98 protein-coding genes, 3 tRNA genes and 1 pseudogene are annotated in these 88,513 nt (G+C 72.0%); 59 read left to right on the forward strand and 43 right to left on the reverse strand.

The features are described from left to right. Together ACZ6H8_RS13830 and ACZ6H8_RS13835 are read right to left on the reverse strand one after the other, a co-directional pair. A partial coding sequence (locus tag ACZ6H8_RS13830) for an alcohol dehydrogenase catalytic domain-containing protein (RefSeq protein WP_464147469.1) occupies nucleotides 1-527 on the reverse strand: 527 nt, incomplete at its 3' end. Nucleotides 528-565: 38 nt separating this feature from the next. Continuing rightward, nucleotides 566-1,543, reverse strand: coding sequence for a diacylglycerol/lipid kinase family protein (locus ACZ6H8_RS13835; RefSeq protein ID WP_464147470.1), 978 nt, complete (start codon nucleotides 1,541-1,543; stop codon nucleotides 566-568). Nucleotides 1,544-1,565: 22 nt separating this feature from the next. Between ACZ6H8_RS13835 and serS the strand changes: the two genes are divergently transcribed. The 5 genes from serS (at nucleotide 1,566) to ACZ6H8_RS13860 (ending at nucleotide 5,246) form a co-directional block, all read left to right on the forward strand. Then, the gene (gene serS / locus ACZ6H8_RS13840) at nucleotides 1,566-2,828 is read left to right on the forward strand and encodes a serine--tRNA ligase (protein ID WP_464147471.1); all 1,263 of its coding nucleotides are present in this window, start codon (nucleotides 1,566-1,568) and stop codon (nucleotides 2,826-2,828) included. Beyond that, the gene (locus ACZ6H8_RS13845) at nucleotides 2,825-3,640 is read left to right on the forward strand and encodes an HAD family hydrolase (RefSeq protein WP_464147472.1); all 816 of its coding nucleotides are present in this window, start codon (nucleotides 2,825-2,827) and stop codon (nucleotides 3,638-3,640) included. The genes serS and ACZ6H8_RS13845 overlap by 4 nt, the downstream gene beginning before the upstream one ends. A gap of 91 nt (nucleotides 3,641-3,731) precedes the next feature. Next, nucleotides 3,732-3,816: transfer RNA gene (locus tag ACZ6H8_RS13850), tRNA-Ser, on the forward strand. A 37-nt stretch (nucleotides 3,817-3,853) separates the two neighbouring features. Next, a complete protein-coding gene (locus ACZ6H8_RS13855) occupies nucleotides 3,854-5,089 on the forward strand; it encodes an LCP family protein (RefSeq protein ID WP_464147473.1) in 1,236 nt (411 codons plus the stop codon). 67 nt (nucleotides 5,090-5,156) lie between these two features. Beyond that, nucleotides 5,157-5,246: transfer RNA gene (locus tag ACZ6H8_RS13860), tRNA-Ser, on the forward strand. Nucleotides 5,247-5,507: 261 nt separating this feature from the next. Here the strand turns inward: ACZ6H8_RS13860 and ACZ6H8_RS13865 are convergent. Next, nucleotides 5,508-6,071 (reverse strand): hypothetical protein, encoded by a 564-nt coding sequence (locus ACZ6H8_RS13865; protein WP_464147474.1) that lies wholly within the window; start codon nucleotides 6,069-6,071, stop codon nucleotides 5,508-5,510. A 69-nt stretch (nucleotides 6,072-6,140) separates the two neighbouring features. Then, nucleotides 6,141-6,353: a hypothetical protein gene (locus tag ACZ6H8_RS13870; RefSeq protein ID WP_464147476.1), complete on the reverse strand. Its 213-nt coding sequence runs from the start codon at nucleotides 6,351-6,353 to the stop codon at nucleotides 6,141-6,143. Nucleotides 6,354-6,848: 495 nt separating this feature from the next. Between ACZ6H8_RS13870 and ACZ6H8_RS13875 the strand changes: the two genes are divergently transcribed. From ACZ6H8_RS13875 to ACZ6H8_RS13890, 4 genes are all read left to right on the forward strand, one after another. Next, entirely contained in the window at nucleotides 6,849-7,802 is a 954-nt protein-coding gene (locus ACZ6H8_RS13875; protein WP_464147477.1) for a manganese catalase family protein, read from the forward strand. A gap of 98 nt (nucleotides 7,803-7,900) precedes the next feature. Next, nucleotides 7,901-9,046, forward strand: coding sequence for a zinc-dependent alcohol dehydrogenase (locus ACZ6H8_RS13880; protein WP_464147479.1), 1,146 nt, complete (start codon nucleotides 7,901-7,903; stop codon nucleotides 9,044-9,046). Nucleotides 9,047-9,067: 21 nt separating this feature from the next. After that, entirely contained in the window at nucleotides 9,068-9,637 is a 570-nt protein-coding gene (locus tag ACZ6H8_RS13885; RefSeq protein ID WP_464147480.1) for a hypothetical protein, read from the forward strand. A gap of 234 nt (nucleotides 9,638-9,871) precedes the next feature. After that, nucleotides 9,872-10,123: a hypothetical protein gene (locus ACZ6H8_RS13890; protein WP_464147482.1), complete on the forward strand. Its 252-nt coding sequence runs from the start codon at nucleotides 9,872-9,874 to the stop codon at nucleotides 10,121-10,123. A gap of 76 nt (nucleotides 10,124-10,199) precedes the next feature. On the opposite strand, the gene ACZ6H8_RS13895 is transcribed toward ACZ6H8_RS13890, so the two are convergent. Beyond that, nucleotides 10,200-10,580 carry a hypothetical protein gene (locus tag ACZ6H8_RS13895; protein WP_464147484.1) on the reverse strand — a complete coding sequence of 127 codons (381 nt, stop codon included), beginning with the start codon at nucleotides 10,578-10,580 and terminating at the stop codon, nucleotides 10,200-10,202. A gap of 247 nt (nucleotides 10,581-10,827) precedes the next feature. Here ACZ6H8_RS13895 and ACZ6H8_RS13900 point away from each other — a divergent pair, with 247 nt between their 5' ends. Beyond that, a complete protein-coding gene (locus tag ACZ6H8_RS13900; protein ID WP_464147486.1) occupies nucleotides 10,828-11,424 on the forward strand; it encodes a hypothetical protein in 597 nt (198 codons plus the stop codon). Nucleotides 11,425-11,539: 115 nt separating this feature from the next. Then, nucleotides 11,540-11,824, forward strand: coding sequence for a hypothetical protein (locus ACZ6H8_RS13905; RefSeq protein WP_464147488.1), 285 nt, complete (start codon nucleotides 11,540-11,542; stop codon nucleotides 11,822-11,824). A gap of 799 nt (nucleotides 11,825-12,623) precedes the next feature. Here the strand turns inward: ACZ6H8_RS13905 and ACZ6H8_RS13910 are convergent. Both ACZ6H8_RS13910 and ACZ6H8_RS13915 read right to left on the reverse strand, forming a co-directional pair. After that, a complete protein-coding gene (locus ACZ6H8_RS13910) occupies nucleotides 12,624-13,226 on the reverse strand; it encodes a MarR family winged helix-turn-helix transcriptional regulator (RefSeq protein ID WP_464147490.1) in 603 nt (200 codons plus the stop codon). Nucleotides 13,227-13,414: 188 nt separating this feature from the next. Continuing rightward, complete coding sequence (locus ACZ6H8_RS13915) at nucleotides 13,415-13,918, reverse strand: MarR family winged helix-turn-helix transcriptional regulator (RefSeq protein WP_464147491.1); 504 nt, start codon at nucleotides 13,916-13,918, stop codon at nucleotides 13,415-13,417. 194 nt (nucleotides 13,919-14,112) lie between these two features. Here ACZ6H8_RS13915 and ACZ6H8_RS13920 point away from each other — a divergent pair, with 194 nt between their 5' ends. Further along, complete coding sequence (locus tag ACZ6H8_RS13920) at nucleotides 14,113-14,418, forward strand: DUF7882 family protein (protein WP_464147492.1); 306 nt, start codon at nucleotides 14,113-14,115, stop codon at nucleotides 14,416-14,418. Between the two features lie 388 nt (nucleotides 14,419-14,806). Here the strand turns inward: ACZ6H8_RS13920 and ACZ6H8_RS13925 are convergent, their stop codons facing one another. The 4 genes from ACZ6H8_RS13925 to ACZ6H8_RS13940 all read right to left on the reverse strand — a co-directional run bounded on the left by ACZ6H8_RS13925 (nucleotide 14,807) and on the right by ACZ6H8_RS13940 (nucleotide 18,560). Further along, a complete protein-coding gene (locus ACZ6H8_RS13925) occupies nucleotides 14,807-15,820 on the reverse strand; it encodes a cation efflux transmembrane domain-containing protein (protein WP_464147494.1) in 1,014 nt (337 codons plus the stop codon). Continuing rightward, a complete protein-coding gene (locus tag ACZ6H8_RS13930) occupies nucleotides 15,817-16,287 on the reverse strand; it encodes a transporter substrate-binding domain-containing protein (protein WP_464147495.1) in 471 nt (156 codons plus the stop codon). The genes ACZ6H8_RS13925 and ACZ6H8_RS13930 overlap by 4 nt, the downstream gene beginning before the upstream one ends. 176 nt (nucleotides 16,288-16,463) lie before the next feature. Further along, nucleotides 16,464-17,789, reverse strand: a complete 1,326-nt coding sequence (locus ACZ6H8_RS13935; protein WP_464147497.1) for an NtaA/DmoA family FMN-dependent monooxygenase — start codon at nucleotides 17,787-17,789, stop codon at nucleotides 16,464-16,466. Nucleotides 17,790-17,873: 84 nt separating this feature from the next. Further along, complete coding sequence (locus ACZ6H8_RS13940) at nucleotides 17,874-18,560, reverse strand: NADPH-dependent F420 reductase (RefSeq protein ID WP_464147498.1); 687 nt, start codon at nucleotides 18,558-18,560, stop codon at nucleotides 17,874-17,876. A gap of 83 nt (nucleotides 18,561-18,643) precedes the next feature. On the opposite strand from ACZ6H8_RS13940, the gene ACZ6H8_RS13945 reads away from it, so the two are divergent. The 9 genes from ACZ6H8_RS13945 to ACZ6H8_RS13985 all read left to right on the forward strand — a co-directional run bounded on the left by ACZ6H8_RS13945 (nucleotide 18,644) and on the right by ACZ6H8_RS13985 (nucleotide 29,460). Further along, the gene (locus tag ACZ6H8_RS13945) at nucleotides 18,644-19,033 is read left to right on the forward strand and encodes a MerR family transcriptional regulator (RefSeq protein ID WP_464147500.1); all 390 of its coding nucleotides are present in this window, start codon (nucleotides 18,644-18,646) and stop codon (nucleotides 19,031-19,033) included. 199 nt (nucleotides 19,034-19,232) lie between these two features. Continuing rightward, nucleotides 19,233-20,552, forward strand: coding sequence for an ice-binding family protein (locus ACZ6H8_RS13950; RefSeq protein ID WP_464147501.1), 1,320 nt, complete (start codon nucleotides 19,233-19,235; stop codon nucleotides 20,550-20,552). Nucleotides 20,553-20,947: 395 nt separating this feature from the next. Next, nucleotides 20,948-21,895, forward strand: coding sequence for a hypothetical protein (locus ACZ6H8_RS13955; protein ID WP_464147502.1), 948 nt, complete (start codon nucleotides 20,948-20,950; stop codon nucleotides 21,893-21,895). A gap of 128 nt (nucleotides 21,896-22,023) precedes the next feature. After that, a complete protein-coding gene (locus ACZ6H8_RS13960; RefSeq protein WP_464147503.1) occupies nucleotides 22,024-23,373 on the forward strand; it encodes an MFS transporter in 1,350 nt (449 codons plus the stop codon). Further along, the gene (locus ACZ6H8_RS13965) at nucleotides 23,370-24,371 is read left to right on the forward strand and encodes a hypothetical protein (RefSeq protein ID WP_464147505.1); all 1,002 of its coding nucleotides are present in this window, start codon (nucleotides 23,370-23,372) and stop codon (nucleotides 24,369-24,371) included. Before ACZ6H8_RS13960 ends, ACZ6H8_RS13965 begins: the two co-directional genes overlap by 4 nt. Nucleotides 24,372-24,394: 23 nt before the next feature. After that, nucleotides 24,395-26,083, forward strand: a complete 1,689-nt coding sequence (locus ACZ6H8_RS13970) for a thiamine pyrophosphate-binding protein (RefSeq protein WP_464147507.1) — start codon at nucleotides 24,395-24,397, stop codon at nucleotides 26,081-26,083. A 34-nt stretch (nucleotides 26,084-26,117) separates the two neighbouring features. Beyond that, entirely contained in the window at nucleotides 26,118-27,332 is a 1,215-nt protein-coding gene (locus tag ACZ6H8_RS13975; RefSeq protein ID WP_464147508.1) for a CaiB/BaiF CoA transferase family protein, read from the forward strand. After that, a complete protein-coding gene (locus ACZ6H8_RS13980; protein ID WP_464147509.1) occupies nucleotides 27,332-28,048 on the forward strand; it encodes a GntR family transcriptional regulator in 717 nt (238 codons plus the stop codon). Before ACZ6H8_RS13975 ends, ACZ6H8_RS13980 begins: the two co-directional genes overlap by 1 nt. After that, a complete protein-coding gene (locus ACZ6H8_RS13985; protein ID WP_464147510.1) occupies nucleotides 28,045-29,460 on the forward strand; it encodes a xylulokinase in 1,416 nt (471 codons plus the stop codon). Before ACZ6H8_RS13980 ends, ACZ6H8_RS13985 begins: the two co-directional genes overlap by 4 nt. Before the next feature lie 53 nt (nucleotides 29,461-29,513). On the opposite strand, the gene ACZ6H8_RS13990 is transcribed toward ACZ6H8_RS13985, so the two are convergent. Then, nucleotides 29,514-29,804, reverse strand: a complete 291-nt coding sequence (locus ACZ6H8_RS13990; protein WP_464147511.1) for a DUF7882 family protein — start codon at nucleotides 29,802-29,804, stop codon at nucleotides 29,514-29,516. 238 nt (nucleotides 29,805-30,042) lie between these two features. On the opposite strand from ACZ6H8_RS13990, the gene ACZ6H8_RS13995 reads away from it, so the two are divergent. The 5 genes from ACZ6H8_RS13995 (at nucleotide 30,043) to ACZ6H8_RS14015 (ending at nucleotide 32,824) form a co-directional block, all read left to right on the forward strand. Further along, a complete protein-coding gene (locus ACZ6H8_RS13995) occupies nucleotides 30,043-30,381 on the forward strand; it encodes a DUF7882 family protein (protein ID WP_464147512.1) in 339 nt (112 codons plus the stop codon). Between the two features lie 57 nt (nucleotides 30,382-30,438). Continuing rightward, a complete protein-coding gene (locus ACZ6H8_RS14000; protein ID WP_464147514.1) occupies nucleotides 30,439-31,503 on the forward strand; it encodes a 3-hydroxyisobutyryl-CoA hydrolase in 1,065 nt (354 codons plus the stop codon). A 10-nt stretch (nucleotides 31,504-31,513) separates the two neighbouring features. Beyond that, nucleotides 31,514-32,293, forward strand: coding sequence for an enoyl-CoA hydratase-related protein (locus ACZ6H8_RS14005; RefSeq protein ID WP_464147515.1), 780 nt, complete (start codon nucleotides 31,514-31,516; stop codon nucleotides 32,291-32,293). A gap of 174 nt (nucleotides 32,294-32,467) precedes the next feature. Then, nucleotides 32,468-32,671: a cold-shock protein gene (locus ACZ6H8_RS14010; RefSeq protein WP_464147516.1), complete on the forward strand. Its 204-nt coding sequence runs from the start codon at nucleotides 32,468-32,470 to the stop codon at nucleotides 32,669-32,671. Between the two features lie 80 nt (nucleotides 32,672-32,751). Next, nucleotides 32,752-32,824 (forward strand) — tRNA-Arg (locus ACZ6H8_RS14015). A 67-nt stretch (nucleotides 32,825-32,891) separates the two neighbouring features. Here ACZ6H8_RS14015 and ACZ6H8_RS14020 read toward each other — a convergent pair. Both ACZ6H8_RS14020 and ACZ6H8_RS14025 read right to left on the reverse strand, forming a co-directional pair. Further along, nucleotides 32,892-33,149 carry a hypothetical protein gene (locus ACZ6H8_RS14020; RefSeq protein ID WP_464147517.1) on the reverse strand — a complete coding sequence of 86 codons (258 nt, stop codon included), beginning with the start codon at nucleotides 33,147-33,149 and terminating at the stop codon, nucleotides 32,892-32,894. A 114-nt stretch (nucleotides 33,150-33,263) separates the two neighbouring features. Next, on the reverse strand, nucleotides 33,264-33,947 hold the full coding sequence (locus ACZ6H8_RS14025; RefSeq protein ID WP_464147519.1) for a TetR/AcrR family transcriptional regulator: 684 nt from the start codon (nucleotides 33,945-33,947) through the stop codon (nucleotides 33,264-33,266). A gap of 113 nt (nucleotides 33,948-34,060) precedes the next feature. Between ACZ6H8_RS14025 and ACZ6H8_RS14030 the strand changes: the two genes are divergently transcribed. Continuing rightward, complete coding sequence (locus ACZ6H8_RS14030; RefSeq protein ID WP_464147521.1) at nucleotides 34,061-34,801, forward strand: SDR family oxidoreductase; 741 nt, start codon at nucleotides 34,061-34,063, stop codon at nucleotides 34,799-34,801. Between the two features lie 136 nt (nucleotides 34,802-34,937). Here ACZ6H8_RS14030 and ACZ6H8_RS14035 read toward each other — a convergent pair whose 3' ends face one another. Both ACZ6H8_RS14035 and ACZ6H8_RS14040 read right to left on the reverse strand, forming a co-directional pair. Further along, nucleotides 34,938-35,978: an NAD(P)-dependent alcohol dehydrogenase gene (locus ACZ6H8_RS14035; RefSeq protein ID WP_464147522.1), complete on the reverse strand. Its 1,041-nt coding sequence runs from the start codon at nucleotides 35,976-35,978 to the stop codon at nucleotides 34,938-34,940. A 179-nt stretch (nucleotides 35,979-36,157) separates the two neighbouring features. Then, nucleotides 36,158-36,583, reverse strand: coding sequence for a VOC family protein (locus tag ACZ6H8_RS14040; protein ID WP_464147523.1), 426 nt, complete (start codon nucleotides 36,581-36,583; stop codon nucleotides 36,158-36,160). A gap of 105 nt (nucleotides 36,584-36,688) precedes the next feature. Between ACZ6H8_RS14040 and ACZ6H8_RS14045 the strand changes: the two genes are divergently transcribed. Continuing rightward, on the forward strand, nucleotides 36,689-37,639 hold the full coding sequence (locus tag ACZ6H8_RS14045) for a helix-turn-helix transcriptional regulator (RefSeq protein WP_464147524.1): 951 nt from the start codon (nucleotides 36,689-36,691) through the stop codon (nucleotides 37,637-37,639). Between the two features lie 12 nt (nucleotides 37,640-37,651). Here the strand turns inward: ACZ6H8_RS14045 and ACZ6H8_RS14050 are convergent, their stop codons facing one another. Beyond that, nucleotides 37,652-38,185, reverse strand: coding sequence for a VanZ family protein (locus ACZ6H8_RS14050; protein ID WP_464147526.1), 534 nt, complete (start codon nucleotides 38,183-38,185; stop codon nucleotides 37,652-37,654). 129 nt (nucleotides 38,186-38,314) lie between these two features. Here ACZ6H8_RS14050 and ACZ6H8_RS14055 point away from each other — a divergent pair, with 129 nt between their 5' ends. Then, entirely contained in the window at nucleotides 38,315-39,370 is a 1,056-nt protein-coding gene (locus ACZ6H8_RS14055; protein WP_464147528.1) for a hypothetical protein, read from the forward strand. A gap of 95 nt (nucleotides 39,371-39,465) precedes the next feature. Beyond that, nucleotides 39,466-40,530 (forward strand): oxidoreductase, encoded by a 1,065-nt coding sequence (locus ACZ6H8_RS14060; protein ID WP_464147529.1) that lies wholly within the window; start codon nucleotides 39,466-39,468, stop codon nucleotides 40,528-40,530. A gap of 94 nt (nucleotides 40,531-40,624) precedes the next feature. Here ACZ6H8_RS14060 and ACZ6H8_RS14065 read toward each other — a convergent pair whose 3' ends face one another. Beyond that, nucleotides 40,625-40,969 (reverse strand): hypothetical protein, encoded by a 345-nt coding sequence (locus ACZ6H8_RS14065; RefSeq protein ID WP_464147530.1) that lies wholly within the window; start codon nucleotides 40,967-40,969, stop codon nucleotides 40,625-40,627. Between the two features lie 133 nt (nucleotides 40,970-41,102). Further along, on the reverse strand, nucleotides 41,103-41,414 hold the full coding sequence (locus ACZ6H8_RS14070) for a putative quinol monooxygenase (protein ID WP_464147531.1): 312 nt from the start codon (nucleotides 41,412-41,414) through the stop codon (nucleotides 41,103-41,105). 295 nt (nucleotides 41,415-41,709) lie between these two features. Here ACZ6H8_RS14070 and ACZ6H8_RS14075 point away from each other — a divergent pair, with 295 nt between their 5' ends. Genes ACZ6H8_RS14075 through ACZ6H8_RS14090 form a run of 4 tightly spaced genes read left to right on the forward strand, consistent with a single transcriptional unit; the run spans nucleotide 41,710 to nucleotide 45,365 of the window. Continuing rightward, nucleotides 41,710-42,351: an ABC transporter permease gene (locus ACZ6H8_RS14075; RefSeq protein WP_464147750.1), complete on the forward strand. Its 642-nt coding sequence runs from the start codon at nucleotides 41,710-41,712 to the stop codon at nucleotides 42,349-42,351. After that, nucleotides 42,344-43,591, forward strand: coding sequence for an ATP-binding cassette domain-containing protein (locus ACZ6H8_RS14080; RefSeq protein WP_464147532.1), 1,248 nt, complete (start codon nucleotides 42,344-42,346; stop codon nucleotides 43,589-43,591). The genes ACZ6H8_RS14075 and ACZ6H8_RS14080 overlap by 8 nt, the downstream gene beginning before the upstream one ends. After that, nucleotides 43,584-44,366, forward strand: a complete 783-nt coding sequence (locus ACZ6H8_RS14085) for an ABC transporter permease (RefSeq protein WP_464147533.1) — start codon at nucleotides 43,584-43,586, stop codon at nucleotides 44,364-44,366. The genes ACZ6H8_RS14080 and ACZ6H8_RS14085 overlap by 8 nt, the downstream gene beginning before the upstream one ends. Then, nucleotides 44,367-45,365 (forward strand): glycine betaine ABC transporter substrate-binding protein, encoded by a 999-nt coding sequence (locus tag ACZ6H8_RS14090; RefSeq protein ID WP_464147534.1) that lies wholly within the window; start codon nucleotides 44,367-44,369, stop codon nucleotides 45,363-45,365. A gap of 101 nt (nucleotides 45,366-45,466) precedes the next feature. Here ACZ6H8_RS14090 and ald read toward each other — a convergent pair whose 3' ends face one another. Then, nucleotides 45,467-46,573 (reverse strand): alanine dehydrogenase, encoded by a 1,107-nt coding sequence (gene ald / locus ACZ6H8_RS14095; protein WP_464147536.1) that lies wholly within the window; start codon nucleotides 46,571-46,573, stop codon nucleotides 45,467-45,469. A 180-nt stretch (nucleotides 46,574-46,753) separates the two neighbouring features. On the opposite strand from ald, the gene ACZ6H8_RS14100 reads away from it, so the two are divergent. Next, complete coding sequence (locus ACZ6H8_RS14100; protein ID WP_464147538.1) at nucleotides 46,754-47,230, forward strand: Lrp/AsnC family transcriptional regulator; 477 nt, start codon at nucleotides 46,754-46,756, stop codon at nucleotides 47,228-47,230. A 102-nt stretch (nucleotides 47,231-47,332) separates the two neighbouring features. On the opposite strand, the gene ACZ6H8_RS14105 is transcribed toward ACZ6H8_RS14100, so the two are convergent. Both ACZ6H8_RS14105 and ACZ6H8_RS14110 read right to left on the reverse strand, forming a co-directional pair. Continuing rightward, entirely contained in the window at nucleotides 47,333-48,526 is a 1,194-nt protein-coding gene (locus ACZ6H8_RS14105) for a YncE family protein (RefSeq protein WP_464147539.1), read from the reverse strand. A gap of 104 nt (nucleotides 48,527-48,630) precedes the next feature. Continuing rightward, nucleotides 48,631-49,053 carry an OsmC family peroxiredoxin gene (locus tag ACZ6H8_RS14110; protein WP_464147540.1) on the reverse strand — a complete coding sequence of 141 codons (423 nt, stop codon included), beginning with the start codon at nucleotides 49,051-49,053 and terminating at the stop codon, nucleotides 48,631-48,633. Nucleotides 49,054-49,140: 87 nt separating this feature from the next. Between ACZ6H8_RS14110 and ACZ6H8_RS14115 the strand changes: the two genes are divergently transcribed. After that, complete coding sequence (locus ACZ6H8_RS14115) at nucleotides 49,141-50,910, forward strand: cation:proton antiporter (RefSeq protein ID WP_464147541.1); 1,770 nt, start codon at nucleotides 49,141-49,143, stop codon at nucleotides 50,908-50,910. 12 nt (nucleotides 50,911-50,922) lie between these two features. Here ACZ6H8_RS14115 and ACZ6H8_RS14120 read toward each other — a convergent pair whose 3' ends face one another. From ACZ6H8_RS14120 to ACZ6H8_RS14130, 3 genes are all read right to left on the reverse strand, one after another. Continuing rightward, a complete protein-coding gene (locus ACZ6H8_RS14120) occupies nucleotides 50,923-51,414 on the reverse strand; it encodes a MarR family winged helix-turn-helix transcriptional regulator (RefSeq protein ID WP_464147542.1) in 492 nt (163 codons plus the stop codon). Between the two features lie 108 nt (nucleotides 51,415-51,522). Continuing rightward, the gene (locus tag ACZ6H8_RS14125; protein ID WP_464147543.1) at nucleotides 51,523-52,080 is read right to left on the reverse strand and encodes a DinB family protein; all 558 of its coding nucleotides are present in this window, start codon (nucleotides 52,078-52,080) and stop codon (nucleotides 51,523-51,525) included. Between the two features lie 109 nt (nucleotides 52,081-52,189). Continuing rightward, nucleotides 52,190-52,516 carry a DUF7882 family protein gene (locus tag ACZ6H8_RS14130; protein ID WP_464147544.1) on the reverse strand — a complete coding sequence of 109 codons (327 nt, stop codon included), beginning with the start codon at nucleotides 52,514-52,516 and terminating at the stop codon, nucleotides 52,190-52,192. A 327-nt stretch (nucleotides 52,517-52,843) separates the two neighbouring features. Between ACZ6H8_RS14130 and ACZ6H8_RS14135 the strand changes: the two genes are divergently transcribed. Beyond that, a complete protein-coding gene (locus ACZ6H8_RS14135) occupies nucleotides 52,844-53,392 on the forward strand; it encodes a MarR family winged helix-turn-helix transcriptional regulator (RefSeq protein ID WP_464147545.1) in 549 nt (182 codons plus the stop codon). Nucleotides 53,393-53,484: 92 nt separating this feature from the next. Here the strand turns inward: ACZ6H8_RS14135 and ACZ6H8_RS14140 are convergent, their stop codons facing one another. Further along, complete coding sequence (locus ACZ6H8_RS14140; protein ID WP_464147546.1) at nucleotides 53,485-54,834, reverse strand: FAD-binding oxidoreductase; 1,350 nt, start codon at nucleotides 54,832-54,834, stop codon at nucleotides 53,485-53,487. Further along, nucleotides 54,834-55,379: a histidine phosphatase family protein gene (locus ACZ6H8_RS14145; RefSeq protein ID WP_464147547.1), complete on the reverse strand. Its 546-nt coding sequence runs from the start codon at nucleotides 55,377-55,379 to the stop codon at nucleotides 54,834-54,836. The genes ACZ6H8_RS14140 and ACZ6H8_RS14145 overlap by 1 nt, the downstream gene beginning before the upstream one ends. 173 nt (nucleotides 55,380-55,552) lie before the next feature. Between ACZ6H8_RS14145 and ACZ6H8_RS14150 the strand changes: the two genes are divergently transcribed. From ACZ6H8_RS14150 to ACZ6H8_RS14175, 6 genes are all read left to right on the forward strand, one after another. Then, nucleotides 55,553-56,056 (forward strand): methylated-DNA--[protein]-cysteine S-methyltransferase, encoded by a 504-nt coding sequence (locus ACZ6H8_RS14150; protein ID WP_464147548.1) that lies wholly within the window; start codon nucleotides 55,553-55,555, stop codon nucleotides 56,054-56,056. Beyond that, the gene (locus ACZ6H8_RS14155; protein WP_464147549.1) at nucleotides 56,053-56,523 is read left to right on the forward strand and encodes an RNA polymerase sigma factor; all 471 of its coding nucleotides are present in this window, start codon (nucleotides 56,053-56,055) and stop codon (nucleotides 56,521-56,523) included. The genes ACZ6H8_RS14150 and ACZ6H8_RS14155 overlap by 4 nt, the downstream gene beginning before the upstream one ends. Continuing rightward, nucleotides 56,513-57,136, forward strand: coding sequence for a methylated-DNA--[protein]-cysteine S-methyltransferase (locus tag ACZ6H8_RS14160; protein WP_464147550.1), 624 nt, complete (start codon nucleotides 56,513-56,515; stop codon nucleotides 57,134-57,136). The genes ACZ6H8_RS14155 and ACZ6H8_RS14160 overlap by 11 nt, the downstream gene beginning before the upstream one ends. A gap of 53 nt (nucleotides 57,137-57,189) precedes the next feature. Beyond that, a complete protein-coding gene (locus ACZ6H8_RS14165; protein ID WP_464147551.1) occupies nucleotides 57,190-58,152 on the forward strand; it encodes an asparaginase in 963 nt (320 codons plus the stop codon). 74 nt (nucleotides 58,153-58,226) lie between these two features. Further along, complete coding sequence (locus ACZ6H8_RS14170) at nucleotides 58,227-59,123, forward strand: pseudouridine-5'-phosphate glycosidase (RefSeq protein ID WP_464147552.1); 897 nt, start codon at nucleotides 58,227-58,229, stop codon at nucleotides 59,121-59,123. Next, nucleotides 59,120-60,004: a carbohydrate kinase family protein gene (locus ACZ6H8_RS14175; RefSeq protein ID WP_464147554.1), complete on the forward strand. Its 885-nt coding sequence runs from the start codon at nucleotides 59,120-59,122 to the stop codon at nucleotides 60,002-60,004. Before ACZ6H8_RS14170 ends, ACZ6H8_RS14175 begins: the two co-directional genes overlap by 4 nt. A 130-nt stretch (nucleotides 60,005-60,134) precedes the next feature. Here ACZ6H8_RS14175 and ACZ6H8_RS14180 read toward each other — a convergent pair whose 3' ends face one another. Next, nucleotides 60,135-60,794 carry a hypothetical protein gene (locus ACZ6H8_RS14180; RefSeq protein ID WP_464147555.1) on the reverse strand — a complete coding sequence of 220 codons (660 nt, stop codon included), beginning with the start codon at nucleotides 60,792-60,794 and terminating at the stop codon, nucleotides 60,135-60,137. A gap of 112 nt (nucleotides 60,795-60,906) precedes the next feature. Between ACZ6H8_RS14180 and ACZ6H8_RS14185 the strand changes: the two genes are divergently transcribed. The 4 genes from ACZ6H8_RS14185 (at nucleotide 60,907) to ACZ6H8_RS14200 (ending at nucleotide 63,819) form a co-directional block, all read left to right on the forward strand. Next, nucleotides 60,907-61,692 (forward strand): alpha/beta fold hydrolase, encoded by a 786-nt coding sequence (locus ACZ6H8_RS14185; RefSeq protein WP_464147556.1) that lies wholly within the window; start codon nucleotides 60,907-60,909, stop codon nucleotides 61,690-61,692. A gap of 32 nt (nucleotides 61,693-61,724) precedes the next feature. Then, nucleotides 61,725-62,042 carry a hypothetical protein gene (locus ACZ6H8_RS14190; RefSeq protein WP_464147557.1) on the forward strand — a complete coding sequence of 106 codons (318 nt, stop codon included), beginning with the start codon at nucleotides 61,725-61,727 and terminating at the stop codon, nucleotides 62,040-62,042. Between the two features lie 80 nt (nucleotides 62,043-62,122). Beyond that, nucleotides 62,123-62,476, forward strand: a complete 354-nt coding sequence (locus tag ACZ6H8_RS14195) for a PadR family transcriptional regulator (protein WP_464147558.1) — start codon at nucleotides 62,123-62,125, stop codon at nucleotides 62,474-62,476. After that, the gene (locus ACZ6H8_RS14200) at nucleotides 62,473-63,819 is read left to right on the forward strand and encodes a hypothetical protein (RefSeq protein ID WP_464147559.1); all 1,347 of its coding nucleotides are present in this window, start codon (nucleotides 62,473-62,475) and stop codon (nucleotides 63,817-63,819) included. The genes ACZ6H8_RS14195 and ACZ6H8_RS14200 overlap by 4 nt, the downstream gene beginning before the upstream one ends. A gap of 16 nt (nucleotides 63,820-63,835) precedes the next feature. Here the strand turns inward: ACZ6H8_RS14200 and ACZ6H8_RS14205 are convergent, their stop codons facing one another. From ACZ6H8_RS14205 to upp, 5 genes are all read right to left on the reverse strand, one after another. Beyond that, nucleotides 63,836-64,624 carry a DNA-formamidopyrimidine glycosylase family protein gene (locus tag ACZ6H8_RS14205; RefSeq protein ID WP_464147560.1) on the reverse strand — a complete coding sequence of 263 codons (789 nt, stop codon included), beginning with the start codon at nucleotides 64,622-64,624 and terminating at the stop codon, nucleotides 63,836-63,838. A 24-nt stretch (nucleotides 64,625-64,648) separates the two neighbouring features. Next, complete coding sequence (locus ACZ6H8_RS14210; protein WP_464147561.1) at nucleotides 64,649-69,196, reverse strand: ATP-dependent helicase; 4,548 nt, start codon at nucleotides 69,194-69,196, stop codon at nucleotides 64,649-64,651. 270 nt (nucleotides 69,197-69,466) lie between these two features. Then, entirely contained in the window at nucleotides 69,467-70,516 is a 1,050-nt protein-coding gene (locus ACZ6H8_RS14215) for an NAD(P)H-dependent flavin oxidoreductase (RefSeq protein WP_464147562.1), read from the reverse strand. A gap of 160 nt (nucleotides 70,517-70,676) precedes the next feature. Next, nucleotides 70,677-71,390, reverse strand: a complete 714-nt coding sequence (locus ACZ6H8_RS14220; protein ID WP_464147563.1) for a winged helix-turn-helix transcriptional regulator — start codon at nucleotides 71,388-71,390, stop codon at nucleotides 70,677-70,679. A 445-nt stretch (nucleotides 71,391-71,835) separates the two neighbouring features. Further along, entirely contained in the window at nucleotides 71,836-72,471 is a 636-nt protein-coding gene (upp, locus tag ACZ6H8_RS14225) for a uracil phosphoribosyltransferase (protein ID WP_464147564.1), read from the reverse strand. Between the two features lie 55 nt (nucleotides 72,472-72,526). Here upp and tadA point away from each other — a divergent pair, with 55 nt between their 5' ends. Next, a complete protein-coding gene (gene tadA, locus ACZ6H8_RS14230) occupies nucleotides 72,527-73,021 on the forward strand; it encodes a tRNA adenosine(34) deaminase TadA (RefSeq protein ID WP_464147566.1) in 495 nt (164 codons plus the stop codon). Here the strand turns inward: tadA and ACZ6H8_RS14235 are convergent. Genes ACZ6H8_RS14235 through ACZ6H8_RS14245 form a run of 3 tightly spaced genes read right to left on the reverse strand, consistent with a single transcriptional unit; the run spans nucleotide 73,018 to nucleotide 74,780 of the window. Then, complete coding sequence (locus tag ACZ6H8_RS14235; RefSeq protein WP_464147568.1) at nucleotides 73,018-73,341, reverse strand: hypothetical protein; 324 nt, start codon at nucleotides 73,339-73,341, stop codon at nucleotides 73,018-73,020. The genes tadA and ACZ6H8_RS14235 overlap by 4 nt on opposite strands. Before the next feature lie 26 nt (nucleotides 73,342-73,367). Further along, on the reverse strand, nucleotides 73,368-73,808 hold the full coding sequence (locus tag ACZ6H8_RS14240; RefSeq protein WP_464147569.1) for a hypothetical protein: 441 nt from the start codon (nucleotides 73,806-73,808) through the stop codon (nucleotides 73,368-73,370). 9 nt (nucleotides 73,809-73,817) lie between these two features. Then, on the reverse strand, nucleotides 73,818-74,780 hold the full coding sequence (locus tag ACZ6H8_RS14245; RefSeq protein WP_464147571.1) for a cation diffusion facilitator family transporter: 963 nt from the start codon (nucleotides 74,778-74,780) through the stop codon (nucleotides 73,818-73,820). A gap of 24 nt (nucleotides 74,781-74,804) precedes the next feature. Between ACZ6H8_RS14245 and proC the strand changes: the two genes are divergently transcribed. Further along, a complete protein-coding gene (gene proC, locus ACZ6H8_RS14250) occupies nucleotides 74,805-75,647 on the forward strand; it encodes a pyrroline-5-carboxylate reductase (protein WP_464147572.1) in 843 nt (280 codons plus the stop codon). A 28-nt stretch (nucleotides 75,648-75,675) separates the two neighbouring features. Here the strand turns inward: proC and ACZ6H8_RS14255 are convergent, their stop codons facing one another. Genes ACZ6H8_RS14255 through ACZ6H8_RS14265 form a run of 3 tightly spaced genes read right to left on the reverse strand, consistent with a single transcriptional unit; the run spans nucleotide 75,676 to nucleotide 78,156 of the window. Then, a complete protein-coding gene (locus ACZ6H8_RS14255; protein WP_464147751.1) occupies nucleotides 75,676-76,056 on the reverse strand; it encodes a YchJ family protein in 381 nt (126 codons plus the stop codon). Next, on the reverse strand, nucleotides 76,056-76,727 hold the full coding sequence (locus ACZ6H8_RS14260; protein ID WP_464147573.1) for a potassium channel family protein: 672 nt from the start codon (nucleotides 76,725-76,727) through the stop codon (nucleotides 76,056-76,058). Before ACZ6H8_RS14260 ends, ACZ6H8_RS14255 begins: the two co-directional genes overlap by 1 nt. Next, complete coding sequence (locus ACZ6H8_RS14265; protein WP_464147574.1) at nucleotides 76,720-78,156, reverse strand: TrkH family potassium uptake protein; 1,437 nt, start codon at nucleotides 78,154-78,156, stop codon at nucleotides 76,720-76,722. Before ACZ6H8_RS14265 ends, ACZ6H8_RS14260 begins: the two co-directional genes overlap by 8 nt. Nucleotides 78,157-78,331: 175 nt before the next feature. Between ACZ6H8_RS14265 and ACZ6H8_RS14270 the strand changes: the two genes are divergently transcribed. The 3 genes from ACZ6H8_RS14270 to ACZ6H8_RS14280 all read left to right on the forward strand — a co-directional run bounded on the left by ACZ6H8_RS14270 (nucleotide 78,332) and on the right by ACZ6H8_RS14280 (nucleotide 79,533). After that, on the forward strand, nucleotides 78,332-78,928 hold the full coding sequence (locus ACZ6H8_RS14270; RefSeq protein WP_464147575.1) for an ArsR/SmtB family transcription factor: 597 nt from the start codon (nucleotides 78,332-78,334) through the stop codon (nucleotides 78,926-78,928). A 142-nt stretch (nucleotides 78,929-79,070) separates the two neighbouring features. After that, on the forward strand, nucleotides 79,071-79,169 hold the full coding sequence (locus ACZ6H8_RS14275; protein ID WP_021011861.1) for a 30S ribosomal protein bS22: 99 nt from the start codon (nucleotides 79,071-79,073) through the stop codon (nucleotides 79,167-79,169). A gap of 112 nt (nucleotides 79,170-79,281) precedes the next feature. After that, nucleotides 79,282-79,533, forward strand: a complete 252-nt coding sequence (locus ACZ6H8_RS14280; protein WP_464147576.1) for a glutaredoxin family protein — start codon at nucleotides 79,282-79,284, stop codon at nucleotides 79,531-79,533. A 21-nt stretch (nucleotides 79,534-79,554) separates the two neighbouring features. On the opposite strand, the gene ACZ6H8_RS14285 is transcribed toward ACZ6H8_RS14280, so the two are convergent. Together ACZ6H8_RS14285 and aspS are read right to left on the reverse strand one after the other, a co-directional pair. After that, on the reverse strand, nucleotides 79,555-80,046 hold the full coding sequence (locus ACZ6H8_RS14285) for a magnetosome magnetite crystal formation protein family (RefSeq protein ID WP_464147577.1): 492 nt from the start codon (nucleotides 80,044-80,046) through the stop codon (nucleotides 79,555-79,557). A 32-nt stretch (nucleotides 80,047-80,078) separates the two neighbouring features. Continuing rightward, nucleotides 80,079-81,380, reverse strand: coding sequence for an aspartate--tRNA(Asn) ligase (gene aspS / locus ACZ6H8_RS14290; protein ID WP_464147578.1), 1,302 nt, complete (start codon nucleotides 81,378-81,380; stop codon nucleotides 80,079-80,081). Nucleotides 81,381-81,482: 102 nt separating this feature from the next. On the opposite strand from aspS, the gene ACZ6H8_RS14295 reads away from it, so the two are divergent. Next, complete coding sequence (locus ACZ6H8_RS14295) at nucleotides 81,483-81,791, forward strand: biopolymer transporter Tol (protein ID WP_464147579.1); 309 nt, start codon at nucleotides 81,483-81,485, stop codon at nucleotides 81,789-81,791. Nucleotides 81,792-81,803: 12 nt separating this feature from the next. Here ACZ6H8_RS14295 and ACZ6H8_RS14300 read toward each other — a convergent pair whose 3' ends face one another. After that, complete coding sequence (locus ACZ6H8_RS14300; protein WP_464147580.1) at nucleotides 81,804-82,658, reverse strand: lysostaphin resistance A-like protein; 855 nt, start codon at nucleotides 82,656-82,658, stop codon at nucleotides 81,804-81,806. Nucleotides 82,659-82,904: 246 nt separating this feature from the next. Between ACZ6H8_RS14300 and ACZ6H8_RS14305 the strand changes: the two genes are divergently transcribed. The 6 genes from ACZ6H8_RS14305 (at nucleotide 82,905) to ccsB (ending at nucleotide 88,141) form a co-directional block, all read left to right on the forward strand. Next, a complete protein-coding gene (locus ACZ6H8_RS14305) occupies nucleotides 82,905-83,441 on the forward strand; it encodes a GIY-YIG nuclease family protein (RefSeq protein ID WP_464147581.1) in 537 nt (178 codons plus the stop codon). Between the two features lie 66 nt (nucleotides 83,442-83,507). Next, complete coding sequence (locus ACZ6H8_RS14310; RefSeq protein ID WP_464147582.1) at nucleotides 83,508-84,143, forward strand: histidine phosphatase family protein; 636 nt, start codon at nucleotides 83,508-83,510, stop codon at nucleotides 84,141-84,143. After that, nucleotides 84,143-84,733 carry a TlpA family protein disulfide reductase gene (locus ACZ6H8_RS14315; RefSeq protein ID WP_464147583.1) on the forward strand — a complete coding sequence of 197 codons (591 nt, stop codon included), beginning with the start codon at nucleotides 84,143-84,145 and terminating at the stop codon, nucleotides 84,731-84,733. The genes ACZ6H8_RS14310 and ACZ6H8_RS14315 overlap by 1 nt, the downstream gene beginning before the upstream one ends. Continuing rightward, nucleotides 84,730-85,455, forward strand: coding sequence for a cytochrome c biogenesis CcdA family protein (locus ACZ6H8_RS14320; RefSeq protein ID WP_464147584.1), 726 nt, complete (start codon nucleotides 84,730-84,732; stop codon nucleotides 85,453-85,455). The genes ACZ6H8_RS14315 and ACZ6H8_RS14320 overlap by 4 nt, the downstream gene beginning before the upstream one ends. Next, nucleotides 85,436-87,187, forward strand: a complete 1,752-nt coding sequence (gene resB / locus ACZ6H8_RS14325; RefSeq protein ID WP_464147585.1) for a cytochrome c biogenesis protein ResB — start codon at nucleotides 85,436-85,438, stop codon at nucleotides 87,185-87,187. Before ACZ6H8_RS14320 ends, resB begins: the two co-directional genes overlap by 20 nt. Nucleotides 87,188-87,196: 9 nt before the next feature. Continuing rightward, nucleotides 87,197-88,141, forward strand: a complete 945-nt coding sequence (gene ccsB, locus ACZ6H8_RS14330) for a c-type cytochrome biogenesis protein CcsB (RefSeq protein WP_464147586.1) — start codon at nucleotides 87,197-87,199, stop codon at nucleotides 88,139-88,141. Between the two features lie 67 nt (nucleotides 88,142-88,208). Here the strand turns inward: ccsB and ACZ6H8_RS14335 are convergent. Further along, nucleotides 88,209-88,513: pseudogene (locus ACZ6H8_RS14335) on the reverse strand (hypothetical protein); the annotation flags it as partial.

Here is an 88,513-nt window from a genome sequence, read left to right on the forward strand (position 1 = left end):
CCGCGCGCGCCCCACACCGCCACCCACTCGCCCGGCTGCAGGCGGGCGCGCGCGGTGAGCGCGCGGAACGCCGTCGCGAACCGGCAGCCGAGGCTCGCAGCCGATGCGTCGTCGACGCCGTCCGGCAGCGCCACGAGGTTCGCGTCGGCGCCGCGCACCGCGACGAGCTGCGCATGCGAGCCCGCATGCGTGAAGCCGGGCTGCGTCTGCGCAGGGCACACCTGCGCGTGGCCCGCGAGGCACCACGCGCACGTGCCGCAGCCGTGCACGAACGGCACCGTCACGCGGTCGCCCACGTGCCAGCCCGTCACGCCGGCGCCGACCTCGGCGACGGTGCCTGCCAGCTCGTGCCCGGGCACGTGCGGCAGCGTCACTGAGTCGTCGTGGCCTGCCCATGCGTGGCGGTCGCTGCGGCACAGGCCGGATGCGGCGACCCGCACGACGACGCCGCCGTCGGGTGCGTGGGGGCTCGGCACGTCGCGCACGTGCACGGGGCCGCCGAACGTTTCGTAGACGAGGGCACGCATGACGAGGCTCGGTGCGGGGACGGCGGGCGGCGGCGGGTCTACGAGACGGGGCGGGCGATCGGCACGCGCTGCGGCGCCTTGACCACGAGCGCGCCCGGCTGGATGGTGAAGCGCATCGCGATCGCCTCGCCGTACGGGTCGCCGTCGATCTGCACGGGCATCGGCTCGTCGAGGCGAGCGGCGAACGACGTGCACTGGCCGTAGCCGAGGGTCGGCACCGCCTTCTGCGGGCCGATGAGCTTCCTGCGGCGCAGCACGCGCGTGAGCAGCGCGGAGTTGACCGCGACGTACTTCGCGACCTGCAGCCAGCCGTAGAAGTCCTTCGGACGCAGGATCGCCACGTCGAGCCTGCCGTCGTCGATCTTCGCCTCCGGCAGCAGCACGACGTTGCCGGTGAGCGCGCCGCAGTTGCCGACCATGAGCGTGTTGAGGCCGACGCTGCGCTGCTGGCCGCCGTCGACGCGGTAGCGCATCCGCACGCGCTGGATGCGCTGGAACGACTTCACGATCGCGTCGACGTAGGCGAGCCAGCCGACCTTCTTCTTGAGATCCGCGTCGGTGTTCTCGATCATCGCCGCGTCGAGGCCGAAGCCCGCGATGACCGCGAACGCGTGCTTCTGCTTCGCGCCGCCCGGCTCCTCGAACTCCGCCCAGCCGACGTCGATGCGGCGATCCTTGCCGTCGAACGCGGTGCGCACCGAGGCGCGGAGGAACGTCACGTCGATGCCGAGGTTGCGCGCGAGCAGATTGCCGGTGCCGGAGGGCAGCAGCGCCAAGGCGATGTCGGTGCCCGCGAGGATCTCGGCTGCCATGCGCACGGTGCCGTCGCCACCCGCGGCGAGCACGACGTCGACGCCCTCGGCCACGGCATCCTCGACGGCCTTCCTGCCGTCGTCGTCTGCGGCGGTCTCGAACCAGAGCGGCTCGTCCCAGTCGTCGGGCTGCGCGGCTGCGACGGCCTTCTCGAGGGCGCGCAGGTCGGCCTTGACAGGGTTGTAGACCACGGCTGCACGCATGTGCTCACCCTAGACTGGTGCGGTGATCGACCCCTCCCTCTTGCGTGAGCAGCCCGAGTCGGTACGGCACAGCCAGCGCGTGCGCGGCGACTCCGTCGACGTCGTCGACGAGGCGCTCGCCGCGGACGCCTCGCGGCGTGCGGCGATCGGCGAGTTCGAGCGCCTGCGCGCTGCGCAGAACGCGCATGCGTCGCTCGTCGGCAAGGCGTCGAAGGATGAGCGGCCCGCGCTCATCGCGCAGGCCAAGCAGGCCTCGGAGCACGTCAAGGCCGCGCAGGCCGCCGTCGCCGAGGCCGAGGCCGCCTTCGACGCCGTCATGGCCCGCATCGGCAACCTCGTGCACCCCGACGTGCCGGCAGGCGGCGAGGCCGACTTCGCGCTGCTGTCGACGCACGGCACCGAGCGCACCTTCGACTTCGACGCCCGCGACCACGTCGAGCTCGCCGAGGGCCTGCGAGCGCTCGACCTGCAGCGCGGCGTGAAGGTCTCCGGCAGCCGCTTCTACTTCCTCTCCGGCATCGGCATGCGCCTCGAGCTCGCGATCATGCTCATGGGCCTCGACGAGGTGCTCGCCGACGGCTTCACCCCGCTCGTCACCCCCACGCTCGTGCGCCCGGAGGTCATGGCGGGCACGGGCTTCCTCGGCGAGCACGCCGCCGAGGTGTACCGCCTCGCCGACGACGACCTGTTCCTCACGGGCACCTCCGAGGTGGCGCTCGCGGGCTTCCACGCCGACGAGATCCTCGACGTCGAGCAGCCGCTGCGATACGCCGGATGGTCGACGTGCTACCGACGCGAGGCGGGCTCGGCAGGCCGCGACACCCGCGGCATCCTGCGCGTGCACCAGTTCAACAAGCTCGAGATGTTCTCGTACGTGCAGCCCGAGCAGGCCGAGGCCGAGCACGAGCGGCTGCGTGCGCTGCAGGAGCGGATGCTGCAGGCGTGCGAGCTCGACTACCGCGTCATCGACGTCGCAGCAGGCGACCTCGGGTCGTCGGCGTCGCGCAAGTTCGACATCGAGGCGTGGGTGCCCTCGCAGGGCACGTACCGCGAGCTCACGTCGACGTCGAACTGCACGACCTTCCAGGCGCGCCGCCTGCAGACGCGCTACCGCACCGACAGCGGCAAGACGGCTCCCGTCGCGACGCTCAACGGCACGGCGGCGACGACGCGTTGGCTCGTCGCGATCCTCGAGACGCACCAGCAGCCCGACGGGTCGGTGCGCGTGCCCGAGCGGCTGCGGCCGTACCTCGGCGGCCTCGAGGTGCTGGAGCCCGTCGCATGACGCAGCGGTGGCTCGTCGCGCTCGACATCGACGGCACGACCGTGCACGAGGACGACTCGCTGTCTGCACGCGTCGCCGACGCGGTGCGCGCCGTCGTCGACGCCGGGCACCTCGTGGTGCTCGCGACCGGCCGGTCGCAGTCGACGACCGTGTCGCTCGCGGAGCGCATCGGCATCGCCCCTGAGTGGATGGTCGTCGCCAACGGCGCGCTCGTGCTGCGCCGCGAGGGCGACGCGTACGTGCGCGAGCACGTCGAGGTGTTCGACGCCGCGCCCGCGCTGTCGCGCATCGTGCAGGGGTTGCCTCAGGCCCGCTTCCTCGTGGAGGACGCCAGCGGCTTCCGCCGCTACACGCGCGGCATGGACGACTGGAACCTCGAGCATGCCGAGGAGGTCGAGTTCGACGGCCTCACGGTCGAGCCCGCGATGCGCGTCGTCGTCATGAGCCCCGACCACGCCGTCGAGGACTTCCTCGAGATCGTCGAGGGCATGGGCCTGCACAAGGTGTCGTACGCGATCGGCTTCTCGTCGTGGCTCGACATCGCACCCGACGGCGTCAACAAGGCCACGGGCCTGCAGCGCGTCGTGGATGCGTCCGGCATCCCTCGTGAGCGCGTGCTCGTCGTCGGCGACGGCCGCAACGACATCGACATGCTGGCGTGGGCAGCGGAGGGCGGCGGTCGCGCGATCGCGATGGGGCAGGCGCCCGCAGAGGTCGCTGCCGCCGCGAACGAGCGCACCGCCACCGTGGAGGACGACGGCCTCGCCGACGTGCTCGAGCCGCTCGCCGCGCTCGGCTCCGTGACCGCCTGATTCGGGCGCCGCATCCTCAGCGATCTCATAGGGGCCCGTCGGCGGCTCCGGATGCGCGCCCGATACCATGAGCCGTCCGCGCCGCGGACCTGGAGGGCTGTCCGAGCGGCCGATGGAGCCGGTCTTGAAAACCGGTGGGCAGCGATGCCTCGTGGGTTCGAATCCCACGCCCTCCGCGCATCCGCACCCGTCGCCGCACCCGGAAGGAGACCGATGGCACCGCCGAAGATCGTCGACGCGCCCGAGGTCCGACCGCGCCACGGGCGCCTGCGTCGACGGCATCCGGTGCGCCGCATCGTCGGCCTCGTCGCCCTCGGGCTGTCGGTCGTGCTCGTCGCGACCGTCGGCGTCGTCGGGGTCTCGTTCCTGCAGCTGCAGGGCGACATCGAGACCGTCGACCTCGGCGGCGATCCGCCGCCGGCGTTCGCGGAGCAGCAGGGCGGCTTCAACATCCTGCTCGTCGGATCCGACTCCCGCGAGGGGCAGGGGTCGGTCGACGACGGCTACACCGGCGGCGCCCTCAACGACGTGACGATGCTGCTGCACGTCTCCGAGGATCACCAGCGTGCGACGGTCGTGTCGTTCCCGCGCGACCTGCTCATCGACTTCCCCGCGTGCACCGACCCCGAGGGCGGTGCCGACATCCCGGCGGCGCGGCAGCAGCAGCTGAACACGTCGCTCGGTCGCGGCGGCCTCGGCTGCGTCGTCACCGTGGTCGAGTCGATCTCGGGTCTCGAGATCCCGTACGCGGCGACGATCGGGTTCGACGGCGTCGTGAACATGTCGTCCGCCGTGGGCGGCGTGCCCGTGTGCTTCGCCGGCGACATCGACGACCCGTACACGGGCTTCTCGATCACCGAGGGCACGCACGAGATCGGCGGGGAGCAGGCGCTGCAGTTCCTGCGCATGCGGCATGGCGTGGGCGACGGCTCCGACCTGTCGCGCATCTCGTCGCAGCAGGTGTTCCTGTCGGCGCTCATCCGCAAGCTGCAGTCCGATGCGGTGCTCACCGACCTCGGCAGGCTGTACTCGATCGCGCAGGTCGCGACGAGCAGCATGACGATGTCGTCGTCGCTCAACGACGTCGGCACCATGGTGTCGATGGCGCGCGTGCTCGCCGACATCCCGCTCGACACGATGCAGTTCATCCAGTACCCGTCGGCATCGAACGGCACGGGTCGCGTCGTGCCCACCGAGGTCGCCGACCAGGTCATGGCGCTCATCGCTGCCGACCAGCCCGTGAACCTCGACCCGAACGCCGTGGGCCAGGGTGCGGAGGCGACGCCCGATCCGGCTGCGACCGACCCCGCGGCGACGGACCCTGCGGCCACCGACCCGGCTGCGACCGATCCCGCGGCGACCGATCCTGCCGCGACCGAGACGCCCATCGAGGGCGTGCAGGGCACGGATGCGTCGCAGGAGACGTGCGTCGTGCCGTACCAGTTCTGAGCCCGCGCGACCCTGGATCGTCGCCCGCGCAGCGTTTGCTAGAGTTGCCTGCGGCCTCACGGCCGATGGAGACGTCGCATAGTTCGGCCTAGTGCACCACCCTGCTAAGGTGGAGTCCCCTTTGAGGGGACCGAGGGTTCAAATCCCTCCGTCTCCGCACTGACAGAAGCCCCGACCGGATGCCGGTCGGGGCTTCTGCGTTGGCCGCGACGACGCAGTTGCCGACACTCGGGCGACGAACCGCGCTGCGATGGCCTGATCGACGCGATGCGCTCGGCTCTGAGCACAGCATCGACGAGCCGTCCACGGTCGACGTTCTCGGCAACGGCGCCCGCCTCGGCGCGTCCGTCGCAGCGGAGCCGTCGCAGCCTGACGCCGGGACTGAGCTCGGCCGATGCCCGTCTCGACCGTCGCGGTCTCAGCCTCGCGTTCGCATCGTGCGCTCGCGCAGCACGGCGGCCGCCTGGTCGTGGATCGCCTGCAACCGTCGCGTCTGCGCGTCGGCTCGGGCGACGAGGGCGCCCATGTCGAACCCCTGGACTCCACCGGCTGACTCGAGCGAACGCCATCCGGCGCGCTTGCCATGCACCATCATCAGCAACGCCTCGAGCTCGAACAGGTCGGTGGTCGGCGATCGTCGCAGGAATGCGCCGTTGCCCTTGATGCGTCCGATGCGCTCGCCGATCGCAGCGCCGGGCGCGCCGAGCGGATTGCGATGCACGCGCAGCCGCCGCAGGATCTGCTGCTCGGTGCGCAAGTCCTCGCGGACCTGCTCGGCCAGGTGCGCAAGGTCGCTGCCCCATGGGCGTGAGCGTTGGCTGAGCGCAGCACGCCGGAAGCCGCGCACGCCCGCCTGCGCTCCCATCTCGTGGTCCCGCAGATACACGGCGGTCGGTCGTCTCCATCGCATGCCGACAGTCCATCGACCTCGGCGACCGCGGTGCAGGCCCTTGCGGCGCAGCGCTTCATGCGTCAGGGGCACGCGACGCACACGTCGTCGAGCAAGCCTCGCGCCTGCGAACAGACCGCGGTCGACGGACGGACGCACCGGTCACGGTGTCCGCAGACGCAGCAGGGCCGCAACGGCGACCGCCGCATCGAATGCCAGCAGAGCACCCATGACGGCTGCGCCGACCGACCGTCTGCCGCGCAGGTACTCGCGGGCGAACGGGAGGTGCATCGCGCTGTGACCAGCGAGCGGCAGCCATTGGCATCGCGTGCCTCGCGTGCCGAGGATGGCGGCCCCGAGCGTCAGGTCGGTCACGCCCAAGGCGCGTCGTCGGCGGATGCTCGTGGCGTCGAGATGGAGCCAGCGGCCACCGGCGCGGGGTGCAGCGACCAGCAGGGTGCCGAATCCGAGACCGACGAGTCCAACGCCCGTGGAGACGAGGAAGGAGGCGGCATGAGGTGCGGGTGACACGTGAGGATGCTACGGCCCGTCGTGCTGCGACGACACGGGGCTGCGCACGGCATGCGCCAGGTCGGGTGCGCGGTCGCGCCAGACGACGACCTCCCCGCCGTCGCGCTCGAAGACGACCGACTGCTGCGGCTGGGGCGGGACGATCGTGCCGAAGCATCGAGCCCCTCGTTGCGGTTCGAAGCCGGAGCGGAGCCGAACGATGTGCCGCAGTCTGCCCCGAGGCTCGATGGCCAATCCGCGAGCCTAACGATGAGCGCGCTGTCCCGCTACGGGGTACAAGACCGCGGCGAGTCGGACGACCGTGGGTGAGACACCACGACGACACCTTGGAGTCTCCACATGTACTTCCACCTGCAGCAGCTCATCCACCCGATCGTCGAGGACGAGCCGGACCCCGCAGCAGCGAACGCGTTGCAGGAGGGGCTCGGGGGTCAGTTCGGCGAGATGCGCACGATGATGCAGTACCTCTTCCAGAGCATCAACTTCCGTGGGCCGTCGGCGAAGCCGTACAAGGACCTCATCCAGGGCGTCGGCACCGAGGAGATCGCGCACGTCGAGCTCATCGGCACGACGATCTCGCGTCTGCTCGACGGCTCGCCCGAGTATCAGGGCAAGCCGTCGGATGCCGTCGACGCCCCGGGTGCCAAGGGTGCGACGCCGCTGTCGATCGCGACCGACCACTCGAACATCCACCATTACCTCGTCGGCGCGCAGGGCGCGCTGCCCGTGGACGCTGCCGGCAATCCGTGGAGCGGCAGCTACGTGTACAACTCCGGAAACCTCGTGCTCGACCTGCTCTACAACCTCATGCTCGAGTCGACCGGGCGGCTGCAGAAGTGCCGGCTCTACGAGATGACCTCGAACGCGACGGCGCGCGAGACGATCTCGTACCTCATCGTGCGCGACCAGGCGCATGAGAACGCGTACGCGAAGGCGCTCGAGACGCTCGGGGTCAACTGGCGAACCTCGTTGCCGATCCCCAAGACGAACGCCGAGGCCTTCCCTGAGGTCAAGCGACTCGTCGACCTCGGGCTGCAGTCGAAGAGCTACTCCTTCGACCTCGGCGACCAGTCGGAGGCAGGACGCATCTTCCAGGGCGCCTCGCCCTCGAACGACGGCACCGACCTCGACGCGAGCGAGCAGGCGCCCGAGGGTGGCCCGATGACGATCGCGCCCGAGCGACCGGAGGAATTCTCGCCCGGCGTCGACTCCGACCTGCGCGCCCTCATCGAGGCGACGGCCGAGATGGAGATGGCCGACATCGACATGACGTTCGGCGCCATGAAGTCCTGAACGACGCCCACGACGCCCAGAAGGACGAGGAGGGGTCGCGGGCTCGCCGAGGAGGCTGGCCCGCGACCTGCTCCACGAGATGCGAACGAGGAGGACCCATGAAGGCGATGACCTACCGCGGACCGTACAAGGTGCGGGTGGAGGAGAAGCCGGATCCAAGGCTCGAGCACCCCGGCGATGCCATCGTGCGGGTCGACCTCGCCGCCATCTGCGGCTCGGACCTGCACCTGTTCCACGGCATGCTTCCCGATACCCGAATCGGCCACACCTTCGGCCACGAGTTCATCGGCACCATCGAGGAGGTCGGCTCCTCCGTCGAGAACGTGCAGGTCGGGGACAGGGTGATGGTGCCCTTCAACATCTACTGCGGCTCGTGCTTCTTCTGCGCCCGCGGACTGTTCTCCAACTGCCACAACGTGAACGCCAACGCCACCGCGGTCGGCGGCATCTATGGCTACTCGCACACGGCAGGTGGCTACGACGGCGGTCAGGCGGAGCTGGTCCGCGTGCCGTTCGCCGACGTCGGCCCCTCCGTGATCCCGGACGGGATCTCGGATGAGAATGCGCTGATGCTGACCGACGCGTTCTCGACCGGATACTTCGGCGCGCAGCTCGCCGACATCGTGGAGGGCGACACCGCGGTGGTCTTCGGTGCCGGCCCGGTCGGGTTGGCAGCGGCCCGCTCGTGCTGGCTCATGGGTGCCGGACGCGTCATCGTCGTCGACCATGTCGACTACCGCCTCGAGAAGGCGAAGACGTTCGCGTATGCCGAGACCGTCAACTTCGGGCAGGTCGACGACATCGTTCGGCACCTCAAGCACGTCACGGACGGCCTCGGTGCCGACGTCGTGATCGATGCGGTCGGGGCGGAGGCTGATGGGCACGTGCTGCAGCACGTCACGTCGGCGAAGCTGAAGCTGCAGGGGGGCTCGCCGGTCGCGCTCAACTGGGCCATCGATGCCGTTCGCAAGGGCGGCACCGTGTCGGTCATCGGGGCCTACGGGCCGCTGTTCAGCGCGGTCAAGTTCGGCGATGCGGTGAACAAGGGCCTGACCCTCCGCATGAATCAGGCGCCCGTCAAGCGGCAGTGGCCACGTCTGTGGCAGCACATTCGCGACGGTGTCATCGACCCGAGCGAGATGATCACGCACCGCATCCCCCTCGACGACATCGCTGAGGGATATCACATGTTCTCGGCGAAGCTCGACGAGAACATCAAGACCGTCGTCACCGTCGGTTCCTGATCCGAGCAGCGAGGAGGACCCATGCCGTACACATCCGAGAAGCCAGGGCACCGGCCAAGCGCCGACGAGCTTCGCGCTCGCATCCCAGGCTGGGGAGCCGATCTCGACCCCGCCGACCGGCCGGCGTTCCCTCGGGAGCAGCCCGCGATCTCGACCGGAGCCCACTGGGAGCTCCCCGAGCAGCAGACCGGAGGCGGCGACCGCGAACGATCGGTCGAGCATCTTCGCATCACCCCGGTCTTCGGCACCGCCCAGCCTCTGCACGGCGTCGCGGGCGCCATCCGACGCCTCGCGTACGACCGCTACAGCGAAGGGCAGACGCCGCACTGGCTGCTGCTGATCCTCGGCGACCGCATCGACTCCGTCGCGGCGCACGTGCGGTCGTTCGCGACGGGCCGACCCGATGACCCCATCACGCAGACCGGCGTGCTGAGCGAAGCTCGTCGAGAAGGCGTGCGATCGCGCATCCGACAGGGTCGCGTCGACGGCAAGCACGCCTGGCTCGACCCGCTGCTGGTCGCGGGACCGTGGGTGGCTGGCGGGGCGTTGGCCGTCGGCATCCTCGCCCTCCGTGGCAGGCGTCGGGGCTGATGCCCGACGTCTGAGCGGACGGTGTGCCCAGCGCCCTTCCGTGAGCTCCTCGTCCAGCTCGGTCCACGTGACGACCGCCGTCTGCCGGAGTCGCGCCGGAACGGCGTAGACCAAGACGTCTCAGGGTGGTCGGCATCACGTGCCGTGCAGCCCCTTCGCATCTCGACGTGCTGGGATGACGTCATGACGCGCGTGACCCCGAGACGATTGCCGGTTGCCCCGTTCCTGCCCCTGGTGCTCGGAGTCGCACTGATCGCGTTCGGCGTCGTGGCGCTCTTCGCCGGCGTCTGGGGTGGGTATGGTCGCGGCGGAGGTGCGGCGCTCTTCGCGGTGACCATCGGGCTCGTGCTGGTGGTCGTGGGCGCGGTGTCGTGGCGGCCATGGTTCCGCTACCGAACGAGCACGGCGCCGCAGCAGCGGGCAGCCGATCGCGCCGAGATCGCGGCGGCGAAGCGTGCGCGACGCGAGGAGCGACGCGCACGCTGAGCGGCATCGCGGCCAGTCTGGGCAGGTCGCGGTGCGCTCGTGCCGCCTGCTCGCCATCCACCGTCGTGTGCGGCGTTCATCGGCCGATGGCCTCCTGCGCGACGGCTGCGCCGATGAGCACGGGCACGGGCAGGGCCGCCATGCACGCGAGCGGCACCCACCACGCGACGAGGTGGCGACGCAGTCGCACCACCGCCATCGAGACGGCACCTGCCAGCACGAGCACGGGGCCGGCGGTGCCGATCGCGACGCCCGTCCAGATCATGCCCGTCGCGCACGGGCCGCACGCAGCCGTGGTCATCGAGATCAGCAGTCCGAGCGACGACGCGACGCCCGTAGCCGCGAGCAGCGCCACGAGGAGGGTCACCGTGCCCGCGACGTCACGCCGTCGCCGCGTCGAACGTGGATCCTGCGCGTGCACGAGCGGCTGCGGCTGCGGCTGCGACTCGATCGACACGCCTGCAGGGTAGCGAGCGTCGCTGAGCGACGCCGACCGATCAGCGTGAATCGCCGCGGGGCGACTCGCATCGCGTCGACGCCAAGCGCGACGTCGTGCAGCCCATGTGCATCTCGACGTGCTGGGATGCTGTCGTGACGATCGATCCTTCCGGTGGCTGCCGAGCACGAGCGCGCGAGGTGGTCTACGGCCTGCTCAGCAGCGTCACTGCAGCCAGAGTCGTGCCGTCGACGAAGGCGGGGACGTGATGGGTCCGACCGTCCGGATCTTCCAGGAGCTCGATGCCTCAGGAGCACCGAGCCCGATCGAGTTCCTCCAGCCGATCCCTTCACGATTCCCCAGGACGAGTGGGCAGGTCGTGTTCGAGTACCTGCAGCGTCTGCAGCTCGCACGCACCGGGCGGAACGGCGTCTACCGCTACTCGGATCCCGGGCGCGGCAGCGGCTGGCTTCGCGTCGAGGGCGTCGGGCCGATCCTGCTCGACGACCTCGAGCGCCAGGTCGAGGTGCTCGTCGTCAGTCAGCGGATCGGAGCATCGGATCCGCACCAGCAGCCCGAGTTCTTCGGCCAGTCGACCGTCATCCGATCGAGCAACCCGCACATCCAGATCGGCATTGGCGTCGTCCTCGCGATAGCCGGCGCGCTGCTCGCCTTCGCGGCCTTCGCGTCGCGAGCCCCGACCGCGGCGATGATCGTGCTCCTCGTCTTCGGCGTGCTCATCTTCGCTGGTGCGACCGCGGTGATCATCATCGGAGCCCGGCGCCTGGCGTGGTGGCGCCGCGCCCGTGCCGACGTGCGCGCTCGAGGCGAGCGCATGCCCGAGCATCTCCGAATCCTCGACTGACCAGCGAACAGCGCGACCAGGCAGATGCCAGCCATGCGCATCGAGATCACGGCATCGAGCCCTCGCACGAGGCGGTGGATCTGCGAGCGACAGCACGATGCCTCGAGCAGCTGTCATGATGACGACGAGGCAGCGCTCGATCGCGTTTCTTGCTTCATCTGACGACTCGAGCGAGCTTGGTCCCGCTCGACGGTCGTTCTGGATGAACCCGACCGCGCTCGTGCGATTCGAGTACTCGACGCCCATACGCGTCGACGACATCGATGGGTGGCATCTCGATCTGATGCTGGCGTGCGCCGAAGGCTCGGACGGCATCACCCTGAAGGTGGCTTGGCTGCCGGGCTGTCCGGCGCCACGGGCGACCGTCCGCTACGCCGGGTCACCTTTCGAGCGCTGGTAGCCGATCCACGCAGTCGCAAGTAGCTGCCGCATGAGATGCGTGCGCCGTTCCACACTGAGAGTGCCGTCTTGGACGTCGTCGTCAAGCGAAGCGATCGCACGCTCGACGGCGAGCGGAAGAGGGAAATCTTTCAGTGGTTCAACGGCATCCTGGGCCGCGTCGAACCTCGAGTAGAACTGTTTGCGCAGTTCGCTGTCAGACGGTGCCGTCGGCGGGCTCGAAGGGGCTGGGCCGCGCAAGAGCCTCACACGACGCCGATGAGCGTGCGCCGCCGCCTGTACAGGGTCCATCCGTTGATCTTCACCTATCCCAGGTCGGCTATGCCGCGGCAAAGGCGCCACATCGTCCATGCTCAATCGTCGCGCAGGCGTGCCGGCAGGCAGACCTCGCTTAAGGACCCTTCGCTCGAGTGGCGGAAGGCGACAGGCAGGCGTTACTGGCCCGCGAACGCGGACAGCTCTGACGCTTAATGCGTCGGGCATCGAGAGACCGCCGACTGCCCTGACCAGTCCTAGCGGGGTCCAGGGCAGGACTGGCCTACGCCAAGCTACGTCCGTGAATGCAGGATGAGGAGATCGCATTCGATCTCGTACCCCGGCTACGCTTCGAGTCCTTTGTGGAGACTGGGCATGCCGTTGCCGGGCTCTGCAGCGCGTCAGATCGTCTGCAAGGTCGGGGCCTCGTCGCGACCGGCCTTGGGGCTGCTGGACGGCGCAGTCGTGCTGGGGCTAGCCACGCACACCGCGAGCTCGCCGGTGCCGGAGTTCCTTGGCAGCTTCGACGACAGCGGACCCTGTCGCTACTGGTCGAGGGTCTTCGGCGGAGCGTCGTCGATGATGCTTCGCAGCTCGTCGATGAACCTGACCACGAACGCGCCCTGCTCGGTGGTGAGCTTCGCGGCGGCGGTGCGGATGCGGTCGGTGAGGTCGTCGTCGCCCACGAGGTGGTCGTTCCTGCTCGCCGGCAACACGACGCGGCTCCGTCCGTCCTCGGGGTGAGCCTGTCGTCGTAGGAGCCCTCGTGCCTCGAGCCGCCTCAGCGTCTGCGACATGGCGGGGCGGGCGATGCCTACTCGTGCAGCAAGCTCGGAAGGTGTGGCAGGCTCGCCGGCATCAGCGGCCGCGAGCACGTGACGCAGCACGATCCGGTCGAGTGCGTTCGGCTCGGATGCGGACTCGCGGCGACGCTCCAGACGCGCCTCGGCCAGTCGCAGCTCTTCGAGTGCGCGCGCTGCGGCTGGAGCGTCATCCATCAGGGCTCGCATGAGCAGATCGTGGGAGGCCCAGTAGGCGTAGGTTCCGGAGATGAGCCGCGTCCTCAAGATAGTTGCGGCATCCAACCAAACGGGTCCGTGCCGACCACTCAAGTCAAGCATCAAACGATCGAACTGGTTGTCCTGCACAACCAATCGTGTCGCGTCGGCACGCACCCGTCGGAGTGGCCGATCGCGACCGGTCGCGGCGAGGCGGAAGTCGCGGCGCGTGCGCTACGTGCGCTCGTCGATGCTTCTGGCGATGCGCTCGAGCGCGTCCCAGAGATCCTCCAGCGCCTGATGCGATTCGGCGCGCTGCGTGCCCGGCTGGATCGGGGTCACGTCGCTGAACCCGCACTCGCCTCGGGTTGAGCGTGCAGCGCAGGTTGCTCTCGGTCGATGACTTCGCGGAGGCGTTCGAGGAAGTCGACGACGATCTCGGCGTGATCGTCGGCCAAGGTCGCGGCCACGAATCGGATCCGGTCCGTGAGGGCGTCATCGCCGTCGAGGTGATCGTTGCGGCTCAAGGGCATGACCATCTTGCTGCGCCCATCGCGAGGGTTCACCTGCGTGGTGACGAGGTTCTGCGCCTCGAGGCGGCGCAGCTCGACGGAGATCGCGGGCCGCGTGAGGCCGACATGCTCGGCGAGCTCCGACGGCGTCGCAGGCGAGCCCGAATCGGCACGCTCGAAGACCGCGCGCAGAATCGAGCGTTCCAGCGCACTCGGCGCTCGCGCGGCCTCTCGACGACGCTCGAGACGCGCCTCGGCGAGGCGCAGCTCCTCGAGTGCGTCTGCAACTGCGTACGTGTCGTCCATCACGCCAATCGGGTGGTCGGTCACTACCACTATGGGCCGATTCCGCGCTCGGCGTGGGCGGGGGGAGGTGGATGGTTGCAGAATGCAACTATCTCCTTGGGGGACACGTAGGGTCGTTCTGCAGATGAACAGACGCCGTTGCGCGCCAAGCCGCTCTCGATCTAGTTGCGTGATCGAATCATACTCATCGCGTGCGACGGCCTGAGCGAGGAACACCCATGGGCACTCTCCACTACGGCTCGTCGACCTTCGAGGTGGACGACGACACCCTGCGGCACTTCTCGGCCGTCATGGTCGCGAAGCTCCGACGCCACGAGTCGTTCCTCGTGCTCGTCCACGCGGACGACGATGGATCCGAACGGCTCTGGATGCATCCGACTGCACATGTGCGGATCGCCACGGGCCCGGTCGGCGGTCCGCTCGAGCCGGCGCGGGTCGAGCACATGATGCGCGAAGCCAACAAGCCCGGCTGCGTCGACCTGTGCAGCGCCTGGCAGCTGTCAGCACACGCCGTGCGGCCATGACCACCACCGCGCCTGCCTCGCCGCGAACCGGCGAGGCCGAACGCGAGGCGTCGTGGTGCGTCGGTGCCGTCGATCAGGCGATCAGCCGCCTCTCCACCGAGGTGGGAGGCATGGATGCGATCGACCTCGCCGCCCCCTGGACGTGCGACGACCCCGCTCGACGGGCGTCGACATGCCGGCTGAGGCTGTGGGCTCGCGTCGGTACGAGTCGCTCATCGCCGACCTCCTGGGGCGACGAGATCGCGCTCGGACCTGCACCCGGGAGCATGGCGAGGACGACCCGAGCATCAGCGGCTGGCGACCCGGTGGCGCCAGGTGGGAGCCGTCGCGGCACCACTGCGACCGTGCTGCGGGACGCGCGACGCGGCGCTGAGCGCGTCGCTGTCGCTCACTCGCGTTCCACGCCACCCTGAGGCGATCCGTGCTCTCGTCCACCGGTGACGTCGGATGGGATCGAGGGCACCGGGATCACGACGACGTCGTGCAGCTTCCAGTCGAGCGAGCGCGCGACGCGTGCGGCACGCTCGAGCCTCCGCTGCGCGAGCAGCCAGCGGCGCGGGACGACGAACACCTCGGCGTGCAGGACGTGCCCCTGGTCGCGGATGCGGCATCCCGCGTCCTGCACCCACCACATCCGTCGCATGCGCGCGGTCAGCCGATGCGCGAGCGGATGGGGCCTGTCGTGACCGACCGTGGTCGCACGGTGATCGATGAGGTCGAGCACCGACACGCGCAGATTTCGCAGCCCGTCGCGGAGGATGCCCGCGGCGATGAAGAGCGCGGCAGCGGCATCGAGCCACCAGACGCCGAGACCGATCCCGGCGACGCCGACGATCGAGCCGACTGCCGTCGTCCAGTCGGCCTTGTTCATGTCGGCGTCGGCGTAGAGCAGCTTGTCGTGCAGCTGCTCGGCGAGACGGATCTTCACTCGGCCGATGAGGATCGGCGGCACGATCGTGAGCGCCATGACCGCCATCATGAGCCAGCCCAGCCAGATGACCTGACCGAGGATGACGACGGTGCCGACCGTGGGGTGCTCGACGGACACCAGCGTCGTGACGGACTCGACGATGAGGAACAACCCCATCCCTGTGAGCGCGACGGCGGCCACGAGGTGCCCGACGCCCACCGACCGGTGGAGTCCGTAGGGGAAGCGCTCGCTCGGTGCGATGCGGATGATGCGGATCGTGACCAGGAAGGCGATCGGTGGGATGAAGGACAGCAGGTCCTCGAAGAAGGCGGCGCGCATCGCCTGCGAGCTGCCGACGGTGAGACCGACGAGGATCACCGTGACTGCGAGGAACACGAGGGTGATCCATTCGAGTCGCACGGCTCGGCGCAGCAGCTCCCGCTGCTGCTCCGGCAGCTCGGTCGCGCCGAACGACGCGCTGCGCGCCGTCACGGCGCCGCCTCCTCCAGGTAGGTCTCGAGTCGCACGAGGAACGCGTTCTCTCCGAGCGGCGTGGCCATGACGTGGGCGCGCGTGACGCCGTCCGCATCGGTCGTCGTCATGTACGGCCGGGTGATGGCAGCGTGGGTCGACCAGGGGGTGGCGTCGGTGAGACCACCGATCACGAGCTCGAGCTCACCGGCCTCCAGCGCCTCCATGAGATGCTCTTCGCCGCCCTCGAGCCACTCGACCTCGGCGTCGAGCGTGGCGGCGAAGTCGATGACCAGCGCAGCCTCGAGTCCGACGCCCTGGCCGTCGTCGTCGACCTCCGCCCATCCGTCGTGCGGCGACACGCCGACGTGCAGCGTGCCACCCTGCACGTCTGCGAGCGTGCCATCGGGGTCGGCAGGGATCTGCAGCCCACAACCGGTCATCAGCAGCGACGTCAGCATGAGGACCACGGCAGCGATGCGACGCATGGCCCGATGCTAGGCCCGAGCGATGCGCGGCGCGGCGGGGTTGCATCGGCGCAGCTCGATGGCACCGTCGGCAGGGTGCCGACGGAAGATCGCTCGGTACCGATCCGGATGCACGGCGTCGACGGGCGAGGAGGCTGCCTCGGGAGGGGCTTGCGCGTCGTCCCTCGTCGTCTCGGTCACGACACCCTCGGGTCGAGGCCGTACTGCGCCGGCGCCCCGAGGTGGTCGCGGAGCGTCGAGCCCTCGTAGTCGCGGTGGTAGAGGCCGCGATCCTGCAGGATCGGCACGACCTCGTCGACGAAGGTGTCGATGCCGTCCTCGTACACGTCGATGGAGACCCAGAAGCCGTCGCACGCGCCGGCCTCGAACCACGCCTGCATGTGGTCGGCGGTATCGACGGCGGTGCCGACGGGGGTCGGGTGGTAGTCGATGACGCCGTGGGCGAGGATCTCGCGGAGCGTCCACCCTTCGCGCGCGACCTCGAGGGCGCGAGCGGACCTCGGGTCGAAGGGGCTCGGCTGCGCGATCGCCAGCTGCGAGGCGCTGAGCGGCTCGTCGATCCGGCGTGCGTCGAGCTCGAGGCCGAGCATGGATCCGAGGTAGGAGACGCGTCGGGGTGCGCCGTGCTCGCCGAGGAGCACGCGGCGGTCGAGCGCGGCCCGCTTCGTGGGGCCGATGGCAGGCATGACCCCTGCGAAGAACTTCACCTCGTCGGGGTCGCGACCTGCACGACGGGCGGCGTCGCGAGCCGCCTCCCGCTGCGCGCGGGCATCCTCGATCGTGAAGGTCGCCCCGATGACGCCGCTGGCGTACCGGCCGGCGATCCCGAGCCCGTTCTGGCCGCCGCCGGCGGAGAAGATCACGGGCTGGCCCTGCTCTGATGGTGGGATGGGCAGCGGGCCGCGGGATGCGACGTAGGTGCCCTGCATGCCGATCGGCTGGATCTTCGCGGGGTCGGCGAAGCGTCCGGACGCGGGATCGTGGATCCAGGCGTCCTGCTCCCAGCTGCCCCAGAGCGCCTGCGCGATCTGGATGGTCTCGTGTGCGCGCTGGTAGCGCTCGGGGCGGGGCGCGATGGCCTGCCCGTAGTTCGCGCCCGCACCGGGGTCGCTCGTGGTGACGGCGTTCCATCCGGCGCGTCCGTGGCTCATGACGTCGAGCGCCTTGAACTGGCGGGCGAGGTTGAACGGCTCGTTGAACGTCGTGGAGCCGGTCGCGACGAGGCCGATGCGCTCGGTCGCGCGAGCGATCGCCGCGAGGGTGAGCATCGGTTCGAGCGTGATCTGCGGGGAGTCGTGGGCGACGTCGGTCTGGATGCCGGGGAAGTCGGGCAGGAACAGGAACGCGAGCTTGCCGCGCTCGGCGGCCTGCGCGTAGCGCACCTGCGCGTCGAAGCTGGCGTAGTTGGCGGGGTCGACGCCAGGGAAGCGCCAGGCCGAGGCCTGCGAGCCGTACCCGTTGCCCAGCTGCATGCCGAGGATCATCTGGCGGTCGGTGGTCATGGTCATCCTTCGTGTCTGTCGTGGTGCCCCCAGTCCAGGCGCGCCGAGGAGCGGCCACCTGCCGGTGGCCGAGGTGGGCTCCGCTCAGAGGTCCCGGTACCGCTTCGCCTCGGCGAGGCGTGCCTCGAGCTCCTCGCGGCCGACGGGGCGGCCCACGGTCGGGTCCTCGGGGTCGCCGAAGTACGGCGCGGTGTAGGCGGGCAGGTCGCGCTGGAACCGCCACCCCTCCGACAGCGGACCGACGTCGAGCGCGTCGTAGCCGATCGCATCGAGGAACGCGGTCGCCGCGGCCTTCGCGTCGGCGTCGTCGCCGGCGATCGGCAGCACGGAGCGCTGCGCGTCGCCGCTCGGCCGTGCGAGCGCTGTGAGGTGCGGGAAGTAGATGCTGTTGAACGCCTTCACGACGTGCGACTGCGGCAGGTGCGCCTGCAGCAGCTCGGCGGTCGTGGTCGACTCGTCGTCGAGCTCGGCGATGTGGCCGTCGCGGTCGGGGTAGTAGTTGTTCGTGTCGATGACGGTCGTGCCCCGGAGCTGCTCGACCGGAACGTCCGGGTATGCGTGCAGCGGGACCGTCACGACGACGAGGTCGCCAGCCGCCGCAGCCTCGGGCGGCGTGGCGGCTCGAGCCTTCGGGCCGAGCTCCGCGACGAGGTCGGCGAGGGTCTCTGGGCCCCGGCTGTTGCTCATGACGACGTCGTAGCCCGCCGCGATCGCGAGGCGTGCGACGCCGCTGCCGATGTTGCCGCTGCCGATGAAGCCGATGGTGGTCATGGTGTCCTCCTCGCGTGGCTCGCTCGGCCACCCCTTGCTAGTCTCAACGTTGCCATTACTGTCAATGTCAAGTCGGAGGTCTCATGCGCATCGGTGAGCTCGCATCGAGGACCGGCGTGCCCGCGCGAATGCTGCGGTACTACGAGGAGCAAGGGCTCATCACGCCGAACCGGCTCGACAACGGCTACCGGGACTACGACGACTACCTCGTCGATCGCGTGCTGAAGATCCGCGGGCTCGTGGATGCAGGCATCCCCACGCGCATCGTGTCCGACATCCTTCCGTGCCTGCATCAGTCGCGGACGATCGTCGTCCACGATGCGGAGCCGGGCTTGCGAGAGACGCTGGTGAACGAGCGCGATCGGATGTCGGAGAAGATCGACTTCCTGACGCAGAACCGCGACGCGATCTCCGCCTACATCGACGCCATCGACGCGTCCCACGACCAGACGCGGGTACGTCTCGCCGGCTGAGCGGCGACGATGCGAGCCCTGTCGGCACGACTCGCCGCCGCGGCATCGCGATCGGCCGCGCCCGTCGGGGCGGCGACGCTCCGCCTCCATGTGCATTGTGGGGTACATGGTTCTGAGGTTGCCTCAGCGCAACCGGGAACATGCTGCTCGCGACTTCGAGGGCCGTGCCATTGGCTCCTCTTCGCAGTCAGGTGGCCACATGGCCCGCACGACCGTCTCTCGTAGGACCCTCAAGGGCGGTGCGGCTCTGGTCGCGGCGTCCGCCATCTTCCTCTCGTCAGCGGCGGTCGCCGCTGCAGACACCGCCGTCGACGGTCCTGTCGACCTCGGAAGCGCCGAGCCGTTCGCCGTGCTCGGGGCCGTCGGCGTCTCGAACAGCGGGCCGTCCGTCCTGAACGGCGACGTGGGCATCAGCCCCAACGACGCCTCGTCGGTCACCGGCCTCGATGGCGGGCAGGGATCCGTGATCAACGGCGACGAGTACTACGGCGAGGAGGTCGCCGCCCTCGCCCGGCAGGATGCGACCATCGCCTACGGCGTCGCCGACAGCCTCACGCCGCAGTCGCTCGACATCACCCAGCTCGACGGGCTCACGCTCTCGCCCGGAACCTACACGGGCGGCGCGGTCGACCTGGCCGTGAACGGCGCCCTCGCGTTCGAGGGCTCGGACCGCTCGGTCTGGGTCATGCAGGTGCAGAGCGCCCTCACGATCAACGCGAACACCGAGATGACGTTCTCGGGCGGAGCCAGCGCCTGCAACGTGTTCTGGCAGGTCGGCACCTCAGCCACCCTCGGCGAGAGCGCGGACTTCGCGGGCACGATCGTGGCGCAGGAGAGCATCTCGCTCGTGGCCGCCGCCACCGTGCAGGGCCGGCTGCTCGCGCTGACCGGTGCCGTCACGCTCGACACGAACACCATCACCGTGCCGGCCCCGTGCCCCACGACGGGCACGGTCGTCGAGACCACGGTGCCGAGCATCACGTCGCCCGCGCCTCCGGACGGCACCGTCGGCACGACGTACGAGTTCACGGTGGTCGCCGACGGCACGCCGGCACCGACCTACACGGTCGAGGGGTCGCTGCCGCCAGGACTCGCGATCGACGAGGTCACGGGCGTCATCTCGGGCACGCCCACGACGCCAGGAGACTTCACCTTCACGGTGATCGCGGACAACCCCGACAGCGAGGACGACTCCGAGACCTACACCGTGACGATCGCCGACGCGCCGCCGGTGGCGTCGCCGCCCGTCACGCCGCCGGAGGAGTCGGCACCGCCGACAGGTCCCGGCCCCTCGGCACCGGCCCCCTCGGCGCCGGCGCCGAGCGTGCCGGGCGGTGGCGGTGGCGGCAGCGGCGGCGGTGGCGGTGGCGGCAGCAGCACGGGCGGCGAGCTGCCCGTGACCGGTGGTGCCCCGCTCGCCGGCCTCGCCATCGCAGGGCTCGCCCTGCTCGTGGGCGCGCTCGCGCTCATCGTCGGCGTGCCTCGCGCGGCCATCCGGCTCGGCCGCACGGGCCGCTGACCGGCGCCGACACGACCGGCCGAAGGCTCAGGCGCACGCACGAGGCGCGCCTGAGCCTTCGGCGCAGCATCGGTGCGGGGTCGGCCTCCCCGCGCTGGAGCCGCGGCAACCGCGCCTCCACCCACTCCATGACCGCACGCCTCGCTGCCGGACCCGTCGCGATCATCCCCGAGCGCGTCATGGCGCGGGCGACGGCGACGCGGTCGGGAGCCCTCGAGTGCCGCTGACCCACGTCGCGACGTCCTTCCACGCCGCCCTCGACTGGCGCGAGCCCGTCTTGATGCTGGGCGCGCGTCTCGCAGGGCCTCCGCTTGACGCATCGCTCATCTCGTCGTACGGTTCATCTAGTCGTCTAGACGACTTGCCCCGATGACGCGACGAGAGGAGCGACGACGATGTCGCTGAAGGAAGCCCGGTACGAGCTGGTCGAGGTGCCCGAGACGTTCGGCCCCGTCGAGGTGCTCGTCGATCGCCGCACGGTGCTCGACCACGCCTTCGCCCAGGACGACTTCCGCGACTGGTACTTCGTCGACTCGCCCTTCGGTGGCCCGGTCGCCCATCCGCTGGTGCTCGCCAACGAGCTGCTGTTCCTCTTCTACCAGGGGTACGACGGCAACACGGCGCAGGGCCTCCACACCCACGAGCACCTGCGCTTCCGCTCGCCCATCCGCCACGGCGAGACCGTGACGATCGAGGGCGGGTACACCGAGAAGTACGAGCGGCGCGGCCAGGGCTACGTCACGCTCGAGGCCACGGCCAAGGGTGCCGACGGTCGCGTGCTCGTCGAGCACGTCGGCCGCGAGATCATGCGGACCGTCGCGGGCGACGTCGTGGGAGGCAGGCGCTCGGAGGGCGAGCAGCGCTCGCGCACGGTGCTCGGCACCGTCGACGACACGCTGCCCGTCGCGACTCGCGCGACGCACGGTCTGCAGGAGCGCGCCGCGCTGCCAGCCAGGACGACCGCGTTCTCGCAAGACCAGATGTCCGTCTTCTCCTGGGCTGGCCGTGGCTTCGCCAACGTGCACACGAGCATCGAGAAGGCGGCGGCCTCCGGGCTCGATCGCACCATCGTGCAGGCCCAGCAGCAGACCGGCCACGTGCTCGCGAACCTCGTCGACGTCTTCGGCGCCGCATGGTTCACGACCGGCGACCTCGACCTGCGGTTCGTCTCGCCGGCGTTCGTCGACGAGCGGCTCACGACCTCCGGGGCAGTGCTCGGCGAGCACGATGGCCGCCTCGAGGTCGAGGTCTGGGTCGAGAAGGCCGACGGCACCCGCACGGCCGTCGGCTGGGCATCCGCCGCCATCGACGACGACGACCGCAGACCGACGACGCTGGTCTGACCCTCAGCGCGGCGCTCCGAGCGTCGAGCAATCCCACGCACCGAGTCCCCACGACCGCTCGGCGTCGGCGCCATCGAGCCCGGCGTCGAGCACCCGTCCCGGCACCCCATCACGACGAAGGAGTCACCATGGCAGCCACAGCCCCCACCGATCAGCGCGAACGCACACGGCTCGCACGCCGTGCAGCAGTCGCGAGCCTCGTCGGCACCGCCGTCGAGTGGTACGACTACTTCATCTTCGGCACGGCCTCCGCGCTCGTGTTCGGCCGTCTCTTCTTCCCCAGCGACGGCGACCCGATCTACGGCACGCTCGCGGCGTTCGCCGTCTTCGGCGTCGGCTTCTTCGCCCGCCCGCTCGGCGGGGTCGTCTTCGGGCACTTCGGCGACAAGTTCGGACGCAAGGCGGCGCTCGTCACGACGCTCATGCTCATGGGCATCGCGACGTTCTGCATCGGGCTCCTGCCCACGACGGAGCAGATCGGGATCGCCGCGCCCATCCTGCTGGTCGTCCTGCGGCTCATCCAGGGCTTCGGCGTCGGCGGCGAATGGGGTGGCGCATCGCTCGTGGCCGTCGAGTACGCCCCGGAGGGCAAGCGCGGCGCGTACGGCAGCTTCCCGCAGATCGGCAACGCCGTCGGCCTCGTGATGTCGACGAGCATCTTCGCGATCGTGTCGACGCTGCCGGACGAGCAGCTGCTGTCGTGGGGATGGCGCCTGCCGTTCCTGCTGAGCGCGATCCTGATCGGCGTCGGTCTCTTCATCCGCTTCAAGCTCACCGAGACGCCGACGTTCCAGGCGGCGCAGGAGGCCATCGAGGCGAAGGCCGATGCCGATGGGCCCAAGGAGCAGCTGCCGCTCGCCGAGCTCTTCCGCCGCTTCAAGCGTCCGCTGCTGCTCGCGATGGGCATGCGCTTCGGCGAGGCCGTGTTCGGCTACATCATCCTCACGATCGGCCTCACGTTCGCGACGAACTACACCGACATCGGCCGCACCGACATCCTCTGGGCGTCCACGATCGCCGCTGCCATCGCCATCTACACGTACTACTTCTTCGGCAGGCTCAGCGACCGCATCGGCCGTCGCGCGGTCTTCATCCTCGGAGCCGCGGTGGGCGCCGCCGTGTCGTTCCCGTTCTTCTGGATCCTCGACGCCGGCAACATCCCGATGATGTACGTCATCTACGCGGTGGCCTACGCGATCGGCGTCGGCGCCGTCTACGGCGTCGAGCCGTCGTTCTTCTCAGAGCTGTTCGGCACGAAGGTGCGCTACACGGGCGTCTCGCTGGCCGCGCAGCTGCCCTCGGTGCTCATCGGCCTGTGGCCCCTGGCCTCGACGGCGATCTTCGCGGCGACCGGCGGCGATCCGTGGCCCATCGCGCTCATCACCGTGCTCGCGCTGATCCTGGGCGGCGTCTGCGCCTACCTCGCGCCCGAGACGAACAAGGCCGACATGAACGCGATCGGGGAGGAGCAGCGATGACCCGCGACCTCACGGATCCGCGTCGCGCACGCGACGTCGACGACCTCGAGGCCGGGCTCAAGGAGCCCGAGTTCGAGCAGCTCGCGATCCCCGAGCGGCTCGGCCCCATCACGGTCGTCGTCGACGACCACAAGATCAAGCGCTTCGCCTTCACGCAGGACGATCACCACGCGTGGCACCTCCACGCGAGCCCGTTCGACGGGCGCCGCATCGGGCATGCGTCGCTGCTGGGCAACGACCTCGTGCAGCTCTTCACCACGGTCTACGCCGCGAGCCGAGTCGTGGGTCTGCACACCGAGGAGCAGCTCTGGTTCGACTCGCCCGCCTTCCTCGACGAGGAGGTGACGCTCGAGGGCACCTACACAGAGGCCTACGAGCGGCGCGGGCAGGGCTACGTCGTCATGGAGGCGACGGCGACGGGCTCGGACGGCCGCAGCATCCTGCGCCACCGCGGCGTCGAGATCCTGCGCACGCGCCCCGGCGACGTCGCCGGCCGCGGCAGCGCGACCCCAGCGTCAGCCGACGAGCGCGTGACGGGCGAGGTGCCCGCCGACGCGCCGCCGTTCGACTCCGCGTCGCCGAGCGCCGGGCAGGTGCTGCCGACGCTCGGCAAGACGTTCACGACCGAGCAGGCGGCGGTGTTCTCGCGCATCGGCGAGTACGTCCGCAACATCCACAACGACCTCGACCTCGCGAGGGCCGGCGGCATGCGCGTGCCGATCGTGCAGGGGCAGCAGCAGTTCGCGGCGATCGCCGAGCTGCTGACGCGGACCTTCGGGACAGGGTTCCTCGCAGGCGGCTGGCTGCGCGTGAAGTTCCTGCAGACCGTCGACGTCCACGAGCCCATCGAGATCGGCGGCGTCGTCACCGGCGTCGACGACGACCGCGTGCATGCGCAGGTGTGGGTGCGAAGGGCCGACGGAGCCCTCAGCGCCGCGGGATGGGCGAGCGCGCCCCTCCCATCCGAGATCCGCGTCTCGCACGAGACCGACCAGTGACCACAGTGAAGAGGAAGACGAACATGACGAACGAGATCACCGGCGGCAAGCTCGTGGTGCAGATGCTCGAGTCGCTCGGCATCACGAAGGTGTTCGGCGTGGTCGGCGGGCAGACGCTCGCCATCACCGACGCCATCATCGACAGCCCCAGCATCGAGATGGTCCACACGCGGCACGAGAACGCCGCCGCCGTCATGGCCGACGCCTACGGGCGGCTCACCGGCCGCCCGGCCGTCGCGATCGCGACGACGGGACCGGGCGCGACGAACCTGCTCACCGGCGTCGGCGGCGCCTTCCGCGACTCGAGTCCCGCGTTCATCGTCACGTGCAACAACAACGGCGAGAACATCCACAAGGACGACGCGCAGAACGCCGACCACGTCGAGATCTTCAAGCCGTTCACGAAGTGGTCGCGTCTGGTCGCGCATCAGGCGAGCATCACGCAGGCGATGGCGGAGGCGTACGTCAACGCGATGACCGGCAACCCCGGCCCCATCCACCTCGACTTCGCTCGCGACACGATCGAGCAGACGTTCGACGCGCCAGCGGTGCCGGAGGTGCATCCGCTGCGCTCGTGGGTGGGCTCGCGTCCCGTCGCCGGTGCCGATCGCGTCGCCGAGATCGCTGCGCGCGTCCTCGCCGCCGAGCGGCCCGTCATCTGGGTCGGCAACGGCGCGAACCGCGCGCAGGCGTCCGAGGACGTGCTCGCGCTCGCCGACGCCCTCTCGATCCCCGTCATCACGACGTTCAACGGCATGGGTGCCGTGCCGACGACGCACCCGCTCGTGTTCGGTGCCCTCAGCCGCATGGGCACCAACCTGTCGACGCGCGTCATCGGCGACGCCGACCTCGTGCTCGCGCTCGGCAACAGCCTCAACGCGGTGTCGACGACGCGCTGGCGCCGCGTGCTGCCCGACGTCGTGCAGGTCGACGTCGACCCGACGATGATCGGCCGCTACTACTCGGAGGTCACCACCGGCGTCGTCGGCGACCTCGCAGCCTTCTCCCGCGACCTCCTGGCAGCCACGGCCGACGAGGCCCAGTCGGCCCGCGACGGTCGTGCCGACTGGATCGCCGAGCTGCAGCAGGCCGAGCGCGACTGGTGGGCGATGTCCGACGACCTCGCGCCAGCGAACGAAGGAACGGTGTCGCCTGCGGTCGTCGTCCGCGCGTTGCGTGCCGTCACGCCCTCCGACGCCGTGCTCATCCCCGACGCAGGCAACCCGGGCGTCTGGTCGTACCTGTGGGAGATGGAGCAGCCCTACCGCTACATCAAGCCCGTCGGCTTCGGCAACATGGGCTTCGCGCTGCCGGCGACCGTCGCCTCCGTCGTCGACGACGCGACGCGGCCCGTGCTCGCCCTCATCGGCGACGGCTCCCTCGGCATGAGCCTCGGCGAGCTCGAGACCCTCGCCCGCGCAGGCGGGCCGGCGGTGGTCGTCGTGCTCAACGACTCGTCGTACGGCAACATCCGCCAGGAGCAGGTGCTGCACTTCGACGGGCGCACGATCGGCGTCGACTTCCTCGACGTCGACTTCGCCCAGGTCGCTCGCGGCATGGGCTTGGATGGGGTGCGCGTCACCGACGTCGACGCCCTGGTCGCCGCCGTGCGCGATGGCTTCGCCTCTGGCAGGCCGCTGCTCGTGGACGTCGTGCTCGACCGTGCGGCCGACGCATGGACGTATCCGGCATTCGCACCCCACGAGGCGTGAGCGCGCACCCGACACGAGAGACGAGGAGGCTGCGATGATGCAGGCTGCAGGAGCAGGCGCCGCGGGCGCAGGACCGCTCGAGGGCGTGAAGGTGCTCGACCTGTCGAGGTTCATCGCCGGGCCGCTGTGCGCACAGATCCTCGGCGACTTCGGCGCCGAGGTCGTGAAGGTCGAACGCCCGCGAGGCGAGGACTCCCGGCACCACGGGCCGTACTGGCAGGGCGAGAGCATCTACATGTTCCTGTACCACCGCAACAAGCAGGCGGCCTCGCTCGACACCAGGCATCCGGAGGCCCTCGGCATCCTCGAGGACCTGGTGCGATGGGCAGACGTCGTCATCGAGAACTACCGTCCTGGCACCCTCGAGGCCATGGGGCTCGGATACGAGCGCATGCGCGAGCTCAACGACGACGTCATCCTCGTCTCGATCTCGGGATTCGGTCAGACGGGACCCGACTCGAAGCGCGCGCTGTTCGACGCCATCTCGCAGGCATCGTCCGGGCTCATGAGCATGACGGGGGAGCCCGATGGCAAGCCCACGCTCTCGGGCACCTACATCGCGGACTACACGACCGGCTACCAGGGCGCGATCGGCGCGTTCGCCGCGCTCATGCACCGCGCGCGCACCGGCGAGGGGCAGCTCGTCGACGTCGCCTCGTACGACACGATGTTCTCGGCGCTCGGCACGCGCCTCATCGCCGAGCTCATGCTGGGCCTCGAGATGCCGCGGTCGGGTTCGCGCGATCTGCTCACGGCGCCCGTCAACGTCTACGAGGCGGCCGACGGTCCCATCTACATCCAGGCGGGCACGGCGTCGCTCTTCCCGAGGCTGTGCGCCGTCATGGGTCGTGAGGATCTCGCAGCCGAGGAGCGGTTCCAGACCGTCGAGGGCCGCATGGCCGACCAGGAGCATCTCGAGGGCATCATCCAGGCGTGGGCGGGCTCGCGCACGTGCGAGGCCATCGGTGCCGCGCTCGACGAGGCGGGCGTGCCCTACGCAAAGGTCGCATCGGTCGCCGAGGTCGCGGCGTCGCCGCAGATCGCGGCGCGCGGCATGGTCGTCGAGGCCGAGCACCCGGATCTCGGCACCATCCGCATGCCGGCGAACCCCATCCACATGGAGAAGTCGCCTCCCACGGTGCGCAAGGCACCGCCGCGCGTGGGGGAGGACAACGATCACGTCTACCGTGACATCCTCGGCATGTCGGCCGACGACGTCGAGCGGCTGCGAGCGGAGGGCGCGATCTGATGCAACGGGCTCCGAGGTACTCGGTCATCCATGACGACATCGTGCAGCAGGTGCGCGCCGGCACGCTCGAGCCGGGCATGCGACTGCCGAGCGAGCAGGAGATGGCCAAGCGCTACGGCGTCAGCAGGATGACCGTGCGGCAGGCGCTCGACCTGCTCGCCTCGGACGAGGTGGTCGTGCGCAAGCACGGCAGCGGCACCTTCGTGCGCGACCAGGCGCGGCAGGGGCGGCACATCGACCGACTGCGGTCGTTCGCCGCCGAGCTCGCCGACGCGGACGTCGAGGTGACCAGCGAGGTCGTGCGCGCCGAGCTCGTCGAGGCACCTGCCGACATCGCCGAGGCGCTGGGCGTCGAGCCCGGCGATCCCGTGCACCGCCTCACGCGCGTGCGACTGGTCGACGGGGCGCCCGCTGCGCTGCAGGACTCGTGGATCCCGTCGCGGTTCGCGCCGAGCCTCACGCGCGAGCCGCTCGTGGGGGGCTCGCTCTACCGCACGCTCACCGAACGCCACGGGGTGCGCCTGCGCTGGGCCGACCAGTCGATGACGGCCGAGATGCTCGGCATCGACGAGGCTGCGCTGCTGCGCGTCGCCCCCGGCGTCGCCGTGCTGCGCGGCATGCGCACGACGTACACCGACGCCGACGAGCCGGTGGAGTTCACGCACGGCTGGACGCTGCCGAGCTTCCCGCTGCTGCTGCGGATCGACGCAGAGTGATCGACCTGTCGCGCGCCGTCGTCGCGGTCGACGTCGGCACCTCCGCCGTGCGCGCAGCCCTCGTGTCGACCGAGGTGGGAGTGGTCCGCTCGACCCGCGTGTCCCGTCGCGAGAGCGTGGGGGGCGCGACGTACGACGCCGACGCGCTGCAGGCCGACGTCGAGCGTGCGATCGCGATGCTCGAGGTCGACGGCCGGCCCGCCGCGCTCGCGATCGCCGCCCACATCGGCGCCGTCGCCGTCGACGACGACCTGCGCCCCGTCGTCGACCCGGGCTCGTGGTCCGACGCTCGCGGCGTCGACACGCTCGCAGCGTTGCCCGTCGACGTGCGCGCACGCATCCTGGCGGCCTCGGGTCGGTCGGCGCTCGCCGGCGGCGGGCTCGCCCTCGCGGCCACGCTGCTGGATGCGGCCGTCGCGCGCAGGGTGGCTGCCGTGCTGAGCCCGAAGGATCTGCTCGTCGCCCGCCTCACGGGCCACATCGGCACCGACACGGTCGATGCCGCGTACACGCTCGCGCTCGACGTCGCCGAGCGCACCTGGTCGGATGCCGTCGACGCCGTCGGCGTGCCGCGCGCGTGGCTGCCGGCGCTCGCGACACCGCACGCGCCCGTCGCGACCCTCGACGCGGCTGCGGCCGCGCGCTGCCGGCTCGCCGAGGGTACGACGGTGGTCTCCGGCTCCCCGGACGGGTCGGCGGGCATCGGGATCCTGCTGGGCACGCGCACGGATGCGATCGCCGACGTCGCAGGCACCACCGACGTCCTCGGCCGGCTGCTCGATCGCCCGACGGATGCGCCCGCGGGCGCCGTCTGCAACCCCGCGCTCGAGCCCGGCCGATGGGTCGCGGGCGGCGCGACGGGCATGACGGGAGGGGCGGTCGCTCGCTGGCGCGGGCTCGTGGGCGCGGTCGACGAGCACGAGCTCGCTGCCGTGCCGCTCGGTGCGCGGGGGCTGCGCGTCGTCCCGAGCATGTCGGGCTCGCGGTTCCCTCGCTGGCGGGCCGACGACCTCGGTGCCCTCCTCGGGCAGTCCCACGAGCATGGGCCTGCCGAGATCCTGCGTGCTGCGCAGGAGGGGGCGAGCCACGTCGTCCGCGAGGGCGTCGACGTGCTCGATCCGTCTGGCAGCGCGCCCATCATCCTCGCCGGCGGCTCGACGCGCTCCGAGCAGGTCGTGCGCATGCGGGCGGCGATCCTGGGGCGCCGCGTGCTCGTCGCGAGCGAGCCAGACGTCACGCTCGCAGGCGCCGCGGGCCTGGCGCTCCTCGGCGCCGGACTCGTCGCAGGGCTCGACGAGGCGCGCGACCGCCTCGGGATCGCGCTGACGCCCATCGAACCCGACGCGAGCCAGGTCGAGCGCTACGCGCACGAGCACGTCGCATGGCAGGCGTCGCGCGACGCACTGGACTGATCGCCGCCGCCGACGACGAGCCGTCGTCCTCCGCCAGCCGAGACTGTCGGTCGTCAGGCGGCGTGCAGGTGCAGCCCCGACGTCGTCGACGCCTGCTGGATCATGTGCTCGAGGCGCGTGCGATCGGTGGGACTCTGCTCGCGACGGTCGAACGCGAAGCGCAGGTCTGCGTGCTCGTGGATCCAGAAGGCGAGGGTCGGCTCGAGCGCGTCCTCGGAGTCGATCGTCAGCAGGAACGGCTCCGAGCGGCGCAGCTTGTTGACGATCACGACCTGCAGATGCTCCAGATCCTCGTCGGCGAGCTGCGCGACCGCCCCGTCGTCGCCGTAGTGCAGACGTCCCATTCCCTGGCTCCTCTCGATCCGCATCGATCACACCAGTCGCGCCGGGTCGGGGCCAGGCCCTTGCGTCTGCCGTGCCAGTGCGTGACCGCTGACAGCGCGGATTCCAGCGGCAGGGGCCCCGGCGATGGAAGAAGCGTAGAGAGATGGCTAGTCAGGCGAACTAGTTACCGCACCATCACGGCATTCTCGAAACCACGACGTGAACCATCTTGCCGCGAACTCGTCGTAGGATGGAGGCATGGGCCACCTCACCTACGCCGGCGCGACGCAGTACGAGATCGAAGATCGGATGCTCGCGCACGTCAAGGCTGTCGTCTCGGCGAAGCTGCGCAGGCAGGAGTCGTTCCTGCTGTCGTGGACCGTCGACGCGCACGCAGGCTCGGGTCGCGTGTCGCTGTGGATGTCGCCGTCGATCCCGCTCGAGTTCCGATTCTCGGGCTCGCGGGTGCCGCAGCTGAACGGCGCATGGCTCGAGTCGCTCATGGAGATGGCGAACTCGACGCGTGGCCTGGTGCTCGTCACCGAGCAGGAGGCCGAGCAGATCGCCGCAGGCAAGCAGCAGGCGCCCGTCCTCTGACCCTCCGCAGGCGCGACCTCCTCGTGCCGTGACCGCAGCGCTCGATAGCGTGGGCGCATGAGCGAAGACGTCGTCGTCGAGCGCCGCGGTCGGCTCGGCATCATCACCCTCGACCGGCCCAGGGCGATGAACGCCCTCACCCACGGCATGGTGCTCGCCGTGCTCGACGCGCTGGACGCCTGGCGCGACGACGATGCGGTGCGCACGGTCGTGATCCGCGGCGCCGGCGAGCGGGGGCTGTGCGCAGGCGGCGACGTCGTGGGGCTGCGGCGCGCGATCCTCGACGGCGAGATCGACGGCACGCTGCAGTTCTTCCGCGACGAGTACCGCATGGACGCCGCGGTCGCCCGCTTCCCGAAGCCCGTGGTCGCCCTGCAGGACGGCGTGGTGCTCGGTGGGGGCGTCGGCATCTCCGGCCACGCCTCCCATCGCGTCGTCACCGAGCGCACCCGCCTCGGCTTCCCCGAGGTGACGATCGGCTTCGCCCCCGACGTCGGCGCCTCCTGGCTGCTGTCGCGACCCGCCGCGGGCAGGGTCGGGGCGTGGATGGCGCTCACGGGCCAGCCCGTCGGCCCCGCCGCCGCCATCCGTGCGGGCCTCGCCGACCACCACGTGCCCGCCGACCGGCTCGACGACCTCGTGGGGCGCCTGGAGCACGACGACGCGGATGCCGCGATCGCCGCGCTCGCGACCGACGCCGCAGCCGGCGCCGGGGACGACGTGCCTGCCGCGTTCGACGAGCCCACGGTCGACGGCGTGCTCGCAGCGCTCGACGCGGGCGGCGAGGCGGATCGCGAGACGGCCGCGCTCATCCGATCGAAGTCGCCCTCCGGCCTGCGCGTCGCCGCCGAGGCGCGTCGTCGCGGCGCCGACCTGCCGCACCTCGAGGCGGCGCTCGCACAGGAGCTGCGCATCGTCGCGCACGCCATCGCCACCCACGACCTCGCCGAGGGCATCCGCGCGCAGCTCGTCGACAAGGACCGCGACCCGCGCTGGCAGCCCGCGACCCTCGCCGAGGTCGCCGATGCCGACGTCGAGGCGTACTTCGCCCCGCCGCCGGGCGGCGACCTCGACCTGCCGATCCCCGACCTGCCGACCCCGACCGCGACGACCCCACGATGAGGAGCACGCCATGACCGACGCCCCCGAGACCATCCGCGTCGAGACGCGCGGGCGCGTCGGCTGGATCACCCTCGACCGGCCAGAGGCGCTCAACGCCCTCGACGAGCAGCTCATGCGCGAGGTCGTCGAGGCGGCGACGGCGTTCGACGCCGACCAGGGGATCGGCGCGATCGTGCTCACCGGCTCCGCGAAGGTTTTCGCGGCGGGCGCCGACATCAAGGAGATGGAGTCGAAGACGAGCGTCGACTGGCTCGTCGACGACGCCTTCGGGCTGTGGCCGCGATTCGCTGCCGTGCGCACGCCCGTGATCGCCGCGGTCTCCGGCTACGCGCTCGGCGGCGGCTGCGAGCTCGCGATGATGTGCGACCTCATCGTCGCGGCCGACACCGCGAGGTTCGGCCAGCCCGAGGTGAACCTCGGCGTGATCCCCGGCATCGGCGGCACGCAGCGTCTCGTGCGCGCGATCGGCTTCTACAAGGCGGCCGACATGGTGCTCACCGGCCGACTCATCGGTGCGGAGGAGGCCGAGCGCGCAGGCCTCGTGTCGCGCGTCGTGCCCGCCGACGACCTGCTCGACGAGGTCGCATCCATCGCCGACGGCATCGCGGCGAAGTCGCTGCCGAGCCTGTACGCCGCGAAGGCGGCGCTCGACGCGGCCCTCGAGACCTCGCTCGCCGAGGGTCTGCGATTCGAGCGCCACGCGTTCGCTGCGCAGTTCGACACGAAGGACCAGAAGGAGGGCATGGCCGCCTTCCGCGAGAAGCGCGACCCCGGCTTCGTGCACCGCTGACGGCGGTGCCGGTCGTGGCGGACCGTTACAGAATCGGCACCTTCGTCGCTCGAGGCCTCAGGGCCGGTTCGCTAGCGTGAGAGCACGCCAGGTGGGGGACAGGGGCTGCCTTCCGCCCGGCCGACGGCAGCAGCCGTGCACCGACGCAGCACCACAGCATGACAAGGGAGACTCATGGCCACTGGGACCGTGAGGTGGTTCGACTCGGGCAAGGGCTACGGCTTCATCACCCCCGATGACGGCAGCGCCGACCTCTTCGCCCACTACTCGCAGATCGCATCGTCGGGCTTCAAGACGCTCGACGAGGATCAGAAGGTGGAGTTCGAGGTGACGCAGGGCCAGAAGGGTCTGCAGGCCTCCAACATCACGCCGCTCTGATCGGTCGGCGCGGCTCGCGCCACGCCGATTCGCGCCGGGGGTCGTGGTCCTCTATGCTGGTCCACGGCCCTCGAGGCCATGCGCCCGTAGCTCAACGGATAGAGCATCTGACTACGGATCAGAAGGTTGGGGGTTCGAATCCCTCCGGGCGCGCAGAGCAGAAGCCCCTCGCAGTGCGAGGGGCTTCTTCGCGTTCACGGCGCCGCGAGGCGTCGGCGCGTCAGTCGTGCTGGCCGCGCTCCGTCGAGTCGCGCAGCGCCTCGGGGTCGCCGAGCTCGGTCGTCACGGGGCCGCCGTACGCGGCCGTGGGCGAGACGGACGGCGCCGTCGGGGCGCCCGGCTCGGCGGGGGCGTCGAGCCCGGGCGTGGTCGGATCCGTCGGCTGGTCGGGGTCGGGCGCCTCCGGGGCGGGCTCGGCCGTGTCGGGGTCGACGGGCAGGTCGGGGTCGGATGCGGTGGGCTGGGTTGCATCGGTCATGGGCTCCACGCTGCCGCGGTGGTCGTCGGCGCGGGAGCCCGTTGCGCATCTCGGCGTCGTCAGGATCGGCTGTCGGCAGGCGACGCGGCGCAGCGCCTCGGGCGTGCTGCGCGGTCAGCGCGCGTCGGCGACGCGACGCAGCAGCTCGGACGCCAACGCTCGCTCGCCCGGAGACAGCACGGCATCCAGGTCGTCGAGAGCGCCGAGCAGGCCAGACGCCCACGCCGCCGTGGTCGAGGCGTCGCGGGCGTCGCCCGTGATGGTCGCGAGCACGCTGTCGATCATGCGCGCCGGCAGCGCGAGGTCGCGCTCGGCAGCGGGCGTGCCGATGAGCTGCAACGTCGTGCCCGTGCCCGACGCGTGCACCATCGCGACCGCAGTCGGCACGCTCACGGTGAGGCGTCCGGCCGCCGCGATGCGGCCCACGAGCATCGTCAGACGGTCATGCGCCGCGCGCGAGGCGTCGGTGACGCGGTCGGGCCTGCCGTACATGAGCAGGTAGTGCGCGGGATGCTCGAGGCCGAACCGCACGTGGATCTCGCTGCCGGCGCGCAGGTCGGCGACGGGATCGTCGGTGAGGTCCATGGCGTGCTTGCGCCCGAGGTAGTCGGCGAAGCCTGCGGCGGCGACGGCGTCGAGCAGGCCGTCCATGTCGCCGAAGAGTCGGTAGATCGTCGGTGGCTGCACGCCTGCGGCGGCGCTCACGGCGCGCGTCGTCACGGCGTCGCGCCCGCCGTCGTCGAGCAGCGTGCTCGCGGCGTCGAGGATGCGCGAGCGCGTGTCCGAGGGAGCGGCCATGTGATCGATGCTAACCGATCGGCGATAGCGACTTGCACATCCGCGCCCGCATGCGTATGTTATCGACGGTAACGCCGGAACAGTTCCGGTGGAACCACCCACGAAGGAGCATCATGCGCATCGACGGCACCACGATCCTCATGGCGGGCGGCACCTCGGGCATCGGGCTCGCACTCGCCCAGCGGCTGCAGGCCGCGGGCGGCACCGTGCTCGTCGCCGGTCGCCGACGCGAGCGGCTCGACGCGATCCGCGCCGAGCACGGCCTGGGCGGCTACGTGCTCGACGTCACCGACGCGGCCTCGATCGTCGCCCTCGCCGAGCAGGTCACGGCCGAGCACCCGCACCTCGACGCCATCGTCACGATGTCGGGGATCATGGAGCCCGAGCAGGTCGGCGAGCCCGGCGCGCTCGACGTCGCCGAGCGCACGATCGCCACGAACCTCACCGGCACCATCCGACTCGTCGAGGCCTTCCTGCCGCACCTGCGCACGCGCCCCGACGCGGCCATCCTCACCGTCACCTCCGGGCTCGCCTACGTGCCGCTGGCAGCGACGCCCACGTACTCGGCGACGAAGGCCGGCGTGCACGCCTACACCGAGGCGCTGCGCGAGCAGCTGCGCGAGACGAGCGTGCAGGTCATCGAGATCGCCCCGCCCCTCACCCGCACGCAGCTGAACGCGGCCACCGACACCGAGCACGCGCTGCCGCTCGAGGACTTCGTGACCGAGGTCGTCGACATCCTGCAGACGCAGCCCGACGCGCCCCAGGTGCTCGTCGAACGCGTGCGCCGGCAGCGCTTCGCCGTCGCGAACGGCACGTACGACGAGGTGTTCGCCAGCCAGAATCGTCGCTGAGCCCGCACGCGACGACGCCCCGACCGGGAGCCGGTCGGGGCGTCGTCGAATGCGGTGCGCGCGAGGTGATGCTCAGCGGTGACGCAGGTGCGAGGTGCAGGCGGCGGCCCGCTGGGCGTCACCTCGCGCGGCTGCGTCAGATCGTGGAGGCGTCGATCACGAAGCGGTAGCGCACGTCGGACGAGAGCACGCGCTCGTACGCCTCGTTGACCTGCGCCGCCTCGATGAGCTCGATCTCGGGCGCGATGCCGTGCTCGGCGCAGAAGTCGAGCATCTCCTGCGTCTCGCGGATGCCGCCGATCATCGAGCCCGAGAACGACTTGCGGCCGCCGAGCAGGTTGAAGACGTTGAGTGAGAGCGGCTCTGCCGGGGCGCCGACGTTCACGAGCGAGCCGTTGCGGCGCAGCAGGCCGAGGTAGGCGTCGATCGGCAGCTTCGCGCTGACCGTGTTGAGGATGACGTCGAAGGTGCCCGCGAGGGTCTCGAACGTCGCCTCGTCCTTCGTCGCGTGGTGCGCCGTCGCGCCGAAGTGGAGGCTGTCGGCCTCCTTGCTCGTGGTCTGCGACAGCACCGTGACCTCGGCGCCCATCGCGGCGGCGATCTTCACGGCCATGTGGCCGAGGCCGCCCATGCCCACGACGGCGACCTTCGTGCCCTCGCCGACGTTCCAGTGGTGCAGCGGCGAGTACGTCGTGATGCCGGCGCACAGCAGCGGCGCGGCCGCCTCGTACGGGATCGACTCGGGCACACGCAGCACGAAGTCGGCGTCGACGACCACGTGGGTCGAGTAGCCGCCCTGCGTGATCGTCCCGTCACGGTCGACCGACGCGTAGGTGCCGACGTTGCCCTCGAGGCAGTAGTTCTCCTCGCCGGCGAGGCAGGCCTCGCACGTGCGGCACGAGTTCACCATGCAGCCGACGCCGACGCGGTCGCCGACCGAGTGGCTCGTGACGTCGCTGCCGACCTCGGCGACGACGCCGACGATCTCGTGGCCGACGACGAGCGGGTAGGTCGTGTCGCCCCACTCGCCGCGCACGGTGTGGATGTCGGAGTGGCAGATGCCGGCGTAGGCGATGTCGATGAGGACGTCGTTCGCGCCGACGTCGCGGCGCTCGATCGTGGTCTTGACGAGCGGGTCGGTGGCGGAGGTCGCGGCGTAGGCGTCGACGGTGCGCATGGGTCTCCAATGGATGTCGGATGCGGTGGGCCGGCCGGGCCTGGTGGGCGCTGCGCGGACTGCGTCCGCGTCTCGGTCGACCACCCCAGTCCAGCAGATGCGTGGCTGCGTCGGGAGGGTCTGCGAGTACCGGGTAGCCTGCGCCCCGTCGCGGCCGGTCGCGACGGGGTGGCGCGCGCTCAGCCCCAGGCGACCTCGACGTCGAGCACCCACGTGACGCCGAACGCGTCCTGCAGCATGCCGTACAGCGGCGACCACTGCGACGGCGCGAGCGGCACGACGACCGTCGCGCCCTCGGCCTCCGCGAGGTGCGCCCACGCTGCCGCGAGCTCGTCGGCGTCGGTGCCGCGCGCCGAGACGAAGCTGGGGGTGATGCCCGGGTCGTAGGGGCGCTCGGCGGGCACGTCGAACGCCATGATGCGGAACCCCGACGGCGCCGTCACGATCCCGTAGCCGACGAGGTCGGACTCCGCCGGATCGGTGGTGCCGTACGACTGCGCGTGCGTGACGACGACGAGCTCGCCGTCGAACGCGTCGCGATAGTGCTCGAGCGCCGCCCGAGCGGTGCCGCGGAAGTTGAGGTGGGGCGTGATGGTGATGGACATGGTGGCTCCTTCGTTCGATGCGCCGGGTCGCTTCCTGACGCGCGGGCTCCAGCGTGTCGGCAGTGGCGGTCGGATCCTGGCCGCTTCTCGACGTAGGGTCGACGCATGTCCTCGCCGACCGAGCGTCTCCTCGCGCTGCTGTCGCTGCTGCAGGCTCGGCGAGACTGGCCGGGAGCGACGCTCGCTGCACGGCTGGAGGTGAGCGCCCGCACCGTGCGGCGCGACGTCGATCGTCTGCGCGAGATGGGCTACCGCGTCCACGCGACCAAGGGGCCGGACGGCGGGTATCGGCTCGAGGCGGGCGCCGAGCTGCCGCCCATGCGCTTCGACGATGCGCAGGCGGTCGCGCTCGTGGTCGCGCTGCGCACCGCATCGGCATCCGGCACCGCGATCGGAGAGGACGCGCTGCGCGCGCTCGCGACCGTGCGGCAGGTGCTGCCCGCCTCGCTGCGGCACCGCGTCGACGCGCTCGAGGTGACGACGCTCGATGCGGCAGGCGCCGTCGCCGTCGACCCCGACGTGCTGCTGGCCGTCGCTGCCGCCGAACGCGCGGACCACGTGCTGCGCATCGCCTACGACCGCCGCGACGGGCCGTCGTGGCGCGTCGAGCCGCACGCCGTCGTCGCTGCGGGCGGCCGCTGGTACCTCGTCGCCTTCGACCCCGAACGCGAGCGGTGGCGGCTGCTGCGCGTCGACCGCATCCAGCCGCTGCCGCCGACGGGCGTGCGGTTCGCGCGTCGCGACGTGCCCGGCGGCGACGCGCGCGCGTTCGTGCTCGCGCGATTCCGCGGCGCGACGACCGGCAGCGAGTGGCCGTGCCGCGGCTCGGTCGTGCTCGCGCTGCCCGCCGCGCGCGTCCGACCGTTCGCAGGCGACGGCGAGGCCGAGGAGGTCGACGCCCTCACGACCCGCCTCACCCTCGGCGCGTGGTCGTGGATGGCGCTCGCCGCATCGTTCTCGCGCTTCGACGCCGCGATGTCGAGCGTCGAGCCGCCCGAGCTCGTTGCAGCGTTCGCGGCGCTCGCTCGTCGGGCGACGGCCGCGGCGGAGGGCTGAGGCGACGACGCGCTACCAGGCCTGCGGCTGCGTCTCGCGCGTCGTCGAGCGCGTCGCGTCAGCCTCGACCTGCCTGCGCTGCCAGCCTGCGAAGCCGATGCCGATGGCTGCGAGCCCCGCACCGATGAGCGAGCCTGCGGTGTTCGCGATCCAGTCGCTCGTGTCGCACGAACGACCGATGGGCGTCACGACCGCCTGCACCAGCTCGATGCCGAACGACAGCGCCGAGCCCGCCAGCGCCGCCCGCACCGGCTTGCCGGTGGCGACCGCGAGCGCGAGCGCGAACGGCACGAGCATCAGCACGTTCGCGAGCGGCTCGGGCGCCGTCAGCTGCGGGCTCCAGTCGATCGCGCATCCGAACGTCACGCTGCGCCGTGACGGCGTGAGCGTGAGGACGAGGATCGGCAGCAGCAGGAGCCCGGCGAGCACGCCCGCCGCGCGCCGACGCGATGCGAGCCACCACGCCGCGACGGGGCCGAGGATCGCGAACGCCGCGAGCACCGTCATGCCCACGGATGCGGAGGGCACCAGCGTCGTGACGTTCACGGGGCGGGGCTCTCGGGCGGCATCGCAGCAGCCTAGGAAGCCCAACCATGCACCTGCCATGCGCCGACCATGCGCCAGGTGCCACGGCGGGCGGCGGCGAGTAGCGTCGACCTCGCGGGAGGAGGTGCCGTGGCGAGGATGCCCGACTTCGAGATGCCGGAGGAGCCCGGCGTCGACGCCTCGCCGCAGCCGTCCGACGAGCCCCCGCGTGCCGTGCTCGGCGAGGGCCTCGCAGCATCCGCCGACCCGACGGCGGGCCCCGCGGTCGATGTCGCAGGGCACGGTGCCGAGCTGCGCAGCCCATGGCGACGCATCCGCACGCCCCTCGTCGCCTTCGTCGCGGGCATCGTCGTCGCGTCGGGCTGCATCGTCGGCGTGCAGGCCGCGCAGGAGCGAGCGGCGCAGGCGGAGATCGAGGGCCTCGTCGACGCCTACGTCGCCGTGGTCGCGTCGACCGACCGCGCGACCGCAGCGCCCTCGGTGTCGCTCGACGGCTCCATCGCCTCGAGCAGCCTGCTGCTCGCAGGCGTCGCACCCGAGGCCGCGCCGGAGGTCTCGTGCGATGCGCCGCGCATCGGCGCAGACGTCGCCACCGTCGACTGCACCGTGCGCGTCGAGCGTCGTGACGAGACCGCTCGCATCGTGCTCGAACGTCCGCGGGAGTCGTGGCGCATCGTCGACGGCCTCGAGGTGCCGGTGCTGCTGCAGCCGGGCACGGTGCAGGTCGAGACCGTCGGCGACGTCACGGTCGAGGCGTCGATCGCGCGCGGCCAGCAGGCGGTGTGGATGCTGCCGGGCACGTACGACGTCACCGTGCGCACCCCGCCGCAGCTCGTCGTCGAGCAGCTCGACGGGCTCGTCGTGTCGGCGACCGATGGCGCGGTGCGGTGGAGGGGCGGCACGTCGATGCAGCTCGACGCCGACGTCGAGGCCAGCGCGCTCGCGTTCGTGCGCGCATGCGCGGCGGAGGCGAGCGGCGGGTGCCCCGCGCTGCAGCAGCGCGACCCGGCGGAGCCGTTCGAGGTGTTCGACGTCGTGGGCCCCCTCAGCGCCGACGACCCGCACGCGGCGACGTTCGAGGTGAGCATCCGCCGTCCCATCGAGCAGCCGGCGGAGTTCGTCGTCGTGACGGTGCGCGTCGACTTCGGCGAGGACCTCGACCGCTACGACGTCACGGCGGGGTAGCGCGACGCTCGCGGATGCCGCGCCGCCGAGCGCGCGGGAATGCCTGCGCCGCGCACGCGCTGGACTGTCGTGGACGACCCAAGCGAGGAGCTCCATTGCCGTCGATCACCGACCCCCTGACCATCCGCGGGCTCACCCTGCGCAACCGCATCTGGATCGCGCCGATGTGCATGTACTCGGTCGACGCGTTCGACGGCGTGCCGGCCGCGTGGCATCGCGTGCACTACGGCGCGCTCGCCTCCGGCGGCACGGGCCTGCTCGTCGTCGAGGCCTCCGCGGTCGTGCCCGAGGGGCGCATCTCGCGGCAGGACACGGGCATCTGGAACGACGCGCAGCGCGACGCGTGGCGTCCGATCGTCGACTTCGCGCACGAGCGCGGCGCCGCGATCGGCATCCAGCTCGCGCACGCGGGCGCGAAGGCCTCGACGCGTCCCGCCTTCGGACCCGACGCGGGCACCGGCTCGCTCCCCACCCAGGACGGTGGCTGGCAGACGGTGTCGTCGTCGCCCGGATCGGTCATGGGGCTCGCGGATGCGCGGGCGCTCAGCGTCGACGAGGCACGCGACGTCGTCGACGCGTTCGTCGCTGCCGCGGTGCGCGCGGCCGACGCCGGCTTCGACCTCGTCGAGGTGCACGGCGCCCACGGCTACCTGCTGCACCAGTTCCTCTCGCCGCTGTGGAACACGCGCGACGACGAGCTCGGCGGCGACCTCGAGGGCAGGGCGACGCTGCTGCTGGAGGTGGTCCGCGCGATCCGCGACGCGCTGCCGCAGATGCCGATCGTCGTGCGGCTGTCGGCGACCGACTGGACCGACGGCGGCCTCACGGCAGACGACGCTGCGACGATCTCGGCATGGGCGCAGGATGCCGGCGCCGACCTCGTCGACGCGTCCTCCGGCGGTCTCGTGCGAGCCTCGATCCCCGTCGGCCCCGGCTACCAGGCCCACCTCGCGCAGCGCATCGCCGCGGTCGACGTGCCGGCGTCGGCGGTCGGGCTCATCGAGACCGGCGTGCAGGCGCAGCAGATCGTCGACTCGGGGGTCGACGCCGTGCGCGTGGCCCGCGCGGCGCTGCGCGACCCGCACCTGCCGATCCGGTGGGCGCGCGAGCTCGGCGTCGAGGTCGACTGGGTGCCCGCGCAGTACGAGCGCGCCTACTGACCCGTCGCGCGCGGCGAGATGTGCGCGTCTGCGGCACGCCGAGCCCACGTGGGGCGCTCGCGTGCACCTCACGCGCACATCTCGCAGGCGCGGCTCAGCGCTCGCGCAGCAGCACCATCGCGCCGACGTCGGCACGGTCGACGACGAGCGCGCGGATCGCGTCGACGTCGGCGGGGGAGCAGTCGAGCAGCACCTTCACCTCGGCGTCGCGCTTGCCGAGGTCGACCGAGACCGTCACGCCCACGACGCCCGCCCCCTCGTCGGAGCCGCGGAACACGTCGATGCCGCCGCCGTCACCCGCCGTCGTGCCCTCGAGATACCCGTAGTCGACGGGGTAGACGACGTCGTCGTGCGTCGGATGCGTCGAGCCGCGCGGGCGGTCGATGACGATGGTGCAGGACTCGACGAGCACGTCGAGCGTCGCGAAGAGGTCGGCCATGCGTTCATGCTGGCACGCCGTGCGGTCCGCAGGGGTGCGGGCGTTCGTCGTCGCCGACGGGCAGCCCCGGCACCGAGCGTCCGCTCGGCCTCGGCGAGCCGAGCGAGCGCGACCCCGTCGAGGGCGACGTGCGTCAGGCCTCGCCGGCGCGCAGGGGCGACCCCACGACGTCGAAGCGCAGGCCGCCCATCTCGCCGGAGAGCAGCGGCATCGCCTCGTCGATGGCGGCGCGCACCGACGGCAGCCCGAGCGAGGCGTGATGCGCGTCGGCGTCGACCCAGAGCTCTGCGACGAAGACGGTGTCGGGATGCTCGGCGGCGACGCCGACCTCGTAGAGCAGGCAGCCGGCGGCGGCCAGGTCGGCGCTCGGCCGCGTGAGGATGTCGACGAGCGCGTCGCGCGCTCCGGGCACGGCGCCGAGGGTGCCGACGTTCGCGAAGGTCATGCGGGGAGGCTAGCCGCGGGCGCCGACACGGCTGTACCCCGACCCGACACGCGCAGGCTCGGCGCAGACGCGCGCGCGGCTACCACGGATCGGCCCGCGCAGAGCGTTACCCCTTCGTTACCTGCGCGGCGACTGCCCAGTCGCCGTGCGGGGAGTCGGCTTGTCGCACCCGCGGAGGACGGATCCTCGCAGGTCGACAGGCTGGCGTGCCCCTGGCACGGTCGATGCTGATCACGTCCTCCACGCCACATGGCATCCGAGGGCATGCCATGCCGAACGAGTGGAGCACGTGGACATCTGGCAGTTCATCGCGTCGCGCTGGGAGGAGATCCTCTTCGCGTCCGCGCAGCACCTCAGCCTCGTCGCCCAGTCGCTCGTCATCGCGACCGTGCTCGCGATCGCGATCGCGGCGCTCGTCTACACGAGCCCGTCGCGCAGCGGCGTCGCGAACGCGATCAGCGCCGTCGGGCTCACCATCCCGTCGTTCGCGCTCATCGGCCTCATGGTCGCCCCGCTCGGGTTCGGCGTCGCTCCAGCCGTCGTCGTCATCGTGTTCTTCGCGATGCTGCCGATCCTGCGCAACGCCGTCGTCGGCCTCGCGGGCGTCGACCGCTCGCTCGTCGAGTCGGCGAAGGGCATCGGCATGAGCCGCCTGCGCACCTTCGCACGCGTCGAGCTGCCGCTGGCGTGGCCCGTCATCCTCTCGGGCGTGCGCATCTCGGCGCAGATGGTCATGGGCATCGCCGCCGTCGCCGCATACGTGCTCGGCCCCGGGCTCGGTGGCTTCATCTTCCAGGGCCTGTCGCGCCTCGGCGGCGCAGGCGCGCTCGAGTCGATCGTCACCGGCACCGTCGGCGTCATCATCCTCGCCGCCATCCTCGACCTCCTCCTCGTCGGCCTCGGCCGGCTCACGACCTCGAAGGGCATCCGTGTCTGACACCGCCACCACCGACGCCGCAGCCGAGATCACCGGCAAGGCCATCCGGCTCGACAACGTCACGAAGCGCTACCCGGGCCAGGAGCGCCCCGCGGTCGACGGCATCACGCTCGAGATCCCCGCAGGGCAGATCGTCATGCTCGTCGGCCCCTCGGGGTGCGGCAAGACGACGACGCTCAAGATGATCAACCGCCTCATCGAGCCCACCGAGGGCAGCATCATCCTCGGCGACGAGGACGTCACGACGATCGACGGCGACGACCTGCGCCGCCGCATCGGCTACGTCATCCAGGCGGGCGGCCTCTTCCCGCACATGACCGTCGCGCAGAACGTCGCGCTCGTGCCGAAGATGCTCGGATGGGACAAGGCTCGCATCGAGGCGCGCATCGACGAGCTGCTCGATCTCGTCTCGCTCGACCCTGCGACCTACCGCGACCGCTACCCGCGCGAGCTCTCCGGTGGCCAGCAGCAGCGCGTCGGCGTCGCACGCGCGCTCGCAGCCGACCCGCCCGTGCTGCTCATGGACGAGCCGTTCGGCGCCGTCGACCCCATCACGCGGCAGCGGCTGCAGGACGAGCTCATCCGCATCCAGCACGAGGTGCGCAAGACGATCGTGATCGTCACGCACGACTTCGACGAGGCCGTGAAGCTCGGCGATTGGATCGTCGTGTTCCGCGAGGGTGCGCAGATCGTGCAGTACGACACCCCCGAGCGCATCCTCGCCGAGCCGGCGGATGCCTTCGTCGAGGACTTCATCGGATCGGGTGCAGGGCTCAAGCAGCTGAGCCTGCGTCGCGTCCGCGAGGTCGAGCTCGCCGAGGCCGTCGTCGTGCGCGCAGGCGGCGACGCGAAGGACGCGCTGCAGCGCATCGAGCGCGCCGGCCACCACCACGTCGTCGTCACCGACGACCGCGATCGTCCGATCGCGTGGCCCTCGCGCCGCGAGCTCGGCCGCATCGAGTCGCTGCCCACCGGCATCACGCCCGACCTGCCCGTCATCGGATCCGGTGCGACCCTCAACGACGCGCTCGACACCATGCTCGTCTCGAGCGCGGGCGCCGCGCTCGTCACGGGACGCGGTGGCGCCTTCACGGGCGTCATCACGGTCGAGACGGTCATGGAGGCCATCACAGCCGCGCGCGAGTCCGCGTCGGAGCGCCCCGTCGGCGCCCCCGTCGGCACGAACACCGGCACGATGCACGCGGTCCCCGCGCAGTCGCAGGAGGGCGAGGATGGCTGACGTCGCCACCGCGGCGCCGCCGAGCACCGCGCCGACCTCGAGCCGCTCGAGCCTGCGCGCGTGGCGGCCGCTCATCGTGCAGATCGTCGTGCTGCTCGCGATCCTCGGCGCGTTCGCGATCTGGCTCGCCGTCGCACCGCTCACCGGCACCGAGCGCAACACGCTCAACCCCGGCACGCTGCTCGAGCTCACCGGTCAGCACCTCGGGCTCACGTTCGTCGGGGCCGCGCTCGTGCTCGTCATCGCCATCCCCCTCGGCGTGCTGCTCACGAGGAAGCCGTTCCGCGGTGCCGCAGGCCCCATCCTCGCGGTGGCGAACTTCGGCCAGGCGGCGCCCGCCGTCGGCCTCATCGTGCTGCTCGCCGCGCTCGTGCCCGACGGCTTCCAGGCGTCGATCATCGCGCTCGTGCTGTACGCGGTGCTGCCGGTGCTGCGCAACACGATGATCGGCATCCGCGGCGTCGACGAGCGGCTCGTCGAGGCTGGCCGCGGCATGGGCATGTCGTCGATCGCCGTGCTGCTGCGCGTCGAGCTGCCGCTCGCGGTGCCCGTGATGCTCTCGGGCGTGCGCACGGCGCTCGTGCTGCTCGTCGGCACCGCCGCGCTCGCCGCGTTCGTGAACGGCGGCGGGCTTGGCCTGCTCATCACGACCGGCATCAACCTGTACCTGTTCACCGTGCTCGTCGCAGGTGCGCTGCTCATCGCCGTGCTCGCGCTCATCGTGGACTGGCTCGGCCGCGTCGTCGAGCACGTCGCCCGACCGAAGGGACTGTAGATGCGTCGTCGTCACCGCTCCACGCGCGCCGTCGCAGCGCTCGCCGGCATCGGCATGCTCGCGATGACCGGATGCGGCCTGCAGCCCGCCACCGCGTACGTGCCCGCCGTCGCCCCCGGATCCATCGAACCCATCGAGGGCCTCGAGGAGGGCGCGTCGCTGACGGTCACGAGCAAGAACTTCACCGAGCAGCTCATCCTCGGCAAGATCGGCGTGCTCGTCGCGCAGGCTGCGGGCTTCGAGGTCACCGACATGACGAACGTGCCTGGCAGCGTGCCGGTGCGCGAGCTCATGACGTCGGGCACCGCCGACATGACGTGGGAGTACACGGGCACCGCCTGGCTCACCTACATGGGCGAGACCGAGGGCTTCGACGACCAGCAGGAGCAGTACGAGGCCGTGCGCGACGCGGACGCCGAGATCGGCCTCACGTGGCTCGAGCCGGCCGCGCTCAACAACACGTACGCGATGGCCGTGCGCTCGGAGGCGATCGAGGAGCTCGGCGGCGTGACGACGCTCAGCGACATCGCCGCGCTGCCGGTCGAGCAGCGCACCATCTGCGTCGAGCCCGAGTTCAACTCCCGCGCCGACGGACTCGGGCCGCTGCTCGAGCTCTACGGCATCCCGCGCGGCGACGCGCAGGGCGTGCCAGACGACAACATCTCGATCTACGACACCGGCGCCGTGTACACCGCGACGGACCGCGGCACGTGCAACTTCGGCGAGGTGTTCTCGACCGACGGTCGCATCGACAGCCTCGACCTCACGCTGCTCGAGGACGACCTCGGCTACTTCCCCGCGTACAACGCTGCCGCCGTCGTCAACTCGGAGACGCTCGAGACCTATCCGGAGCTCGAGGACATCTACGGCTCGGTCTCCGAGGCGCTCACCGACGAGGTGCTGCGCGAGCTGAACCTGCGCGTCGACGAGGGTGGCGAGCTGCCCGCCGACGTCGCGCTCGACTTCCTCGTGCAAGAGGGCTTCGTCACCCAGCCGTAGCCGCGGCTCGCCGAACCTGCACCTGAGCGGGCTCTCGCGTGCACCCTGCACGCGAGCGCCCGCTCACGTGCATGTCGCGCGGCGCGACCAGGCGTGACGCCTCAGCCCAGCGCGGGAACCGCCTCGAGGCCGAGCGCCGTCGCGACCCCGACGTTCGTGATCGCACCGGCGTGCACGTTGACGCCGCGTGCGAGCGCGGCGTCGGCGCTGGCCGCCGCCTGCCAGCCGAGGTCGGCGAGACGCAGCACGTACGGCAGGGTCGCGTTCGTCAGCGCGCGGGTCGACGTCTCGGGCACGGCGCCGGGGATGTTCGCCACGCACGAGTACACCGCGTCGTGCACGGCGTAGACGGGGTCGGCGTGCGTCGTGGGACGCGAGCCCTCGAAGCATCCGCCCTGGTCGATCGCGATGTCGACGAGCACCGAGCCCGGTCGCATCGCGGCGACCATGTCGTCGGTGACGAGCTTCGGCGCTGCGGCGCCCGGCACGAGCACCGAGCCGATCACGAGGTCGGCGTCGGCGACCTGGTCGGCGATCTCGAGTCGCGACGAGTGACGGGTCTGGATCGCGGTGCCGAACGACGCCTCCAGCTGACGGAGGCGGGGGAGCGAGAGATCGATGACGGTGACGTCGGCGCCGAGCCCCACGGCGTTGCGCGCCGCGTGCTCGCCTGCGACGCCGCCACCGATGACGACGACCTTCGCCCGTCGCGTGCCGGGCACGCCGCCCAGCAGGATGCCGCGGCCGCCGGCTGGGCCCATGAGGTGGTGCGCGCCCATGACGATCGACAGGCGCCCCGCGACCTCGCTCATCGGCGCGAGCAGGGGCAGGGAGCGGTCGTCGAGCTGCACCGTCTCGTAGGCGATCGCCGTCGAGCCGGCGGCGACGAGCGCATGCGCGGTGTCGGCCGCCGCGGCGAGGTGCAGGTAGGTGAAGACGACCTGGCCCTCGCGCATGCGTGCGAACTCGGGCTGGATCGGCTCCTTGACCTTCAGCAGCAGGTCGCCCTTCGCCCATGCCTCGTCGGCATCGGCGGCGATGCGTGCCCCCGCGGCGACGTATGCCTCGTCGGCGATGCGCGAGCCGACGCCCGCGCCCTGCTCGACCCAGACCTCGTGGCCACGGGAGACGAGCGCGTCGACGCCTGCGGGTGTGATGGCGACGCGCTGCTCGCTCGCCTTGATCTCTGCGGGGACGGCGATGCGCATGGCTGGCCTCTCTTCGTCGCGCCGGCGTCGTCGTCGATGCCGGCACCATCGGTGCGGATGCCCTCCATGATGGGAGGAACTGGCAGGATGGGCGGGCGTCGCCGAAGCATTGCCCGTCGGCGACGCGCGATCGGCCGAATCCTTCGGTCGGGGAACGCTCATCGACGCAGGGGAGCGCGGATGCTGCAGCCCGATGGCCTCGACGAGGCCGACCTCGCCATCCTCGGCATCCTGCGCCGCGACGCCCGCGCGTCCAACCGGCAGCTCGCCCGCGCCGTCGGCCTCGCCGAGTCGACGGTGCACGCCCGCGTGCGCAGGCTCGAGCAGCGCGGCGTCATCGCAGGGTACGAGGCGGTCGTGCGGCAGGATCGCATGGGGCACGGCCTGCATGCGCTCGTGCACGTCACGCTGCGGCCCGGTGCCAGGCAGGCGAGCATCACCGAGTTCTCGGAGCGGGTGCGCGCGCTGCCGGAGGTGAGCCAGGCGTTCTTCCTCGGCGGCGTCGACGACTTCATCGTGCACGTCGCGGTCGCGGACTCGTCGGGGCTGCGGCGCTTCGTGGTCGAGCACCTCTCCGCCGACCAGACGGTCGCGTCGACGCGCACGAGCATCGTGTTCGACTACCACCGGAACGTGTCGACGGCGTCGTTCGGCTGAGCGACGAGGGTGCGCCGATCTGCGCCCGCTGGGAGGTGCCCGATCCGTTCCGTGCGGTGCGAGCGGAGCGAGCCTCGAAGGGAGCTGCGCTGCCGGCCCGGGCTACGCCGCTGGCAGCGTCACGGCGACCACGGCCTGCGGGCGACCGGCCACGGGCACCTCGCGCTGCTCGAAGGTCGACAGGTCGACGATCGTCAGGCCGTCCCACCACCCCTCGCGCGTGTAGCCGCCCGCGAGCACCGCCGACCACGCGTCGTCGGCGTCGGCGCGCCACGCGGCGACCGTCTCGTGCGCACGCGACAGCGGCACGACCTCGCTCGTGCCCGCCTGCGAGACGATCTCGAGGCTCGGCCCCTGCGTCGCCGACCCGAACGCGCCGGTGCCGACGACGAGCGTCGCGCCCGCATCCCCACCGTCGTCGCCGGCCGGCACCTGCGTCACGCCGTGCTGGTGGGTCTGCGACGCGAGCGTCGTCGAGGTCGTCGCCCCCGACACCGGGTCGACCGCGATCATCACCTGCCCCTGGAACGGCAGCAGGATCGCGCCGGATGCGTCGACGACGCCGTAGTGCGGCTTCTCCCAGCCCGCGAAGCCGAGGTCGCCGAACGGCGCGACCTCGATCGTGCGCGTCGCGAGCGTCGTCGTGTCGACGACCGTCACGCCGTACGTGTCGTGGTCGACCGTCGCGACCCATGCGCCCGCGGGGTCGACGAGCACGTCGAACGGTCGCACGCCGACGTCGACCGAACCGGTGAACGCGCCGGAGGCGACGTCGAACACCTCGAGCCACGCAGGGTCCGGCCATCGGTGCACGGCGACGAAGACGGTCGCGCCGTCCGGCGAGACGGCGATGCCGAGCCCGCCGTCGCGGTACTCGCCGTACCCGATCGCAGTGGGCTGGTGCAGGTAGGGCACGAGCGCCGTGCGCGTCGACGTGGCGAGGTCGACGACGGCGAGGCCCTCGGCCGTCGCGACGTACGCGCGCTGCGCCTGCTCGTCTGCGGCGACGCCCCACGGCGCGGCGCCGACCTCGATGGAGGCGACCACGGGGTCCGGCGACGAGGGGTCGACGACCGCGAGCGCGTTCGAGGCCGCGAGGGTCGCGAGCAGCAGCGCGCGCGTCGGCTCGGCCGTCGGTGCGGGGCTCGGCTCCGGCGTCGCCGATGGCGGGGCGGAGGGCGATGGGGCCGGGGCGAGCGCCCCTGGCGCGCAGCCCGCGAGCAGTGCGCTGGCGACGACGAGCGCCGCGCCCCGCGTGAGCGCGCTGCGGGTGCGCACGGGACGAGTGGTGGGCATCCGCGCATCGTACGACGCGCGTCGATGCGCTCGCGATGTCCGGGCGCCCCGGGGGAGGAGGGGGCCGACCGTGCCGGATGCCGGCACCGTCGGCCCCTCGGGGATCAGCCCTCGAGCGTCGCGCTCGCGAGCGTGATCTCGATGCCCGCGAGGGCCTGCGAGACCGGGCAGCCCGACTTCGCCTCGTTCGCGATGCGCTCGAACTCGGCCTGGTCGAGACCCGGCACCGTCGCCGTGACCGAGAGCGTCGAGCCCGTGATGCCCTGGCCGGGCACGAAGCCGACCTCGGCGTTCGTCGAGATGCTGCTGGGGGCGTGGCCGGCCTCGCCGAGCGCATGCGAGAGTGCCATCGAGAAGCACGACGCGTGGGCGGCTGCGATGAGCTCCTCCGGCGTCGTCTGCCCGGATCCCTCCGTGCGGGCCTTCCACGAGACCGCCGTCTCGATGCCGGATGCGAGGGTCGTCGTGCCGGATCCGTCGGCGAGGCCGCCGTTCCAGACGGTGCTCGCGCTGCTCGTGACTGCCATTGCTGGTTCCCTTCGTCGGTTCGCATCCAGGCTACGACCGCCGATCGTCGGATCGCGCGGGGCTAGCCTCGGATGCGGGAGGCGGGTATGGAGCAGCACCTCGTCGAGGAGATCACGATCATCGCCGTCATCGGCGTCGTCATCGTGGGAGCGGTGTCGGCGGTCGCCGGTCGGATCGGCGTCGCGGCGCCGCTGCTGCTCACGGTCGTCGGCATCGCGCTCGGCTTCGTGCCCGGAGCATCCGACATCGTCGTCGATCCCGAGATCATCCTCACCGTCGTGCTGCCTCCCCTGCTGTACGCGGCGGCGCTGCAGGTGCCGTTCGTCGACTTCCGCCGCAACCTGCGCGTCATCGCGTTCCTGTCGGTGGTGCTCGTCATCGTGTGCGCGCTCGTCGTCGGTGGCATCGTCGCGTGGATCTGGCCTGCGGTGGGGTTGGCGCTCGCGGTCGCGCTCGGCGCGGTCGTCGCGCCGCCGGACGCCGTCGCTGCTACGTCGCTCGGCAAGCGGCTCGGGCTGCCCCCGCGGATCGTGACGATCCTCGAGGGCGAGGGGCTCGTGAACGACGCGACGGCGCTCGTGCTGCTCTCGACGGCCGTGGGGATCGCGGCGGACGCCGGCGACGGCGGTGCTGCCGTCGAGCTCGGCGACGTCGTGGGCACGTTCGCATGGGCGGTCGCGGGTGCGCTCGTCATCGGCTTCGTCGTCGGCAGGGTCGCCGTCGCGGTGCGTGGACGCATCCACGACCTCGTGCTCGACACGACGCTGTCGATCGTCGTGCCGTTCGTGGCATTCCTGCTCGCCGAGCAGGTGGAGGCGTCGGGCGTCGTGGCGGTCGTCGTCGCGGGCATCGTCGTCGGCAACATGGCACCTGGCCGGGTCGGCGCGCGCGAGCGGCAGAGCGAGCGCACGAGCTGGCAGACGTTCACGATGGTGATCGAGCATGCCGTGTTCCTCTACATGGGGCTGCGGCTGCGCCCCGTGGTGGACGCGGTGGAGTCGGCGGAGCAGTCGCTGTGGGAGGTCGTGGGCGTCGGCCTGCTCGTCACGGCGCTGCTCATCGGGCTGCGCTTCGCGGCGATGCCGCTGCTGCTGTGGTCGATCCGGTTCCGCGCGCGGAAGCTCGAGCGGCTGCAGGAGCGCGGGGCCGCACGCATGCAGCGGGCGGACGAGCGCTTCGGCGCCATCGACGACCAGCGCGTCGTCGGCAGGCTGGAGCAGTTCCGCAGGCGCCTCGAGTCGCAGGCGAACGACGTGTCGGCCGAGCGCGACCAGGCGCTGGGGTGGCGCGACGGCACGGTGCTGGGGTGGACGGGCATGCGCGGCGTGGTCACGGTCGCGGCGGTGCAGACGCTGCCGCACGACCACCCGTACTACGCGGCGCTCGTGCTCGTCGCGTTCGTCGTCGCCATCGTGACGCTGCTGGCCCAGGGACTCACGCTGCCTGCGCTCATCCGCGCGCTGCGGCTGCGCAAGGATGCGACGACCGAGGAGCGTGCGGAGCTGCTCGAGCTCACGCGTACGGTCGCGACGGCGGGCAGCGAGGCGATGTCGGCCGAGATGGACCGGCTCGAGACGCCCCTCTCGGACGGCCTGCGCTCGGAGGTCGAGGCGATGCCGGCGCGGCGCGTCGAGCGTGCGGCGGCGATGCTCGGCCTCGACGAGGGCGTGGACGCTGCCGATCGCCGCGCGTTCGTGCGGGTGCGCCGTGCGCAGCTCGCCGCCGAGCGTGCGGCGCTGCGGGCGGAGCGCCTGCGCGGCGCCTTCTCGTCGGAGACGCTCGCGGCGATGCAGCGGCAGCTGGACGTGTTCGAGATCCAGCTCGACGCGATGGCGGTCGAGGACGACGACGCGTAGGCGTCGACGGGGTCAGTCGCGGCAGTCGGCGTCGACGAGGTCGCGCACGTGCGCGAGGAAGTCGGCCATTCGTCTGGCCTCGTCGGGTGCGAGCTCGCCGGCTGCGGCGCGGATCGACGCCGAGAGCGGATCGGCGGTGTCGGGAGTGTTGCGCGAGGCCGGCTCGAGCAGCTTGCTGCGCCGGTCGTCGGCGTGCTGACGGGTGGAGATGAGGCCGCCGTCCTGCAGGCGGCGGATGATGGCGCTCACCGACGGCGTCGTGAGGCCCAGGTGCATCGCGAGCTCGGTCGGCGTCGCGGGCTTGCCGGAGTCGGCACGGTCGGCGATGAACCGCATGGCCTCGCGCTCGCTGTGCCCGGGACCGCATGCGCTCTGACGTCTGCGTGAGAGGCGCGACTCGGCCAGTCGCACCTCCTCGACCGCCCAGACGAGCTGCGTGACCGAGTCGTCGCCCGGGACGTCTGGCTTGGTCGCTGCCGTGTCGGCCTTCGTGGTTGCCGCCATGCTCGCCTCCCGACGTCCTCCTGCGGTGGACGATTCGCTAGAGACTCTAACCATAGGTCGCTGCGCGGTCACCCCGGTCGTCCACAGGCGTCGCGCGTGGTACGCGGATCAGCCCGCCATCAGCGGTGCGAACGGGCTGCTGGCAGCCTCCGACGATCGCGCGGCGCGGAAGTGCGCGGCGACCGCGTCGAGGGAGGCGTCCGGCACGTCGTGCATGTCGTAGCCGGCGTCGAGGTCGACGGTGCTGAGCTCGAGCCACGCGAGGTGCTCGTGCGCGTGGGCTGCCGCGCGTCGTGCTGCCTCGTCATGCGTGCGAATGCCGCTCGCGTGCTCGGTGAGCGCTCCGAGCACGCCCCCGAGCGAGACGGCGAGCGCTGCCATGAGCTCGCGGGAGTCCATGGCGAGCAGCCGGTCGGCGGGTTCGACCGCGTCGTCGTCGCCGTCGAGCGCGCGGGTGGTGCGGTCGGCACGGCGTGCCATGCGTGCGACGACGTGGCGCCGGGTGCCGAGGGCGGAGCGCGCAGGCAGCGCCAGCTCGCCGTCGCCGAGCCGCAGCATGGCGGTGAGGAGGCGCAGGGTCGCGGCGCGCAGCTGCGGCAGCAGGGTGCAGACGCTCGCGTCGTCCTTCGACGTGGGCGATGCCTGCGACGGCTGGGCGAGCGTCATGGTCGCGGCTCGTGTCGCGATCCGGTCGGACCCGAGCGCAGCGTCGAGGGCGGCACGACCGTGGCGCCCCACTGCGACCACGCGTCGGTGGCGGTTGCGGTGGCGAGCATCAGGCTGCGGTGACGAGCGCGTCGACGGCGTGCAGCGCGCGGGCCTGGCATCGCACGGCGAGTCCGGAGGGGCGATTGGTGTCCTGCACCATCGCCTCGAGCCGCTTGCGGTCGAGGTCGACCTGCGCTGCCGAGTCGTAGGAGTAGACGATCGTGCTCGACTCGTGGATCCAGATCGCCCGGCGCGTCTCGTCGGAGAGGCACGTGAGCAGGAAGGGCTCCCGCCTGCGCAGCTTGGCCGTCGCGACCGCGGCGAGGTGTGCCAGGTCGACGTCGTCCATCACGAACGAGGCGTCGCCTCCGTTGCCGTACCTGAGCGTGCCCACGGTGGTCTCCTTCGCCGTCGTCGTCGCGCCGCCATGCTGGCAGTCGATCTGATTGCTAGTTCGTCAAGCAAAGTATCTCCTTCTCGACATCGAAGCAAGTCGAGGGAGAGATCGGTGCGATGCCTTGACACGGAGCCGAGGGGCGTGCAGCCGTCTCGCCTCCCCTGGAAGTCGCTGATATGCAGGGATCCACCAGGGTCATCAGGTTCCATCGCCGAGCGCTCGCAGCGGCTCGCACGGAGCTCGGCTCGCAGACGCTCGGCAAACGCCACGCAACCATCTTGCGAGATTCCGGTGAACTACCGTGCGTCTCATAGAGTGCAGACCATGAAGAACGACGACACCTCCCACGCGTCCGGGTACTGGTACCCCGAACGCGATGGTGCGTCGCCGGTCGACGTCCTGAACCTCCTGCGTCGCTACCGAGCCGCCGAGGGCCGCATGCGTGCCCGCACCCGCGCATCGATGGAGATGGGCGAGACCGACCTGCTCGCGCTGCGCGTCATGCTGTCCGCGCAGCACAGGGGCGAGCTCGTGCGGCAGCGCGACCTCGCCCGCATCCTCGGCATCACCTCCGCATCCGTCACCGTGCTCGTCGACCGTCTGACCGTGAGCGGACACGTCGAGCGCAGGCCCCACCCCAGCGACCGGCGGTCGACCGTCGTCGTCGCGACCACCGTCTCCGACGACGAGGTGCGCGACACCCTCGGTGCCATGCACGCGCGCATGATCGAGGTCGTCGACGACCTCACGGTGGTGGAGCTCGAGGTCGTCGCGCGCTTCCTCTCGGGCATGGCGGCAGCCGTCGAGGAGGCAGGCGACCTCGACGCGGAGCTGCGCGACGTCGTCGGCGACCCCGACCGCCCCGTCGTCTGAGGCGGCTCCTCCGCGAGGATCGCCGCCGCGCGCGACGGCTGGCTCGGCTGGTGCAGCGTCACCGAGCCCGGCCAGACGGCCTCTGAGGATCGTCAGTCGAGGAAGACCTTGCCGGGGTTCAGGATGCCGGCGGGGTCGAAGACCGCCTTGATCTCTCGCTGCAGCCGCAGCTGCGTGTCGCCGAGCTCGAGGCCCAGCCAGCGACGCTTCAGCACGCCGACCCCGTGCTCGCCGGTGAGCGTGCCGCCCATCGCGATCGCACCCTGGAAGACCTCGTCGGCCGCCGCCCACACCGCATCCGATGGCTCGTCGCCGTCGAACACGAACGTGGGATGCAGGTTGCCGTCGCCCGCGTGCGCCGTCGTCGCGATCGTCACGTCGTGCCGCTCGGCCACCTCGGCGCACAGCGCGAACATGTCGGGCATGCGCGTGCGCGGCACCGAGACGTCCTCGACGAGGATCGTGCCGAACGACTCGAGCGCGAAGTGCACCTGCCTGCGCACCTGCACCAGCATGGCGCTGCGCGCGACGTCGTCGCTCAGCTCGGCGTCGCCGCCGTGCTGCTCGACGATCGCGAGCGCCTCGCGGGCGACCGACTCCGCGCCGATGTCGTCGAACTGCAGCAGCACGAACGCGCCCTCCATGGGCGTGCCGGTGTAGGCGGCGAGCATGCGCACCGGCACGGTGCCGACGAGCTCCATGATCGCGGGGCGCACGTGCGCGGCGGTGATGGCGGCGCACGCGACGGCGGCAGCGGTCTCGTCGTCGAAGAACGCCCCGATCGTCCAGATGCCTCCGGGCACGACGGGGCGCAGTCGCAGCGTCGCCTCCACGATGATGCCGAGCGTGCCCTCGCTGCCGATCATGAGCGCCGCGAGGTCGAGGCCCGTGACGCCCTTCACCGTGCGGTGGCCGACGTCGATGCGCTCGCCGGATGCGAGCACGACGCCGAGCGACAGCACCGCCTCGCGCGTCACGCCGTACTTCGCGCACAGCAGGCCGCCCGCGTTCGTCGCGATGTTGCCGCCCACCGTCGAGATCGCGCGGCTCGCAGGATCCGGCGCCCACCACATGCCGTGCTCGGCGAGCGCTGCGTTGAGGTCGGCGTTGAGGATGCCGGGCTCGACGACCGCGAGCTGATCGGCCGTCGAGACCTCGAGGATGCGGCGCATGCCCGACACGTCGATGCTCAGCTCGCCCTCGCCCGTGTTCGCCCCGCCTGCGAGACCCGTGCCCGCGCCGCGCGGCACGACGGGCACGCCGTGCTCGCTCGCCCACCGCAGCGCGGCCTGCACGTGCTCGACCTCGGTGGCGCGCACGACCGCGAACGGCCTGCCCGTCGCACGGTGGCCGGAGCGGTCGGCGCGTGCGGCCTCGAGGGCCTCGTCGCTCGTGTCGACGACGATCCCGGGCGACGCTGCCCGGAGGGAGGCGAGATCCATCAGACGAGCACCACGCCCTCCGCGACCGTCCAGTCGCCGGGGGCGCCGTCGAAGCGGATCGACTCCGCGTTGCGCGGCGTGCGCGTCTCGAGACCGGTGATGGCGTCGGCGAACGCCCGGATGAACGTGCCGTGCGTCACGATGACGAGCCGCTCGACCGCGTGGCGGGAGGCGACGGCGTCGACGGCGCGCACGGCGCGCTTCTGCAGATCCTCGTACGACTCCTCACCCGGCCAGTCGGTGCCGAAGCGCTCGGTGGCCTCGGCCTTCGTGAGTCCCTCGACCTCGCCGTAGGCGCGCTCGATGAGCGCCTCGTCGCGCTCGAGCACCTCGAGCCCGAGGCGCTCGGCGATGATGTCGGCCGTGACGGCGGCGCGGCCGAGCGTCGACGACACGATCGCGTCCCACGGCTCGTCGGCCAGCAGCACGGCGGCCTCGAGGGCCTGGGCGCGACCGGTCTCGTTGAGGGGGATGTCGCTGGTGCCCTGCATGCGCAGGGTCTTGTTCCAGTCGGTCTGGCCATGTCTCACGAGGGCGATCTGCACCGGTCGAGCCTACCGGCGCGCGCCCCACCGGCGTCGGCGAGGCGTCGTCCAGCCCGTTCGCGGGTACGCGTGCCACGCCGTGCGCTTGCGCGCGTCCCGAACAGGCATGCTGCATCCACACCTCACATTCCGCGTCGCTCGCGCGTCTGCCAGGTGTGAGAGGAAGTGGAGCCATGACCGACACCAGGCACGCCATCGTCGACACCCCCGTCGGCCCCGTCACGATCGTGGGCGGCAGCGCCGGCATCCAGGGGCTGTACTACGCCGAGCACCGTCCAGCGCCAGACGGGTCGCGCTTCGGCGACCGCGACGACGCGACCGTGGGGCTGCTGGCCGACGCGGCGGCGCAGCTGCGCGCCTACTTCGCGCACGACCGCACGGGCTTCGACCTGCCGCTCGACCCCGTGGGCACGCCCTTCCAGCTGCGCGTGTGGCAGGCGCTGCGCGACATCCCGTACGGCGAGACGCGCACGTACGGGTGGATCGCCGCGCAGCTCGGCCAGCCGACCGCCGTGCGTGCGGTGGGGCTCGCGAACTCGCGCAACCCGATCTCGATCATCGTGCCGTGCCACCGCGTCGTCGGTGCGAGCGGCGCGCTCACCGGGTACGCAGGCGGGCTCGCGTGCAAGCGCGCGCTGCTCGACCACGAGCGCGGCGCGCTAGATTCCGTTGCGTGACGCGGGAGCCCTTCGACCGCGTCGTGCAGCAGCACGGGGCGAGGGTGTACCGCGTCGTGCGGGCCGTCGTCGGGCCGTGGGATGCCGACGACGCGTGGAGCGATGCGTTCCTCGCCGCGCTCGAGGCGTATCCGACGCTCGAGCCGGGTGCGAACGTGCAGGGCTGGCTCGTCACGATCGCGCACCGCAAGGCGATCGACGTGCTGCGGCGCTCGGCGCGGTCGACGACGATGGCCGAGGTGCCCGATCTCGCGGCGCCGCATCGCGATCCCGACCTCGACCTGCGACGGGCCCTCGCGGCGCTGCCCGAGCGGCAGCGCTCGACCGTCGTGCTGCACCACCTCGGCGGGCTGCCGTTCGACGAGGTCGCAGCAACGCTCGGCGTCTCGTCGGCGGCTGCGCGCAAGGCGTCGTCGGATGGGGTGCGCAGGCTTCGGGCGCTGATGGAGGTGCGCGATGACGACTGATCGCGAGGCACCCGGGGCCGCCGTGCCCGAGCTCGATGCCGTGCCTGAAGGCGATGCCGAGGGGCTCGCCGCGCTGCTCGCCGAGCGGGCGACCGCCGCGGGCCTCGTCGACGTGCGGCTGCGCACCATCGACACGCGCGTCGGCGCGCTGCTGCTCGCGGCGACGCCGAGCGGACTCGTGTCGGTGACGTTCGACGGCGACGACCCCGATGCGACGATCGCGCGGCTCGCCGACCGGCTCGGACACCGCGTGCTGCGCGACGTGCGGGGCCTCGACGCCGCGGCGCGCGGCGTCGAGGCGCTCGCCGACGGCCGATCCTCGGCGTTCGACGGGCCCGTCGACCTCGTGCTCGCCACGGGCTTCCGCGGTGACGTCGTGCGGGCGCTGCGCGAGATCCCGTACGGACAGACCCGGTCGTACGGCGACGTCGCGCGCGCGGTCGGCTCGCCGGGTGCGGTGCGGGCCGTCGGCACGGCGTGCAGGCTCAACCCGCTGCCGATCGTCATCCCCTGCCATCGCGTCGTGCGCAGCGATGGCTCGCTCGGGCAGTACGCAGGTGGCGAGGCGGCCAAGCGCACGCTGCTCGCCGCAGAGGGGGTCGAGGGGCGCTGAGCCGCGGGATGCGGTGCACCGCGTCGATCCCACGCTTCGGCTACCGTCGCTGTGTGCCTGCGACCACCGCCCACGACCTGCGAACCGCCGAGACCGCCCCGATCGCGGTGGTCGATCGCGACGGCTTCGTCGAGTCGAGGCACGACGGCATCGTCGCGATGGTCGCCGCCGACGGATCCGTGCTCGCCACGGCAGGCGACGTCGACGCGCCCTTCCTGGCACGCTCGGCGCTCAAGCCGCTCTTCGCCGCCACGGTCGCCGAGCGCCTGGGGCTCGCCGGGCGCGAGCTCGCCCTCGCCTCCGGCAGCATCGTCGGCCGCAGCGAGCAGGTGCAGGTCGCGACGGCGATGGCCGCTCGTCTCGGCGTCGATGCGTCGACGCTGCGCTGCCCACCGCGGCGCACGCGGTGGCTCGACACGCACTCGCGGCTCGCGGCGATCTGCGTCGGCAAGCACGTGGCGCTCGCGGCAGCCGCGGCGCTGGTCGACGACGCGGCCGACGTCGCCTACACCGACCCTGCGCACCCGCTGCAGGTCGAGCTGCGCGCCGCCATCGAGCTGCGCACGCAGGTCGCATCGACGGCGACGGCCATCGACGGCTGCTCGGCGCCGGTCTACGCGTCGTCGGTGCTCGGCATGGCGCGGGCCGTGCGCGGTCTCGCTGGCAGCGCATCCGTCGACGATGCCGATGCGCTCGGCGCCGTCGGGGCCGCGATGCGGGCGGATGCCTGGCTCGTGGAGGGCCCCGGCGCACCCGACACCGTGCTCATGGAGCGCCTCGGCGTCACGGCGAAGTTCGGTGCCGAGGGCACGCAGGTCGTCGTCGCCCCGGACGGCACGTCGGTGGTCGTGAAGGTCGCCGACGGATCGCGGCGACCGGGTGCACCCGTGGCGATCGCTCTGCTCGAGCAGGTGGGTGCGCTGCCGACGGGATCGCTCGCGAGCATCGAGGGCGAGCTCGGCATCCTGCAGCACGGTGGCTCGGCAGTCGTCGGGCGTCTTCGTCCGCTGCTGTGACGCGCACGCCGCAGGGTCGCATCGCGCACTGAGCGATGCTCACCCGCCGCAGCTCGGCGGTCTACCCTGGTGCGATGCACATCGCCCCCGAGGTCGCAGAGGCGCTCCGCGCCGGCACTCCGGTCGTCGCGCTCGAGTCGACCATCATCAGCCACGGCCTGCCGAGGCCCCGCAACCTCGAGGCGGCGAGGGAGTTCGAGCAGATCGTGCGCGACGACGGTGCCGTGCCCGCGACGATCGCCGTCGTCGACGGCATCCCCAGGGTCGGACTCGACGAGGCTGCGCTCGAGCGCATCGCGGGAGAGGGCGTCGTGAAGGCGAGCGTGCGCGACCTCGCCGTGCTCCGGGCCCGTGGCGGCACGGGTGCCACGACCGTCGCCGGCACCGTCGCCATCGCCGCCCGGGCCGGCATCCGCGTCTTCGCCACCGGCGGTCTCGGCGGCGTGCATCGCGGCGCGAGCACCACGTTCGACGAGTCGGCCGACATCCCCACGCTCGCATCGCATCGCGTCGCCGTCGTGTGCGCTGGGGTGAAGTCGGTGCTCGACGTCGCAGCGACGCTGGAGCGCATGGAGACGCTGTCGGTGCCGGTCGTCGGCTGGCGCACCGACCGCTTCCCGCGCTTCTGGCTCTCGTCGAGCGAGCACGTGCTCGACTGGCGGGTCGACGACGCGCAGTCCGTCGCCGCCATCCTGCGCGCGCAGGACGCGGCGACCGTGCCGGCGGGGCTCGTCGTCGCGAATCCGCTGCCCGTCGCCCAGCAGTGGGACCCCGCCGAGCATGACGCCGTCGTGGCGCAGGCGGCGGCGGAGGCCGAACGCGACGGCGTGCACGGCAAGGCCGTGACGCCCTACCTCCTCGGCCGCATCGTCGAGCTCTCCGGCGGTCGCAGCCTCGAGGTCAACCTCGACCTCGTGCGCTCCAACATCCGCGTCGCCGCAGCGATCGCGACGGCGTACGCCGCAGCATGATCCGTGCGCTCGCGTTCGGCGACGTCATCGACGACGTGCTCGTGTTCCCGGACGGCCGCATCCGCACCGACACCGACACCGACGCGCAGATCGTCCGGCGCGCGGGCGGGAGCGCCGCGAACACCGCGGCGTGGCTCGCGCGCGCCGGTGCCGCCACGACCTTCGTCGGCCGCGTCGGCGAGGTCGACGTCGCCAGGCACGTGGCGCTGCTGGCCGAGCTCGGCGTCGACGCCCGCATCGCGGGGGACCGCGAGCACGAGACGGGCACGATCGTCGTGCTCGTCGATCGCGACGTGCGCACGATGCTCACCGATCGGGGCGCCAACGCGTTCGTCGATCCCGACGCGATCGACGACGCGCTGCTCGCCGTCGACGTCGTGCACGTCACGGGCTACTCGCTGCTGTCGGGGCATGCGGACGCCGTCGGGCGGCTCGTCGACCGGGCGCACGCAGCCGGCGCCATGGTGTCGTGCACGATCGGCTCGGCAGGGTCAATCGGCGACCTCGGCGTCGAAGCCGCGCTCGATGCGTTGCACGGCGTCGACGTGCTGGTCGCGAACCTCGACGAAGGGGCGATCGTCACGGGCCAGCAGGGCGCCGCGGCGATCGGCGCTGCGCTGGCCGACCTCGCACCGGTCGTCGCCCTCACGCTCGGGCACACGGGCGTCGTCGTCATCGACCACGGCAGGCGGCAGTTCGTGCCTGCGGTCCCCGCCGATCTCGTGGATCCGACCGGGGCCGGCGACGCGTTCACCGCGACGTTCGTCGCGCACGTCGCGGCCGGCATGGATCCCGTGAACGCCGCGCGACGCGGCGTCGAGATGGCGGCGGAGGCCGTGTCGGTCGCGGGTGCCAGGCCCGTGCCGCCCGCTCCATCCTGACGCTCCGAGCCGCTCCGGGCGCGGCCACCACCCGCGGATGTGCGTTTCGCAGGCGATCGTGGGGGTTCGAGGGAAGATACCCCTCGCGCCCCCATGATCGCCTGCGAAACGCGATCGATCGTGCGACGCGTCAGGCGAGCACGACGAACGATGCCACCGCGGATGTCAGCAACCCCACGACCGTCGCGAGCCACTGGATGCCCGCGAGGCGCGCGTCACGGTGGTCGACCGCCTGCGGATGCGCCGCGCGCAGCGTGCGGCCGCTCGCGAGATGCGTGCGCACGGGAGGACGCACGCGCCCCGCGACCGTGCCGAGCACGGCGACGAGGTCGTCGCGCCGGTAGCGGCGACCGTCGAGCTGCGCGAGCTGCGCACCGTCGGCGGCGATCCATGCGAGATCGACGTGGCGTTCGGCGGCATGGTCGCGCCAGGCGATCGGCAGCACCTCGTGCACGTCGGCGACGTCGAACGGCGGCCACCCGCGCACGCGCACGCCGCCGTCGGCGATCGTGACGTCGCCGCGGCTGGCGCGCACGGCGGCGATGACGACCACCACGACGAGTCCGATCGCGGCGGGCGCGATGGTCGCGAGCGACACGAGCGCCGACTCGATGTGCACCGCGGCGAGGTCGAGCACGATCGGCACGCCCACGAGCACCGTCGGCGGCGCCGATCGCGCGAGCATCGGCAGGCGTGCAGCCCTCGCCGACGCCGCGTGCGTCGCTCCATGCCGCGATCGGCCCACCTCGGCGAGCACGTCGGCGAGCACCAGGCGACCGCGCTCGTGCATGCCGCAACGGTACTGCGCCACCGCTGGGTGGCGCGTCGGCGCCTCGGGCGGGCACCCCGCACGCGCCGCCTCCCTGCGCGTCGTGGGGCGCGCACCACGCCAGGATGGATGCATGGCAGATCGCGCAGCTCCCCGATTCGTCCTGGCCGCTGACGGCACGCGGCTCGCGGTGCACGAGCTCGGCGACCCCGAGGGAGCACCCGTGCTCATGGTGCACGGGTTCTCGTCGAGCGCGCAGCGCAACTGGATCGACGCGGGGTGGGGTCGCTCGCTGACCGAGGCCGGGCTGCGGGGCGTCGCGCTCGACCTGCGCGGGCACGGCGACAGCGAGCGGCCGGGCGTCGGGCACTACGACGTCGCCGCGTTCCTCGCCGACGTCGATGCCGTGCTGGAGGCGACCGGGCTCGAGCGACCCGGCTACCTCGGCTACTCGATGGGCTCGCGGCTCGGGTGGCGCTACGCGGCGGTGCACCCGCACGCGTTCTCAGCCCTCGCGCTCGGCGGCCTGCCGGCGGGAGACCCCTTCCGCGGCCTCGACGGCGACCAGGCCAGGCGTGCGCTGGCGGGAGAGGTGGAGGCGACGGGGGCCGCGGCCTTCGTCGTGCGGCTCGCGACGGCGTTGCCGGAGAACGACCCCGACGCGCTCGTGACCCTCGCCACCGAGGTGGCGCGCACGCCGTTCGCTCCCGCCGACCACGCGCCTGCGGTGCCGACGCTGCTCATGACGGGCGATCGCGACGTGCACGCGCCCGACACCGCCACGCTCGTCGACGCGCTCGACGACGGCCGGTTCGTGCCGATCCCCGGTCGCAACCACATCGACGCCGTCACCTCGCGGCACTACAAGGAGCAGGCGCTCGCGTTCCTGGCTGCGCACGCGCATCCATCCAGCCCTTGAGGGACGCTGGGCGCTCGTGCGACGGTGAAGGCGTGGACATCCCCTCCGGCTCGATCGTGCGCGAGGCCGTCGTGCTCGTCGAGACGGTGCGCGTCGACGAGTACCTCGCGCACATGAGCGCCACGAGCTACGACCAGTACGTCGCCCTCGACGGCAACCTCGGCACGAGCATCGTCACGCGTGACCTCGGCGACGGTCGCAGCGAGGTCCGCGTGCTGTCGTGCTGGCGCGACGAGGCCGCGATCCGTGCGTTCGCGGGCGAGGCCATGGATGTCGCGCTCGCGTATCCCGACGACGACGAGTTCCTGCTCGAGCAGCCTCGTCGCGTCACGCACTGGTTGGCGCGCTGACGACGCGGAGCCGACTCGTCGGCACCACCCCATAGCGGGATGCTCCCGTGGCGGGTATGTTGCCATGCATGGCGCATCGCATGACCGAGTCGACCTTCTGGATCCTGACCTCGCTCGCCGACGGCAGACGGCACGGCTACGCGATCCTGCGCGACGTCGAGCGATTGAGCGACGCCGCCGTCGCCCTGCGCGTCACGACCCTCTACGCCGCCCTCGAGCGCATCGTGCGCGACGGCCTCGCGGTGGAGGCGGGCGAGGAGGTCGTCGATGGGCGTGCCCGCCGCTACTACGAGCTCGCCGACGCCGGCCGTGCGGCGCTCGAGCTCGAGACGGCCGCGCTCGAGGCGCGAGCGCGCGCGGCGCGCGGCAGGCTCGGAGCCCGCGTCGCGAGCACGATCGAGCCGGGAGCGATCGCGAGGGAGGCGCTCGCGTGAGCCCGCTGGAGCACCGCCTCCGCGCGCTGCTGCGCTGGTATCCGCGTGCGTGGCGGGAGCAGCACGGCGACGTCGTGCTCGCGATGCTGCTCGACGACGCGCAGGCGCGCGGGCTCGAGCATCCGTCGCGCGCCGACGCGTGGTCGATCCGCGCGCACGGTCTCGCCGAGCGGGCGACGCCGCGTGCGGCAGCCGTCGTCGCCGCCGCAGGCGTGCTGCTCGCAGCCGCCCTGCTCGGGCTGCGTCGACTGGTGTGGATGCTCTCGACGGACGCGTCGGGCATGCAGCTGGCCGACGACACCTGGATGCAGGTCGTCGCCATCGTCGGGAACGTGCTCGTCGCCACCCCGCTCGTCGCGATCGCGCTCCTCATGCTCGCCGCATGGCGGCGTGCCTCCCCACGAGCGCTCCTCGGCGCGTGCGTCGCCGTCGCGTCGGCCTCCGTGGTGGTCGTCTGCGCTGCGCTCTGGACGGTCGCGCATCCCGTCGTGGTGATCGACGCGAACGGCTTGATGAGCAGCACGACCGGCGTGCCGTCGGTCGAGGCGGTCGTCGCGGCGGTCGCGATCGTCGCGATCGGTCTCGTGCCGCTCGTCCGAGCGTGGGTGCCGTTGCGCGAGCAGCATCCGATCGGGTGGCCCATCGCGGTCGTCGGCGCGCTCGCGCTCACCGCCGTCGGCGTCGCGGTCGCGCAGACGTCGCTGCTGCCGTTCGTCGGCATCGCGATCGTGCTCCTCGTCGCCATGCGCGGCATGCGCAGGGTCGAGGCTGGGTCGGCGACCCTGCGCGAGCGGCCGACGTGGTCGCCGCTCGTCGTCGGGCTGCTGGCCGCCGTCACGATCGTCGTGGCGCTCCCGACGAGCGTGCTCGCGACCCTCGTGGCGCTCGACGCCGTCACCGTCGCCGACGCTGGCATGCGGCTCGTGGGCGCCGTCACCGTCGCGAGCGTCCTGGCGGTCGTCGCCGCGGTCGCGCTCGTGCTGCGCCCGCGTCTCGGCCACGTCGTGTGGGTGCCGGCGGCGGCGTTCGCGCTCGCGACCGGCGCGGCCGCTGCCGCTGCCGCGATGGACTCGGGCCGACCCGCGTACGGCCCGACGGTCGTCGTCGCCGCGGCCCTCTCCGGGCTCGGCATCGCGCTCGTCGTGCTGCTCGCGGCACCCGGCGGTGGGGTCGTCCGCACGGTCGCGGGCGTCGTGGTCGGTGCGAGCGCAGCGGCCCTGCTCGCGCAGCTGCTGCCGTACGCCGCGGCGGTGGCGTGGGTGCTCGCGGTCCCGCTCGTCGTCCTCGCGGTCCGCAGGATGCGCGGCGGCGTGGGCGGCGCTCCCGCAGCGGCGACGCCCTGACGCGCGTGGCCGCGCGCTACGGCTGGCAGACGGGGCAGCGGTAGGCGACGCGTTCCATCGTCGGCGGTCCGAGGTGCCCGCGTTCGATGCGGGTGCCGCAGCGGCGGCACGGCTCGTGCTCGCGGCCGTACACCCAGTACCGGTCGCGGCGCATCGAGCCCGTGAAGGTGCGCTCGACCCGGTCGCGGTTCGCCGCGATGATGCGGCGGGCGAGCGCGACCATGCCGGGCAGGTCGTCGACGTCGGCGACCGGTCGCCACGGCGACACGCCACGCAGGAAGCACAGCTCCGCGCGGTAGATGGTGCCGAGCCCTGCGAGGTTGCGCTGGTCGAGCAGGGCGACGCCGATCTCGCGGGCCGGGTCGCTCGCGAGGTTCGTCGCGGCGACCTGCGCATCCCAGTCGGCGCCGAGCAGATCGGGGCCGAGGTGGCCGACGACCGTGGACTCGTCGGCCGTTGGCACGAGATCCACCACGCCCAGCAGGAATCCCACGGTCTGCCACTGCTGGGTGTCGAGCACGGCGCGCGCCGTGTACGCGGGGCGCTGCCACCGCGTGCCCTGCCGGTACCGGTGCCACGAGCCGTCCATCTTCAGGTGCGTGTGCAGCGTCCACTCCGCGGCGTCCTGGTCGACGATGCGATGCAGGATGTGCTTGCCGCGTGCGACGACCTCGCGCACCGTGCCTCCTGCGAGATCGGCGGTGGCATGCTGCGGCACGCGCAGGTCGAAGCCGGTGAGCACCTGGCCGGCGAGGGCGTCGTGCAGCGAGTGCGCCGTGCGCCAGACGGTGTCGCCCTCAGGCATCGCGCATCCTGGTGATCGTCGGCGTCATCCGAGCCGCAGCCCCTTCGGTGTCTGCGCGAAGCCCGCCTCGCGCAGCACGGGGTCGAGCGTCGAGCCCAGCACGTCGGCGCCGTCGACGCGGTGCACGGCGATGCGGCCGAGCGGAGGCGCGACGGCCGCGAGGGATGCGGCTGCCGCGGCGAGGCGCGCTGGCTCCTCGTCGAAGGTGAGCAGCGTGCGGCCGCCGCGCTCGACGAACAGCGTCAGCGCTCCGTCGACGAGCGTCACGAGCGCCCCTGCCTTGCGTCCTGGCCGATGCCCCTCGTCGCGCTGCGGCCACGGCAGGGCCGCACCGTAGGGGTTCGCGGGGTCGGTCGCGGCGAACGTGCGCGCGACGAGCGGGGGAGCCTGGTCGGGGTCGACGCCGAACGCGCGCAGCCGGTCGACGGTCGCTGGCGTCGCGAACTGCGCGGCGCCGAGCCCGGCCACGAAGTAGCCGCGCCGCGTCTGCCCAGCCTCCTCGAGCTGCGTGAGCACGCGGTACGCGGCTGCGAACCCGCCCGGCACCTGCTCGGACTGCACGGCGCCGCGCGTGACGATGCCGTGACGCTCGAGCAGCTGCTCGGCGGCCGCGAGTCGCCGCACCGTGGCATCCGCCTCCGGCGCCGGCGTCAACGACCACCGGCCGCCGACCTCGGGTGCGGCGGTCTGCGTCGTGCCGCGCGGCCGCATCCTGCCCCGGTACGCGCGCGTGCGCGTCGGCTGCCGCGGTCGCCTCGACGCGCCGCCGGTGCGCACGCGCAGCGCGGCGAGGGTGTCGTTCGTGACGTGGCCGCCCCAGACGAGCTGCCACAGCGTCGCGGTGAGCTCGGCGTCGGGCACGTCGAGGCGCTGCTGCAGCTGGCGGAAGAACCAGCCGCCGCCGTCGCCGAGCGCCTCGAGCACCGCGGCCCCCGCCACGTCGGGCGCCTCCGCGGGCGCGTCGATCGTGAGGTGCGCCGTGTCGGCGAGGTGCAGGCGCACCCAGCCGTCGCTGCCCGCGATCGTGCCGTCGCCGCTCCACAGCACCTCGCCGGTGCTCGTGAGCTCGTCGAGCATCGACGGCTGGTAGTCGCGCACGCGGCTGGGCAGCACGAGCGACTCCCACGCGCTCGCAGGCACGGCGACCCCGGCGAGCTGCTCGACGACCTGCAGCACGCCGTCGACGCCGCGCAGCGAGCGATCGGCGTGCTGCCACACCGGCAGGAACCTCGCGAGCTGCTCGGGGTCGACGGGCTCGACCTCGCGGCGCAGCGCCGCGAGCGACCGCGATCGCAGCCGCGTGAGCACCTCGGCGTCGCACCAGTCGACGCCGATGGAGCCGGGCCGGAACTCGCCCTCGAGCACGCGCCGCGTGCCTGCGAGGCGCCGCAGCGCATCGTGCACGACGGCGACCCCGAGGCCGAGGGATGTCGCGGCGTCGCCGGGCTGGAATGGGCCGTGGGTGCGTGCGTACCTGCTGACGAGGTCGCCGACGGCGTCGTCGACGGGCGCGAGGTACGCCTCCGGCAGCCCGACGGGCAGGGGCACGCCGAGCGCATCGCGCAGGCGCGCGGCGTCCTCGACGACCGCCCATCGAGGTGCGCCGCCGATCGTGACCTGCATGATGCGCTGCTCGCGACGCAGCCCCTCGAGCACGGCGTCGAGGTCGACGTCGGCGATGGAGGCGGGATCCAGCCGTGCACGCAGGTCGTCGACGTCCATGGGTCCGAGCAGGCGCAGCAGGTCGACGGCGCCCTCGGCACCCTTGAGCCTGCGCTCGGGGTCGAGCCGCTGCAGCTGCGCCTCGGTCGTCGCGATGACGTCGGGGTCGAGCAGCTCGCGCAGCTCGGCCCGCCCCAGCAGCTCGGCGAGCATGGTCGTGTCGAGCGACAGCGCCGCGGCGCGGCGCTCGGCGAGCGGTGCGTCGCCCTCGTAGAGGAACGACGCGACGTAGCCGAACAGCAGCGAGCGCGCGAAGGGCGACGCGTCGGCGGTCTCGACCTCGAGGATGCGGATGCCGCGGCTGGCGATCGACGACGCGACCTCGCGCAGCGCGGGCACGTCGTAGACGTCCTGCAGCACCTCGCGCACCGTCTCGAGCACGATCGGGAACGACGGGTAGCGCCTGGCGACCTCGAGCAGCTGCGCGCCGCGCTGCCGCTGCTGCCACAGCGGCGAGCGGCGGCCAGGGTTGCGACGCGGCAGCAGCAGCGCGCGGGCCGCGCACTCGCGGAATCGCGACGCGAACAGCGCCGAGTCGCCGACGCGCTCGGTGATGATGGCCTCGAGCTCGTCGGGGTCGAAGACGAACAGCTCGGCTCCCGGCGGATCGGCGTCGGTGTCGGGCAGGCGCACGACGATGCCGTCGTCGGAGGCCATCGCGCCGCCGTCGAATCCGTGCCGCTCGCGGATGCGTGCCGTGATCGCGAGCGCCCACGGCTGGTGCACGCGGTTGCCGTAGGGGGAGTGCAGCACGACGCGCCAGTCGCCGAGCTCGTCGCGGAAGCGCTCGACGATGAGGGTGCGGTCGCTCGGCAGCTGGCCGGTGGCGGCGCGCTGCTCGGCGAGGAACGCCGTGAGGTTCTGCGCAGCCCGCGCGTCGAGCCCGGCCGCGGCGAGCCTCGCCGACGCGGCCTCCGCAGTCCACGCGCCCGCCTCGCGCAGGAACGCGCCGATCGCCGCGCCGAGCTCGGCGGAGCGGCCCATGGCGTCGCCCGTCCAGAACGGCACGCGACCCGGCTGTCCGAACGCGGGCGTCACGACGACGCGGTCGTGCGTGATGTCCTCGATGCGCCAGCTCGTCGCCCCCAGCGCGAAGACGTCGCCGACGCGCGACTCGTAGACCATCTCCTCGTCGAGCTCGCCCACGCGCCCCCCGCGCTCGGCCCCTGCGAGGAACACGCCGAACATGCCGCGGTCGGGGATGGTGCCACCGCTCGTCACGGCGAGGCGTTGCGCGCCCGGGCGTCCGGTGAGCGTGCCCGAGATGCGATCCCACACGACGCGGGGGCGCAGCTCGGCGAACTCGTCGGAGGGGTAGAGGCCGGAGACCAGGTCGAGCGTGGCCTCGTACGCGCTGCGCGGCAGCGACGCGAACGGTGCGCTGCGCCGCACGATCTCGAACCAGTCGTCGACGTCGACGGGACCGAGCGCCGTGTGCGCCACGGTCTGCTGCGCGAGGATGTCGAGCGGGTTCTGCGGCACGGCGATGCGCTCGATCGACCCCTCGCGCATGCGCTCGGTCGTGACGGTGGCGTGCACGAGGTCGGCGCGATGCTTGGGGAAGAGCACGCCGCGCGACACCTCGCCCACCTGGTGGCCTGCGCGGCCGACGCGCTGCAGGCCCGATGCGACCGACGGGGGCGACTCGACCTGGATCACGAGGTCGACGGCGCCCATGTCGATGCCGAGCTCGAGCGACGACGTCGCGACGACGCAGCGCAGCGTGCCGCGCTTGAGGTCGTCCTCGATCTGCGCGCGCTGCTCCTTCGACACCGAGCCGTGGTGGGCACGCGCGAGCACGGGCTCGGCGCCGGAGGTCTGCCCCGACTGGCCCATCATCTGGGCGGGGATGCGGTCGGCCGGCGGGGTGGGCGCGGCATCGCCCGCGTCGAGCGCGGCCTCCGCCTGCCGTTCGACCCAGATCTCGTTGAGCCGCGACGTGAGCCGCTCGGCGAGGCGCCGAGAGTTCGTGAAGACGATGGTGGAGCGCTGCTCGACGACCCGGTCGACGATCGCCTCCTCGACGTGCGGCCAGATCGACCGCTGCTGCACGTCGGTCTGGTCGGCCGTGGCCGTGCTGGCGGCGCCCTCGCGCGGAGGCGCGGAGCCGAGGTCGCTCATGTCGTCGACCGGCACGACGACCTGCAGCTCGACGCGGCCGCGCGACTCGGGGGCGACGATCGTCACGGGATGCGGGCCGCCGAGGAACCGTGCGACGGCCTCTGGCGGTCGCACGGTGGCGGAGAGCCCGATGCGCTGCGCCGGCCGTTCGAGCATGGCGTCGAGCCGCTCGAGCGACACGGCCAGGTGCGCGCCGCGCTTCGTGGAGGCGACGGCGTGGATCTCGTCGACGATGATCGTCTCGACCCCCGCGAGCGTCTCGCGTGCGGCGCTCGTGAGCATGAGGAAGAGCGACTCGGGCGTCGTGATGAGGATGTCGGGCGGCGTCTTCAGCAGCTGCCGCCGCTCGGCCTGCGGGGTGTCGCCCGAGCGCACCCCGACGGTGATGTCGGGCGGGGCGAGCCCCTGCTCCACCGCCGTGCGAGCGATGCCGACGAGCGGGCTGCGCAGGTTGCGCTCGACGTCGACGCCCAGCGCCTTGAGCGGCGACAGGTAGAGCACGCGCGTGCGACGCAGCGGGTCGTCGGGCTTGGGCTCGCGAGCGAGGCGGTCGATGGCGGTGAGGAACGCCGCGAGCGTCTTGCCGGAGCCCGTCGGCGCGATCACGAGCGCGCTGCCCCGATCGCGGCTCGCAGCCCACGCGCCCTCCTGTGCTGGCGTCGGCGCCGCGAACGCGCCACGGAACCACGCGGCGGTCGCGGGGCCGAAGGCGTCGAGGGCGTCGGGCATCCACCCATCCAATCCCACACGTGCGACACGGGCGCGGGCTTGCCAACCGGTCGAGTCTGGGTGCTGCGGACGTGCCAAGGGCCGGTCGAGTTCACTCGACCGGCCCCAGTCCCTTGCACCAGAGTGGATCTCGGATCACACCCTCCGCTGATGGCCACAGCACAACCATCAACGTGTCGCCCACGCTATAACGGATCGGTAACGAGCGGGGCATCAGCGGGCTGTGATTCTGCTGTGGACCCGAGCCGACGGATCGCGCGCGGCGCGTCGTCAGCGCTCGACGCCGCGCAGCAGCTCGGTGAGGACGTCTGCGGCGCTGCCGCCGCGTGCGAGGCCCGCGGACTGCCCCGCCCACAGCGACATGAGGCCCGCGACGTCCTGCTCCGCGGCCGCCGAGCGGAACCGGCCCGTGAGCCAGTTCTGGATGGGGAACGGGGCAGGCGCCGTCAGCTCGCGTGTGAGCCGATTCGCGATGCCGCGTGCGAGGCGACCGCTCGGCCCTCTCGTGAGCACCGTGTCCGTCGCACCTGCGCCGAGGATCGCCGCCCGGTACGAGTCGGGGGCTGCCGACTCGCGCGCGGCGAGGAACGCGGTGCCGACCTGCACGGCGGCGGCGCCGAGCGCGGAGGCGGCGCGCACGCCGCGCGCATCGGCGATGCCGCCCGCGGCGACCACCGGCACGTCGACGGCGTCGACGACCTGCGGCAGCAGCGCCATGAGCCCCACGAGCGAGTCCTCGGCGGCACGCAGGAACGACACGCGGTGCCCGCCGGCCTCCGAGCCGCTCGCGACGATCGCGTCGACGCCCGCCGACTCGAGCGCCACGGCCTCCTCGACGCTCGTCGCCGTGGCGATCACGGCGATGCCCGCTGCATGCGCCTGGGCCAGCAGCGCGGCGCTCGGGATGCCGAAGACGACGCTCAGGGCGGCGGGACGAGCCTCGAGCACCGCACCCAACTGCTCGTCGACGCTCGGCACGAAGCGCGCCGGTCGCTCGGGCGGCTGCACGCCGAGCTTCGCGAAGTAGGGCGAGAGGGCGTGCACGTGCGCGGCGAGCTCGGCGTCGGTGGGCGAAGGCTCGACCTCGCCGGGGATGGGAAGCCAGACGTTCAGCGCGAAGGGACGATCGGTCGCCGCCCGCAGCTCGCGTGCCGTCGCGGCGATGCGTGCGGCGTCGTAGCCGTAGAGCCCGAACGATCCGAGCCCACCGCCGTTCGACACCGCCGCCGTCAGCGCGACCGACGACATGCCGCCGAAGGCGCCCAGCACGATCGGATGCTCGACGCCGACGAGCGACGTGAATCGCGCGTCGGGGGTCATCGGATGCTCGCAGCGGCGTGGACGGGTGCGCTCGTGGTGCTCATCGCATCCACTGCATCACCTCCTGCGTCCGCGCCGCAACGGTCGAGTCCAAGGGAGTGGCTCGGCGTGGGCGCGGCCGACGCTGGGTGCGCGGGGCGGATGCCGCCCCGCCTGCCGGCTAGAAGCGGTCGGGCGAGGCGGCGTGCGGTGCGAGCACCGTCACGTCGGCGTGGCGGTCGAAGCGGTACCCGGCGCCGCGCACCGTGCGCACGATGTCGGCCCAGTCGCCGAGCTTCGCGCGCAGACGACGCACGTGCACGTCGATCGTGCGCTCGTTGGGGCGCGCCTCGTCGTCGCCGTCGGGCCACAGCGCGTCGATGATCTCGGTGCGCTCCACCGTGCGACCCTCGCGGAGCACGATGAACTGCAGCAGCTCGAACTCCTTGTAGGTGAGGGGTGCGATGTCGTCGCCGATCGCGACGCGCTTGCGCGACAGGTCGATCGTCACGTCGAGCGCGGGCTCCTCGACGGGCGTCTCCGCCTTGCGCAGCGAGGGATCCTGCAGGGCGCGACGCACGACGTCGACGTCGCGACCACCGGCTCCGGCAGGGGCGAGCGCGACGGCCGCGTGCGTCTGGGCGGAGGGGCTCAGGCGTGCCGTGAGGCGCTTGAGCTCGGAGACGAGCTCGGCGAGCTCGATGCCGTCGGCGTCCGAGGCGTCCTCGCCGAGGCCGACGTAGAGCACGAAGCCGCGCGCCTCGGTGCCTGCGGGCACCGCTCGCACGGGGGAGTGGCGGGCAGGCGCCTCAGCCGGCCGGGGTGCGAGGGCGAGGTTGCCGTCGGTGGCGATGGTGGACTGCTTGGACTGGATGTGGGTGATGGCGATGGACATCGCGGTGCCTTCCGGCTGGGCGTGCGACCGTGGTCGGTCTCGCACGCGAGGGTGTCGTGGTGCTGCAGACCCGAGGATGCTCGGGGAGCGGCTCGTCGTGAGCGCTCTGCGCCGACGTCAGCTCAGCGCTGCGACGGACGGGCGATGGTGCGGGGCGGTACGAGCCTCACGCACACATTCGACACATGGCGACGGCCGGCATCATCATGCCGGCATCTCCTCGGGCCACACGAGTGGTCGAGAGGAAGGGGGTCGTCGTCATGCGCACGATCCTTGCATCACACGCGCGAATCCGTCAACACGCGCGTGCCCCAACCATGACGAAGTGTGACGTCGTCGACGGTTGCGAGGTGCGCGTGCTGCGTTCAGGTGCCGTTGCACCAGCACCGTGCCCCCCCCCCCGCACCGCCGCCCCCGCACCTCGGAACGGACGACGCCGGGCGGGTCAGTCGACCGTGCCGTACAGGCGGTCCCCTGCGTCGCCGAGCCCCGGCACGATGTAGCCCTGCTCGTTCAGGCGCTCGTCGAGCGCACCCAGCACGAGCGTCACGTCGTGGCCGGCGACCTCGCGCTCGACCTTCGCGATGCCCTCGGGAGCGCCGAGGATGCAGATGGCCGTGACGTCGACGGCACCGCGGTCGAAGAGGAACTGGATCGCCGCGGCGAGCGAGCCGCCGGTCGCGAGCATCGGGTCGAGCACGAAGCACTGCCGATCCGACAGGTCGTCGGGGAGGCGCTCCGCGTACGTGTACGGCTGCAGCGTCTCCTCATTGCGAGCCATGCCCAGGAAGCCGACCTCCGCCGTCGGCAGCAGCTGCATGAGGCCGTCGAGCATGCCGAGGCCCGCGCGCAGGATGGGCACGACGAGCGGGCGCGGCTCGGCGATCGCCACGCCGACCGTCGAGGTGACGGGCGTCTCGATGCGCTTGTCGACCACGCGGACGTTGCGGGTCGCCTCGTATGCGAGCAGCGTCATGAGCTCGTTCGTGAGGGCGCGGAACGTGGGCGACGGCGTCTCGCGGTCGCGCAGCACCGTGAGCTTGTGCGTGATGAGCGGATGGTCTGCCACGTGCACTCGCATAGGCTCAGGCTACCGATCCGAGCGCCCTCCCGGGGCCGCGACCGCAGGAGTCCGCGTGCGTCATGCAGCAGAGCACGAGGCGTGGATGCGTCTCGCGATCGCCGAGGCGCGAGCCGCGGCCGCTGTCGATGCGGGTGGCCGGGCCGACGTGCCCGTCGGCGCCGTGCTCGTGGGGCCGGATGGCGCGGCGCTCGCGACGGGCCGCAACGAGCGCGAGCTGCACGACGACCCCACCGCGCACGCCGAGGTCGTCGCGATCCGCGCCGCCGCGGCTGCGCGCGGCGACTGGCACCTCGACGACTGCACGCTCGTCGTCACGCTCGAGCCGTGCCCGATGTGCGCGGGTGCGATCCTCGCCGCTCGCATCCCGCGCGTCGTCTTCGGGGCGTGGGACGAGAAGGCGGGCGCTGCCGGCAGCGTGCTCGACGTGCTGCGCGAGCGCAGGCTGCCGCAGCGGGCCGAGGTCGTGGCAGGCGTGCTCGAGGCGGAGTGCGCGAGCCTGCTCGTGGGGTTCTTCGACGAGCGCAGGCGCCAGACGCAGCAGCCCTAGCGGGCGCGCCCGTCGGCGCCGTCCGCCTCGCCTGCCCCGTCCGCGTCACCGGCGTCGCCCTGGCGGTCCAGGTCGTCGGCGCGATGCGGCCAGTCCGGCTCGCCGGGGATCTGCGACTCCTCGCCAGCCTCCTCGCGCTGCTCCCGCTCGAGGCGTGCTGCGTGCTCGGTGGGCCGCCACACCTCGTCGACCACGCCGAAGCCGGCGGGGATGGTGCCGCGCACCCGCTGCCGCTCGCGCTCGCGGCGGTGCAGCCGCGGCACGAGCGCCACGATGACGACGATGCCCACGACGAGCACGACCCACGGCAGCCACTCCATCGTCAGCCCTCAGCCCGTGCGGTCCGTCAGCGCCACAGCGTCGCGACGAGCAGGTTCACGAACGCGAGCCCGCCCGCGACGTGGAAGAGCGGCTTCAGCCGCGAGTCGTCGACGACCCCCACGACGCCCTGGCCGCCCGCGACCTGCGCGATGCCGCCGTCGGCGGTCGCGACGAGGCCGGCACGCTGCGACTGCAGGCCGCGCTGCCGCAGGAAGCCGACGAGCGCCGCGACGAACACCGCGACGGCGATGAGCGTCTTGATGCCGAGCTTCATGTGGTTCGGCTCGTCGAAGGCGATCTGCAGCCCGTAGAGGGCGACGCCGCTCACGAGCTGGATGCTCGCGCCCAGCAGCATGAGCGAGAAGCGGAACCCGAGCCTCGCACGCAGCTGCACCAGGAACGTGCCGACGAGCAGCGAGACGCCGATGAGGTGCGTGGCGACGAGCAGGCTGTAGACGATCTCCATCTCGCGCTCCTAGTTGCCGCTCTGGATGACGATGTGGTCGGTCGACGGTGCGATGTCTGGCTTCGCGACGTAGATGTCGGGCTCGATGTAGATGACGCGCGCGACGGGCACCACCTCGCGCACATGGCGTTCGAGCGCGTCGATCGATCGTGCGACGTCCTCGACGTTCGACGTCGGCGGGAACGCGACCTTCGCGGCGACCATGAGCTCGTCGGGACCGAGGTAGAGCGTCTTCATGTGGATGACGGCCTCGACGTCGTCCGAGTCGTTGATGGCGGCGAGGATGCGCCGGTGGTCGTCGGGCGTCGCGCCCTCGCCGATGAGCAGCGACTTCATCTCGATCGCGAGGATGATCGCGACGACGATGAGCAGGACGCCGATCGCGAGGGTGCCGATGGCGTCGAACGTCGGGTCGCCCGTCACGACGGAGAGGCTCACCGCGGTGAACGCGAACACGAGGCCCGTGAGGGCGGCGACGTCCTCGAGCAGGATCACCGGCAGCTCCGGCGATCGCGAGGTGCGGATGAACGCCCACCAGCCAGCCTTGCCGCGCACGAGGTTCGACTCCTTCACCGCGGTGCGGAGGCTGAACGACTCGAGCACGATCGCGATGCCCAGCACGAGCAGCGGGATCCACGCGTTCTCGAGCTCGTGCGGCTCCCGCAGCTTGTCGATGCCCTCGAGGATCGAGAAGAGCCCGCCGACGGAGAAGAGGATGAGGGCCACGACGAACGCCCACACGTAGCGTTCGCGGCCGTAGCCGAACGGGTGCTCCTGGTCGGCCTTGCGCTTCGCGAGTCGGCCGCCGAGCAGCAGGAGCAGCTGGTTCACGGAGTCGGCGAACGAGTGGATCGCCTCCGCGAGCATCGACGCGGACCCCGACAGGAGCCACGCGACGAGCTTCGTGATGCCGATCCCCGTGTTGGCGAGGAACGCGGCGATCACCGCCTTCGTGCCATGGGATTCGCTCACGGCCGCGAGTCTACGCTTGGCGGCATGACCTCCTCGCTGCCGTCCATCGCCATCCTCGGAGCAGGCTCGATGGGGGGTGCGATCCTCGCGGGGCTCGCGGCGGACGGGTCTGCGGCGTCGCTGACGGCCACGAATCGGTCGCGAGCGAAGGCGCAGGCTGCGGCTGCCGATGGCGTGCGCTCGATCGCGTTGGAGGACGAGCCCCGCGGCAACGTCGATGCCGCCGCGTCGGCCGAGGTCGTCGTGCTGGGCGTCAAGCCGTACATGATCGCCGATCTGCTCGCCGAGATCGCGCCGTCGCTGCGGCCGGGCACGGTCGTCGTGTCGCTCGCCGTCGGCACGACGTGCGCGGCCATGGAGGCGCTGCTGCCGGACACGGTGGCGGTCGCGCGGGCGATGCCGAACACGCCGACGCACGTGGGTCGCGGCGTGACGGGCGTCGCGGGCGGCGCGCGCGCGACGGAGGCGCAGGTGGCGCTCGCGGCGCGCGTGTTCGAGGTCGTCGGCGAGGTGCTCGTCGTCGACGAGTCGCAGATCGACGCGGTCTCGACGATCTCCGGGTCGGGCCCCGCGTACGTGTTCCTGCTCATGGAGGCCCTCACGGGTGCCGCCGAGCGGCTGGGCTTCACGCCGCAGCAGGCGGCGACGATGGTGCAGGAGACGTTCGCGGGTGCGAGCGCGCTGCTCGCCGACGCCGCGCAGCGAGAGCCGGGCATCGAACCCGCCGAGCTGCGCCGCCGGGTGACGAGCCCGAAGGGCACGACGGAGCAGGCGATCGGCGTGCTGCAGGAGGCCGACCTCGGGGCGCTCTTCGACCGTGCGGCGGCTGCCGCAGCCGCACGCGCTGCGGAGATCGCCGCGTCCTGACGCCGTTCGCCGCGGCCGCGGGATCCCCTCAGGCCAGCTGGTCGCCGTCGACGTACCGCCACGCGTCGTCGCGCACGAAGCGAGAGCGCTCGTGCACCACGAAGCGCTCGCCGTCCTCGACGTACGACGCGCGGAACGTGACCGTGCCTGCCCGGTCGAAGGGGCCTCCCGCATCGGTCGCCTCGATCTCGAGGCCGATCCATCGCTCGTCGCCCGATTCGATCGATGCAGGCCGCGTCGAGGGATGCCACGACCGGCGCAGCCAGTCGGGGCGGCGCAGCGCGAACGCCGAGTACCGCGAGCGCATGAGCGCCTCCGCCGTCGGGGCGAGGCGCGCGCCGTCGTGCACGGGCTCGCAGCACTCCGCGTAGGGCAGGCCCGTCGAGCACGGGCAGCGCCGCGCGGCCATCACGCCCCGAGCGACGCGAAGCGCTCGATGTCGGCCTGGTTACCGGAGATGATGACGAGATCGTGCGCCGACACGACCGTCTCGGGCGTCGCGTACGTGAACGCGCCTCCCGGGCTCTTCACGCCCACGACGGTCAGGTTGTACTTCGAGCGGATGCGCGACTGGGCCAACGGCACGTCGCGCAGATGCTTCGGCGGGTACATCTTCACGATCGCGAAGTCGTCGTCGAACTGGATGTAGTCGAGCATGCGGCCGGAGACGAGGTGCGCGACGCGCTCGCCGGCCTCCGCCTCGGGGTAGACGATGTGGTTCGCGCCGATGCGGGACAGGATCTTGCCGTGCGACTGGCTGATGGCCTTCGCCCAGATCTGCGGGATCTTCAGATCGACGAGGTTGGCGGTGATGAGCACCGACGCCTCGATCGACGAGCCGACGGCGACGACGGCGATCGCGAACTCCTGCGCACCCACCTGGCGCAGCGCGTCGATCGAGCGTGCGTCGGCCTGCACGGTGTGCGTGAGGCGCTCGGACCACTTCTGCACGAGCGAGATGTCGTCGTCGATCGCGAGCACCTCGCGGTCGAGGCGTGCGAGCTGCCCTGCGGTGGCGGCGCCGAAGCGGCCGAGGCCGATGACGAGCACGGGGGCATCGTGCGGGATGCGCTCAACCAACGATCGGCCTCTCCTCGGGGCGGGTGAACAGCTGCGTCGACTGGCTCGCCGCCAACGCCGCGGCGAGCGTCACACTACCGATGCGGCCGACGAACATGGTCGCGGCGAGCACGGCCTTCGCCGCCCACGGCAGGTCGCCGTGCGTGAACCCCGTCGAGAGGCCGCACGTCGCGAAGGCGCTGATGACGTCGAAGAGCACGTATGCGAGCGGCTCGCCCGTGATCGACAGCAGCGCGATCGTCGAGACGGCGACGATCGTCGCGCCCCACAGCACGACCGAGACGGCCAGGCGCAGCACGTCGGAGGGGATGCGCCTGCCGAAGGCCTCCATCGACTGGCGTCCGCGGGCCTCGGCGACCGCTGCCAGGAACAGGATCATGATCGTCGTGACCTTGATGCCACCCGCCGTCGATGCGGAGCCGCCGCCGACGAACATGAGCATGTCGGTCACGAGCAGGCTCGACTGGTTCATCTGCCCGAGGTCGAACACCGCGAAGCCGCCGGAGCGCGACATCGTCGACATGAAGAACGCCTGCAGCAGCTGCTGCCCGATGTCGTCGTCGCCCCAGGTCGCCGCGTTGCCCCACTCGAGCAGGAGGTAGGCGAGGCCGCCGAGCACGAGCAGCGCCACCGAGCCGACGAGCGTGAGCTTGACGTGCAGGTTCCAATGCCGCGGGTGGCCGAGGTTGCGCAGCAGGACGAAGTAGACGGGGAAGCCGAGGGCGCCGACGAACACGCCGAGCATGATGACGCCCAGGAACCACGGGTCGGTCGCGTAGGGCTCGAAGCCATCGACGGTCGGCACGAACCCGGAGTTCGTGAATGCCATGAACGCCCAGTAGACCGACTCGTAGAGCGCCTCGAGCGGGGGAGCGCCCGTGAGGAGGATGCGCGGGAAGAGCAGCGCGATGAGCACGGCCTCGATCGACAGCACCGACAGGGCGATGATGCGCAGCAGCCCGCCCACGTCGCCGAGTCGGATGGCCTGCCCCTCCTTCACGACGCCCTTGCGCACGCGCGACGGATTCGTGTCGCCCGCGGCCATGAGCCGCTGCTTGAGGCCGAGCCTGCGTGCGACCGTGAGGCCGAGGAGCGACGCGAGCGTGAGGACGCCGATGCCGCCGACCTGCACGCCGACGAGCACGAGCGCGTTGCCGAACGGGCTCCAATGGGTCGCCATGTCGACGGTCGTGAGCCCGGTGACGCAGATGACGCTCACGGCGGTGAAGAGGGCGTCGACGAACGATGCGGGCGGCTCGTCGTCGCGCGTCGCGAGCGGCGTCATGAACAGCAGCGTCCAGACGATGTTGATCATCGCGAACACGACGATCGCGAAGCGCGCGGGGTACTGGCTCGCGAACGCCTCGACGCGATCACGGGCACGCGTCAGCAGCGGGTCCGCGTCCCGCCTCGCTGCCGGCTGCGACATGCCGCTCCTCGTGAGTCGTGCACCGGGCGGTGCGCACCCGAGCGTAGACCTGCCTGGTGATGGTGCGGTGCAGGCCGTCGCACCTGGCCGTCGCATCGGGTCGCCGCACCCCGAACGCGCGCCTTCGCTCGTCGCGCGTTGGACGTGACGCATGCCGCGCTGGCAATATGTCGCCATGGCCGACATCTTCAGCGTGATCGCCGATGCCACGAGGCGCGAGATCCTCGGCGTGCTGCTCGATCGCCGATCGACGACGGGCGAGGCGAGCGTGAGCGAGATCGTCGAGGCGCTCGGGGTGGCGCAGCCGACGGTGTCGAAGCATCTCAAGACGCTGCGCGACGTGGGGCTCGTCGACGTGCGCGAGGAGGGCCAGCACCGCTTCTACCGCATCGATCCCGCGCCGCTCGACGAGGTCGACGACTGGCTCATGCCGTTCGTCTTCGCCGGCGACGACCAGGGGCACGAGGGCGGGCTCGGTGCCGCCGCCTTCGCGGCGTGGGCGGGCGCGAACGTCTCGTTCAAGTCGGCTGCCGAGCAGGCGCGCACGGCCGCCGAGCAGGCGATCGACCGCGCGAACGCCGTGCTCGACGACCCCACGCCCGTCGGGGAGTCGCTGGGGCGCCGTGTCGCGGACGCCGCGCATGAGGCGCGGCAGCGGGCCTCCGAGCTGCAGACGTGGGTCGACGAGCTGCAGGCGCGCATCGACGAGCGTCGCGGGGGCGCGTCGCGCGCGATCGAGCAGGCTCGCGACCGCCTGCGCCGCAAGGACTGATCCCTCTCCTGCGTCGCCGTGCGACGGGCAGCCTCCACCGGATGCATCGGGGGTCTGCGCGTGCGATACGCTGGTGGGCAGTGTTCTCCCGCGGCCCCGCGGTCGAGAGACGTCACGACATCGACGAAAGCGAGGGACCGCAATGGGTTCGGTCGTCAAGAAGCGCCGCAAGCGCATGGCCAAGAAGAAGCACCGCAAGCTGCTGCGCAAGACGCGTCACCAGCGTCGCAACCGCAAGTAGCGACCGCGTCGACACAGCGCTCGTCACCCGTGGGTGCCGGGCGCTTCGTCGTGTGCGGGCGCCGTGACGGCGTCGTCGACGGCACCGGAGCGCATCCGCCTACGCTGGAGCGATGCTCGAGGTCACGTTCGTCGCGAAGCCCGGCTGCCACCTGTGCGACGTCGCGAGGCCCGTCGTCGCGGGCGTGGTCGCGGAGTTCCCGGGAGCCGTGACGCTCGTGGAGCTCGACATGATGCAGGATGCGGCGCTCGCAGAGCGGTGGAGCGAGGACGTGCCGGTCGTGCTCGTCGACGGTCGTCCGCACGCATCGTGGCGCGTCGATGCCGACCGGCTCCGCGACCGCATCCGACGCGCGCTCGGCTGAGACGCCTGGAGGCGCCCCCGCTCAGGCGACGGGCTTGAAGAAGCGGATCGCGCCCCAGGGCCGGTGCACCTCGCCGCGGCCGGCCTTCGTGCCGCCGAGGATCATGTGCACGATCGTCGCGACGCCCGACACGACGAGCAGCAGGAACCAGATGCCGATGCCCGTCATCGCCGCCACGGCCTCGCGGTCGTCGGAGAGGATCGTGACGAGCACGGCGGGCAGCACCGTCAGCAGGCCGCCGCCGACGACGATCGTCGCGAACGTCAGCTGCCAGTTCGCGGCCTGCCGCGACACCTCCGCCGCGAAGCCGCCGCGCGAGCGCAGCCGCACGTGCGTGACGACGACCGCGACCCACGCGACGATCTGCGACACGATCGGCACCGGCACGAGGTAGGCGAAGCCGATCCACCACGCCATCGCGCCCGTCACCGGCACCGCGTGCTGCTGCGGCTCGGGGCCGCCGACCGCGCCGGCCGCGACCTCGAACCGATCCTGCTGCTCTGGCGTCGTCATGTGGAGGAGCCCCGATCGAACGAAGGTCGGCGTCAGGGCTCGAGGCGCGTCGGCCCGCGGAACAGGAAGGTCGTCTCGCGGATCGACGGGAGACCGAGCATGAGCATCACGACGCGCGCCAGGCCCATGCCGAAGCCACCGTGCGGCGGGGTGCCGTAGCGGAAGAAGTCGAGGTAGCCCTCGATCTCGGCCGGGTCGACGCCCTTGTCGCGCGCCTGGCGCTCGAGCACCTCGATGCGGTGCTCGCGCTGCGCGCCCGTCGCGATCTCGGTGCCCTTGTAGAGCAGGTCGTACGACCGGGTCCCGCCGTCGCCGGAGCGCATGTGGTAGAACGGCCGCACCGTGTCGGGGTAGTCGGTGACGAACACGAAGTCGTGCCCGAGCGTCTCGGCGACGTGGGCGCTCACCTGGCGCTCCGCCTCAGGGTCGAGGTCGCCGTCGGCGCGCTCGATCGTGTGGCCGCGCGACTCGACGATCTGCTTCGCCTCGGCGTGCGTGATGCGCGGGAACGGCAGCGTCGGCACCTGCAGCTCGACGCCGAACGCCTCTCGCACCTCGTCGCCGAAGCGCTCGACCACGGCGGTCAGGGCATCGGCGAGCAGCGCCTCGTGGTGGGCGATGACGTCGTCGTGGCTGTCGATCCACGACAGCTCGGCGTCGACCGACGTGAACTCCGTCGCGTGCCGCGAGGTGAACGACGGGTCGGCGCGGAAGGCCGAGGCGATCTCGAAGATCTTGCCGAAGCCGGCCGACTGGGCCATCTGCTTGAACAGCTGCGGGCTCTGCGCGAGGTACGCGGTCGTCTCGAAGTACGGCACCTCGAACAGCTCGGCGCGCGACTCCGACGGCGAGGCCATGAGCTTCGGCGTGTGGATCTCGATGAAGCCCTCGTCGACCCACCGCTGGCGGAAGGCGTGCTCGATGGCCGTCTGCACGCGGAAGATCAGCTGCGCCTCGGGGCGGCGCAGGTCGAGGAAGCGCCAGTCGAGGCGCTTGTCGATGCCGGTGTCGGCATCGATGGGGGAGTCGAGCGCCGCCGTCTCGACGACGAGCGAGGCGACCTTGACCTCGAGGCCGCCGAGCTTCACGCGCTCGTCGTGCTTCAGCTCGCCCTCGACCGTCACGAACGAGCCGTGCATGAGCGCCGAGATCGTCGCCGCGGCGTCGGCCGTGTCGTCGTTCACGGGGTTCACGAGCTGCGCGGAGCCTGACTCGTCGCGCAGGATGACGAACTGCACCCGCTTCTGATCGCGCACCGTCTCGACCCATCCCTGGACCTTGACGGGTCCGGCGTCGTGGGCGGAGAGGTCGGCGATGAGGGTGCGTGCAGTCACCCGTACAGCCTACGGGCGTGCGCGGATCGCGCATCCCGCATCGTCGGACGGGCGTCTGTCCACCCCTCGCGCCATGCGTCGTACGCGCGCGAGCATCCCCTCATGCCCGACGACGACGCGACCGACGCCGAGCGCTGGCTCGTCATCGACGGACGACGCTGGCGCCGCACCGATCCGTCGCTGCCCGACGACGTGCAGATCGCGTTGCGCTCGCACCTCGGCTCGGCGCGGTCGGCGGTGCGCGCCGGGAAGCGCGCGGGCGACGAGCAGGCGGTCACGGCAGCACGTCGCCGCGTCGACCTCGCCAAGCATGGGCTCGGCGAGCGCGGCCCGCGGTGGTGGGACGAGCAGGAGGCCGACCGCCTGGCCCGCGCGCAGGACGCGATCCGCACGCTCGAGACCCTCGCGTGACCCTGCGGGTGCTCACGACAGCAGGTGCGCTGCGACGCCCCAGCCGTTGACGATCACGTGCGCTGCGACGATCGCGACGAGGTTGCGGTAGCGCCACCACAGCACGCCCATGAGCAGCCCGAACGATCCTTGGCTCACCACGACGCGGGCGACGTCGAGCAGCGGCTCGCCGGTGCCGTGCGAGCCCAGATGCATGAGCGCGAAGGCGAGCGATGCGACCGCGATGCCGGGCCAGGCGCCGAGGCCCGCCTCGAGCCTGGTCTGCAGCCATCGGCGGTACAGCAGCTCCTCGCCGATGCCTGCGGTGAGGGCGGTCGCGGTCGCGGCGACGACGAGCGTCGCGGGGTCGATGCCGCCGAGGTCCGGCGGCGGATTCCACGGCGCCACCTGCGACAGCAGCGTCCATGCGGCCACGACGATGGCAGGCGCCCACCACCGCCACGAGCCGCGTGCACGATCGATGCGCACGCCGTGCACGAGGCCGACGACGATGGCGGGGACGACGATGAGCAGCGCGAGCTTCGCGAGCACGTACCACTCGCCGCGGCCGAGTCCCAGCGTGCCGACGACGACGGGGAAGGCGGCGGCGAGCGCGAGCAGCGTCCACGTCGACGCGCGGTGCCGCGCGCGACCCGCGACGACGGCACGCTGCGCCGGTGCGGATGGCGGCAGTGCGAGCGTCAGCGCGATGCCGACGACGGCGGGCAGCAGCACGACCCACCACGGCACGACGGGCGCGCCGGGATCGGACGACGTCGGCGAGCCCTGCGGCAGCGCGATGAGCACGGTCGCGAGCGACGCGGCGGCGAGCGCACCGCACGCCATGAGCAGGGCGCGGCCGGCGCGGGGGGCGCGGTTCTCGGTCATCCGCCCAGCCTCGACGGATGCGCGCGACCCTGCATCCGCCGAACGATGGACGGCGTCGACCCGCGGCGTCAGCCCGCGGCGTCAGCCCGCGGCGTTGCTCGCGACGATCGCGCCGTGCGTCCGACTGCCGAGTCCGAGAGCGGGCACGACGTGACGCTCAGCGGGCCGCCGAGGGAGCATTCCCCTCGGAGGTGCGCTGAGCGTCACCTCGTGCACGGCGTCGGCGGTGTCGCGTAGCGTCGCCGCATGCCTGGATCCGCCTGCCTCGTGCCCGGATGCGGTGCGCAGGCCGAGGCGCAGGCGCTCGTCGCGCTGTGCGCGCACCACCTGGCGCTCGCGGCGGACTCGACGCCGCGCGAGGACGTGCTGCCGCATCCGTGCCTCGTCTGCGGCGGGCGCATCGGCGTGCGGCTCGAGGCCGGCACGGTGTGCGCGACGTGCGAGTGGGTGCACGGCGCCGTGCCCGACGGCGATCTGCCGATGCCGCGCGTCGACGTCGTCTACTACGTGCGCTTCGACGACCGCGTGAAGATCGGCACGACCGCGAACCTGCGCCAGCGGCTCGGCGCCATCTGGCATCAGGAGCTCGTGGCGCTCGAGCGCGGGGATCGCGAGCTCGAGCATCGCAGGCACGTCGAGCTGTCGGCCTCGCGCATCGGCCGCACCGAGTGGTTCCGCCTCGACGACGCGGTCGCCGCGCACCTCGACGTCGTCGCAGGCGGTCGCGACCCGTGGACGCTGCACGCGCGGTGGCGCAGCGAGGCGCTCGCGCTGCGCGGCTGAGCCCGCCGCGCCGCGGCCGGCCGAGGGCGGTCGGGAGGCATAGGCGCGCTCGGTACCATTGCGGCCATGCCCGCTCGTCTGCATCTGGTGCGTCACGGCGAGGTCGACAACCCCGAGCGCATCCTCTACGGACGCCTCCCCGGCTACCCCCTCACCGAACGCGGCCACCGCATGGCGGCGATCGCCGCCGAGAGCGTCGACCGCCCCGTCGCCCGCGTCTACGCCAGCCCCCTCGGGCGCGCCCAGCAGTCGGCGGCGCCGTGGGTGCAGCGCGCTGGCGTCGCGCTGCGCACCGAGCACCGCATCATCGAGCCGGTCAACGCGTTCGAGGGCAAGACGCTCGCGAGCATCCGCGCCCTGCGCGATCCTCGGATGCTGCGGCTCGTGTGGAACCCGTTCCTGCCGACGTGGGGCGAGCCGTACCGCGCGATCGTCGCACGCGTCACGGCGGCGATGACCGATGCGCTCGACGAGCTCGCCGAGTCCGGCGACGACGGCGACGTCGTCTTCGTCAGCCACCAGGCGCCCATCTGGATCACGCACCGGCATCTCGCGGGCCAGCGGCTGTGGCACGACCCGCGCGGACGTCGGTGCGCCCTGTCGTCCATCACGTCGTTCGAGCGCGTCGGCGACCGCCTCGTCGAGGTCGGCTACGACGACCCCGCCGCATCGATCGACGCCATCGACCTGGGAGCAGTGTGATGCGCAGGCCCCGCCACCTCGCGACCACGGTCGCCGTCGTCGCCGCCGCAGCGGTCGTCGTGCTCTCCGGCTGCGCATCCGACGACGGCGTCGCGAACGAGGGCGACACCGGCTACGTCTCCGGCAGCGGCGCCGTGCAGGAGTTCCCCGCGAGCGAGCGCCAGCAGGCGCCCGGCTTCGGCGGCACGCTCTCGAACGGCGAGGAGTGGTCGTCCGACGACCACGCGGGCGAGGTCATGGTCGTGAACTTCTGGTACGCCGCATGCCCGCCGTGCCGCGTCGAGGCTCCCATGCTCGCCGACCTCGCGACCGAGTACGACGACGACGTCACGTTCATCGGCGTCAACGTGCGCGACGGCGCCGCGCAGGCCGAAGCCTTCGACGAGCGCTTCGGCATCCCCTACGAGTCGATCCTCGACGCCGACAGCGGCACCGTGCAGTACGAGTTCGTGCACGCGGGCACCATCACGCCGACCGCGGTGCCGACGACGCTCGTCATCGCCGCCGACGGCACGATCGCCGCACGCGTCGTGGGTGCGCTGCCTGACGCGAGCATCCTCGCGACGATCCTCGACGACGAGCTCGGATGACCGATCCGATCCTGAACGGGCAGCTGCTGCTGGCGATGCCGATCGCGCTGCTCGCCGGCGTCATCGCGTTCGCATCGCCGTGCGTGCTGCCGCTCGTGCCCGGCTACCTCGGCCTCGTCTCGTCGCTCGCAGGCGGCAAGGACTCGCGGCGAAGGCTGCTGCTGGGCGTCGCACTGTTCGTCGCGGGCTTCACCCTGGTGTTCGTGCTCGGCTCGTTCGTCGTGGGTGCGTCGGCCGAGTTCCTGCTGCGCTACCGCGACGTGCTCATGCGCGTGCTCGGCGGGGTGCTCGTGGTCATGGGGCTCGTGTTCGTCGGGCAGCTCACGGTGCTGCAGAAGGTGTGGAAGCCGCGGCAGGTGCGTGCGGGCGGCATGTGGGCGGCGCCGCTGGTGGGCATCGTCTTCGCCGTCGGGTGGACGCCGTGCATCGGCCCCACGTTCGCGGCCATCAGCGTGCTCGCCCTCGACTCGGGCACCGCGTGGCAGGCGGCGCTGCTCGGCCTCGTCTACTCGCTGGGCCTCGGCATCCCGTTCCTCGTCATCACGCTCGGGTTCGGCTGGGCGTCGAAGGCCGTGGGGTGGGTGCGCCGCAACATCCGCGCCGTCAACGTCGTCGGCGGCGGCATCCTGATCCTGCTCGGCATCCTCATGCTCTCCGGCGTGTGGATCCGGGTGTCCGACTTCTTCCAGGGATGGGTGGGCGATGTCGTCACGATCCTCTGACGCCTCGAAGGCGGAGCGCGCCGAGCGTGCCGCCGCCGAGAAGGTCCGCAGGGACGACGCCGGGCACGACCCGATGCGCCCCTCCGACCACGTCGACGCAGCCCCGCAGCGCGAGCCGGCGGGCGGCGGCCCGCGCCTGGGCCCCGTCGGCTGGCTGCGGTTCGCGTGGCGGCAGCTGACGAGCATGCGCACGGCGATCGTGCTGCTGCTCATGCTCGCCCTCGCCGCCGTGCCTGGCAGCCTCGTGCCGCAGCGGTCGAGCGACCCGAACGGCGTCATCGCGGTGCGCGAGGCGAACCCCGACCTCATCTGGCTGTACGACGCGCTGCAGCTGCACGACGTGTACACGAGCCCCTGGTTCTCGGCCATCACGATCCTGCTGCTCGTGTCGCTCGTCGGCTGCGTCATCCCGCGCATGCGCCACCACTGGGCTGCGATGCGGGCGAGGCCGCCGAAGACGCCGGCGCGGCTGTCGCGGCTCGTCGGCTTCCAGACCGTGCCGGGCGCCGCCGCCGACGTCGATCGCGCCGAGGGCGTGCTGAAGCGCCTCGGCTACCGCACCGAGCGCTACGGAGACTCGGTGTCGGCGGAGCGCGGCTACCTGCGCGAGACCGGCAACCTCGTCTTCCACGGCTCGATCGTCGTCATCGTCCTCGCGATCGTCGCCGGCAGCGGCTTCGGATTCCAGAGCCAGCGGCTCGTCGTCGAGGGCGAGGGGTTCTCGCTCGCGGGCGCGAGCCTCGACACGCTCAACCTGGGGCAGTGGGTCACGGCCGACGACCTGCCCGCGTTCGGCGTGCACCTCGACGAGCTCGACGTCGTGTACGAGAGCATCAACCCCGACGCGATCGGGCAGCCGCTCGACTTCACCGCGTTCGTGCAGGTCACCGAGGACGGCGAGACGCACCCTGGGCAGATCCGCGTCAACGAGCCGCTGCAGGTGCAGGGCACCGACCTGTACCTCATCTCCAACGGGTACGCGCCGGAGGTGACGGTGACCGACGCCGAGGGCACCGTCGTGTTCCACGAGATCGTGCCGTTCCTCGCGGGCGAGGACCCGATGATGTCGAGCCTCGGCGTCATCAAGGTGCCGGATGGCCTCGCCGAGCAGGTCGGCTTCCAGGGCTTCTTCTACCCGTCGGCGGCGCAGCTCGACACCGGCGCGTACGCGTCGTACTACCCCGATCTGCTCAACCCGCTGCTGACGCTGCAGGTGTACACGGGCGACCTGGGTCTCGACTCGGGCATCCCGCAGTCGGTGTACCAGCTCGACACGGAGGAGATGACGCAGGTCGCCGGCCGCGACGTCGACGAGCCGTCGCTGCTCATCGGCCCCGGCGAGACCGTCGAGCTGCCGGACGGCCTCGGCACGATCTCGTTCGACGGCATCCGCCGCTACGCCGTGATCGACGTGCACCGCGACGTGACGCAGGGATGGGTGCTCGGCGGCGCGATCGCGCTCGTCGCCGGCTTGCTCGCGAGCCTGCTCATCCCGCGTCGTCGCCTGTGGGTGAAGGCGACGGATGCCGGGCTCGAGCTCGCAGGTCTCGCACGCGGCGAGGATCCGCGGCTCGAGGGCGCCGTCGACGACCTGGCGCGCAGGCTGCGCGGCGACGATCCCAGCGGCGAGCCCGCCGGGTCGGCCGCCGACGCCCCACCACCGGCTGCGCCGGAGCGCCCGGGGTCAGCCTCGACGGACCCCGCCGCCGACGCAGACGACCAGCGGAAGTAGGATCGGCTCATGCCCGACGTCTCGTGGGACTCGTACTCCCTGCTCGCCGTGTACTCGGCGATGGCCGTGTACGCGATCGCCTTCATCGTGTTCGCGCTCGATGTCGTGCGCCGACGCGAGCCCGCCGAGGTCCGCGAGCGCGAGCTCGTCGCCGCAGGCGGCGCGAGCGCGACCACGGCGGGATCCACCGCGAAGGCTGGCGGGTCGGCAGCGACCGGCGGGCGCAGCCTCGCCCGCGTCGGCTTCGCGCTCACGGTGCTCGGCTGGCTGCTGCACGTGGCGGGAGCCGTCATGCGCGGCCTCGCCGCCGGGCGCGTGCCCTGGGCGAACATGTACGAGTTCGCGCTCACGTCGATCGGCATCATCGTCGGCATCTTCGTGTTCGCGCAGCTGTGGCGCGACCTGCGCTTCCTCGGCGTCTACATCACGGGCCTCGCGACGCTGTTCCTCGGCGTCGCGACCGTCAACTTCTACGTGTCTCCGACGCCGCTGCCCCCTGCGCTGCAGTCGTACTGGCTCGTGATCCACGTGTTCGTGGCGGCGCTCGGCACGGGCTTCTTCGCGCTCGGCTCGGGCCTGAGCATCCTGCAGCTGCTGCGCTCGCGCGCCTCGGGCCTCGCGTTCGTCGACCGCCTGCCGGGCGCCTCCGCGCTCGAGGACCTCTCGTACCGTGTGAGCGTCGTCGGCTTCATCTTCTGGACGTTCACCCTCATCGCCGGCGCCGTCTGGGCCGAGGCGGCGTGGGGCCGCTACTGGGGCTGGGACACGAAGGAGGTGTGGACGTTCGTCATCTGGGTCGTCTACGCCGGCTACATCCACGCCCGCGCGACGCGCGGCTGGCGCGGCACGCGCTCCGCGTGGCTGCAGCTCATCGGCTTCGCGGCGATCCTGTTCAACTTCACGATCGTCAACGTCTACTTCAAGGGCCTGCACACCTACTCCGGCCTGGAGTGATCCGCGGCGCGGATGCCGGCGCCGATCTCGAGCGCCCCGGGCATCGCGTCTGCGGCACGACGCGTCGTCAGCCCTCGGCGGCCTCGAGCACGGCGTAGGCGGCCACGAGCCGGTCGCGCCACCACGTCGCGCGCTCCTCGGATCCGGCGTGCCACGAGAGGCGGTGCTCGTCGACGGCGAGCCTGCCGACCGGGATCGACCCTCCGACGGGCACGAGGGGGCCAGCGACGTCGGCCTCGAGCAGCGCTGCGGTGCCGAGGCCGCAGTCGTACGGCAGCTGCGGCAGCGCCGCGGCGAGCGCCGCGCCCTGCGACAGCCCCACCGACGTGTCGAGCGCGCTCGGTGCAGTGGATGCGGTGGTCTCGATCGGCC

The sequence above is a fragment of the Agrococcus sp. AC640b genome (assembly GCF_979255995.1).

Coding starts and splice junctions, on each gene's coding strand:
- ACZ6H8_RS14235 (WP_464147568.1), bottom strand. CDS start 73,341: ATGGAGTGGCTGCCGTGGGTCGTGCTCGTCGTGGGCATCGTCGTCATC.
- ACZ6H8_RS14005 (WP_464147515.1), top strand. CDS start 31,514: ATGACCGACGCCCCCGAGACCATCCGCGTCGAGACGCGCGGGCGCGTC.
- ACZ6H8_RS13980 (WP_464147509.1), top strand. CDS start 27,332: ATGCAACGGGCTCCGAGGTACTCGGTCATCCATGACGACATCGTGCAG.
- proC (WP_464147572.1), top strand. CDS start 74,805: ATGACCTCCTCGCTGCCGTCCATCGCCATCCTCGGAGCAGGCTCGATG.
- ACZ6H8_RS13945 (WP_464147500.1), top strand. CDS start 18,644: ATGCGCATCGGTGAGCTCGCATCGAGGACCGGCGTGCCCGCGCGAATG.
- ACZ6H8_RS14065 (WP_464147530.1), bottom strand. CDS start 40,969: ATGGCCGACCTCTTCGCGACGCTCGACGTGCTCGTCGAGTCCTGCACC.
- ACZ6H8_RS13935 (WP_464147497.1), bottom strand. CDS start 17,789: ATGACCACCGACCGCCAGATGATCCTCGGCATGCAGCTGGGCAACGGG.
- ACZ6H8_RS13880 (WP_464147479.1), top strand. CDS start 7,901: ATGAAGGCGATGACCTACCGCGGACCGTACAAGGTGCGGGTGGAGGAG.
- ACZ6H8_RS13905 (WP_464147488.1), top strand. CDS start 11,540: ATGATGACGACGAGGCAGCGCTCGATCGCGTTTCTTGCTTCATCTGAC.
- ACZ6H8_RS13885 (WP_464147480.1), top strand. CDS start 9,068: ATGCCGTACACATCCGAGAAGCCAGGGCACCGGCCAAGCGCCGACGAG.
- ACZ6H8_RS14265 (WP_464147574.1), bottom strand. CDS start 78,156: ATGTCGCAGCCGGCAGCGAGGCGGGACGCGGACCCGCTGCTGACGCGT.
- ACZ6H8_RS14105 (WP_464147539.1), bottom strand. CDS start 48,526: ATGCCCACCACTCGTCCCGTGCGCACCCGCAGCGCGCTCACGCGGGGC.
- upp (WP_464147564.1), bottom strand. CDS start 72,471: ATGCGAGTGCACGTGGCAGACCATCCGCTCATCACGCACAAGCTCACG.
- ACZ6H8_RS14240 (WP_464147569.1), bottom strand. CDS start 73,808: ATGGAGATCGTCTACAGCCTGCTCGTCGCCACGCACCTCATCGGCGTC.
- ACZ6H8_RS14180 (WP_464147555.1), bottom strand. CDS start 60,794: ATGCACGAGCGCGGTCGCCTGGTGCTCGCCGACGTGCTCGCCGAGGTG.
- ACZ6H8_RS14135 (WP_464147545.1), top strand. CDS start 52,844: ATGAAGAACGACGACACCTCCCACGCGTCCGGGTACTGGTACCCCGAA.
- ACZ6H8_RS13975 (WP_464147508.1), top strand. CDS start 26,118: ATGATGCAGGCTGCAGGAGCAGGCGCCGCGGGCGCAGGACCGCTCGAG.
- ACZ6H8_RS14140 (WP_464147546.1), bottom strand. CDS start 54,834: ATGGATCTCGCCTCCCTCCGGGCAGCGTCGCCCGGGATCGTCGTCGAC.
- ACZ6H8_RS14255 (WP_464147751.1), bottom strand. CDS start 76,056: ATGGCCGCGCGGCGCTGCCCGTGCTCGACGGGCCTGCCCTACGCGGAG.
- ACZ6H8_RS13960 (WP_464147503.1), top strand. CDS start 22,024: ATGGCAGCCACAGCCCCCACCGATCAGCGCGAACGCACACGGCTCGCA.
- ACZ6H8_RS14310 (WP_464147582.1), top strand. CDS start 83,508: ATGCCCGCTCGTCTGCATCTGGTGCGTCACGGCGAGGTCGACAACCCC.
- ACZ6H8_RS14020 (WP_464147517.1), bottom strand. CDS start 33,149: ATGACCGATGCAACCCAGCCCACCGCATCCGACCCCGACCTGCCCGTC.
- ACZ6H8_RS14300 (WP_464147580.1), bottom strand. CDS start 82,658: ATGACCGAGAACCGCGCCCCCCGCGCCGGCCGCGCCCTGCTCATGGCG.
- ACZ6H8_RS14125 (WP_464147543.1), bottom strand. CDS start 52,080: ATGACGCTCGCCCAGCCGTCGCAGGCATCGCCCACGTCGAAGGACGAC.
- ACZ6H8_RS14030 (WP_464147521.1), top strand. CDS start 34,061: ATGCGCATCGACGGCACCACGATCCTCATGGCGGGCGGCACCTCGGGC.
- ACZ6H8_RS14275 (WP_021011861.1), top strand. CDS start 79,071: ATGGGTTCGGTCGTCAAGAAGCGCCGCAAGCGCATGGCCAAGAAGAAG.
- ACZ6H8_RS14085 (WP_464147533.1), top strand. CDS start 43,584: ATGGCTGACGTCGCCACCGCGGCGCCGCCGAGCACCGCGCCGACCTCG.
- ACZ6H8_RS14160 (WP_464147550.1), top strand. CDS start 56,513: ATGACGACTGATCGCGAGGCACCCGGGGCCGCCGTGCCCGAGCTCGAT.
- ACZ6H8_RS14120 (WP_464147542.1), bottom strand. CDS start 51,414: ATGGCGGCAACCACGAAGGCCGACACGGCAGCGACCAAGCCAGACGTC.
- ACZ6H8_RS14070 (WP_464147531.1), bottom strand. CDS start 41,414: ATGACCTTCGCGAACGTCGGCACCCTCGGCGCCGTGCCCGGAGCGCGC.
- ACZ6H8_RS14185 (WP_464147556.1), top strand. CDS start 60,907: ATGGCAGATCGCGCAGCTCCCCGATTCGTCCTGGCCGCTGACGGCACG.
- ACZ6H8_RS13920 (WP_464147492.1), top strand. CDS start 14,113: ATGGGCACTCTCCACTACGGCTCGTCGACCTTCGAGGTGGACGACGAC.
- ACZ6H8_RS14100 (WP_464147538.1), top strand. CDS start 46,754: ATGCTGCAGCCCGATGGCCTCGACGAGGCCGACCTCGCCATCCTCGGC.
- ACZ6H8_RS13900 (WP_464147486.1), top strand. CDS start 10,828: ATGGGTCCGACCGTCCGGATCTTCCAGGAGCTCGATGCCTCAGGAGCA.
- ACZ6H8_RS14170 (WP_464147552.1), top strand. CDS start 58,227: ATGCACATCGCCCCCGAGGTCGCAGAGGCGCTCCGCGCCGGCACTCCG.
- resB (WP_464147585.1), top strand. CDS start 85,436: ATGTCGTCACGATCCTCTGACGCCTCGAAGGCGGAGCGCGCCGAGCGT.
- ACZ6H8_RS13845 (WP_464147472.1), top strand. CDS start 2,825: ATGACGCAGCGGTGGCTCGTCGCGCTCGACATCGACGGCACGACCGTG.
- ACZ6H8_RS14295 (WP_464147579.1), top strand. CDS start 81,483: ATGCCCGACGACGACGCGACCGACGCCGAGCGCTGGCTCGTCATCGAC.
- ACZ6H8_RS14285 (WP_464147577.1), bottom strand. CDS start 80,046: ATGACGACGCCAGAGCAGCAGGATCGGTTCGAGGTCGCGGCCGGCGCG.
- ACZ6H8_RS14305 (WP_464147581.1), top strand. CDS start 82,905: ATGCCTGGATCCGCCTGCCTCGTGCCCGGATGCGGTGCGCAGGCCGAG.
- ACZ6H8_RS14175 (WP_464147554.1), top strand. CDS start 59,120: ATGATCCGTGCGCTCGCGTTCGGCGACGTCATCGACGACGTGCTCGTG.
- ACZ6H8_RS14315 (WP_464147583.1), top strand. CDS start 84,143: ATGCGCAGGCCCCGCCACCTCGCGACCACGGTCGCCGTCGTCGCCGCC.
- ACZ6H8_RS14010 (WP_464147516.1), top strand. CDS start 32,468: ATGGCCACTGGGACCGTGAGGTGGTTCGACTCGGGCAAGGGCTACGGC.
- ACZ6H8_RS14195 (WP_464147558.1), top strand. CDS start 62,123: ATGACCGAGTCGACCTTCTGGATCCTGACCTCGCTCGCCGACGGCAGA.
- ACZ6H8_RS13965 (WP_464147505.1), top strand. CDS start 23,370: ATGACCCGCGACCTCACGGATCCGCGTCGCGCACGCGACGTCGACGAC.
- ACZ6H8_RS13990 (WP_464147511.1), bottom strand. CDS start 29,804: ATGGGACGTCTGCACTACGGCGACGACGGGGCGGTCGCGCAGCTCGCC.
- ACZ6H8_RS14035 (WP_464147522.1), bottom strand. CDS start 35,978: ATGCGCACCGTCGACGCCTACGCCGCGACCTCCGCCACCGACCCGCTC.
- ACZ6H8_RS13940 (WP_464147498.1), bottom strand. CDS start 18,560: ATGACCACCATCGGCTTCATCGGCAGCGGCAACATCGGCAGCGGCGTC.
- ald (WP_464147536.1), bottom strand. CDS start 46,573: ATGCGCATCGCCGTCCCCGCAGAGATCAAGGCGAGCGAGCAGCGCGTC.
- ACZ6H8_RS14115 (WP_464147541.1), top strand. CDS start 49,141: ATGGAGCAGCACCTCGTCGAGGAGATCACGATCATCGCCGTCATCGGC.
- ACZ6H8_RS14090 (WP_464147534.1), top strand. CDS start 44,367: ATGCGTCGTCGTCACCGCTCCACGCGCGCCGTCGCAGCGCTCGCCGGC.
- ACZ6H8_RS14045 (WP_464147524.1), top strand. CDS start 36,689: ATGTCCTCGCCGACCGAGCGTCTCCTCGCGCTGCTGTCGCTGCTGCAG.
- ACZ6H8_RS14025 (WP_464147519.1), bottom strand. CDS start 33,947: ATGGCCGCTCCCTCGGACACGCGCTCGCGCATCCTCGACGCCGCGAGC.
- ACZ6H8_RS13950 (WP_464147501.1), top strand. CDS start 19,233: ATGGCCCGCACGACCGTCTCTCGTAGGACCCTCAAGGGCGGTGCGGCT.
- ACZ6H8_RS14040 (WP_464147523.1), bottom strand. CDS start 36,583: ATGTCCATCACCATCACGCCCCACCTCAACTTCCGCGGCACCGCTCGG.
- ACZ6H8_RS14210 (WP_464147561.1), bottom strand. CDS start 69,196: ATGCCCGACGCCCTCGACGCCTTCGGCCCCGCGACCGCCGCGTGGTTC.
- ACZ6H8_RS13930 (WP_464147495.1), bottom strand. CDS start 16,287: ATGCGTCGCATCGCTGCCGTGGTCCTCATGCTGACGTCGCTGCTGATG.
- ACZ6H8_RS14215 (WP_464147562.1), bottom strand. CDS start 70,516: ATGACCCCCGACGCGCGATTCACGTCGCTCGTCGGCGTCGAGCATCCG.
- ACZ6H8_RS14220 (WP_464147563.1), bottom strand. CDS start 71,390: ATGTCCATCGCCATCACCCACATCCAGTCCAAGCAGTCCACCATCGCC.
- ACZ6H8_RS13995 (WP_464147512.1), top strand. CDS start 30,043: ATGGGCCACCTCACCTACGCCGGCGCGACGCAGTACGAGATCGAAGAT.
- ACZ6H8_RS14110 (WP_464147540.1), bottom strand. CDS start 49,053: ATGGCAGTCACGAGCAGCGCGAGCACCGTCTGGAACGGCGGCCTCGCC.
- ACZ6H8_RS14320 (WP_464147584.1), top strand. CDS start 84,730: ATGACCGATCCGATCCTGAACGGGCAGCTGCTGCTGGCGATGCCGATC.
- ACZ6H8_RS14270 (WP_464147575.1), top strand. CDS start 78,332: ATGGCCGACATCTTCAGCGTGATCGCCGATGCCACGAGGCGCGAGATC.
- ACZ6H8_RS14280 (WP_464147576.1), top strand. CDS start 79,282: ATGCTCGAGGTCACGTTCGTCGCGAAGCCCGGCTGCCACCTGTGCGAC.
- ACZ6H8_RS14205 (WP_464147560.1), bottom strand. CDS start 64,624: ATGCCTGAGGGCGACACCGTCTGGCGCACGGCGCACTCGCTGCACGAC.
- ACZ6H8_RS13835 (WP_464147470.1), bottom strand. CDS start 1,543: ATGCGTGCAGCCGTGGTCTACAACCCTGTCAAGGCCGACCTGCGCGCC.
- ACZ6H8_RS14000 (WP_464147514.1), top strand. CDS start 30,439: ATGAGCGAAGACGTCGTCGTCGAGCGCCGCGGTCGGCTCGGCATCATC.
- ACZ6H8_RS13970 (WP_464147507.1), top strand. CDS start 24,395: ATGACGAACGAGATCACCGGCGGCAAGCTCGTGGTGCAGATGCTCGAG.
- ccsB (WP_464147586.1), top strand. CDS start 87,197: ATGCCCGACGTCTCGTGGGACTCGTACTCCCTGCTCGCCGTGTACTCG.
- ACZ6H8_RS13955 (WP_464147502.1), top strand. CDS start 20,948: ATGTCGCTGAAGGAAGCCCGGTACGAGCTGGTCGAGGTGCCCGAGACG.
- ACZ6H8_RS13875 (WP_464147477.1), top strand. CDS start 6,849: ATGTACTTCCACCTGCAGCAGCTCATCCACCCGATCGTCGAGGACGAG.
- ACZ6H8_RS14150 (WP_464147548.1), top strand. CDS start 55,553: ATGACCGACACCAGGCACGCCATCGTCGACACCCCCGTCGGCCCCGTC.
- ACZ6H8_RS13855 (WP_464147473.1), top strand. CDS start 3,854: ATGGCACCGCCGAAGATCGTCGACGCGCCCGAGGTCCGACCGCGCCAC.